This is a genomic window from Marinovum algicola (assembly GCF_900109145.1).
GTDB classification, from domain to species: domain Bacteria; phylum Pseudomonadota; class Alphaproteobacteria; order Rhodobacterales; family Rhodobacteraceae; genus Marinovum; species Marinovum algicola.
In genome coordinates this window covers 1-110,120 of sequence record NZ_FNYY01000002.1, presented here as the reverse complement: position 1 = coordinate 110,120, position 110,120 = coordinate 1, and the positions used below count along the sequence as shown (strand labels likewise).

110 protein-coding genes, 3 tRNA genes and 1 pseudogene (1 of these 114 running past the window's edge) are annotated in these 110,120 nt (G+C 66.4%); 61 read left to right on the top strand and 53 right to left on the bottom strand.

Annotated features, from left to right (window positions below; all coding sequences use genetic code 11):
• Together BMW90_RS03530 and BMW90_RS03525 are read left to right on the top strand one after the other, a co-directional pair.
• Nucleotides 1–270, top strand: the end of a protein-coding gene (locus BMW90_RS03530; RefSeq protein WP_074835009.1) for a leucyl aminopeptidase. The gene continues 1,206 nt to the left of window position 1, outside the view; only the last 270 of its 1,476 coding nucleotides appear in the window; the start codon falls outside the window, past its left edge; its stop codon occupies nt 268–270.
• A gap of 3 nt (nt 271–273) precedes the next feature.
• On the top strand, nt 274–732 hold the full coding sequence (locus tag BMW90_RS03525; RefSeq protein ID WP_074835007.1) for a DNA polymerase III subunit chi: 459 nt from the start codon (nt 274–276) through the stop codon (nt 730–732).
• A gap of 165 nt (nt 733–897) precedes the next feature.
• Here BMW90_RS03525 and BMW90_RS03520 read toward each other — a convergent pair whose 3' ends face one another.
• The gene (locus tag BMW90_RS03520; protein ID WP_074835005.1) at nt 898–1,269 is read right to left on the bottom strand and encodes a VOC family protein; all 372 of its coding nucleotides are present in this window, start codon (nt 1,267–1,269) and stop codon (nt 898–900) included.
• 82 nt (nt 1,270–1,351) lie between these two features.
• Between BMW90_RS03520 and BMW90_RS03515 the strand changes: the two genes are divergently transcribed.
• Complete coding sequence (locus tag BMW90_RS03515) at nt 1,352–4,378, top strand: caspase family protein (protein ID WP_170850507.1); 3,027 nt, start codon at nt 1,352–1,354, stop codon at nt 4,376–4,378.
• Here the strand turns inward: BMW90_RS03515 and BMW90_RS03510 are convergent.
• The 3 genes from BMW90_RS03510 to BMW90_RS03500 form a co-directional block, all read right to left on the bottom strand.
• The gene (locus BMW90_RS03510) at nt 4,362–4,943 is read right to left on the bottom strand and encodes a retropepsin-like aspartic protease family protein (RefSeq protein ID WP_048531152.1); all 582 of its coding nucleotides are present in this window, start codon (nt 4,941–4,943) and stop codon (nt 4,362–4,364) included. The two genes, BMW90_RS03515 and BMW90_RS03510, sit on opposite strands and share 17 nt — an antisense overlap.
• A 43-nt stretch (nt 4,944–4,986) precedes the next feature.
• Nucleotides 4,987–5,628: a MarC family protein gene (locus BMW90_RS03505; protein WP_074835002.1), complete on the bottom strand. Its 642-nt coding sequence runs from the start codon at nt 5,626–5,628 to the stop codon at nt 4,987–4,989.
• A 137-nt stretch (nt 5,629–5,765) separates the two neighbouring features.
• Nucleotides 5,766–7,628, bottom strand: a complete 1,863-nt coding sequence (locus BMW90_RS03500; protein WP_074835001.1) for an ABC-F family ATP-binding cassette domain-containing protein — start codon at nt 7,626–7,628, stop codon at nt 5,766–5,768.
• Between the two features lie 196 nt (nt 7,629–7,824).
• On the opposite strand from BMW90_RS03500, the gene ndk reads away from it, so the two are divergent.
• Nucleotides 7,825–8,247 carry a nucleoside-diphosphate kinase gene (ndk, locus tag BMW90_RS03495; protein ID WP_074834999.1) on the top strand — a complete coding sequence of 141 codons (423 nt, stop codon included), beginning with the start codon at nt 7,825–7,827 and terminating at the stop codon, nt 8,245–8,247.
• A gap of 95 nt (nt 8,248–8,342) precedes the next feature.
• Nucleotides 8,343–8,891, top strand: coding sequence for an NUDIX hydrolase (locus tag BMW90_RS03490; protein WP_074834998.1), 549 nt, complete (start codon nt 8,343–8,345; stop codon nt 8,889–8,891).
• A 67-nt stretch (nt 8,892–8,958) separates the two neighbouring features.
• Here the strand turns inward: BMW90_RS03490 and BMW90_RS03485 are convergent, their stop codons facing one another.
• From BMW90_RS03485 to BMW90_RS03475, 3 genes are read right to left on the bottom strand one after another with little or no spacing between them, the layout of a single operon-like run.
• A complete protein-coding gene (locus tag BMW90_RS03485; protein ID WP_074834996.1) occupies nt 8,959–9,300 on the bottom strand; it encodes a TfoX/Sxy family DNA transformation protein in 342 nt (113 codons plus the stop codon).
• Entirely contained in the window at nt 9,297–10,478 is a 1,182-nt protein-coding gene (locus tag BMW90_RS03480) for a pyridoxal phosphate-dependent aminotransferase (protein WP_074834995.1), read from the bottom strand. Before BMW90_RS03480 ends, BMW90_RS03485 begins: the two co-directional genes overlap by 4 nt.
• A 54-nt stretch (nt 10,479–10,532) precedes the next feature.
• The gene (locus tag BMW90_RS03475; RefSeq protein WP_074835424.1) at nt 10,533–10,895 is read right to left on the bottom strand and encodes an MmcQ/YjbR family DNA-binding protein; all 363 of its coding nucleotides are present in this window, start codon (nt 10,893–10,895) and stop codon (nt 10,533–10,535) included.
• A gap of 229 nt (nt 10,896–11,124) precedes the next feature.
• Between BMW90_RS03475 and cysS the strand changes: the two genes are divergently transcribed.
• The 3 genes from cysS (at nt 11,125) to BMW90_RS03460 (ending at nt 14,954) form a co-directional block, all read left to right on the top strand.
• Nucleotides 11,125–12,486: a cysteine--tRNA ligase gene (gene cysS / locus BMW90_RS03470; protein WP_074834993.1), complete on the top strand. Its 1,362-nt coding sequence runs from the start codon at nt 11,125–11,127 to the stop codon at nt 12,484–12,486.
• A gap of 99 nt (nt 12,487–12,585) precedes the next feature.
• A complete protein-coding gene (gene cimA / locus BMW90_RS03465) occupies nt 12,586–14,196 on the top strand; it encodes a citramalate synthase (protein ID WP_074834992.1) in 1,611 nt (536 codons plus the stop codon).
• Nucleotides 14,196–14,954 (top strand): squalene/phytoene synthase family protein, encoded by a 759-nt coding sequence (locus BMW90_RS03460; RefSeq protein ID WP_074834990.1) that lies wholly within the window; start codon nt 14,196–14,198, stop codon nt 14,952–14,954. The genes cimA and BMW90_RS03460 overlap by 1 nt, the downstream gene beginning before the upstream one ends.
• A 23-nt stretch (nt 14,955–14,977) precedes the next feature.
• Here BMW90_RS03460 and BMW90_RS03455 read toward each other — a convergent pair whose 3' ends face one another.
• Nucleotides 14,978–16,204, bottom strand: a complete 1,227-nt coding sequence (locus BMW90_RS03455) for an MFS transporter (protein WP_074835423.1) — start codon at nt 16,202–16,204, stop codon at nt 14,978–14,980.
• 512 nt (nt 16,205–16,716) lie between these two features.
• On the opposite strand from BMW90_RS03455, the gene BMW90_RS03450 reads away from it, so the two are divergent.
• From BMW90_RS03450 to BMW90_RS03435, 4 genes are all read left to right on the top strand, one after another.
• Nucleotides 16,717–17,799, top strand: a complete 1,083-nt coding sequence (locus tag BMW90_RS03450; protein WP_074834988.1) for an extracellular catalytic domain type 1 short-chain-length polyhydroxyalkanoate depolymerase — start codon at nt 16,717–16,719, stop codon at nt 17,797–17,799.
• Between the two features lie 85 nt (nt 17,800–17,884).
• Nucleotides 17,885–18,619, top strand: a complete 735-nt coding sequence (locus BMW90_RS03445) for a precorrin-6A/cobalt-precorrin-6A reductase (protein WP_074834987.1) — start codon at nt 17,885–17,887, stop codon at nt 18,617–18,619.
• Nucleotides 18,607–19,242: a DNA-3-methyladenine glycosylase family protein gene (locus BMW90_RS03440; protein ID WP_074834985.1), complete on the top strand. Its 636-nt coding sequence runs from the start codon at nt 18,607–18,609 to the stop codon at nt 19,240–19,242. Before BMW90_RS03445 ends, BMW90_RS03440 begins: the two co-directional genes overlap by 13 nt.
• Complete coding sequence (locus tag BMW90_RS03435) at nt 19,239–19,904, top strand: alpha/beta hydrolase (RefSeq protein WP_074834984.1); 666 nt, start codon at nt 19,239–19,241, stop codon at nt 19,902–19,904. Before BMW90_RS03440 ends, BMW90_RS03435 begins: the two co-directional genes overlap by 4 nt.
• Nucleotides 19,905–20,026: 122 nt before the next feature.
• Here the strand turns inward: BMW90_RS03435 and BMW90_RS03430 are convergent, their stop codons facing one another.
• Nucleotides 20,027–20,443 (bottom strand): VOC family protein, encoded by a 417-nt coding sequence (locus tag BMW90_RS03430; RefSeq protein WP_074834982.1) that lies wholly within the window; start codon nt 20,441–20,443, stop codon nt 20,027–20,029.
• Nucleotides 20,444–20,586: 143 nt separating this feature from the next.
• Between BMW90_RS03430 and BMW90_RS03425 the strand changes: the two genes are divergently transcribed.
• Together BMW90_RS03425 and BMW90_RS03420 are read left to right on the top strand one after the other, a co-directional pair.
• The gene (locus BMW90_RS03425; RefSeq protein WP_074834981.1) at nt 20,587–22,173 is read left to right on the top strand and encodes an ATP-binding cassette domain-containing protein; all 1,587 of its coding nucleotides are present in this window, start codon (nt 20,587–20,589) and stop codon (nt 22,171–22,173) included.
• Between the two features lie 185 nt (nt 22,174–22,358).
• On the top strand, nt 22,359–22,943 hold the full coding sequence (locus BMW90_RS03420; RefSeq protein WP_048531187.1) for an HNH endonuclease: 585 nt from the start codon (nt 22,359–22,361) through the stop codon (nt 22,941–22,943).
• 57 nt (nt 22,944–23,000) lie between these two features.
• On the opposite strand, the gene BMW90_RS03415 is transcribed toward BMW90_RS03420, so the two are convergent.
• From BMW90_RS03415 to BMW90_RS03385, 7 genes are all read right to left on the bottom strand, one after another.
• On the bottom strand, nt 23,001–23,879 hold the full coding sequence (locus tag BMW90_RS03415; protein WP_074834979.1) for a nickel/cobalt transporter: 879 nt from the start codon (nt 23,877–23,879) through the stop codon (nt 23,001–23,003).
• Nucleotides 23,861–24,529, bottom strand: a complete 669-nt coding sequence (locus tag BMW90_RS03410; protein WP_048531190.1) for a DUF1007 family protein — start codon at nt 24,527–24,529, stop codon at nt 23,861–23,863. The genes BMW90_RS03415 and BMW90_RS03410 overlap by 19 nt, the downstream gene beginning before the upstream one ends.
• Before the next feature lie 67 nt (nt 24,530–24,596).
• Nucleotides 24,597–24,932, bottom strand: a complete 336-nt coding sequence (locus BMW90_RS03405; protein WP_074835422.1) for a cupin domain-containing protein — start codon at nt 24,930–24,932, stop codon at nt 24,597–24,599.
• Nucleotides 24,933–25,044: 112 nt separating this feature from the next.
• Nucleotides 25,045–25,560, bottom strand: a complete 516-nt coding sequence (locus tag BMW90_RS03400; RefSeq protein WP_074834978.1) for a bactofilin family protein — start codon at nt 25,558–25,560, stop codon at nt 25,045–25,047.
• The gene (locus BMW90_RS03395; protein ID WP_048531194.1) at nt 25,550–26,863 is read right to left on the bottom strand and encodes a M23 family metallopeptidase; all 1,314 of its coding nucleotides are present in this window, start codon (nt 26,861–26,863) and stop codon (nt 25,550–25,552) included. Before BMW90_RS03395 ends, BMW90_RS03400 begins: the two co-directional genes overlap by 11 nt.
• Nucleotides 26,864–27,082: 219 nt before the next feature.
• Nucleotides 27,083–27,901 carry a ferritin-like domain-containing protein gene (locus BMW90_RS03390; RefSeq protein WP_074834976.1) on the bottom strand — a complete coding sequence of 273 codons (819 nt, stop codon included), beginning with the start codon at nt 27,899–27,901 and terminating at the stop codon, nt 27,083–27,085.
• Entirely contained in the window at nt 27,898–28,371 is a 474-nt protein-coding gene (locus BMW90_RS03385; protein ID WP_048531198.1) for a peroxiredoxin, read from the bottom strand. The genes BMW90_RS03390 and BMW90_RS03385 overlap by 4 nt, the downstream gene beginning before the upstream one ends.
• Nucleotides 28,372–28,568: 197 nt before the next feature.
• Between BMW90_RS03385 and BMW90_RS03380 the strand changes: the two genes are divergently transcribed.
• A complete protein-coding gene (locus tag BMW90_RS03380) occupies nt 28,569–31,829 on the top strand; it encodes a YhdP family protein (protein WP_083415934.1) in 3,261 nt (1,086 codons plus the stop codon).
• Between the two features lie 91 nt (nt 31,830–31,920).
• On the opposite strand, the gene guaA is transcribed toward BMW90_RS03380, so the two are convergent.
• Together guaA and BMW90_RS03370 are read right to left on the bottom strand one after the other, a co-directional pair.
• Nucleotides 31,921–33,492, bottom strand: coding sequence for a glutamine-hydrolyzing GMP synthase (gene guaA / locus BMW90_RS03375; protein WP_074834973.1), 1,572 nt, complete (start codon nt 33,490–33,492; stop codon nt 31,921–31,923).
• A gap of 181 nt (nt 33,493–33,673) precedes the next feature.
• On the bottom strand, nt 33,674–34,372 hold the full coding sequence (locus tag BMW90_RS03370; RefSeq protein ID WP_048531204.1) for a DUF2270 domain-containing protein: 699 nt from the start codon (nt 34,370–34,372) through the stop codon (nt 33,674–33,676).
• A 127-nt stretch (nt 34,373–34,499) separates the two neighbouring features.
• On the opposite strand from BMW90_RS03370, the gene BMW90_RS03365 reads away from it, so the two are divergent.
• From BMW90_RS03365 to BMW90_RS03355, 3 genes are all read left to right on the top strand, one after another.
• Complete coding sequence (locus BMW90_RS03365; RefSeq protein WP_074834972.1) at nt 34,500–34,847, top strand: Lin0512 family protein; 348 nt, start codon at nt 34,500–34,502, stop codon at nt 34,845–34,847.
• Nucleotides 34,844–35,206 carry a Lin0512 family protein gene (locus BMW90_RS03360; RefSeq protein WP_074834970.1) on the top strand — a complete coding sequence of 121 codons (363 nt, stop codon included), beginning with the start codon at nt 34,844–34,846 and terminating at the stop codon, nt 35,204–35,206. The genes BMW90_RS03365 and BMW90_RS03360 overlap by 4 nt, the downstream gene beginning before the upstream one ends.
• Before the next feature lie 121 nt (nt 35,207–35,327).
• Nucleotides 35,328–36,872: a trimethylamine methyltransferase family protein gene (locus BMW90_RS03355; RefSeq protein WP_074834969.1), complete on the top strand. Its 1,545-nt coding sequence runs from the start codon at nt 35,328–35,330 to the stop codon at nt 36,870–36,872.
• 6 nt (nt 36,873–36,878) lie between these two features.
• On the opposite strand, the gene BMW90_RS03350 is transcribed toward BMW90_RS03355, so the two are convergent.
• Entirely contained in the window at nt 36,879–37,163 is a 285-nt protein-coding gene (locus BMW90_RS03350; protein ID WP_048531212.1) for a DUF6477 family protein, read from the bottom strand.
• Nucleotides 37,164–37,368: 205 nt separating this feature from the next.
• On the opposite strand from BMW90_RS03350, the gene BMW90_RS03345 reads away from it, so the two are divergent.
• Nucleotides 37,369–38,493: a DUF6456 domain-containing protein gene (locus BMW90_RS03345; protein ID WP_244526418.1), complete on the top strand. Its 1,125-nt coding sequence runs from the start codon at nt 37,369–37,371 to the stop codon at nt 38,491–38,493.
• A gap of 3 nt (nt 38,494–38,496) precedes the next feature.
• Here BMW90_RS03345 and BMW90_RS03340 read toward each other — a convergent pair whose 3' ends face one another.
• Entirely contained in the window at nt 38,497–38,826 is a 330-nt protein-coding gene (locus tag BMW90_RS03340) for a 4a-hydroxytetrahydrobiopterin dehydratase (protein WP_074834966.1), read from the bottom strand.
• Nucleotides 38,827–38,838: 12 nt separating this feature from the next.
• Nucleotides 38,839–39,636 (bottom strand): phenylalanine 4-monooxygenase, encoded by a 798-nt coding sequence (phhA, locus tag BMW90_RS03335; protein WP_074834965.1) that lies wholly within the window; start codon nt 39,634–39,636, stop codon nt 38,839–38,841.
• A gap of 139 nt (nt 39,637–39,775) precedes the next feature.
• On the opposite strand from phhA, the gene BMW90_RS03330 reads away from it, so the two are divergent.
• Nucleotides 39,776–40,243: an Lrp/AsnC family transcriptional regulator gene (locus tag BMW90_RS03330; RefSeq protein WP_074834963.1), complete on the top strand. Its 468-nt coding sequence runs from the start codon at nt 39,776–39,778 to the stop codon at nt 40,241–40,243.
• A 117-nt stretch (nt 40,244–40,360) separates the two neighbouring features.
• Here BMW90_RS03330 and BMW90_RS03325 read toward each other — a convergent pair whose 3' ends face one another.
• Complete coding sequence (locus BMW90_RS03325) at nt 40,361–40,912, bottom strand: peroxiredoxin (RefSeq protein WP_048531217.1); 552 nt, start codon at nt 40,910–40,912, stop codon at nt 40,361–40,363.
• 255 nt (nt 40,913–41,167) lie between these two features.
• On the opposite strand from BMW90_RS03325, the gene lipA reads away from it, so the two are divergent.
• A complete protein-coding gene (lipA, locus tag BMW90_RS03320; RefSeq protein WP_048531219.1) occupies nt 41,168–42,118 on the top strand; it encodes a lipoyl synthase in 951 nt (316 codons plus the stop codon).
• Between the two features lie 135 nt (nt 42,119–42,253).
• Here the strand turns inward: lipA and BMW90_RS03315 are convergent, their stop codons facing one another.
• Genes BMW90_RS03315 through BMW90_RS03305 form a run of 3 tightly spaced genes read right to left on the bottom strand, consistent with a single transcriptional unit; the run spans nt 42,254 to nt 44,733 of the window.
• Complete coding sequence (locus BMW90_RS03315; protein ID WP_170850506.1) at nt 42,254–43,306, bottom strand: FAD-dependent oxidoreductase; 1,053 nt, start codon at nt 43,304–43,306, stop codon at nt 42,254–42,256.
• A gap of 47 nt (nt 43,307–43,353) precedes the next feature.
• Nucleotides 43,354–44,268, bottom strand: a complete 915-nt coding sequence (locus tag BMW90_RS03310; RefSeq protein ID WP_074834960.1) for a c-type cytochrome — start codon at nt 44,266–44,268, stop codon at nt 43,354–43,356.
• A 9-nt stretch (nt 44,269–44,277) separates the two neighbouring features.
• Nucleotides 44,278–44,733 carry a c-type cytochrome gene (locus tag BMW90_RS03305; RefSeq protein ID WP_048531225.1) on the bottom strand — a complete coding sequence of 152 codons (456 nt, stop codon included), beginning with the start codon at nt 44,731–44,733 and terminating at the stop codon, nt 44,278–44,280.
• A gap of 96 nt (nt 44,734–44,829) precedes the next feature.
• Between BMW90_RS03305 and BMW90_RS03300 the strand changes: the two genes are divergently transcribed.
• Nucleotides 44,830–45,687 carry a LysR family transcriptional regulator gene (locus BMW90_RS03300; RefSeq protein WP_074834959.1) on the top strand — a complete coding sequence of 286 codons (858 nt, stop codon included), beginning with the start codon at nt 44,830–44,832 and terminating at the stop codon, nt 45,685–45,687.
• A gap of 2 nt (nt 45,688–45,689) precedes the next feature.
• On the opposite strand, the gene BMW90_RS03295 is transcribed toward BMW90_RS03300, so the two are convergent.
• The gene (locus BMW90_RS03295; protein ID WP_074834957.1) at nt 45,690–45,869 is read right to left on the bottom strand and encodes a hypothetical protein; all 180 of its coding nucleotides are present in this window, start codon (nt 45,867–45,869) and stop codon (nt 45,690–45,692) included.
• A gap of 5 nt (nt 45,870–45,874) precedes the next feature.
• Entirely contained in the window at nt 45,875–46,414 is a 540-nt protein-coding gene (hpt, locus tag BMW90_RS03290) for a hypoxanthine phosphoribosyltransferase (protein ID WP_048531231.1), read from the bottom strand.
• A gap of 72 nt (nt 46,415–46,486) precedes the next feature.
• Here hpt and BMW90_RS03285 point away from each other — a divergent pair, with 72 nt between their 5' ends.
• On the top strand, nt 46,487–46,936 hold the full coding sequence (locus BMW90_RS03285; RefSeq protein ID WP_074834955.1) for a type II toxin-antitoxin system RatA family toxin: 450 nt from the start codon (nt 46,487–46,489) through the stop codon (nt 46,934–46,936).
• A gap of 118 nt (nt 46,937–47,054) precedes the next feature.
• Nucleotides 47,055–47,531, top strand: coding sequence for a hypothetical protein (locus tag BMW90_RS03280; RefSeq protein WP_139211197.1), 477 nt, complete (start codon nt 47,055–47,057; stop codon nt 47,529–47,531).
• A gap of 45 nt (nt 47,532–47,576) precedes the next feature.
• Here the strand turns inward: BMW90_RS03280 and BMW90_RS03275 are convergent, their stop codons facing one another.
• The 5 genes from BMW90_RS03275 to BMW90_RS03255 form a co-directional block, all read right to left on the bottom strand.
• Nucleotides 47,577–48,413: an alpha/beta fold hydrolase gene (locus BMW90_RS03275; protein ID WP_048531236.1), complete on the bottom strand. Its 837-nt coding sequence runs from the start codon at nt 48,411–48,413 to the stop codon at nt 47,577–47,579.
• A 147-nt stretch (nt 48,414–48,560) separates the two neighbouring features.
• Nucleotides 48,561–49,742: an ammonium transporter gene (locus BMW90_RS03270; protein ID WP_074834952.1), complete on the bottom strand. Its 1,182-nt coding sequence runs from the start codon at nt 49,740–49,742 to the stop codon at nt 48,561–48,563.
• Nucleotides 49,743–49,885: 143 nt separating this feature from the next.
• On the bottom strand, nt 49,886–50,377 hold the full coding sequence (locus tag BMW90_RS03265; RefSeq protein ID WP_074834951.1) for a CinA family protein: 492 nt from the start codon (nt 50,375–50,377) through the stop codon (nt 49,886–49,888).
• A complete protein-coding gene (locus BMW90_RS03260) occupies nt 50,374–50,865 on the bottom strand; it encodes a phosphatidylglycerophosphatase A family protein (RefSeq protein WP_074834950.1) in 492 nt (163 codons plus the stop codon). Before BMW90_RS03260 ends, BMW90_RS03265 begins: the two co-directional genes overlap by 4 nt.
• Nucleotides 50,862–51,986, bottom strand: a complete 1,125-nt coding sequence (locus BMW90_RS03255; RefSeq protein ID WP_074834948.1) for a bifunctional 2-C-methyl-D-erythritol 4-phosphate cytidylyltransferase/2-C-methyl-D-erythritol 2,4-cyclodiphosphate synthase — start codon at nt 51,984–51,986, stop codon at nt 50,862–50,864. The genes BMW90_RS03260 and BMW90_RS03255 overlap by 4 nt, the downstream gene beginning before the upstream one ends.
• Before the next feature lie 160 nt (nt 51,987–52,146).
• On the opposite strand from BMW90_RS03255, the gene dusB reads away from it, so the two are divergent.
• The 7 genes from dusB (at nt 52,147) to BMW90_RS03220 (ending at nt 60,681) form a co-directional block, all read left to right on the top strand.
• Nucleotides 52,147–53,142, top strand: a complete 996-nt coding sequence (gene dusB / locus BMW90_RS03250; protein ID WP_074834946.1) for a tRNA dihydrouridine synthase DusB — start codon at nt 52,147–52,149, stop codon at nt 53,140–53,142.
• Entirely contained in the window at nt 53,139–54,233 is a 1,095-nt protein-coding gene (locus tag BMW90_RS03245; protein ID WP_074834944.1) for a two-component system sensor histidine kinase NtrB, read from the top strand. Before dusB ends, BMW90_RS03245 begins: the two co-directional genes overlap by 4 nt.
• A gap of 11 nt (nt 54,234–54,244) precedes the next feature.
• Nucleotides 54,245–55,609 carry a sigma-54-dependent Fis family transcriptional regulator gene (locus tag BMW90_RS03240; RefSeq protein WP_048531250.1) on the top strand — a complete coding sequence of 455 codons (1,365 nt, stop codon included), beginning with the start codon at nt 54,245–54,247 and terminating at the stop codon, nt 55,607–55,609.
• 250 nt (nt 55,610–55,859) lie between these two features.
• A complete protein-coding gene (locus BMW90_RS03235; protein ID WP_407657373.1) occupies nt 55,860–58,037 on the top strand; it encodes a sensor histidine kinase NtrY-like in 2,178 nt (725 codons plus the stop codon).
• Complete coding sequence (ntrX, locus tag BMW90_RS03230) at nt 58,034–59,446, top strand: nitrogen assimilation response regulator NtrX (RefSeq protein WP_048531251.1); 1,413 nt, start codon at nt 58,034–58,036, stop codon at nt 59,444–59,446. Before BMW90_RS03235 ends, ntrX begins: the two co-directional genes overlap by 4 nt.
• 15 nt (nt 59,447–59,461) lie before the next feature.
• Nucleotides 59,462–60,043 (top strand): hypothetical protein, encoded by a 582-nt coding sequence (locus tag BMW90_RS03225; protein ID WP_074834942.1) that lies wholly within the window; start codon nt 59,462–59,464, stop codon nt 60,041–60,043.
• Nucleotides 60,044–60,126: 83 nt separating this feature from the next.
• Nucleotides 60,127–60,681: a hypothetical protein gene (locus BMW90_RS03220; protein WP_074834940.1), complete on the top strand. Its 555-nt coding sequence runs from the start codon at nt 60,127–60,129 to the stop codon at nt 60,679–60,681.
• Between the two features lie 206 nt (nt 60,682–60,887).
• Here the strand turns inward: BMW90_RS03220 and BMW90_RS03215 are convergent, their stop codons facing one another.
• Nucleotides 60,888–61,409, bottom strand: a complete 522-nt coding sequence (locus BMW90_RS03215) for a cell wall hydrolase (RefSeq protein ID WP_074834938.1) — start codon at nt 61,407–61,409, stop codon at nt 60,888–60,890.
• A 214-nt stretch (nt 61,410–61,623) separates the two neighbouring features.
• Between BMW90_RS03215 and trkA the strand changes: the two genes are divergently transcribed.
• From trkA to hflX, 4 genes are all read left to right on the top strand, one after another.
• Nucleotides 61,624–63,000 (top strand): Trk system potassium transporter TrkA, encoded by a 1,377-nt coding sequence (trkA, locus tag BMW90_RS03210; RefSeq protein ID WP_048531259.1) that lies wholly within the window; start codon nt 61,624–61,626, stop codon nt 62,998–63,000.
• The gene (locus BMW90_RS03205; protein WP_048531261.1) at nt 63,001–64,515 is read left to right on the top strand and encodes a TrkH family potassium uptake protein; all 1,515 of its coding nucleotides are present in this window, start codon (nt 63,001–63,003) and stop codon (nt 64,513–64,515) included. It begins immediately after the preceding gene.
• Nucleotides 64,516–64,644: 129 nt separating this feature from the next.
• Nucleotides 64,645–64,884: an RNA chaperone Hfq gene (hfq, locus tag BMW90_RS03200; RefSeq protein ID WP_048531263.1), complete on the top strand. Its 240-nt coding sequence runs from the start codon at nt 64,645–64,647 to the stop codon at nt 64,882–64,884.
• Nucleotides 64,881–66,155 (top strand): GTPase HflX, encoded by a 1,275-nt coding sequence (gene hflX / locus BMW90_RS03195; protein ID WP_074834936.1) that lies wholly within the window; start codon nt 64,881–64,883, stop codon nt 66,153–66,155. The genes hfq and hflX overlap by 4 nt, the downstream gene beginning before the upstream one ends.
• Before the next feature lie 304 nt (nt 66,156–66,459).
• Here the strand turns inward: hflX and BMW90_RS03190 are convergent, their stop codons facing one another.
• A complete protein-coding gene (locus BMW90_RS03190) occupies nt 66,460–68,925 on the bottom strand; it encodes a penicillin acylase family protein (RefSeq protein ID WP_074834934.1) in 2,466 nt (821 codons plus the stop codon).
• Nucleotides 68,926–69,017: 92 nt separating this feature from the next.
• On the opposite strand from BMW90_RS03190, the gene BMW90_RS03185 reads away from it, so the two are divergent.
• Together BMW90_RS03185 and BMW90_RS03180 are read left to right on the top strand one after the other, a co-directional pair.
• Nucleotides 69,018–69,890: an NAD(P)-dependent oxidoreductase gene (locus tag BMW90_RS03185; protein WP_074834932.1), complete on the top strand. Its 873-nt coding sequence runs from the start codon at nt 69,018–69,020 to the stop codon at nt 69,888–69,890.
• A 577-nt stretch (nt 69,891–70,467) separates the two neighbouring features.
• Nucleotides 70,468–73,482, top strand: coding sequence for an Rne/Rng family ribonuclease (locus BMW90_RS03180; protein ID WP_074834930.1), 3,015 nt, complete (start codon nt 70,468–70,470; stop codon nt 73,480–73,482).
• Between the two features lie 48 nt (nt 73,483–73,530).
• Here BMW90_RS03180 and BMW90_RS03175 read toward each other — a convergent pair whose 3' ends face one another.
• The gene (locus tag BMW90_RS03175; protein WP_048531274.1) at nt 73,531–73,755 is read right to left on the bottom strand and encodes a sulfurtransferase TusA family protein; all 225 of its coding nucleotides are present in this window, start codon (nt 73,753–73,755) and stop codon (nt 73,531–73,533) included.
• Between the two features lie 93 nt (nt 73,756–73,848).
• Between BMW90_RS03175 and BMW90_RS03170 the strand changes: the two genes are divergently transcribed.
• Nucleotides 73,849–75,081 carry a hypothetical protein gene (locus tag BMW90_RS03170; protein WP_074834928.1) on the top strand — a complete coding sequence of 411 codons (1,233 nt, stop codon included), beginning with the start codon at nt 73,849–73,851 and terminating at the stop codon, nt 75,079–75,081.
• Nucleotides 75,078–76,481 carry a cytochrome P450 gene (locus tag BMW90_RS03165; RefSeq protein ID WP_074834926.1) on the top strand — a complete coding sequence of 468 codons (1,404 nt, stop codon included), beginning with the start codon at nt 75,078–75,080 and terminating at the stop codon, nt 76,479–76,481. Before BMW90_RS03170 ends, BMW90_RS03165 begins: the two co-directional genes overlap by 4 nt.
• On the opposite strand, the gene BMW90_RS03160 is transcribed toward BMW90_RS03165, so the two are convergent.
• Nucleotides 76,465–76,701 (bottom strand): hypothetical protein, encoded by a 237-nt coding sequence (locus tag BMW90_RS03160; protein WP_048531279.1) that lies wholly within the window; start codon nt 76,699–76,701, stop codon nt 76,465–76,467. The genes BMW90_RS03165 and BMW90_RS03160 overlap by 17 nt on opposite strands.
• An 8-nt stretch (nt 76,702–76,709) precedes the next feature.
• Nucleotides 76,710–77,363, bottom strand: coding sequence for an alpha/beta hydrolase (locus tag BMW90_RS03155; RefSeq protein ID WP_048531281.1), 654 nt, complete (start codon nt 77,361–77,363; stop codon nt 76,710–76,712).
• Between the two features lie 164 nt (nt 77,364–77,527).
• On the opposite strand from BMW90_RS03155, the gene iscR reads away from it, so the two are divergent.
• The 13 genes from iscR (at nt 77,528) to BMW90_RS03090 (ending at nt 87,578) form a co-directional block, all read left to right on the top strand.
• Nucleotides 77,528–77,989 (top strand): Fe-S cluster assembly transcriptional regulator IscR, encoded by a 462-nt coding sequence (gene iscR, locus BMW90_RS03150; RefSeq protein WP_048531283.1) that lies wholly within the window; start codon nt 77,528–77,530, stop codon nt 77,987–77,989.
• Between the two features lie 89 nt (nt 77,990–78,078).
• The gene (locus BMW90_RS03145) at nt 78,079–79,122 is read left to right on the top strand and encodes a cysteine desulfurase family protein (RefSeq protein ID WP_074834924.1); all 1,044 of its coding nucleotides are present in this window, start codon (nt 78,079–78,081) and stop codon (nt 79,120–79,122) included.
• 17 nt (nt 79,123–79,139) lie between these two features.
• Nucleotides 79,140–80,660, top strand: coding sequence for a Fe-S cluster assembly protein SufB (gene sufB / locus BMW90_RS03140; protein WP_074834922.1), 1,521 nt, complete (start codon nt 79,140–79,142; stop codon nt 80,658–80,660).
• 86 nt (nt 80,661–80,746) lie between these two features.
• A complete protein-coding gene (locus BMW90_RS03135) occupies nt 80,747–81,580 on the top strand; it encodes an FkbM family methyltransferase (RefSeq protein ID WP_074834920.1) in 834 nt (277 codons plus the stop codon).
• Nucleotides 81,581–81,679: 99 nt separating this feature from the next.
• Nucleotides 81,680–82,222 (top strand): hypothetical protein, encoded by a 543-nt coding sequence (locus tag BMW90_RS03130; protein WP_074834918.1) that lies wholly within the window; start codon nt 81,680–81,682, stop codon nt 82,220–82,222.
• A 78-nt stretch (nt 82,223–82,300) separates the two neighbouring features.
• Nucleotides 82,301–83,056 carry a Fe-S cluster assembly ATPase SufC gene (gene sufC, locus BMW90_RS03125; RefSeq protein WP_048531290.1) on the top strand — a complete coding sequence of 252 codons (756 nt, stop codon included), beginning with the start codon at nt 82,301–82,303 and terminating at the stop codon, nt 83,054–83,056.
• Nucleotides 83,056–84,336 (top strand): Fe-S cluster assembly protein SufD, encoded by a 1,281-nt coding sequence (gene sufD / locus BMW90_RS03120; RefSeq protein ID WP_048531292.1) that lies wholly within the window; start codon nt 83,056–83,058, stop codon nt 84,334–84,336. Before sufC ends, sufD begins: the two co-directional genes overlap by 1 nt.
• Before the next feature lie 9 nt (nt 84,337–84,345).
• On the top strand, nt 84,346–84,831 hold the full coding sequence (locus tag BMW90_RS03115) for a YIP1 family protein (RefSeq protein ID WP_074834916.1): 486 nt from the start codon (nt 84,346–84,348) through the stop codon (nt 84,829–84,831).
• Nucleotides 84,828–85,418, top strand: a complete 591-nt coding sequence (locus BMW90_RS03110) for a Yip1 family protein (RefSeq protein WP_074834915.1) — start codon at nt 84,828–84,830, stop codon at nt 85,416–85,418. Before BMW90_RS03115 ends, BMW90_RS03110 begins: the two co-directional genes overlap by 4 nt.
• Nucleotides 85,411–86,631: a cysteine desulfurase gene (locus BMW90_RS03105; RefSeq protein ID WP_074834913.1), complete on the top strand. Its 1,221-nt coding sequence runs from the start codon at nt 85,411–85,413 to the stop codon at nt 86,629–86,631. The genes BMW90_RS03110 and BMW90_RS03105 overlap by 8 nt, the downstream gene beginning before the upstream one ends.
• Nucleotides 86,632–86,696: 65 nt before the next feature.
• A tRNA-Arg gene (locus BMW90_RS03100) sits at nt 86,697–86,773 on the top strand.
• Nucleotides 86,766–87,155, top strand: a complete 390-nt coding sequence (locus BMW90_RS03095) for a cadherin repeat domain-containing protein (RefSeq protein WP_074834912.1) — start codon at nt 86,766–86,768, stop codon at nt 87,153–87,155. Before BMW90_RS03100 ends, BMW90_RS03095 begins: the two co-directional genes overlap by 8 nt.
• A 48-nt stretch (nt 87,156–87,203) precedes the next feature.
• On the top strand, nt 87,204–87,578 hold the full coding sequence (locus BMW90_RS03090; RefSeq protein WP_074834910.1) for a calcium-binding protein: 375 nt from the start codon (nt 87,204–87,206) through the stop codon (nt 87,576–87,578).
• A gap of 12 nt (nt 87,579–87,590) precedes the next feature.
• Here the strand turns inward: BMW90_RS03090 and BMW90_RS03085 are convergent, their stop codons facing one another.
• Complete coding sequence (locus BMW90_RS03085) at nt 87,591–88,826, bottom strand: lytic murein transglycosylase (protein ID WP_074834909.1); 1,236 nt, start codon at nt 88,824–88,826, stop codon at nt 87,591–87,593.
• A gap of 295 nt (nt 88,827–89,121) precedes the next feature.
• On the bottom strand, nt 89,122–89,691 hold the full coding sequence (locus tag BMW90_RS03080) for a peptidoglycan L,D-endopeptidase MepK (RefSeq protein ID WP_048531336.1): 570 nt from the start codon (nt 89,689–89,691) through the stop codon (nt 89,122–89,124).
• 343 nt (nt 89,692–90,034) lie between these two features.
• On the opposite strand from BMW90_RS03080, the gene BMW90_RS03075 reads away from it, so the two are divergent.
• From BMW90_RS03075 to BMW90_RS03060, 4 genes are read left to right on the top strand one after another with little or no spacing between them, the layout of a single operon-like run.
• On the top strand, nt 90,035–91,651 hold the full coding sequence (locus BMW90_RS03075) for a L,D-transpeptidase family protein (protein WP_083415932.1): 1,617 nt from the start codon (nt 90,035–90,037) through the stop codon (nt 91,649–91,651).
• A 31-nt stretch (nt 91,652–91,682) separates the two neighbouring features.
• Nucleotides 91,683–92,774: a UDP-3-O-(3-hydroxymyristoyl)glucosamine N-acyltransferase gene (lpxD, locus tag BMW90_RS03070; protein WP_074834907.1), complete on the top strand. Its 1,092-nt coding sequence runs from the start codon at nt 91,683–91,685 to the stop codon at nt 92,772–92,774.
• Between the two features lie 35 nt (nt 92,775–92,809).
• Nucleotides 92,810–93,070 (top strand): acyl carrier protein, encoded by a 261-nt coding sequence (locus tag BMW90_RS03065; RefSeq protein ID WP_048531340.1) that lies wholly within the window; start codon nt 92,810–92,812, stop codon nt 93,068–93,070.
• 34 nt (nt 93,071–93,104) lie between these two features.
• Nucleotides 93,105–94,313, top strand: a complete 1,209-nt coding sequence (locus BMW90_RS03060; RefSeq protein WP_074834906.1) for a beta-ketoacyl-[acyl-carrier-protein] synthase family protein — start codon at nt 93,105–93,107, stop codon at nt 94,311–94,313.
• Between the two features lie 176 nt (nt 94,314–94,489).
• Here BMW90_RS03060 and BMW90_RS03055 read toward each other — a convergent pair whose 3' ends face one another.
• The 3 genes from BMW90_RS03055 to BMW90_RS03045 form a co-directional block, all read right to left on the bottom strand.
• Complete coding sequence (locus BMW90_RS03055) at nt 94,490–95,305, bottom strand: lytic murein transglycosylase (RefSeq protein ID WP_074834904.1); 816 nt, start codon at nt 95,303–95,305, stop codon at nt 94,490–94,492.
• Nucleotides 95,306–95,476: 171 nt separating this feature from the next.
• Entirely contained in the window at nt 95,477–96,883 is a 1,407-nt protein-coding gene (gene glnA / locus BMW90_RS03050) for a type I glutamate--ammonia ligase (protein WP_048531345.1), read from the bottom strand.
• Between the two features lie 117 nt (nt 96,884–97,000).
• The gene (locus BMW90_RS03045; RefSeq protein WP_048531347.1) at nt 97,001–97,339 is read right to left on the bottom strand and encodes a P-II family nitrogen regulator; all 339 of its coding nucleotides are present in this window, start codon (nt 97,337–97,339) and stop codon (nt 97,001–97,003) included.
• 167 nt (nt 97,340–97,506) lie between these two features.
• Here BMW90_RS03045 and BMW90_RS03040 point away from each other — a divergent pair, with 167 nt between their 5' ends.
• On the top strand, nt 97,507–99,102 hold the full coding sequence (locus BMW90_RS03040; RefSeq protein WP_074834902.1) for an NAD(P)H-hydrate dehydratase: 1,596 nt from the start codon (nt 97,507–97,509) through the stop codon (nt 99,100–99,102).
• Here BMW90_RS03040 and BMW90_RS03035 read toward each other — a convergent pair.
• A complete protein-coding gene (locus tag BMW90_RS03035) occupies nt 99,099–99,620 on the bottom strand; it encodes a Hint domain-containing protein (protein WP_083415931.1) in 522 nt (173 codons plus the stop codon). The two genes, BMW90_RS03040 and BMW90_RS03035, sit on opposite strands and share 4 nt — an antisense overlap.
• A gap of 162 nt (nt 99,621–99,782) precedes the next feature.
• Here BMW90_RS03035 and BMW90_RS03030 point away from each other — a divergent pair.
• From BMW90_RS03030 to BMW90_RS27255, 3 genes and pseudogenes are all read left to right on the top strand, one after another.
• Nucleotides 99,783–99,867 (top strand) — tRNA-Leu (locus BMW90_RS03030).
• 25 nt (nt 99,868–99,892) lie between these two features.
• Nucleotides 99,893–100,240 (top strand): annotated as a pseudogene (locus BMW90_RS27260) (hypothetical protein); the annotation flags it as partial.
• A gap of 15 nt (nt 100,241–100,255) precedes the next feature.
• Entirely contained in the window at nt 100,256–100,786 is a 531-nt protein-coding gene (locus BMW90_RS27255; protein WP_407657376.1) for a DUF2520 domain-containing protein, read from the top strand.
• On the opposite strand, the gene BMW90_RS03020 is transcribed toward BMW90_RS27255, so the two are convergent.
• From BMW90_RS03020 to BMW90_RS02990, 7 genes are all read right to left on the bottom strand, one after another.
• Nucleotides 100,718–101,647: an AEC family transporter gene (locus tag BMW90_RS03020; RefSeq protein WP_048531353.1), complete on the bottom strand. Its 930-nt coding sequence runs from the start codon at nt 101,645–101,647 to the stop codon at nt 100,718–100,720. The two genes, BMW90_RS27255 and BMW90_RS03020, sit on opposite strands and share 69 nt — an antisense overlap.
• 63 nt (nt 101,648–101,710) lie before the next feature.
• Nucleotides 101,711–102,511 carry an MBL fold metallo-hydrolase gene (locus BMW90_RS03015; protein ID WP_048533752.1) on the bottom strand — a complete coding sequence of 267 codons (801 nt, stop codon included), beginning with the start codon at nt 102,509–102,511 and terminating at the stop codon, nt 101,711–101,713.
• Nucleotides 102,508–103,308 carry a TatD family hydrolase gene (locus BMW90_RS03010; protein ID WP_074834898.1) on the bottom strand — a complete coding sequence of 267 codons (801 nt, stop codon included), beginning with the start codon at nt 103,306–103,308 and terminating at the stop codon, nt 102,508–102,510. The genes BMW90_RS03015 and BMW90_RS03010 overlap by 4 nt, the downstream gene beginning before the upstream one ends.
• An 8-nt stretch (nt 103,309–103,316) precedes the next feature.
• Nucleotides 103,317–104,447, bottom strand: a complete 1,131-nt coding sequence (locus tag BMW90_RS03005) for a DNA polymerase III subunit delta' (protein ID WP_074834896.1) — start codon at nt 104,445–104,447, stop codon at nt 103,317–103,319.
• A 580-nt stretch (nt 104,448–105,027) separates the two neighbouring features.
• Entirely contained in the window at nt 105,028–105,639 is a 612-nt protein-coding gene (gene tmk / locus BMW90_RS03000; protein WP_074834894.1) for a dTMP kinase, read from the bottom strand.
• Nucleotides 105,640–105,651: 12 nt separating this feature from the next.
• Entirely contained in the window at nt 105,652–106,824 is a 1,173-nt protein-coding gene (locus BMW90_RS02995) for a D-alanyl-D-alanine carboxypeptidase family protein (protein WP_048531361.1), read from the bottom strand.
• A gap of 36 nt (nt 106,825–106,860) precedes the next feature.
• Entirely contained in the window at nt 106,861–107,697 is an 837-nt protein-coding gene (locus BMW90_RS02990; protein ID WP_074834892.1) for an SPOR domain-containing protein, read from the bottom strand.
• Between the two features lie 241 nt (nt 107,698–107,938).
• Here BMW90_RS02990 and BMW90_RS02985 point away from each other — a divergent pair.
• Nucleotides 107,939–108,028, top strand: a tRNA-Ser gene (locus BMW90_RS02985).
• Nucleotides 108,029–108,539: 511 nt separating this feature from the next.
• On the opposite strand, the gene BMW90_RS02980 is transcribed toward BMW90_RS02985, so the two are convergent.
• From BMW90_RS02980 to tnpA, 3 genes are all read right to left on the bottom strand, one after another.
• Nucleotides 108,540–108,860: a four-helix bundle copper-binding protein gene (locus tag BMW90_RS02980; RefSeq protein WP_074834890.1), complete on the bottom strand. Its 321-nt coding sequence runs from the start codon at nt 108,858–108,860 to the stop codon at nt 108,540–108,542.
• A 120-nt stretch (nt 108,861–108,980) separates the two neighbouring features.
• Complete coding sequence (locus BMW90_RS02975; protein WP_139211195.1) at nt 108,981–109,574, bottom strand: DUF7482 domain-containing protein; 594 nt, start codon at nt 109,572–109,574, stop codon at nt 108,981–108,983.
• A 218-nt stretch (nt 109,575–109,792) separates the two neighbouring features.
• A partial coding sequence (tnpA, locus tag BMW90_RS02970; RefSeq protein ID WP_074834887.1) for an IS200/IS605 family transposase occupies nt 109,793–110,120 on the bottom strand: 328 nt, incomplete at its 5' end.

The window sequence follows — 110,120 nt, the reverse complement described above, 5'->3', positions numbered from 1 at the left end:
GCCTGGCGTTTGCCGCTGGGCCAGAGCTACGACGACCAGCTCAAGAGCCAGAAGGCCGACATGAAGAACGTCGGCGGCCGGCCGGCCGGGTCGATCACCGCGGCGCAGTTCCTCAAGCGCTTCGTCAAGGAAGAGACGCCCTGGATCCATCTCGACATCGCCGGTGTGGCCCAGGTCGCCAAGGACACCGACCTGGCGCCCAAGGGCGCGACGGGCTGGGGCGTCATGGCGCTGGACCGGCTGGTGCGCGACCGGTTCGAGAAAGGCTGAGCCTTGGGCGCCGCGTTCTTCTATCACCTGACGCAGCGGCCGCTCGAGGCGACCTTGCCGATGCTGCTGGAAAAGGCCCGCGGTGCCGGCTGGCGCGTCGCGGTGCGCGGCACCGACGAGGGACGGCTCGACTGGCTGGACGAGCGGCTCTGGCAGGGGGCCGACGACAGCTTTCTGCCGCATGGCCGCGCCGGCGGGCCGCATGATGCGCTGCAACCGGTGCTGCTGACCTCGGGGGCGGCGGGCAACGATCCGCAATGCCTGATGATGGTGGATGGCGCCGAGGTCTCGCCCGAGGAGGTGGGGGCGCTGGAACGGGTCTGCGTGCTGTTCGATGGCGGCGATCCGCAGGCGGTGGACCGGGCCCGTGACCAGTGGAAGGCGCTGACGGGAGCGGGCTGCGCGGCGCAATACTGGTCGGAGGCCTCGGGCCGCTGGGAGAAGAAAGCGGAAAGCGGCTGACCGAGCCTGTCGCGGGCGGCGATGCAAACCCGCGCGCGCCGGACTTCGATCCGGGGCCCCGCCGTGGTGACCGCGAGGCCCCGGGGCGGGCCCGGGACGGGGAGAGGCCCGCACCAAGCGGGCAGGCCGCTGGCACGACGGGCGGCCGCCGGTCCGGCGCCTCGCTCAGACGTGCTGGTCCACCAGCACCGGGTTGCCGTCGGGATCGATCACCATGAAACTTGCCGGCCCGGTGCCCTCGGGATCGGCCTGCTGCGCAAAGCTCAGCCCCGCCGCCTGCAACTCGGCCTGCAAGGACCGCACGTCGGCAAAGCCCGCCACCGGCTGCGCCGCCTGATCCCAGCCGGGGTTGAAGGTCAGGATATTGCGCTCGAACATCCCCTGGAACAGGCCGATCACGGCGTCCTCGTTCCGCATGATCAGGTAGCCGTGCTCGGCCTCCCCGCCGGCCGCCGAAAACCCCAACTTTTCGTAAAACACCCGCGACGCCGCCAGATCGCGGACCGCGAGGCTCACCGAAAATGCACCCAGTTTCATGACCCGTCCTTCCCCTGTCGCCGGGGCCCTCGATGACGGCAGAAATCATTTGAGCGCCACGCCCCTCGGGTTACCCTGCGGCATGCGTGTTCTTTTGTCGATTCTCTTGCTGGTCCTGCCGGGGTTTGCCTGGGCCGAAACCCGGGCCGCGCTGGTGCTTGCGGCGGAACGATACGAGGCGCTGCGGCCGCTGCAAAACCCCGTCAACGACGCCCGCGCCATCGAGGACCGGCTGATCGCCCTCGGCTTCGAGGTCTATACCGAGACCAACCGCGACCTGCGCCGGATGCGCCGCGCGTTCGAGGATTTCGCCGATGACGCGGCGGGCGCGGATGTGGCGCTGGTGTTCTTTGCCGGCCACGGCATGGAGGTGGCGGGGCAGAACCTGCTCTTGCCGGTCGATGCCCCCGCCGACAACCTCGATGCGCTGCGTGCCGGCGGCGTGCCGCTCGACGAGGTGGCGGCGGTGCTGCAAGGGGTGGCGCCGGTGGGGCTTCTGATCGTCGATGCCTGCCGCACTGATCCCTTCGGCAGCACCGGGCGCGGTGCGATGAGCCTGGCGCGGCGCCCCGAGGTCAGCCCCGGGATGGCGCGGCTCGGGCGGGCCGACAACCTGCTCTATGCCTTTTCCGCCGCGCCGGGGCAGGCGGCGGCGGATGGCACGGGCGACAACTCGCCCTTTACCGAGGCGCTGAGCCGGCACCTGGAGACGCCGGGGCTGGAAATTCGCCAGGTGCTGACGCTGGTGCAGCAGGACGTCTATGACCGCACCCGGGGCAAGCAGCTGCCCTATGTCGAAAGCGGCCTGCCGGCGATGGTCTTTGCCGGCGGCACCACCGAGCTGCCCGAACGCGAGTCGCTGCTGCTGGCCATGGCCGGGCTGCAACCGGCCCACCGCGGCCTGATCGAGCGCATCGCGGCGGAAAACGACATGCCGCTGGCGCCATTGTATGGCGCCTTTCTCTCGGCCGATCTGGCGCGGCGTCCTTCGAACGACCAGACCGCCGAACTGACCGCCGCCGCCCTGGCCTTTACCGAACTGCGCCGGGATATGGCGACCCTGGCGTCGGACGATCCGGCGGTTACCGCGCTGCGGCAGGAGGCCGAGCGCCAGCTCGAACTCGGCGCCTTCGAGACCGCCCGCGCGCGTCTCACCGAGGCGGCCGAGATCGACAGCCGGTCGCGTGATGCGCTGCGGGAAAACTACCTCGTCAGGACGCTGTCCGAGGCCGAAACCCACAGTCTCAACGCCCGCGCCGCCGAGGCCGATCTGCGCCGTGATCTGGCGATTGCCGATTACCGCCGCGCCGCCGCGCTGTTTGCCGAGGCGCAGGCGCTGAGCGGCGAGACGCCGGACCAGCTTCGGCTGGTCACCGATCAACTGGGCCGCCTGCTGATGACCACCGGCGATCTTGTCGGCGCCGGCCAGGCGTTTCGGCAGAGCCTGGCGGCGGCCGAGGCCCGCCGCGCCGCCGCGCCCGAGGATATTTCCCGGCAACGTGCGGTTTGGGTGGCGCAGAACGGTCTGGGCGACGTCGCGCGGTTTTCCGGCGACATGACCGGGGCCGGCGCGCTGTACGACGCGGCGCTGACAGTGATTGCCGCTGTCGCCGCCGCCGCGCCGGATAGGCTGTCGTATCAGAGCGATCTCGCGATCTCGCAGGAGCGGCTGGGGCAGATCCGCCTCGATCTCGGCGCGCTGGCCGAGGCGCGCGAGGCCTTCGCCGCCGCGCTGCGGATTTCCGAGGCACTGGTGACGCAAGACCCGGCCAATACCGCCTGGCAGCGCGGTCTCGGCCTGTCGCATCGGCGGCTGGCGGATGTGTCCGAAGCGCTGGGCGAAACGGCATCGGCGGCGGCGGGTTACCACCGCGCGCTTGCGTTCTTCGAAGGGTTGCGCGCCGCCCAGCCGGACGAGCCGCTCTGGCAACGCGACATCTCGATCCTGCGCACCCGGCTTGGCGACCTCGCGCTGGCGCAGGGCGATCTGGCCGGGGCGCAGACCCAGTATGCGGCCGCGCTCGAGCTTTCGCGCCTTCTGGCGCGGCAGGATACCGGCAATACCGAGCTGAAACGCGATCTGGCGATCGCTTTCGAGAAATACGGCAACGTGTTGCAACGCCTGGGCGATCTGGCCGGGGCGCAGGCCGCTTATTCGGCCGCGCTTGCCGGGCGCGAGAGCCTGGCGGCGCACGACCCCGGCAATGCGCAATGGCAACGCGACCTCGCGATCAGCCACAACCTCGCCGGCGATATTGCGCTGGCGCTGGGCGACGCGGCGGCGGCGCGCGGCGCCTATGACCGCGCGCTGGCGCGGCTCCTGCCGCTGACGGCCGCCAATGCCGGGCTGGGCCGCGATATTTCCATCACCTACAACAAGATCGGGCAGGCGGCGCTGGCGCAGGGCGATCCGCAGGCAGCCGGGGATGCCTTTCGCGCGGGGCTGGCGCCGATGCGCGCCCTGGTGGCGCAGAACCCGGCGCATACGGTCTGGCAGAGCGATCTGGCGGTCAGCCACGATTTCCTGGGCCTGGCGCTCTGGAATTCCGGCGATCTCTCCGGTGCGCGCCGGGCCTTCGAAGAGAGCCTGCGGCTGACGACGGCGCTTCTGGCGCAGGATCCGGACAATCGTGCCTGGCAGCGCAGCTTGGCCATCAGCCATGACCGGCTGGGCGGGCTGGCGCAGACCGGCGGCGATCTGGCCGCCGCCGCAGCCTCGTTCGGCGCCGCCCGCGACCTGCGCGCGGCACTGCTGGCGGCGAACCCTGACAATCTGCTCTGGCGGCAGGATCTGGCCTACAGCCACGGCAATCTCGGTTCGGTCGCGCTGGGGCAGGGCGATGCGGCGGCAGCCCGGCAGGCCTTTGCCGAAGCGTTGACCATTCAGCGCGATCTGGTGCAGCGCGACCCGGCCAATGCCAGATGGCGCCACGACATCGCGCTGACCCTGTCCAACCTGGCCCGGAGCGGCGCGACCCCGCGCGCGTATCTGACCGAGGCGCTGGCCATTGTCACCGCGCTGCGCGCCGAAAATCAGCTTCTGCCGCTGGCCGAAGGCTGGGCCGACGACCTCGAGACCGCGCTGTCGGGCCTCAACGTTCCAGAATGAGCCGCCCGCCCGAGATCTCGAGCCGGTCAAAGCGTTGCAGATATGACATGCCGAGCAGGCTCTCGGCCATTTCACCTTCGTTGACAAAGGCGGTCACCCGCCGGTCGGTCATCTCTTCAAACCCGATTTCGTCCAGCACCACACGCGCCGTGCGCACCGCGCCATTGGCGGTCATCGCGGTGCCGGAATAGTTCAGCCGCGCCGGATCGATCCCCGCCGCCCGGGCATCCGCCTCCAGCAGGACAATCGACGTGGCGCCGGTGTCGACGACAAAGCGGGTCGGATGGCCGTTGACATCGAGCGTCAGGTAGTAATGCCCGTCGGGGCTGCGCGGCACCTCGATCCGGCCCTGATCGGAAAACACCGCCTGCCGCGGCACCACCGTCTGACGGATATCGCCCCAGAGCCCGACGGCCGCGATCGCGCCAAGGAAAATCAGCCCCCAGAGCGCGGCATGCTGCATCACCTTGCCCATCGAATTCCGGTTTGCCACCACAAACCAGAACACCACCGCAGCCAGCAGCATCACGAGATAGATCAATTGTCCGGTGTCCATGGCCGACATGCGTGCTCTCCTTTGTCCCTGACATAGGGTGGGCGGGCCGGCTTTACGAGGCCAGCCCGGTGGCCAGCCCGTAATCGCGCAGCCCGTCGAGCACGAATTGCACCGCCAGCGCCGCCAGCAGCATGCCCAAGAGCCGCGTCACCACCACGATGCCGGTGCGCCCCAGTCCGCGCTCGAGCAGCCCCGACGCCAGAAACAGCAGGAAGGCGATGGCCACCACCGCTATCATCACGCCAGTCACCCAGAGATAGCCCTCGATCCCCGGCCGCGCACCGGTCAGCAGGATCATCGAGGCGATCGAGCCGGGCCCGGCGAGCAGCGGGATCGCCAGCGGAAAGACCGACGGATCATGATCGTCGTCCTCGTCCTCGGCCTCCTCGGCGCGGTCCTCGCGGCGCTTGGTGCGGCGCTCGAACAGCATGTCGAGCGCGGTGAGAAACAACAGCAGCCCGCCGGCAATGCGGAAGGCGGGCATCGAGATGCCGATGAAGCCCAGCACCGATTCCCCCAAAGCGCCGAACAGCGCCAGGATCGCCACCGCCACCACGCAGGCCCGCACCGCGATGGCGCGTCTGGCCCGGGGCGACATGCCCGAGGTCATGGCCACAAAGAGCGGCGACAGCCCGACGGGATCGATCACCACGAAAAGCGTGACAAAGGCGGAGATGAGAAAGGCGCTGTCCATGCCCCTAGGCAGCACGGCGCGCGCGGTTTGGCAAGGGGCGAAGACGACAGGCACGGCGGGTGCCGCGACACAATCGCCACGAGAGGGCAGCTTGAGGGCGGGGCCCCGGGTCAGGCCCGGGGCGCGCCGTGGGAGGCTCAGCCGCCAACTTTCTCCAGCTTCTCCAGCGCCGCCATCCACAGCGCCTCGGCGCGCTTCAGCCCTTCCTCGACCTCGGCGAACTTGCGGTTCCACTCGGCCAGCTCGGCGGTCTTGGCCGCGTCGTAGATCGCCGGATCGGCCAGCTTGCGCGACAGCTTGCCATGCATGTCGGTGATCTTCTCCACCCGGTCCTCGCATTTGCGCACCTCGGCGCGCAGCGCCATCAGCTTCTCGCGGGTGGCGCGGCGCGGCGCCTCGTCCTTCTTCGCCGGTTTGGGCTTGTCGGATTTCGCCGGCTTGTCCGAGGAGAGCAGCAGCTTGCGATAGGCCTCGAGATCGTCGTCGAAGGGTTTCACCCCGCCATCCGACACCAGCCAGAGCCGGTCGGCCACCATCGACAGCAGATGCATGTCGTGGCTGACCAGGATCACCGCGCCGCCATAGGCGGTCAGCGCCTCGACCAGCGCCTCGCGGCTCTCGATATCGAGGTGGTTGGTCGGTTCGTCGAGGATCAGGAGATGCGGCGCGTCGAGCGTCGCCAAGAGCAGCGAGAGCCGCGCCTTCTGCCCGCCCGACAGCCGGCCGACCTCGGTCTCGGCCTGATCGGCGCCCAGGCCGAACCCGGCAAGCTGCGCCCGGAGCTTCGATTGCTGGGTCTCGGGCCGCTCGCGTTGCAGGTGTTGCAACGGCGTCTCGTCGATATGCAGCTCGTCGACCTGGTGCTGGGCGAAATAGCCGATCCGCAGCTTGGCCGAGCGGGTCATCTTGCCCGCCATCAGCGGCAGCCGGTCCGACAGGAGCTTCGACAGGGTCGATTTGCCCTGGCCGTTCTTGCCCAGGAGCGCGATGCGGTCGTCATGGTCGATCCGCAGGTTCAGCCCACGCAGCACCGGCTTGTCGTCATAGCCGGTCTCGCCACCCTCGATCGAGATGATCGGCGGCGACAGCTCCTCGGGCTGCGGAAAGGTGAAGACCCGGCGCGCCACCTCTTCCGGCGCCGCCACCAGATCGATCTTCTCGATCATCTTCAGCCGCGCCTGCGCCTGTTTGGCCTTCGAGGCCTTGGCGCGGAACCGGTCGACAAAGCTTTGCAGATGCGCCACCCGGGCCTGCTGTTTCTTGGCCATCGAGGCCTGTACCGCACGCTGTTCGGCGCGCTGGCGGGCAAACTGGTCATAGGGGCCCTGGTAGAAGGTCAGCTGGCGATCTTCGAGATGCAGGATCGCGCCCACGGCACGGTTCAATAGCCCGCGGTCGTGGCTGATGATGATCACCGTATGCGGATATTTCGCCAGATAGCTCTCCAGCCAGAGCGCGCCCTCGAGGTCGAGATAGTTGGTCGGCTCGTCGAGCAAGAGCAGGTCGGGCTGGGCAAAGAGCACGCCGGCCAGTGCCACCCGCATCCGCCAACCGCCGGAAAAGGCCGAACAGGGCATCAGTTGCTCGGCATCGTCGAACCCCAGGCCCTTGAGGATCGACGAGGCCCGCGCCTCGGCGCTCCAGGCGTCGATATCGGCCAGCCGGGTCTGGACCTCGGCGATGCGGGTGGCGTCCACGGCCTCCTCCGCCTCGGCCATCAGCGCCGCCCGCTCGGTGTCGGCGGCCAGCACGGTGTCGAGCAGGGACACCTCGTTGGCCGGCACCTCCTGGGCCACGCCGCCGATGCGGGCGCGCTGGGGCAGGGTGATCGCCCCGCCTTCCAGCGCCAGCTCGCCGCGGATCAGCCGGAACAGCGTGGTCTTGCCGGTGCCGTTGCGGCCGATCAGCCCGACCTTGTGGCCGGCGGGGATCCGCGCGCTGGCGCCGTCAAGCAGCAGGCGCCCTTCCACCGAATAGGAGATGTCATCAATCGTCAGCATGGCCGCGCTCTAGCAGAGCCGGGCCCCACACACCAGCCACCTCCGGCCCTTCTTCTGGCCGAAAATATTCCTGGGGGTGAGGCCGCAGGCCGAGGGGGCAAAGCCCCCTTCCCATGCCGCAGCCCCCGTGCTATCGCACGCCCGATTTCAGACCGGCCGGGGCGCATATCCCCGGTCTCAAACAGGAGACCGCCCGATGGCAACCCAACGCACGCTCAGCATCATCAAACCCGATGCCACCCGCCGCAACCTCACCGGCAAGATCAATGCCAAATTCGAGGACGCCGGCCTGCGCATCGTCGCGCAGAAGCGCATTCAGCTGACCAAGGCCCAGGCCGGCAAGTTCTACGAAGTGCACGCCGAGCGTCCCTTCTACGACGAACTCTGCGCGTTCATGGCCTCCGAGCCGGTGGTGGTGCAGGTGCTCGAAGGCGACAACGCCATCCAGAAGAACCGCGAAGTGATGGGCGCCACCAACCCCGCCGATGCGGCGCCGGGCACCGTGCGCGCCGAGTTTGCCGAATCCGTGGGCGAGAACTCGGTGCACGGCTCCGACGCGCCGGAAACCGCCGCGGTCGAGATCGCCTATTTCTTCTCGGGCCTCGAACTGGTCGGCTGAGCCGTCCGCGCCGACCCGATGAATGCTGCCGCCCCGGTCCCGGGGCGGCGTTTTCCGTTTCAAGACGTTCAGACAATCACAGGGCGACGCCGGACATGGCTGACAGGCATTGGAAAACCCTCCGCAAGGACATCGTCTTCGAGGCCGCGCCGTATCTCAAGGTCGCGCGCGAGACGGTCGAACTGCCCGATGGCCGTCAGGTCGACGATTTCTATCAGGTCCACCTGCGTCCCTTCGTTTCGGTCGTGCCGGTCACACCCGAGGGCCGCATCCTGATCCTCGAGCAATACAAGCATGGCCCGCGCTGCGTCTCGATCACCTTTCCCGGCGGTTTCGTCGACGCGGGCGAAGACCCGGAAACGGCCGGCCGCCGTGAGCTGATGGAGGAAACCGGCTATCGGGCCGGGGCCTTCATCCCGATGGGCACTTATGTCGACAACGGCAACCAGCGTGGCTGTTCGGGCAGTTATTTCCTCGCCCTCGACTGCGAAAAGGTGGCCGAACCCGACCCCGGCGATCTCGAAGAGATGGAAGTGAGCTTCGCCACCCCGGAAGAGCTCGACGCCGCGCTCGGTACGCCGCGCTTTGCCATCACCCACATGGCCGCCGCCTGGGCCTTTGCCCGGATGAAACTCCCCGCCTGACCCGCCCCGGGCCCCCGCGCCGGGGCCTCTTCGGCCAAGGCCCCTCGGACCGCGGGTCCGCAGGACTTCACCGCCGCGCCGCCTCGACCACACCGATCTCGTCCAGGATGCGCTCGATGCCGCTGTCAGGGGCCCCGGCGGGCTTTTGTGCCGCCTTGAGCGCGTCGAAACGTTGGCGCAGCGCCTGTTTCTCCGCGCCCTGGCAATCGTTCCACGGCCGCCCCTGAAGCCCCATCACCAGCACGTAATAGCCGATGAAATGCGAGCGCATGCCGCTGGCGATCAGTTTGCCGTAGGCCACATCCGCCCCCAGCGCGCGCAGCGCGTCGGCGCTGGTGATGCCGGCGCGGGCGCAGGCCGCCTCCATCGCCGGGCCGAGATTGCGGATCGAACTGACCGGATTGCTCATTCCGCCGCCTCCCGGCAAAGGTCTTCGGCAAAGCGCAGCAGCACGTCGAGCGCCCGGGCCAGCGCCGCATCCTCGACCGTCAGGGCCACCCGCACATGGCCGGCCGCGGCGCGGCCAAAGCTTTCGCCGGGCATGACGGCAATGCGGTGCCGGTCGAGCAGCGCCTCGGCAAACCCCAGCCCGGAGAGCCCGGTGCGGCGGATGTCGAGCATCAGGTACATCGCGCCCTGCGCCGGGGCGCTCTGCACCACCGGACAACCGGCGACAATCCCCGCCGCCAGATCGCGGCGGCGGCGGAAGGGCGCGGCGATTTCCTCTTCCAGCCAGGCGCCTTCGTCGAGCGCGAAAAGCGCCGCATCCTGGATATATCCCGGCACGCCATAGGTGGTGTGGGTCGCCAGGTCGATCAGCGCCGAGATCGCCGGCTCCGGGCCGATCACCCAGCCGATGCGGCTGCCGGTCATGGCGTGGCTCTTCGACATCGAGCCCACCACCAGCGTGTGATCGCGCGCACCGGGCAGGGCGCGCGGGCTCAGGTGCCGGCCGTCCCAGACCATGGTGTCATAGACCTCGTCCGAGATCAGCCAGAGACCGCGCGTGCGCGTCAGATCGACCAGCCCTTGCAGCCGGTCGCGGTCATAGAGGATGCCGGTGGGATTGTTGGGGGTGTTGATCAGCAGCGAGGTCGCGCCCGCCGCCGACGCCGCGATCCGCGCCGGATCGGGCTGGAACCCATCCTCGGCACGCGCCGCGACCGGCACCGGCAGGGCGCCGGCGGCGCGGATGGTGCCGGGGTAGGTGGCGTAATAGGGATCGATGAACAGCCCCCGGTCGCCCGGCGCGCAGGCCAGCATATGCGCCGCGAACAGCCCGGATTGTCCGCCCGGGGTGATCAGCACATTGCCGCGCCCGGTGGGCACGCCGCTGCGCTCGGTGACATGCGCCGCCACCTTGTCGCGCAGCGCATCGGTGCCGGGCACGGCGGCATAGCCGGTATGGCCGCCCCGCGCCGCGCGGTGCATTTCCTCGAGGATGCGGGGATGGGTGGGGATGTCATGTTCGCCGATCGTCAGCTCGGTGACCGCCACGCCTTCGGCCACCAGGGCGCGCGCCTTGTAGAACACGCCCCAGCCGTCGCCATCGCTCACCAATGTGGCCAACCTGTCGGATATCCGCATATCGTGCCCCTTTCGACTTTTCGCCATGCAGACAGCGCCGTGCCGGGATGTCAATCACTCCGCCGGGTCGAGCCCGGCCTGCACCTTTTTCGGCAGCTTCGCGCGCACGATCCGGTAGGAGGCCACCAGCCGTTCGCGCAGCTCCTCGTTGGTGATGTCCTTGGGATCGAGGCGGTCGAAAGGCACCTGCACCCAGGAGCGGTGGAAGTACGGTGCCTTGACCGCCCGGCCGATCTCGATCAGCGCGCTGGCGCTCTCGACATCGGCGGTCTTGACCGAGACGCCGCCGCCCAGAGCGCCGACACAGGCGAACATCTTGCCGCCGACCTTCCAGGCGTCGTGGCCGCCGCCCCAAGGGTCGGAGACCTCGGCGCCGGGCATGGCGGCGCAGATCGCATTCACCATCTCGCGTGACATGGCACCCATGGTGCGGCGGCCGGGCGAGTCGCGCAAGAGGCCGGCCGGGGGCAAGTCCGCGCTTGGCGCGGCGCACGTCCTGTGCTAGGTCGGGCCGCATGAGCATCCAGGCAATCATCATTTGCTGCATTATCCGCTGACACTTGTCGGCGGGCCTGCTCTTTCTTTCCTTTGTGAACCGATCTTGCTAAGCCCGCCGCGAGCGCCTGCGCGCCCGTGAGGAGAGGTTATGACCGAGATCAGACTGCACAATACCAAGGCCCGCCGAAAAGAGGTCTTTGCCCCGATCGATCCGGAAAACGTGCGGATTTATCTCTGCGGGCCAACGGTTTATGATCGTGCCCACCTGGGGAACGCGCGCAATGTGATCATGTTCGACGTGCTCTTCCGGCTGCTGCGCCATGTCTATGGGCCGGACCATGTGACCTATGTGCGCAACTTCACCGACGTCGACGACAAGATCAACGCCCGCGCCGCCGAAAGCGGCCGCAGTATCGAGGAGATCACCGCCGAGACCACGCAATGGTATCTCGACGACATGGCGGCGCTGGGCACGCTGGAGCCCAGCAAGATGCCGCGGGCGACGCAATATATCGGCGAGATGATCGAGATGATCGAAGGGCTGATCGCCAAGGGCCATGCCTATGCCGCTGAGGGCCATGTGCTGTTCTCGGTCGAGAGCTACAAGGATTACGGCGCGCTCTCCGGCCGGTCGGTGGATGACATGATTGCCGGCGCCCGCGTCGAGGTGGCGCCGTACAAGCGCAATCCGATGGATTTCGTGTTGTGGAAACCCTCGTCCGGGGATCTGCCCGGCTGGGAGAGCCCCTGGGGCCGTGGCCGCCCCGGCTGGCATATCGAATGTTCGGCGATGTCGCATGCGCTGCTCGGGGTGTCGTTCGACATTCACGGCGGCGGCAACGACCTGATGTTTCCGCATCATGAAAACGAGATCGCCCAGAGCTGCTGCGCCCATCCCGAAGGCGATTTTGCCCGGGTCTGGCTGCACAACGAGATGTTGCAGGTCGAGGGGCGGAAGATGTCCAAGTCGCTGGGCAATTTCTTTACCGTGCGGGATCTCTTGAACGAGGGGGTGCCGGGCGAGGTGATCCGCTTTGTCTTTCTCTCGACCCATTACGGCAAGCCGATGGACTGGACCGTGAAGAAGCGGGATGAGGCGGAGGCCACGCTGCGCAAGTGGCGCGGGCTCTGCGAGGGCGTCGAGCCGGGCGCGCTGCCCGAGACGGTGGTTGCCGCCCTGGCCGATGATCTGAACACCGCCGGCGCGATTGCCGAGCTGCACCGGCTGGCGACCGAGGGGGAGGCCCCGGCGCTGAAGGCCGGGGCGGGCTTGCTCGGATTGTTGGGCGAGGCGCTGGGCGGCTGGGACCGCGTCGAGGTGGATCTTTCGGCGCTGGTCGCCCGCTTCAACGAGACCCGCGCGCAGGCGATGGAGAGCAAGGATTTCTCTGGTGTCGATGCGCTGAAACAGGGGCTGATTGCCGCCGGCGTCGAGGTGCGGATGAGCAAATCCGGCGTCGAGCTGGTGCCGGGACCGGGCTTTGACGCCGCCAAGCTGGAGGCCTTGTGATGCGGGATGCGCGTTGCCGGGGGGCTGTCTGCCCCCCCTCCGCCGGGGCGGACTCCCCCCGACGGGTATTTTTGAACAGAAGAAGCATGGGGCGCTGTCATGGCTGAACGGCTTTACCTTTACGACACCACCCTGCGCGACGGGCAACAGACCCAGGGGGTGCAGTTCTCGACCGCCGAGAAGCTGCGGATCGCCGAGGCGCTGGATGCGCTCGGCGTGGATTACATCGAGGGCGGCTGGCCCGGCGCCAACCCGACTGACAGCGCGTTTTTCGAAGCCGCGCCGCAGACGCGGGCGCGAATGACCGCCTTCGGCATGACCAAGCGCGCCGGCATCAGCGCCGAGAACGACGATGTTCTGGCGGCGGTGATGAATGCCGGCACCGGCAGCATTTGCCTGGTGGGCAAGAGCCACACCTATCACGTCGAGGCGGCGCTGGGCATCAGCAAGGCCGAGAACACCGAGAACATCGCCCGCTCGGTGGCGCATATCGTGGCCCAGGGGCGCGAGGCGCTGTTCGATGCCGAGCATTTCTTCGACGGCTACAAATCCGATCCCGATTATGCGCTCGAGGCCTGCCGCGCGGCGCTTGCGGCCGGGGCGCGCTGGGTGGTGCTCTGCGACACCAATGGCGGCACCCTGCCGGAAGAGATCGGACGGATCGTGGCGGAGGTGATCGCGGCGGGGATCCCGGGCGACAGGCTGGGCATCCACACCCACAACGACACCGAAACGGCGGTGGCCGGATCGCTGGCGGCGGTCATGGCCGGGGCGCGGCAGGTGCAGGGCACGCTCAACGGGCTGGGCGAGCGCTGCGGCAATGCCAATCTGACGACGCTGATCCCGACCCTGTTGCTCAAGGCGCCTTATGCCGATCTGTTCGAGATCGGCGTCGAGCGCGCGGCGCTTTCGGGTCTGGTGCGGGTCAGCCGGATGCTGGACGAGATTCTCAACCGGGTGCCGATGCGGCAGGCGGCTTATGTGGGCGCCTCGGCCTTTGCCCACAAGGCGGGCCTGCATGCCAGCGCCATCCTCAAGGATCCGGCGACCTATGAGCATATCGACCCGGAGGTGGTGGGCAATACGCGCATCATCCCGATGTCGAACCAGGCCGGGCAGTCGAACCTGCGCACGCGGCTGGCCGATGCCGGGCTGGCGGTGGAAAAGGGCGATCCGGCGCTGGGCCGCATCCTCGACCGGGTCAAAGCGCGCGAGACCGACGGCTATTCCTACGATGGCGCCCAGGCCTCCTTCGAGCTGCTGGCGCGCGAGGAGCTGGGCCAGGCGCGGCGGTTCTTCGAGCTCGACCGCTACCGGGTGACGGTGGAGCGGCGGCGCAATGCGCTGGGCAGCATCGTCAGCGCCTCGGAGGCGGTGGTGGCGGTGACCATCGACGGCGAGCAGATCCTCTCGGTCAGCGAAAGCCACGACGAGGAGGGCAACGATCGCGGGCCGGTCAATGCGCTGAGCCAGGCGCTGAAGCGGGATCTGGGCAAGTACCAGGCCTCGATCGACGACATGCATCTGGTGGATTTCAAGGTGCGGATCACCCAGGGCGGCACCGAGGCGGTGACCCGGGTGATCATCGACTGCGAGGATGGCAAGGGGCGGCGCTGGTCGACGGTCGGGGTCTCGCCCAACATCGTCGATGCCTCGATGGAGGCGCTGCTCGACGCGATCCGCTGGAAACTGATCCGCGACGCCGGCTGATGGCGGATTGGCATGCCTGCGCCGCCCTTGTCGAAAAGGGCGATCCCGACCGTTTCATGGCGGTGATGTCCTGTGACGTGGCGGCGCGGGCCCGGCTGTTTCCGCTGTTTGCCTTCAACCTCGAGGTGGCGCGGGCGCCCTGGATGACCCAGGAGCCGATGATTGCCGAGATGCGGCTGCAATGGTGGCGCGACGCCCTGGCCGAGATCGCCGCCGGCGGGCTGGTGCGGCGCCACGAGGTGGTGACGCCGCTGGCGCTGGTGCTGACGCCGGCGCAGGGCGCGTTGCTCGACGGGCTGATCGACGCGCGGCGGCAGGATATCGGGCGCGAGGGCTTTGCCAGCGAGTCGGAGTTCGAGGCCTATATCGAGGCCACCTCGGGCAACCTGCTGTATGCCGCCGCGCTTTGGTATGGTGCGCCGGATGAGGCGGCGGTGCGTGACGTCGCCTATGGCGCCGGGGTGGCGCATTACCTGGTTGCCGTGCCCGAGCTCGAGGCGCGGGGGCATCGGCCGCTGGTAGACGGGCGGCCAGAGGCGGTGCGGGCGCTGGCGGCGGCGGCGCTGGAACGGCTGCGGCGGGGGCGGGCGGCGGTGTCGCCGGCCCAGAGCGTAGCGCTGCGCAGCACCTGGCAGGCCGAGGCTCTGCTGAAACAGGTGACGGCCGATCCCGGGCGGGTGGCGCGGGGCAGCCTCGGCCTGTCGGACGCAGGCAAGCGGGCGCGGCTGATCTGGCGGGCCCTGCGCAGCGGGGTCTGAGCCTCGGGCCGCCTCAGGCCGCCTCAGGCCGCTTCGGGCCGGGGCCGCAGCATCAGCCAGAGCAGCGCGCCGCCGGCCAGCACCAGGAAGGGCACCATCGCCATGTTGACGGCCGTCCACCCGGCCTGCGGCGTGCCGCCGGAACAATTCATCAGCCCGCCCGAGGCCAGCGAGGCCACCGAGACGCCGCCAAAGACGATCAGGTCATTGAGGCCCTGCATCTTGCCGCGTTCCTCCGGCGCATGGGCGGCGGCGAGCATGGTGGTGGCGCCGATAAAGCCGAAGTTCCAGCCGAGGCCGAGCAGCACCAGCGCGACAAAGAAATTCTCGAGCGCGACGCCGGCCAGCCCGACACCACCGGCGACGGCGAGGATCACCAGCCCCAGGCCCATGATCCGTTCGACCCCGAAGCGCGCGATCAGATGGCCGGTAAAGAACGAGGGCACGAACATTGCCAGCACATGGGCGGTGACCACGTCGGCAGCGTTGTTCTTGTCAAAGCCGCAGCCGACAACCGCCAGCGGCGTCGAGGTCATCACCAGGTTCATCAGCGCATAAGACACCATGGCGCAGATCACCGCCACCGCGATGCGCGGCGTGGCGATCAGTTCGCGGCGGGACCGGCCCTTGGGGGCATCGGCTGCGGGCACCGGCGGCCGGGGGATGTCGAGGAAGAGAAACAGCAGCGCGCCCAGCAGGTTGACGGCGATCACCGTGGCATAGGTGCCGAGGAAGGGGATCACATAGGCATCGGCGGTGAGCTTGACCAGCTGCGGGCCGATCACCGCCGAGGCCAGGCCGCCGGCCATGACATAGGAGATCGCCTTGGGGCGGAAATCGTCCGAGGCGGTGTCGGCGGCGGCGAAGCGGTAGAAGCCCTGCGCCGACATGTAGATCCCGGTCAGGAAAGAGCCGAGGAGGAAGAGCGGGAAGCTCTGAAGATAAAGCGCGTAGGCACCGATCAACCCGCCGAGCGCGCCGCCAAGCGCCCCGACGAAAAACCCCGCCCGCCGGCCATAGCGCTGCATGAAGGCGGAAATCGGCGTCGCGGTGACCATCGAGCCGATCACGATCAGCGAAATCGGCAGCGTTGCAAAACAGACGTTGGAAGCCAGCGACTGCCCGGCCAGGCCGCCGATGGTAAAGATCATCGGCATCTGCGCCCCGAGGATCGCCTGGGCGAGCACAAGAACGACCACATTGCGCCGGGCACGGCTGTCGGCGGGGGTGGGAGCGGCAAGATCTGTCATGAGGCAATCGGTAAGCCGCCGCGCCGGGCGCGGCAAGCGCCGATTTCCCGGCCTTGGGTGACCCGCGTCACACATGGAAAGGAGACGCGGGATCGTCTGTGGCGGCGGCGGTCGAGATCGGGGCCGCCGGGCTGAGCATTGCCGACGAAGGCATCGGGCAAGGGAAACGGCCGTGCGACACGCCGAGCGGTAGGGGCGGCGACGCCGGCAAAAGTGCGGCGCAAGGCAAAACCCGGACGATCGCGCGGAGCGGGCTGGCCGACCTGCACAAAACTGCATCTCGGCCATCCCGGTCCTCGGCCACCTTTGACGGGCGGGTGTCCAGCGACCGGGCGGCGCGCAAATATCGGGCAGGCGGTGCGCCGCAGCTTGTGGTCGGGCCGTCCCGGGATATACCTGTGCCCGAAACGGCAGTTAATGATGAACATCGCAGGCCGCCGCGCAGGATGACCGACAGGCCAGCACGGCGCGGAACATTGCGACGGGCGGCATCCCCTGACAAGGAGAGGGCAATGAACTCTCGATTTTCCTCGGCCATGCAACGGGCGACAGAGGCCCTGCGGAGCAGCACCTTGGCCGAGGCGGCCGACAGGCTCCGCACCTCGTTTGGCGGGGTTGCGGCAGATACCGCTGGCGGCAATCCGCAGAGCGCCGAAAGCCCGCGCAAGGCGCTGGGCGAGACCCTGGCCGATATCGCCGCCCGGATGCCGGGGATCGGCATGCCGGGGCCGGAGCCCGAGGAGGCGCCGCTGTCCGAGGGCGCGCGCTTCGATGCCGGCACCTTTGCCTGTGCCGCCGGCCGTCGCGAGTACCGGGTCTATCTGCCGCGGCTGACGGGCCGGCCGCGGGGGCTGATCCTGATGCTGCATGGGTGCACCCAGACGCCGGTTGATTTCGCCATTGGCACCGGCATGAACCGGTTGGCGGATCACCACGGGCTGATCGTCGTCTATCCGGCCCAGCCGCGTTCGGCCAATGTGAATGCCTGCTGGAACTGGTTCTCCACCGACGACCAGGAGCGGGGCGCGGGCGAGCCCGCGATCCTCGCCGGGCTGACCCGCGAATTGTACGAGCGCCATGATGTACCGGCGGGCAAGGTCTTTGTCGCCGGGCTCTCGGCCGGGGCGGCGATGGCGGTGATCCTCGGGCGCAGCTATCCCGATCTCTTTGCCGCCGTGGGGGCGCATTCCGGGCTGCCGTACAAGGCCGCGAACACGGCGCATGGTGCCTTTGCCGCCATGGCCGGAAGCCCGGCGGCAATGCAGGATGCCTCCGGCCCGCCGCTGCCCACCATCGTCTTTCACGGCAGCGCCGACAGCACCGTCGCCCCGGCCAATGGCGGCCGCATCGCCAGCCAGGCCCATCCCGGCGGGGCCGAGGTGATCGATGGCGGAAATGCCGGCGGGCGCAGTTTCACCCGCACCAGCGTGCTGGCAGCCGACGGCACGCCGGCCATGGAACACTGGCAGATCGACGGTCTTGGCCATGCCTGGTCGGGCGGCGTACCGGCGGGCAGCTACACCGATGCCGAGGGGCCCGACGCGAGCGCGGAAATGCTGCGGTTCTTTCTCGGATTGCCGCGCCGGGGGGAATGATTGCCCGAACGGGGCGCCACGGGCAGAGTGCTTGACCCCGGCCGGCGAACCGGCCAATCCTCGGCCCCGGAAGGGCTGACGCGACATGCATCGATCGGGCACTGACATTCTGCTGATCGGCGGCTCTGCCGAGGCGCGGGCGCTGGCCCCCGGCTTGCGGGGAAGGGCCTCTGTGATGCTGCCCGGCCCGGAGCGGCGGGCGCATGGCTGGCCGATCCCGCTGCTGCCCGAACCGCTGGGGCAGGCGGCGCTGACCGCGCGGGTCGCGGCCGGGGTCGGGCTGATCGTCGACGCCAGCCATCCCAACGATTGGCAGAGCTCGTTCTGCGCCCACCGGGTGGCCGGGGCGCTGGGCGTCGATCTGCTGCGGCTGGAGCGGCCGGCCTGGCGGCCGGGCCGGCGCGACCGCTGGGTCCGGCTGCGCGACGAGACCGCGGCGGCGCGTCACCTGCCGCGCGGTGCGCGGGTGTTTCTGGCCACCGGCCGCGAAGGGCTGACGCGCTTTGCCGCGCTGCGCGAGGCCTATGTGTTCACCCGGCAATTGTCGGAGCATCACGATCCCTTTCCACTGCCCCGTGGCCGGTTCCTGCGCGGCGCCTCGCCGTTTTCGGTGGCCGGCGAGGTGGCGCTGTTCCGGCGGCTTCGGATCGACTGGCTGATCCTGCGCAATGCCGGCGGGCCCGGCGGCTGGCCCAAGCTCGCCGCCGCGCGGCGGCTCGGGCTGCGGGTCGGCATGATCGACCGGAAACCCCTGCCGCCGGCGCCGGTGGTGCGCGACGTGGCGGCGGCCCGGAGGAGGATTGCAGAATGGGCGAGCTAGGCCGGATCATCGAGACCGACGCCTGTGTGGCTGAGGGCGCGGATTGGCTGCGCCGCGCCGATCCGCGGTTTGCGCCGGCGCTTGACGCCTGCGGCCCGCTGCCGCTGCGCCGCCGGCCGGACGGCTTTGCGCAATTGCTGAGCGCGATCGTCAGCCAGCAGGTCTCGGTCGCCTCGGCCGCGGCAATCTGGGCGCGGTTGCAGGCGGCGGGCATGGTGACGCCGGAGGCAATCCGCGCGGTCGACGAAAGCGCCCTGCGCGATCTCGGGCTGAGCCGGCAGAAGGCGGCCTATGCCGGGGCACTGGCGGCGGCGGAGATCGACTTTGCCGCGCTGCGCCGGATGCCGGATGCGGAGGTGATCGCGACGCTGGTGGCGGTCAGGGGGATCGGCGTCTGGACGGCGGAGATCTATGCCATGTTCTCGCTCGGCCGGGCCGATGTCTTTGCCCCCGGCGACCTCGCGCTGCAAGAATCGGCGCGGCTGCTATTCGGTCTGGAGGACCGGCCGAAGGAGCGCGCGCTGCGGCAGATGGCCGAAGCCTGGTCGCCCTGGCGGTCGGTTGCGGCCCGTGCGCTCTGGGCCTACTACAGGCATGCCAAGGCAAGGGAAGGTATTCTATGACTCGTGTTCTGACGTCCGGTCGCAAGGAGCCCGCCTCGGGCGAGCTGCGGTCGGTGGTGATTTTTCTGCATGGTTACGGCGCCAACGGGGCCGACCTTCTCGGTCTGGCCGATCCGCTGAGCGAACATCTGCCCGACACGCTGTTTCTGGCGCCGGATGCGCCCGAGGCCTGCGCCGGGGCGCCGATGGGGTTTCAGTGGTTTCCGATCCCCTGGATCGACGGTTCGTCGCAGGAAGAAGCCGAGGCCGGCATGGTGCGCGCGGCGGAAGACCTCAATGCCTATCTCGACTCGGTGATGGTGGACGAGGATGTGCTGCCCGAGCAGGTGGCGCTCTTCGGGTTTTCGCAAGGCACGATGATGAGCCTGCACGTCGCGCCCCGACGCGAGGATGCGGTGGCCGGTGTGGTGGGCTTTTCCGGCCGCCTGCTGGCGCCCGAGTTGCTCGAGGACGAGGCGGTGAGCTTTCCGCCGGTGCTGCTGGTGCATGGCGACCATGACGACGTGGTGCCGCCGCAATCGCTGCCCGACGCGGCCGAGGCCTTGCAAAAGGCCGGCTTCAAGGAGGTCTTTGCCCATATCATGAAGGGCACGGCGCATGGCATCGCGCCCGACGGTTTGGGAGTGGCGCTGGCCTTTCTGCGCGACAAGTGCGGCTTTTGACGCGACGCCGCGCCTGCTGCGCGACTTAGAGGGCTTGGCCCACATTTTTTGAGGGACATTGCCCCCGGGCCTGCGGCCTCCACCCCAGAGGTGTTTCCAATCGAACGAGGTCCCGGATCGGGTCAGAACCAGAGGTGGGGTTCGGCGAATTCCACCGAGTTTCCCGCCGGGTCGCGGATGTAGAGCGAGCGGGCGCCGTTGGGCCAGTCGAACTCGGCGTCGACGGCAATGCCCTGGTCCAGGACATGCGCCCGCCAGCGGCTGATCTCATCGCGGGAAGCGCGAAAGCAGACATGGCCGGGGCCGTGGGCGCCATGGGCCGGCACCGGCATCCGGGTGTTCTGCGAGGGTTTGGCGGTTTCTTCCGGGTTGAAGACCAGCAGGATGGTCTGGCCGGCGCGAAAGAACACGTGGCGCTGCTCCAGCCGCAGCACGACCTCCATGTTCAGCACGCCGTGATAGAAGGCCTCGGCGCGGTCGAGATCCGCCGCGTAAAGCGCGGCTTCGAGAACGCCGGTGATCTTGGGGGGGATGGACATGGCGGCAGGCTACAGGATCGGCGCTGTTGCGCCAAGGGGGCGGGCCGGGCTAGACTGGCCGCATTGTCCAAGCATGGAGACCGAAACGATGGATCAGGGTTTGTATCACCGCCGCTTGATCCTCGCCGTTTCCCGGAGTCCCCATGCCTGTTCTGACATTTACCGAAACCGCCCTTGCCCGACCTGACGCCACGCCGCTGATCGCAGCCTTTTCCCTGAGCCTCGAGGCCGGGGTGACCGGGCTGGTGGGCGGCAATGGCACCGGAAAATCCAGCCTGCTGGCGGCGATTGCCGGGGCGCATCCCCACGCCGGTCATATCCATGCCAGCACGCCGCCGCGGCGTCTGGCACAGCTCGCGCCGCGCCAGGGCACGCGGGTGGCGGACCTGTTCGATGCCGCTGGCTTCGATCGGTTGCAGGCGGCGCTGGCCGGGGCGCCGGTGGATTACGATCTTGTCGACTGGACGTTGGAAGAGCGGATGGCGGCGGCGCTGGCGCAGGCCGGGGTGCCGGTCGCGCCGGCGCGGGGGCTATCCGAGCTTTCCGGCGGGCAACAACGCCGGGCGGCGCTGGCGGCGGCGTTTTTTGACGGGCCGGGGATTGTCCTGCTGGACGAGCCGACCAATGATCTCGATGCTGCGGGCCGCGCGCTGGTGGCCGAGCTTCTGGCGACGCACCGGGGGATTGCGCTGGTGGCCAGCCATGACCGGGCGCTGCTCGAGCGGGTCGACCGGATCATCGAGCTGGCGCCGGGTGGCGTACATCTCTTTGGCGGCGGCTGGAGCGCGTTTGCCGCGGCGCGCGCGGCGGCCGAGGCCCGAGCCGCGGCCGAGCTGGAGCAGGCCGGCGCCGAGGTGGCGCGGGCCCGGCGCGCAGCGCGGACGGCCGAGATGCGCGCCGCCCGGCGGGCGCGGCAGGGCCGGGCGCTGCGCGATGGCTCGCAGTCGAAGATGCTGCTCGACAAGGCCCGGGAGGGGGCCGAAGCCGCCGGCGCCGGCCAGAGCCGGCTGGCGACCCGACAGCAGGCGACGGCGGCGGCCCGGCTGGCGGCGGCACAGGCCGGCGTGGCGCGCGACCGGGCGATCAGTTTCGACCTGCCCTCGACCGGGCTGGCGGCGCAGAAGCTGGTGCTGCGCGCCCGCGACCTGGGGGTGGGGCAGGCTGGCCGGGCGCTTCTGCCGCCACTGTCCTTCGAGCTGCGCGGGCCTGAGCGGGTCCGGCTTTCCGGCGCCAACGGCAGCGGCAAGTCGACGCTGCTGCGGCAGATCGCCGGGCGATTGCCGCCGCTGTCGGGTCGGATCGAGCGCCCGGTGGATAGTGTCTACCTCGACCAGCGGCTGAGCCATCTGGGCCAAGCCGGCGACGTGCTTTCGCTGGCGCGCCGCACATTGCCGGAAATGGGCGAACAGGACTGCCGGGCGCTGCTGGCGCGGTTTCTGTTTCGCAACCGCGAGGCGCTCAAACCGCTGGCCGGGCTTTCGGGCGGCGAGCGGCTGCGGCTGGGGCTGGCGCTGACGCTGGGGCGGGCGCGGCCGCCGCAGCTGGTGCTGCTGGATGAGCCCACAAACCATCTTGACCTGGCGGCCATCGCGGCGGTGGAACGCGCGCTTGGCGAGTATGACGGCGCGCTGATCTTTGTCACCCACGACAGCGCCTTTGCCGCCGCCCTGGCCCCCGCGCGCGAGATCGCCATCGCCTCGGGCCGGGTCAGCGACAGGGGCCTGGCATGAGCGGTTGGCCGCCGGGTGAGCCGCCGTCATGCCAACGTTACCAAACTGGCCTAACCCCTAGGGCAAATCTCCATGTTTAGGCGCTTGCCTGATTGGAAACGCGAGATATAGTCGTAGTAACGAAAGCGATCCCAAGAAGCGCGGACATGAGGCATACTGGAGCGGACAAGAGGATGTGACGACCCATGGACGGTGATTTCAGGACGGATTTTGTACGCGAGCCATCGGCGCTGAAGCAATACCCGGCACTGGTGCTCAACGCGGATTACCGGCCTTTGTCGTATTATCCCCTGTCGCTCTGGCCCTGGCAGGACGCGATCAAGGCGGCCTGGCTCGACCGGGTGGATATCGTGGCCGAATATGACCACGAGGTCCGCAGTCCCTCGACCACCATCAGGATACCCAGCGTCGTTGTCCTGAAAGACTATGTAAAACCTCAAAAGCGCGTGGCCTTCACGCGCTTTAATCTTTTTCTGAGGGATGAATTCCGCTGCCAGTACTGCGGCACCAAGCGCGAGCTGACCTTTGACCATGTGGTGCCGCGCGCCGCAGGCGGGGTGACCTCGTGGCAGAACGTGGTCGCCGCCTGCGCGCCCTGCAATCTCAAGAAGGGTTCGAAGTCGCTGGCCCGCGCCGGCATGTCGCTGCGCAAGCCGCCGCGCCAGCCCGGCGCCGAAGAGTTGCGCAACATGGGCCGCAAGTTCCCGCCCAACCATCTGCATGAAAGCTGGGTCGATTTTCTCTACTGGGATGCCGAGCTCGAAGCCTGAGCGTCTGTACCTGTCGCTTGCCGGGCAACGGTGGGGGCGTGCGGCGGCCGTCCCTGTTCAGGCCAGAAGGCCCATCACCCGGAGCGAGATCGCCAGGATCGCGCCGCCGGCGAGCAGTTCGATCATCGGCAGCACCAGGGCCGCGCGGCGGGTGTCGGCCAGCGACAGCAGGGTGCTGTCGCGGGCGACGACGCTGATCGTGGCCACCAGGATCGACAGCGCGGCGGTGCCCAGCGACATCGCCAGGGCGCCGAGAATGCCGGTGGTGAGGATGTCCATGTGCCAGCTCAGCACCAGCAGCAGGATCGCGCCCGAACAGGGGCGCGCGGCGATGCCGGCGATCAGCACCAGGGCGTCGCGCAGCCCGCCGGCACGGCGCAGCTCTTCCGGCGTCGGCCCATGGCGATGGGTGCAGCCGTGGTGGGCATGAGCCTGATCGCGACGCAGCCGCCAGAGCTTGCGCGCGCCGCGCAGCGCCAGCCAGCCGCCGATCAGGCCGATCGCCAGGGTGCTCAGCGGCAGCATGACCTTTTCGGCGGTGTCGGTGAGCTGGCTGCGGGTCCAGTCGAGCAGGAACAGACCGGAGAGCACCAGCACGATGGCGCTCAGCGCCTGGCCCAGCGACGACAGCAGCGAAATCACCGTGAGCCGGCCCAGCGGCACGCGGTGCGACAGCCCGTAGCCGCCGATCAGCAGCTTGCCATGGCCGGGGCCGACGGCGTGAAAGAAGCCATAGGCAAAGCAGACCCCGACCAGCGCCAGCACCGCGCCGGGCTCTTCGGCGCGCAGCGCGCGCAGGGCGCCGGCCAGGGCGTTCTGGAACTCGCGCTGGCCCTCGGCGGCCCAGCGCACGAGGGCATCGTCATGGCCCTGCATCACGGCCCAGGTGGCGCCTGCCACCAGCAGCAGGGGAAAGATCAGGAGGGTGCGTTGCATGTAATCTCGAAACTGTCTGCAAAGAGGATGCCGATGTCGGGCAGGTCGACCACCTGGAAGGGATCGTCGCTGGCGTCCACCGCCGCGAGCTGATCGCCGTATTCCTTCATCGCCGCATCGCGCGAGGCGACGTTGCGGGTCAGGCTGCAATCGTCACGACCCTGGCTGCCCGGGGTCTCGGGCACGTCATAGGCGACAAAATAGGTTGGGTCATAGGACCGGGCCACCAGCGGCGCGGCGTCGATCTCGAAACGCGCCACCAGCGGCCGCAGGTGCGACGTGATGATCCGCCCGTCCTCATAACGCACGCGGTGCTCCTCGGGCGGGCCAAGTGCCAGCGGCGTGCCGGCGGCGTCGAGGGTGAAATGGCCCGGAAAGCCCGCTTCCCAATCGACGTCCTGGCCGGCAAAGGCGTCGAGCCTGGCCTGTTCCGGGGTGCCGTCGCCATCGGCGTCGAGACCGTTTTCCTCGATCATCAGCAGCGAATAGAAATCGTCGTAGGCCCAGTCGATACGCACCGCCGCAAGCTTGCCGTCGGTGTCGAAGACCAGGTCGAAATCGGTGTCGATATAGATATGCGGATGCGCGCCAAGCGGGCTGGCGAGCGCCAGTCCCAGGGCAGCGGCGGTGAGCAACGCGGTGGGTTTCATGCAGCGGTCCTAGCTCTGCCCGGCCTGTCGGGCAACGACTGTCAACGCGGTGGGCGGTCCACCGCCGTCACGGCTTGAGCGGATAGCGGTCGGGCTCTTCGAAGACGTCGATCACCCGGGTGCCGGCCTTGATCCGGGCGCCATGTTCGACGCCTGCGGCGATGGAATAACTGTCGCCGGGGCGATAGATGCGGGTTTCGCCGCCGATGGTCAGTTCGATCTCGCCTTCGACGACGCTGCCCCATTGTGCCTTGTGGGCATGGAGAGGCAGGTCCATGTCCTTCAGGAAGGTGAAAAACACCACCAGCCTGTCATTCGACCGGACGGTGGCGCTTTGCACCACATCCTCTGGATAGGGCAGGTCAAGTCCGGGCTGGCTGGTAATGAAATCGGGAAAGGTCATCCGGTCATCCTTTGCGGCCTCGGGCGCGGTTTCGCCGGAAGCGGCCGGCGGAACGGAAAAGCCCCGCACGCGGCGGGACTTTCATTCGGTACGGGTCGACGCGAGGCCGGGCTTATTGGCCGGCGGGGCGCTGCTGCTGCTCTTGCGGCTGTTGCGCCGGTGCCTTGCCCTTGGCGTTCAGCGGGTCGTCCTGGCGCTGCACCGAGCCTTCGAAATGCGCGCCGCTCTCGATCGCGATGGTCTTGTGGATGATGTCGCCTTCGACCCGCGCGGTGGCGGTCAGGCGCACCTTGAGGCCGCGCACCCGGCCGACGATGCGGCCATTGACGACGACGTCATCCGCGACGCATTCGCCCTTGATGGTGGCGGTTTCGCCGATGGTCAGCAGGTGGGCACGAATATCGCCCTCGACGGTGCCCTCGACCTGAATGTCGCCGGTGGTCTTCATGTTGCCGACCACGTGCAGATCGGCCGACAGGACCGACGCCGGCGGCTTGGTCTTGGGCGCGGAGGAGGGCTTGTATTCGGACTGTGGAGGCATTGTGGGCTTCTTCTGTTCTGCGGCCGCAGGCTTTGCAGCGTCGTCGGCCTTGGGGCCGGGCTCATTGATTTTGCTTTTAGAAAACATCTTTCGCAGCCTTCAGATAAATCATTGGATTGACGGCTTTGCCGCCAACACGGACCTCATAGTGCAGATGCGTGCCGGTGGAGCGTCCTGTGTTTCCCATATCACCGATGCGATCACCGCGCGAGACCCTTTGGCCCTTCTTCACGCGGATTTTCGACATATGCGCATAGCGTGTCTCGATGCCGAATTCATGCTGGATCTTGACCAGCTTGCCATAGCCCGACTGCCAGCCGGCATGGACCACGATGCCATCGGCGGTGGAATAGATCGGGGTGCCGTGGGCGCTGGCGAAATCGGCACCGGCGTGCAGCCGGCCCCAACGATAGCCGAAGCCGCTGGTGAAGCGATAGGAATCCTTCAGCGGGTTGGCAAAAGGCGCCTTGGCAGCGGCGATGCGATAGAGGTTGAGCCGATCCATCTGGTTGAGGATGCGGTTGGCGCGCTTGCTGTCTTCGGTGAGCTCGCCGCCCTTGGTGGAAAAGCTCAGCGGCATCAGCGGACCGCCCTGGCCGGAATAGCCGGCCCGCACCTTGTCGAGGATGTTGTCGGGGTTCATGCCGGCGGCCTTGAACATCTTGTCGAGCGGGGTGACCGAGATCGTCATCGCCTCTTCGAGCTGGCGGAAGATGGCGTCGTTCTTCTCTTCCATGCTGCGCAGTTCGGTGGCCATGGCGTCGGCGGCAATCAACGCCTGCTGGGCGTCGGCCACCACGCGGTCGCGTTCCTGCGCGGTGCGTTCCAGCGCATTGGCGAGCAGGTCGACGGTTTCGCTGTCGGCCATGTCGGAATGGCCGGGCATCGGGCCGCCGTTTTCCATCGCGTCCTGAAGCGCGGCGAATTTGGTTTCCACCGCCCGTTTGTCGGACATCACGTTGCGCAGGGTGGTCTGGACGACTTCGATGCCGGTTTCCAGCTCACGCCGGCGGATTTCCGAGCCGAGCAGTTCGCTCTGCATCAGCGAGATCCGTTCGAGCGCCGAGTTGAAGCGCTCCTGCGCGGCCAGCGCGTCCGAGGCGCGGGCGTCGCGTTCCTGGCTGAGCGAATTGAGACGGGACATATAGGTCTGCTGGTCGCGGCGGGCCTGTTCGCGGAAGTTTCCGGCGCCGATCGAATCCATCAGCAGGATGGCGGTGGCGATGATCGACCAGGCGATGACCAGCGCCGAGCCGGTGAAGGCGATGAACTGGGTTTCGGATTTCAGACGGATGAAGCGGGTGTCGGTGTCCGATCGCAGGAACAGACGGCGTTCCGGGAAGTATCTCTCTAGGATCGCATGAATTCTGATTGCTAGCCGTGTCCGCACCGCAGCCGTCCCTTATCTTGTTCGTCCAGTCCAAGGGTGCCTGTCCCCGGCACTTTGCCCCTCAGGCTTCCTTAACCAGAGCTTTACACACGCGCAAGTTTGCAAGCCGCGCGATTCGGCAAAGCGGCGCTCAAACCCGGCAATGGGCGAATATTCGCCGATATCGGAAGGGGTTGCGTAAGGTAAGCGCTTTCGGTCTTGCCGACCGGGCGCCGCGGGCTAGGCAGCGCCCTCGGCGGTCAGTGGCCAGTAGAAATCCGGCGGAAGACCGGCTTCGGCGCGTTTTTCCTCGTTGAAAGGCGGTTTGAGCGGGCCTTTGAAATATTTTGTGACCAGCTCGTGGAACACGTCTTTCGGGTCGAGATTGTGCCGCCCGCAGAGAAAGTGGAACCACTTCGAGCCATAGGCCACATGCGCCACTTCTTCGCTGTAGATCACCTCCAGCGCCTCGACCGCCCGGGTCGCGCCGGCCTTGCGGAAGATCTCGATCATGCCCGGCGTCACGTCGAGCCCGCGCGCCTCGAGCACCATCGGCACCACGGCCAGCCGCCCGAGAATGTCACCCGCGGTATCCTCGGCGGCGCGCCACATGCCGGCATGGGCCGGCAGCGCACCATAGAAACTGCCTTCGGCCTCGAGGCAGTCGCACATCAGGTTGAAATGCTTGGATTCGTCGTCCGCCGCCCGCACCCAGTCATCGTAGAAGCCGGGCGGAAAGTCGGTATCTATAAAGCGGGCAATGATATCCCAGTGCAGATCGACGGCATTGAGTTCGATATGTGCAACCGCATGCAGCAGGGCGATACGCCCCGCCGGGCTGCCGGGCTTGCGTTTCGGCACGTCGCGCGGCGACAGGAGTTCGGGCTGTTCGGGCCGTGCCGGGCGCTGCGGCGGCGCGGCGCGGCCGACCGGCAGCGGCCGGCCTTCAGCGCGCGCCGCCAGCCAGGTTACGGCATGGGCGCGCGACAGCCGGGTCTTTTCGCGGCCATCGGCGGTGATCAGCACCTCGGTGGCCATCTCCGCGAGGCTGCGGCTCATAGGGCGCGCACCGCGTCCAGCACCTCTTCGGCATGGCCATCGACCTTGACCTTGCGCCATTCGCGGGCCAGCCGGCCCTCGCCATCGATCAGGAAGGTCGAACGCACGATGCCCATGAAGGTCTTGCCGTACATCTTCTTTTCCTGCCAGACGCCGAAAATCTCGGCGATATCCGTAGCTTCGTCCGACAGAAGCGGTACAGTCAGATCATGTTTCGCAACGAACTTGTCGTGACTTTGGACCGAATCCTTGGAAATCCCGAAGACCTGCGCCCCGGCCGCCTCGAAGTCGGCGCGCAGGGCGGAAAAGGCGATCGCCTCCTTGGTGCAGCCCGAAGTCAGATCGCGGGGGTAGAAAAACAGCACCACCGGCGCGGGCCGCAGCGCGCCGAGGTTCACAGTTTCGCCGCCATCGCGTGGCAGGGTGATCTCCGGCACGATTTCGCCGGTTTGAAGGACGCCTGTGGTCATATGCTCCGCTTTCCCTTGGTTGCCGGGCCTTCACCCAATATTAGGGCCGGGCAGGCCAGAAAAACACAGGCTTGTCAATTCTCGGGAGGCGGCCCCAGCCGGTGAGCAGCGAACAGGACGATACGACCCCGCAACAGACCGGCCCCGATCAGGGGGCGAGAGCGGTTCGGCGGTGCGGTCCCCGCAAGCGGGCGATTGTGGCGCGTGCCGCGCTCTGGATGGTGTTCTGGGTCGCATTGCTGACCGGGTCGCTGGTCTGGGGCGGCGTGGCGCTGCTGGGCAAGCCGCTGAACGCGCCCGACTGGCTGCGCGCCGAGATCGAGGCGCGTCTCGCACGGCAGATGCCGGGGTACGAGCTGAGCTTCAGCGAGATGACGCTATACGTGCAATCCGACCTGCGCCCCGAAATCGCGCTCGAGGATGTGGAGCTGCGCCAGGCCGAAACCGGGCGGCTGCTGCTCGAACTGTCGCATGCCGACATCAAGATCGCCCGGCGGGCGATATTCGAAGGCCGGTTGCAGCCGCGCAGCGTGTCGGTCGCCGGGGTGTTCCTGCGGTTGCGGCGCGGCGCCGACGGGGCGCTCGACCTGGCCTTTGGCGACGGTCTGGGCGAGGCCGGGATCGGGCTCAACGGGTTGATCGAGAAGATCGACGACTTTGTCTATCAGCCGCAGTTCGCCGCCCTGCGGGAGATCGAGATCAACGCCGTCACCCTGCAATTTCAGGACGCCCGCGCGCGCCGCAGCTGGACGGTGGACGGCGGCCGGCTGGCGCTGTCGCGCGAAAGCGAGATCTTGCAGATGCGGGGCGATTTCGCGCTGCTCAGCGGCCGCTCCTACGCCGCCACGCTCGAGGTATTCGGCGAAAGCGCGATCGGTTCCAACGCGGTCAGCCTCGGGGTCAGCGTCACCGATGTGGCCTCGGGCGACATTGCCAGCCAGAGCGCGGCGCTGGCCTGGCTCGGCGTGCTTCGGGCGCCGATCTCGGGGTCGCTGCGGACCTCGTTTCACGAAGACGGCCGGCTTGGCCCGCTCAGCGCGACGCTCAGCATCGGCGAAGGCGTGGTCCAGCCCAGCGATGCCACCCGGCCGATCCCCTTTACCTCGGCCCGGTCCTATTTCACCTATGATCCCGCCGAAGAGACCCTGCGCTTTAACGAGATCGCGGTGGTCAGCGACTGGATCAACGCCACCGGCGACGGCAGCGCGGTGCTCGAGGGGACCGCCAGCGGCCTGCCGTCTTCCTTGCAGGGGCAGGTCAGCCTCGCCGGGATCAGCGCCAATCCGGTGGGCCTGTACGATGCGCCGCAGACGCTGACCTCGGCGGCACTCGATTTCCATCTGGCGCTCGATCCCTTCGTGTTGCGCATCGGCCGGCTGGCTCTGTCCGACACCGGCCAGACCCTGCGCGCGCGGGGCCGGGTCGAGGCGGCGCCGGAGGGCTGGGACATCTCGGTCATGGGCCAGCTCGACGAAATCGCGCCGGACCGGCTGTTGGGGCTCTGGCCCGCCGGTTTCAAGCCCAAGACCCGCGACTGGGTTGCCACCAATGTGCTGGACGGCCGGTTGCGCAACATGGCGGTGCGGCTGCGCGCCTATCCCGACGGCGCGGCGCCCGATCTCTTTGTCAGCGCCGAGGTCGCCGAGGCGCGGGTGCGCTTCATGAAGACCCTGCCGCCGGTCACCGATGCATCGGGTCTGTTGCAGTTCGAAAACAACCGGCTGGCGGTCAGCGTCGACAGCGGCAGCCTGACCGCGAAGGAGGGCGGGGCGCTGGATGTGGCCGGGACGGTCTTTACCATTCCCGATGTCCGGGTGCGGCGCGGCCCGGCGCAGGTGCAGCTCAAGGCCGCCGGGCCGGTGCATGCGGCGCTCTGGGTGCTGAACCAGGAACCGATGCGCGCGCTGGACAAGGCCGGCCGGCCGGTCGATCTCGCCCACGGCCGGGTGCAGGCGTCGGGGCAGATCGAATTCCCGCTGAAGAAAAAGCCCGCGCCGGGCGAGGTGAGCTTTGCGGTCGCGGGACGGGGGTTCGGCGTTTCGAGCCGGCAGATCGTGCCCGGAAAGCCGCTTGCCGCCAAGGCGCTGAGCTTTACCGCCAGCAACCGGCACCTGCGGATCGAAGGCGCCGGCACCCTGGCCGGCGTGCCGTTTGACGGCAGCTGGGAAACCGGGTTGGGGCCGGGGGCGGCGGAAGCGGGATCGCAGGTGGTGGCGGATGTGACCCTGTCGCAAGAGACGCTCGACACGTTCAATATCACCCTGCCACCCGGCTCGGTCTCGGGACAGGGCCAGGGGCGGCTGGAACTGGCGCTGGCCAAGGGCAGGCCGCCGGAATTTTCCCTGACCTCCGATCTTGCCGGGCTGGGGCTGCGGCTCGATGCCATCGGCTGGTCGATGGGACAGGCGCGCACCGGCACGCTGGCCATCGACGGTGTGCTTGGAAAACCGGTGCGGGTCGATTCGCTGGCACTGAGCGGCCCCGGGCTCGACCTCGAGGGCCGGCTGACCCTACGCGAGAGCGGCGGGTTGCAGTCGCTGGCGATCACCCGGCTGCGCGCCGGCAGCTGGCTTGACGCGCCGGTGACGCTGACCGGGCGGGGGCGCGGCAGCGCCCCGGCGGTGCAGGTTTCGGGCGGCCGGATCGACATGCGCAACGCGCCCTTCACCTCGACCAGCGGCAGCGGTGGCGGCACATCCGCGCGCGGCGGCGCGGCACCGGGGCCGCTCACCCTGGCGCCCGACCGGCTGCAATTGACCGATGGCATCGTGCTCACCGATTTTCGCGGCGATTTCGCGTTGAGCGGCGGGATGAAGGGCAATTTCACCGCGCGGCTCAATGGCGGTGTGCCGGTACGCGGCAGCGTCAGCCCGACCGGCAAGGGCAGCCGTTTCGTGATCAAATCGGAGGATGCCGGTGCGGTGCTGCGCGATGCCGGACTGCTCAAGAACATGCATGGCGGCACCTTCCACCTCAAGCTGTTGCCCACCGGCGCCGCCGGCACTTTCGACGGCGAGCTCGACATTCGCGACACCCGCATCCGCAATGCCCCGGTGATGGCCGATCTGCTGAACGCGATCTCGGTGATCGGCCTGCTCGAGCAATTGGGCGGCCAGGGGATTTCCTTTCCCGAGGTCGAGGCGCGATTCCGGCTGACGCCGAAACAGGTGATCCTAACCCGGTCGAGCGCGGTCGGCCCGTCGATGGGGATCAGCCTGGACGGCTATTACGATCTGGCGAGCCAGACGATGGACATGCAGGGGGTGTTGTCGCCGATCTATGTGGTCAATTTCGTCGGTCAGCTGTTTTCGCGCAAGGGCGAGGGGCTGTTCGGCTTCAACTTCAACCTGCGCGGCAAGGCCAGCGCGCCGAAGATCTCGGTCAACCCGCTGTCGGCGCTGACACCCGGCATGTTCCGCGAGATCTTCCGCCGGCCACCGCCGAAGGTGCCGGGGTAGCGCGCGGGCCTTCCCGCCAGATCGGCGGCGCGGAAACAAAAACGCCCCCGCAGAACTCTGCGAGGGCGCCGGACGGGCCTTTACCGCCCGCTCATTCCCATTCGATCGTTCCCGGCGGTTTCGACGTCACATCATAGGTCACCCGGTTGATTCCCTTGACCTCGTTGATGATCCGGGTCGCGGTTTCGCCCAGGAAATCATGGCTGAACGGATAGTAATCCGCCGTCATCCCGTCGACCGAGGTCACGGCGCGCAGCGCACAGGCGAAATCATAGGTGCGGCCGTCGCCCATCACGCCCACGGTGCGCACCGGCAGGATCGCGACAAAGGCCTGCCAGATCTCGTCATAAAGCCCGTGCTTGCGGATCTGGTCGATATAGACGGCATCGGCCTTGCGCAGGATCTCGAGCTTTTCGCGGGTGATCTCGCCGGGGCAACGGATGGCGAGGCCCGGGCCGGGGAAGGGATGGCGGCCGATAAAGGAGGCCGGCAGACCCAGCTCGTGGCCCAGCGCGCGCACCTCGTCCTTGAAGAGTTCGCGCAGCGGCTCGACCAGCTTCAGCCCCATTTTCTCGGGCAACCCGCCGACGTTGTGGTGCGACTTGATCGTCACCGAGGGGCCGCCGGAAAACGACACCGATTCGATCACGTCGGGATAGAGCGTGCCCTGCGCCAGGAACTCGGCGCCCTCGATCTCGCCGGCGTATTTCTGGAACACGTCGATGAACAGCTTGCCGATGATCTTGCGCTTGGTCTCGGGGTCGCTCTGGCCCTCCAGCTCGCCCAGGAACAGCTCGGATTCATCGGCGTGGATCAGCGGAATGTTGTAGTTGTCGCGGAACATCGTCACGACTTCCTCGGCCTCGTTCTGCCGCAGCAGGCCGTGATCGACAAAGACGCAGGTGAGCTGATCGCCGATCGCCTCGTGGATCAGCACCGCCGCGACCGAGCTGTCGACGCCGCCGGACAACCCGCAGATCACCTGTTTGTCGCCGACCTGTTCGCGAATCTTGCGGATCGCCTCCTCGCGATAGGCGTCCATGGTCCAGTCGCCCTCGAAGCCGGCATCGCGCACGAAATTCTCGTAGAGCGTCTTGCCGTTGGGGGTATGGTGCACCTCGGGGTGGAACTGCACGGCATAGAACCGCCGCTCGAGATCGGCGGTGATGGCAAAGGGCGCGCCGGGCGAAGTGCCGTAGACGGCGAAACCGGGTGCGATTTTAGAGACATGGTCGCCGTGGCTCATCCAGACCTGCTCGCGGCCCGAGCCATCCATGAACCAGCCGGTGAGCAGATCGGGGCGGGTCTCTGCCGGGGTCACCCAGGCGCGGCCGAACTCGGCCGTGGCATGTTCGCCGGCTTCGACCTTGCCGCCCAGATCCTGCATCATGACCTGCTGGCCGTAACAGATGCCCAGGATCGGCACGCCCAGCCCATAGACCGATTTTGGCGGCCGGGGCGAGCCGTCGCGCATCACCGAATCCGGCCCGCCGGAAAAGATCACGGCCTTGGGCGCGAATTCGGCCAGAAAGGCGTCGGTCACGTTCTGGTAGGGGTGGATTTCGCAATAGACGTTGAGCTCGCGCAGGCGGCGCGCAATGAGCTGCGTTACCTGGCTGCCGAAGTCGATGATCAGAAGGCGGTCATGGGTGTCCTGGGTCATGACAGGGCTTTAGGCGCGCGCGGGGGAGAGGGCAAGAGTGTCAATGCGTTTTGCCGGGGGATCCTCCGCCGGGTATCCGCCCCGCGCGCCCCGGACTAGATCCGGGGGCTCCCGGTGAGCGGCCGCGCTGGACCCAAAGGTTATCCCGGGACGCGAGGTCCCGGAGCGGGGTCCGGGACGGTCATCCCATGCTGTCGGATCGGGGCCGGCCGCTCCGGCGGTGTTTCGCGGCGTCTTTCTGATAGGACCAATAGGCGATGCCGGTCCAGACCGTGACATAGAGGAACCCGCCGAGAAACAGCAGCTCGCCCGGGATCGGCCCGACATTGGCACGGTCGACCGCCTGGGCCCAGCTTTGCACCGGGGTCGGATGCACCGCGATCTTGCCGGCAAAGGCCAGGGTCTGGATCAGCAGGATCCACAGGTAATTGCTGCGGATGCGTCGCCCGACCGAGATGAAGAAGCCGACATGATAGCGCGGACGCAGGTAGTCCTCGGCCAGGGTCTGTTGCCATTGATCCTCGAGATGCAGATCGCCGTCATGCAGCATCGGCGCATAGAAATGGGTCTCGAGCCAGCGGCAGCGCGCCCGCCAGACGTTGAAATAGCGATAGCGCCGCGCCTCGAGCATCAGGAACAGCAGGATCAGCACGCCGACCAGCACCAGCGGCAAGGGCGAGGCCTCGGGCGAGGAGAAGGAAATCGACAATGCCACCCCCAGCGTTACCACCGACCAGTTGGTCGTGGTGTCGAGCCGCGTGCGCCAGATCGTGCTGCGATAGACCTCGCCACGGTAGAGGTGCGCCACCGCCGTGATTTCCGGCGATGTCAGTGTCTTGCGTTCGTCGCGCTCCGTGCGGGCTTCGGTCTGGGTCGTCATTGCGCCACCGTTTCTGCCCGCTCCCCGCCTCCATCATGCACATCCCCGCGCCCCGGGTCAAAGGATCCGATTGGCCGTTGACCTTTGGGCGCGCTTCGTGCCTGCCTGCGGCAAACGGAGGATCACGATGGAACGGATATTGACGGAATTCGGCATGGGCACCTCGCTGCGGCGTGGCGATTACACCCAGGCGGCGAAACGCGCCGTGGAGAACGCGTTGTGGCACAATTCGATCAATGCCGCCGAGCTTTTCGGTTTTGACAAGAGCGACATGGCGATATCGGTGCGGATCGCCGTGCAGCAGCCCGACAAGGTCGATCGCGCGGCGGTGGCGGCGGTCTTTCCCTATGGCGCGCCGGAACTCGATGTGGTGGCCGGCGGTCTCGACATTCCGCGCCCCGAAGGGACGGGCAATCCGACGGTGATCGCCCATGCCGCGCTGACGGTCTCCTTCGACATGGAGCGGGCGGCATGAGGCGGCTGATCATCGAGATGGGGCAGGGCGTCGACCTGCACGGCGCGGATTACACCAAGGCCGCCGGCCGGGCGATCGACGATGCGCTGCGCCATTCCAGCCTGCATGTGGTCAAGACGCTGAACCTGCCGCCCGAGGCGGTGCAGATCAAGGTGACGCTGGGCGTGCAACACCCCGAAGCGGTGGAGACGCAGGCCTTGGCCGGCAAGTTCCCTTTCGGCACGGTGGCGATCACGGCGGAAAAGGGCGGCATGGACGTGCCCCATCTAGCGGGCGACACTCAGGTGGTGGCCAGCGCGGCGATCGAGGTCTTTCTGCCGGAACAGACCGGCTGGCGGCTGCGCTCGACAGCCGATTGATCGCCCCGGCATGTCGTTTTCCCGCCTCAAAGGGCGGATTTCCCACACGCGTCGTTCTGACCCTGCTGTAAATCCGGGGTAATTACCGGCAGCGCCCGGGCAAGATCGAAAGGGTGAGCACATGTCAGACGCAGCAACTCGCAGGCGGGCACGGGGCGGCGGCGGCGCCGCGCGGCGCGCGGCACGCTCCGCCGTGAGCTTTGACACGGCAAAATATATCGAGCGCAACATCCCGAATTTCGAGGTGCTGACCGAAGAGGTGCTCGAGATCATCGAGACCAATGCCGAGACCTTGCTGGAAGAGATCGGCGTCAATTTCGTCAACAACCCCGCCGCCTGCGCGCGCTGGAAAGAGGCCGGCGCCGATGTCCAGGGGGAACGGGTGCATATTCCGCGTGGCCTGGCCCGCAAGCTCTGCGCCACGGCGCCATCCTCCTTTACGCAACACGCCCGCAACCCCGAGCGCAATGTGGTGATCGGCGGCAAGGGCCTTGTCTGCGCGCCGGTCTATGGCCCGCCCTTCGTGCGCGACATGGCCGGTGGCCGCCGCTATGCGACGATGGAGGATTTCCGCAAGTTCGTGAAGTTGGGCTACATGTCGAAGTGGCTGCACCATTCCGGCGGCACCGTCTGCGAGCCCACCGACGTGGCGGTGAACAAGCGCCATCTCGACATGCTGCACGCCCATATGACGCTTTCGGACAAGCCGTTCATGGGCTCGGTGACCGAACCCAGCCGGGCGCAGGATTCGGTCGAGATGTGCGAGATCCTCTTTGGCCGCGACTTCGTACAGCAGAACACGGTGATGACCTCGCTGATCAACGTCAACTCGCCGATGACCTTCGACGACGTGATGATGGGCGCGCTCGAGGTCTACGCAAGGAACAACCAGGCCTGCATCGTCTCGCCCTTCATCGTCGGCGGGGCGATGGCGCCGGTGTCCGTCGTGGGCACGCTGACCCAGGTGCTGGCCGAGGTGCTGGCCGGCATCGCCTATTCCCAGCTGATCCGCCCCGGCGCGCCGGTGATCTTCGGCACCTTCGTGACCTCGATCGACATGGGCTCCGGTGCGCCCACCTTCGGCACCCCCGAAGCCAGCCAGATCCTCTATGGCGCCGGTCAGCTGGCGCGGCGCATGGGGCTGCCCTATCGCTCCGGCGGTGGGCTCTGCGGGTCGAAACTGCCCGATGCCCAGGCCGCCTACGAAACGACCCATACGCTCAACGCGGCGCTGCTGGGCGGGGTCAATTTCATGCTGCATGCCTGCGGCTGGCTCGAAGGCGGGCTGGTGTCGAGCTTCGAGAAATTCGTGATGGACGCCGACCAGCTCGGCACCTTGCACAAGATGGCCGCCGGCGTGGTGGCGGATGAAAACGCCCAGGCGATGGACGCGATCCGCGAGGTCGGCCCCGGCGGCCACTACCTCGGCTGCGCCCATACCCAGGCCAATTTCCAGGATGCCTTCTGGAAAACCCAGCTGTTCGACTACAAGCCGTTCGAGACCTGGGACGAAGAGGGCGCCCGCGACACCATGACCCTGGCCGCCGAGCGGGTGGAGCGGATGCTGCGCGACTACCAGCAGCCGGCAATCGATCCGGGCGCCAACGAGGCGCTGGCCGGCTATGTCGCCAACAAGAAGGCCTCGATGCCCGACAGCTTTACCTGAACGGTCTCATTGCGCGGGGCGCAGCAGCTGCGCCTCGCCCATCATCGCCACCAGCACCTCGACATGGCGGGCGACGCTGTAGCTTGCGCATTTCCGAAGTCGGGCATCATTGAGATCGGTCTCGATCTCGATCAGCCGGATCAGCGCCGGCCCGCAGCGCTGCGGCGCCTCGCCTCCGAGCGTGCGGCGCAGGTGCACGTCACGACGATACTCGGCCAGCCCGGCACGCGCCGCCCGGATCAGAAGCCGGGGACGGCGCAGCCGGCGCAGGATGGTCAGGGCGTCTTGCATGGCGGTTCCTCTCGTTAAGCAGGATTTCGCCAAAGGTCTCACACTTTTCACGGGTGTTGCGTGCGGCCGCCCGGCAGAGTGCGCCGCTGTCAGAATTGTTTATCCTTTGGAAACAATGATGTTCACCATGCGGCAACAATTAACCAACGAGTAACCTTGTCGCCTTTAGGTTGTGGATATCTTGATAAATCGTGGGATATGAGCCGTGTGCAAGACTGAGTTCGGACCGTCGAAGGTGATCGACTGGCCTGCCGCGGGGAATTGGCCCGGCTGGGTGCCAGAGGCGGCGGCTCATTACATCCGTCACGTCGAGCATGGCCTCTCGCTGCGGCAGCTGGCGCGGCTTTCGGGATGCCATCCCTCTACTGTTTTGCGGCAGGTGCGGCGGCTTGAAAACCGGCGCGACGATCCGCTGGTCGATGCCGCATTGCGACAGCTCGGGAAATCCACCACCGACAAGGCGCCCTTTGCGAAAGGCGAACCCATGGCGGCCCACTCCCGGCGCGACTGCACCCAGACCGACGACGAAACCCTTGACCGAGAGGCCCGGCGCATCCTGCGGCGGCTGACCGAAAGCGGCGCCGTACTGGCGGTGGTGCCCGACATGGAAAAGGCGGTTGTGGTGCGCGACACCGCCTCCGGCACCACCCAGCGCACCGCGGTGGTCGACACCCAGATTGCCGAGGCGCTGGCGCTGAAGGAATGGATCGCCTGCAAGGTGCCGGGGCGGATCGCGCGCTATCACATCACCCCGTCCGGTCGCGCCGCGCTGAGCCGGCTTCTGGCGCAGGACGAAAGCGGAGCGCAGGCCGGCGCCTGCGGCATGGCCGAGGCCCAGGCGCCGTTTTCCGCCGCGCCGTCGGCGGTGGCGCCGCCGTTGCCGCGCAAGCGCATCCGCTACAGCGCCAATGAGACGCCGCTCACCTTGCTGGCGCGGCGCAGGGACAAGGACGGCGCGCGATTTCTGACCGATGATCTGGTCTCGGCCGGCGAACGGCTGCGCGAGGATTTCGAGATTGCCCAGATGGCCGCCCGCACCACCCAGAACTGGGACAGCTTTCTGACCGGCGGCACCCAGGGCAGCGGCCCGGGCGAGGGCCCCCTGGCCAGCACCGAGGCCCGCCGCCGGGTTGCCCGGGCGCTCGGCGACCTCGGCCCCGGCCTTGGCGATGTGGCGCTGCGCTGCTGCTGCTATCTCGAAGGCCTCGAAGTGACCGAAAAGCGCATGGGCTGGTCGGCGCGCTCGGGCAAGATCGTGCTGCGCATCGCCCTGCAACGGCTGCGCCGGTTCTACGACGAGGTGCAGGGCGGTGACACGCTGATCGGCTGACGCTCAGGCCAGCAGCCCGTCGAATTCCTTGGCGCAGGCGATGTCGATCTCGGTCAGCCCGCCGGCCTCGTGGGTGGTGTAACTCAGCGCGCAATAACCCCAGCCGAAGGCCACGTCGGGGTGATGGCCGTGTCGGTCGGCCATCCAGGCGGCGAGATTGGCGTGATAGACCGCCTTGGCAAATCCCTTCACCGCAATCCGCCGGGTGATCGTGCTGCCATCCTCGGACAGCTGCCAATCGGCATGCAGCGTCTTGAGCTGCGCCTGGGCGTCGTGTCGTGACATGGTCGGCGTGTCCGGTGAACAGCCGCCACCGATGTTACAGGTTGTCATGGTCTGCGCTCCTCAGGCTGCGTCATCTTTGGGCGGATAGGCCGGCGCATGCAGGCCCAGCGCCTGCGCCGCATGCACATCCGCCAGCAGGTCGCGCTCGGCGGCGGCAAACAGATCGTCGAGATCCTCGATCACGAAATAGATCGGCTGATGAATGTCGATCCGGTAGGGCGTGCGCAGGATGTCGATAATGTTGAACGGCCGCCGCTCCGGGCCCTTGTCCTGCACGCTCCAGGGAAGTTCGGTCACCGACGAGGCCAGCCCCGATCCCAGCGCCTTGTAACCGCCATCCTCGACCACCAGGCCGAATTCGATCGAGAACCAGTACAGCCGGATCAGCCAGGCATACTCCTTGGGACCGGCCCGCAGCCCGGCCTGGCCGATCGCCTGGCTGAACCCGGCAAAGCGCGGATCGGTCAGCAGCGGGGTATGGCCGAAGAGCTCATGAAAGATGTCGGGCTCCTCGATATAGTCGAAATGCTCGCGTCGGCGGATAAAGGACGCCGCCGGAAACGCCCGCTCGGCCAGCATCGAGAAGAATTTGCCAAACGGAATGAGCGCCGGCACCGGCTGCACCTGCCAGCCGGTCAGCGCCCGCAGCGTCTCCGAGACATCGGGGCATTGCGGCACCCGGGTCTCCGGCAGGCCGACCCGCGCCAGACCGTCGAGGTAGGCCCGCGCCGAATGCGCCTGCACATTGGGCAATTGCCGGGCATAGAGGTCGCGCCAGACGGCGTCTTCCTCGGCGTCATAGGCGATATGGCCCTGGGCGTCGGGGATCTTGGCGGCATAACTGGTGGATTTCGGCATGATGGCTCCTCCTTGCCGGGTATTTTCCATCCGATTGCCGGGAAAAACTTGCCCATCTTGTCGTCTCTGCGCAGAATGACGGAAATATTTGCCTGAAACTCGCGGAAATTTGCCTGAAACTCGCGGAAAGAGAGGCAAGATGACCCTCGCGCTCGACGGCACCGACCGTCGAATCCTCCACCTGCTGCAAACCGACGGCAAGGCCAGCATCCAGGAGATCGCGGGGCAGGTGGCGCTTTCCACCTCGCCCTGCTGGCGGCGCATCAAGCGGATGGAAGAGGCCGGGCTGATCACCGGCTATACCGCGCGGCTCAATCCCAAGCTTCTGGGGCTTCATGCCCTGGCCTATGTCTTTGTCACCCTGATGGATCACCGCGAAGACACCATCGCCGCCTTCAACCGTCTGGTGCAGACCGAAGACCGGATCACCGAATGCGCCAGCGTCACCGGCGAGAGCGATTATATCCTGAAGATCGCCGCCAAGGATCCCGAGGATCTCGAGCATTTCCTGATGCGCGGCATCCTGGCCTCCGGCCTCGTCCGCGCCAGCCACACCAATTTCGTCCTGCGCCGCACCAAACCCACCAGCCCCTGGCCGATCCTGTAGGCCCATCTTCCAAATACAAAAAAGGACCGAGGCACCCCCCAGTCCTTCTTCTCTTCTCAAATACCGCCGGGGGAGTCCTCGCTTGCGAGGACGGGGGCAGAGCCCCCGAAACCCGGATTATTCCGCCGCGACGCCCTTGGCGTCTTCGGCCAGGTACTCCAGAACGGTCTCGGGCGACGAGACGCCATAGGGGTCTTCGCCGTGGTTGTCGGCCAGGCCGGGTTCTTCGAACCAGGCTTCGATTACGCCATCCTTGACGATGGCCGCATAGCGCCAGGAGCGCATGCCGAAGCCGAGGTTGTCCTTGGCCACCAGCATACCGATCTTGCGGCTGAATTCACCCGAGCCGTCGGGGATCACGGTGACGGTCTCGAGCTTCTGGTCCTGCGCCCATTTGTTCATCACGAAGCTGTCGTTGACCGACATGCAGTAGATCGCGTCGATGCCATGGTTGGCAAAGGTCTCGGCGTTCTTCTCGAACCCGGGCAGCTGGTAGGTCGAGCAGGTGGGGGTGAAGGCACCGGGCAGGGAGAACAGGATCACCCGCTTGCCGGCAAAATAATCCGCCGTGGTCTTGTCTTCCCAGCGGAAGGGGTTGGGCCCTTCGAGGCTGTCGTCGCGCACGCGGGTGTGAAAGGTCACATCGGGAAGTCTGTATCCGGTTTTCATCTTGCTCTCCGTCAATCGCTGGCAATCGTCTGGGGCCGGTCGCTCCGGCCCGGCGGATATGTAATGCCGCACGCGCGAAGTAAACCCTTCGCAGGTGCAGAATCCAAGTGATGTCTAGGAGATCTGACTTGCAGTGAGCAATACTTGAGAACTGGGGATGAGCGACAGCATGGCAGCAATGTCGTACTGGCATGGCTCACTGCAAGCACTTATGCTATAGGCCACGCTATCAGCCAACGTCGCGGGGAATAAATCGTGCGAGACCTCAAGATCCCTGAGCAACGCCATCCGGAAAAAGCCCATCGCCCGGACAATGCGCAGCCAAAGAAGCCGAGCTGGATTCGCGTCAAGGCGCCCGGCGGCGAAGGGTACAACGAAACCCGCAAGATCATGCGCGAGAACAACCTCGTGACGGTCTGCGAAGAGGCCGGCTGCCCCAATGCCGGCGAATGCTGGTCGCAGGGCCATGCCACCATGATGATCATGGGCGACATCTGCACCCGCGGCTGCACCTTCTGCAACATCGCCACCGGCCGCCCGGAAAACCTCGATGTTTTCGAGCCGGGCCGGGTGGCGCATGCGGTCGACAAGCTGGGGCTCAACCATGTGGTGATCACCTCGGTCGACCGCGACGACCTGGCCGATGGCGGCGCCGATCACTTTGCCCAGACCATCCGCGCGGTGCGCCATCGCTCGCCCGGCACGACGATCGAGATCCTGACGCCGGACTTCCTGAAATGCGCCCCCGAGGTGCTCGAAGTGGTGGTCGCCGCCAAGCCGGATGTCTTCAACCACAACCTCGAGACGGTGCCCGGTCTCTATCCCGAGGTGCGGCCCGGCGCGCGCTATTTCCACAGCCTGCGCCTGTTGCAGCGGGTCAAGGAACTCGACCCCTCGATCTTTACCAAATCCGGCATCATGGTGGGCCTCGGCGAGGACCGCCAGGCGGTGACCCAGGTGATGGACGACATGCGCGCCGCGGATGTGGATTTCCTGACCATCGGGCAATATTTGCAGCCGACGCCGAAACACCACGGGGTCGAGCGGTTCGTGCATCCCGATGAATTCGCGGCCTACGAGAAATCGGCCTATGGCAAGGGCTTCCTGATGGTCTCGGCCACGCCGCTGACCCGGTCGTCTTATCACGCCGGCGACGATTTCGCCCGGCTCAAGGCCAATCGCGACGCGCGGCTCGCCAAGGTGTGACCGTCGGTCGCGCGGCGCGGCCCGAAGGCGGTCCGCGTCGTGGCCGGGTGTTATGACCTGCGGCGCGGATGAAATCCCGTTGGACGGGGTTGCCATCCAGCCCGCCTCACGCCACCCACACTCAATCCCCCGCGCTCATCCCGACACCAACCGGCGCACCATCGCCCGGCCGACCGGCGGCACCGCGGCGCCGAGTTTCATCGCCCGGATCGCCAGTCCGCGGCGCGTGGCGCTTGTGGTGTTCAGCATCTTGCGCCCGCGTTCCGACAGGCGCAGCACCCGCGCGCCCTCGGGGTGGCGGGTCTCGGTATAGCCGTCGGTGGAGCCGTCGATGATCCGCTGCGCCAGGTCGGCGGCATCGGCAATGCCGAGATTCATGCCGCGCCCGCCCACCGGCGAATGGCAATGTGCCGCATCCCCGGCAAGGAACACCCGGCCTTCCTGATAGCGCTTCACCTGCCGCACCGAGACGGTGAAATTGCCGCGCCGCCGTACCCGGCGGATGTCCATCGGCACCGGCAAGGCCGCCAGCGCATCTTCGCGCGACGAGATCACCCGAAAGCGGGATTCTTCCAGCGGCACCACCACCAGCACGTCGCCCTGATCGAGCAGGAAGCCCTGGAACCGCGTCGGATCGGGCCAGCCTTCGGCATCCACATCGGCGATCGACCACGTGCCGGGCAGATCGCGGCCGCGGAATTCCAGCCCCATGGCCGCTCTGACGGCGCTGTGCACGCCATCGGCGCCGATCAGGTAGTCAGCCTCGAGATGGCCATCGCCGGTTTCGACGTTGACGCCCTTGGCGTCCTGGGAAAACCCTCGGAATTCAACGCCGTAGCGCACGATCTCTCCGTAATGGGTGAGCGCGGTCTCGAGATGCGCCTCGGTCCGGTCCTGCGCCAGCCCCCAGAGCCGGCTGGCAGCGTCGAAGCCCAGCGGCAGCCGCGCCACCTCTTCGGCACGCAAATGAAAGGTGATGCCGGAAAAACCCACAGCTTCGCGCAGGAGGGCATCGGCCACACCCGAGGGTCGGAGGATCTCGAGCGAGCGGGGCTGAAGCCCCACCGCGCGCGACAGATAGGACGGGCCGGAGCGCTTTTCCAGCGTCGTGACGCGCGCGCCAAGACGGGCCAGCTCGACAGCGGCCGTCAGCCCGGTTGGCCCGGCGCCGGCAATCACCACATGCATCATATCCCCCCAGATATGGTCCGGAGACAGCCTACACCGATTCTGATCTAATAGCCTGTGCTTGCCGCCACGGGCACGGGCAATGCCTTGACATATGCGGCAATTGCGGCACGGTCCTCCGCCGGCAGTCTTGAGGTATTCTCGACCACCGCCGCCATATGACCCCCGGCGCTGTCGAACTCGGGCGTAAAGCCGCTCTCGAGGTAATAGGCGATGTCGGTGGCCGACCAGGAGAGCTTGTCCGGTGTCAGCGCCGGGATCGTCCCCTTGCCCGAAGGGTCGGGCGCCCCGGCCATCCAGCGGCTGCGGTCGAGCCCGCCAAGCGCGTTGCGCGGCGTGTGGCATTCGGCGCAATGACCCAGCGCTTCCACCAGGTAGCGGCCGCGGGTCAGCTCGGCCCCCAGATCGTTGCCGTCCATCACCCAGTCATCCTTGAGAAACAGGAATTTCCAGCCGCCGAGGCTGCGGCGGATGTTGAAGGGAAAGCCCACCTCATGCGGCTGCGACGGCGCGGAACTGGCCGGCAGGGTCTGAAGATAGGCGTAGAGATCGACAATGTCGCGGTCGCCCATATGGGTGTACGAGGTATAGGGAAAGGCCGGAAAATAATGCACGCCCTCGGGCGATACCCCGTGCAGCAGCGCATTGGCGAGGTCCTGAAGCGACCACTCGCCGATGCCATGGTCGGGATCGGGCGAAATATTGGGCGCGGTGAAGGCGCCGAAGGGCGAAGGAAAGCTCTGCCCGCCGGCCAGAACCAGCTTGTCGTCGCCTTCGGCCCCGGGCGCGGCATGACAGGTGCCGCAGCCGGCGGCGCGAAACACCGTCTCGCCGCGCGCCACTTCGCCGCCCTCGGGGCTGGCAAAGGCGTCCTCGGCCACGGTTTTCGGTGCGGTCATCACCCAAGCAATCCCGGCCGCGACAATCGCGGCCGGAACAATCAGCCTCAGAACCTTAACCATTCAGCACCGTCACTGCGGGATGCGATAGGTTTCATGGCAGGATTTGCAGGCGCCGCCCAACGCCCCCATCACCGGGCCAAGCGCGTCCTTGCCGGTGCCGGCCTCGGCCACGGCCTTGTCGGCGGCGGTGCCCAGCGCGGCCCATTTCTCGCTGAAACCGGCGATGTCCTGGCTGATCGATGCCTTGGCTGTCGAACCTTCGTTCATCTCGCCGTCGGAGCCTTCGGGAAAGAGCGCTGGAACGTGGATATTCGACGCGGCCTGGATCGACTCGGCGGCGGTGGTGGCGGCCTCGGCGTCATATTCGGCCTCGCCCTTGGCCATCGCGCCCAGCGTGCCAAGGTTGAGCGCGATCACCCACATCGTGCCCTGACGGGCCTTGATCTGGTTCTTGTATTCCTGCGCGACAACAGTGCCGCCGGACAGAATTGCCGTGGCGGCCAGAACAGTTACAATCTTTTTCATCAGTACCTTCCCGAAGTTGGTGCCTAAAACAGAGCTTAGTATGCACTGCAAGGATCACAAACATATTCCGAAACCCTGCGAAACAGGTGCGCATTCATGCACAACGACAATTGGGATGACCTGAAATTCGTGTTGTCGGTGGCCGAAACCGGCTCGGTCAGCGGCGCGGCACGGCGGCTCGGGGTCAACCATGCAACGGTTTTGCGCCGAATCTCGGCTTTCGAAGACGCGCATGGCGCCGAGGTTTTCGAACGCTCGCAGCAAGGCTATCGGCTCCGGACGGATCGCGCAGACGTGATCGAAGCGGCGCGAGAAGCGGCGCTTGCGCTGGGCCGGGTCAGCGATCTGCTGCGTGCCGGCGGCGCGGCGGCGGGCGACCTGCTGCGGCTGACCTCGACGGATACCTTCTGCACCGGCGTGCTGGCGGCCGGGCTGGGCCGGATCTCCGACGTCATGGCGCCGCACCGGGTCTGCCTGATGTCAAACAATGCGCATCTCGACATGGGCCGGCTTCAGGCGGATCTGGCGGTGCGGCCCTCGCTGACGCGGCCGTCCGACATGTCTGGTGCGGCGGCGGCGGAACTGGGGTTCGGCGCCTATGCCCGCGACCCGGACGACCGCCGCTGGCTGGGCCTCGCGGGGCCGCTGGCGCGGGCCGCCCCGGCGCAGTGGATGGCCGAACATGTGGCGCCCGACCGGATCGCTGCCTGCGCCGACAGTTTTCTGGCCTTGCGCGCAATGGCGGTCCGGGGGCAGGGGATCGCCATCCTGCCGCATGTTCTGGCGGTGGAATGCCCCGAGTTGCGGCCGGTGCACTGCGGCCTGCCGCGCATGCGGATCCCGATCTGGGTGCTCTGCCACCGCGATCTGGCGGGCTCACCGCGCATGGCGCGGTTCATGGCGGTGGTGCGCGAGGTGCTGGCGGATCAGGCCGAGGCGCTGGCCGGCCCCTGACCTCACGGCAGCGCGCCGCCGCCCCAGCGCAGCCGCTCGGCGGTCAGCGCCTCCGGCCAGCCAACCCAGCGTTCGACGGCGTAGATCGCAAGGCAGACCGCAATCACCGCCAGCACCAGCATCACCCGTCTGGCCGATGGCGGGCGCCGGGCCCAGAGCGACATGCGATACAGCCAGTGCATCGGCGCTACTCGGTAAAGCGGACCTTGCCGATATACGGCAGGTTGCGGTCGCGTTGCGCAAAGTCGATGCCGTAGCCGACAACAAATTCATCGGGGATTTCGAAGCCGATCCAGTCGGCGCGGAAATCCACCTCGCGCCGGGTCGGCTTGTCGAGCAGGGCGATCGACCGCAGCCGCGCCGGGTGGCGCGAGGTCAGTAGGGAGATCACATGGCTGAGCGTGTGGCCGGTGTCGACGATATCCTCGACCACCAGCACATCCCGCCCCTCGATGGCGCCACGCAGGTCTTTGAGAATCCGCACTTCGCGGCTCGATTCCATCGCGTCGCCATAAGACGAGGCCTCGATGAAATCGACCTCGACTGGCATGTGCAGCTCGCGCACCAGATCGGCGATGAACACAAAGGAGCCGCGCAGCAGGCCCACAACCACAAGCTTTTCCGTGTCCGAGAACTCGCCCCGGATGTCGCGGCAGAGCTCTTCGATGCGGGCCGCGATCGTCTTGGCCGAGATCATCTGATCGATGACATAAGGACGCTCTGACATGGGCCACCCCTTGAAATCCGTTGGTCTTCGGGCGACATGGGCCCCGAACCGTCATGACAAATCCGGGGCCCGATGCCAACCCATTCCGAAACCCGTCACCTTCCGTATACCGCGCAGCAGATGTACGATCTGGTTGCCGATGTCGGCCGCTACCCGGAGTTCCTGCCCTGGTGCGCCGCCGCGCGGATCCGCCGCGAAACACCGCAGGCCGACGGCTCGGTTCTGATGGAGGCCGACCTGGTGATCTCCTTCAAGGTTTTCCGCGAACAATTCGGCAGCCGCGTCGTGCTCTGGCCCGAGGCCCGGAAGATCGACACCGAATACCTCGACGGGCCGTTCAAATACATGAAGTCCAACTGGAGCTTCGCCGACCGTGCCGATGGCGGATGCGACGTGTCCTTTTTCGTCGATTTCGAGTTCCGCAATGCCATCCTGCGAAGCATCATCGGCGTGGTCTTCAATGAGGCGATGCACCGCATCGTCCGCGCCTTCGAATCCCGCGCCGAAGAGCTTTACGGTTGAGCCCACGGCTGTCACCGGCGGCGTTTAACATGTTTTGAAAACTCCACAGACTGGCCCCGTTTCCGACGCAATCATCGGCGATTCAACGGTTTGGTAACCACTATGGAGACAAATCGCCATGCTGACATCATCCCTCGGGCTCGGGGGCGCATCTTCGATGCCCGCCGCGGAGCAGAAGACCAAGGAAAAACAAAAGGCCGAGAAGGACAAGGGCCCTTCCGAGAACAGCCAGGCCAAGAACAAACCCGCCAAGGCCGAGCCGGCCCCGGCGCAAAGCACCGACAGCGCCAATGCGGCGGCGCCGGTCGCGGAGAAACCCGCCGTTGTCGTGACCCAGAAGGTCGCGCCGGTGGCCGCCATCGAGCGCCCGACCGATATCTCGCAGGCCCGCGCCCAGGCGTTGCGGGTGCAGGCCGAAACCCAGATGAACAGCCTGGTCGACGGGCTGGGCCAGACCCCCAAGTCGGACCTTCTCGCCGCGCGGGAAACCGTCGCCGAGGACCGGCCCGGGGCGCTGAGCACAGCCCTCAAGGGCTATGCCAAGACGGCGTCGGAACCGGCCAGGGCCAGCGTGGGCTTTGACGCGGTGATCTGATCCGCGCAACCGGGCCGCCACGGCCCGCTCTCCGATCTGCCGGTGTTATCGGGCCGGCGGGTCGGCCGCCTCGACCTCGCGGATCAGCGCGTTGATCTCTTCGGCGATGATCTGCGGGTGGTCTTCCGGGGTAAAATGCTTGCCCCCTTCGATCCGGCGCAGGGGCGCCTTCAGATCGCGGGCCAGCCGTTCGCCATAATCCAGCGTCTGGAATTCGTCCTCGGCCCCCCAGGCGATCCGCGCCGGTATCCCGAGGCGCGGCAGGTCTTCGGCCACCGCCATGGTATCGGCATTGTCGAGCGACTGGGTCTGCCGTACGAAGGCTTCGGCCCCGTCATGCGCCTCGTAATAGGGCGCATGGGTTTCCAGCGCCTCTGCGCGGGCCTCCGCGGCGTCATGGCCTTTCGAGAACATCAACTTCATGAACTGACGCACCGAGCCGTCGGGCGCATGTTTGAGGATCGAGCCGGTGGCCGCCACCGCCTTGACCACAGGCACCGGCCAGGATTCGTAACAGATCGCATTGGTCAGAAAGAGCCCGCTGACCTTGTCGGGGTGCCGCGCCGCAAGGATCTGCGCCACGCCGCCGCCCAGGTCATGGCCTGCCACCACCGCGCGGGCGATGCCCTGATCCTCCATCCAGGCGGCCAGGTAGCCGGCCTGCGCCGCCACCGAGATATCGCGGTCGCGGCCCTCCGGGATCGAGCTGCCGTAGCCGACCATCTCCCAGGCCAACACCCGCCGTTTCTGGATCAGCGGCGCGACATGGCGCCAGAGGGCGGGGCAGGTGGGGATGCCGTGAACCAGGATGACGGGATCGCCGGATCCGCTCTCTTCCCAGCGCATGGGGATGTCCTGAACGCGGGCGGTGTGACTTTGCATGACGTGACCTTCCTCTGTGCATTTTGCTCAGGGGATCAACAAGATCGCCGGCGCCGGTGTTCCAAATGCGGGCCCGGCACGCAAAAAGGGCCCACGCAGGGCCCTTTTCTCGGTCTGTATGTTTCGGTCAGGCGACAGGGCGGCGCCTCAGCTCGCGTGGTCGTAGGCCCGTTCGCCATGCACCATGATGTCGAGCCCGCTGTGCTCGGTCTCTTCATCGACCCGCAGCGGCGTGATCGCCTTGACCACGAAGATCAGCACTACCGTCACCACCACGGTGAACACACCCACGATCGCCAGCGATCCGAGTTGCGCGGCAAAGCTGCCGGCGCCGAAGACCGCGATCATGATGGTGCCGAAGATGCCGCCGACCCCGTGCACCGCAAAGACGTCGAGCGTGTCGTCGATCTTGAGCGTGTTGCGGATCAGGTTCACCGCCTCCTGGCAGAGCACACCCGCCACAGCACCGATGATCAGCGCCTCGACCGGGCCGACAAAGCCCGAGGCCGGGGTGATCGAGGCGAGGCCGGCGATGGTGCCGGTGACCATGCCCACCAGCGAGGCCTTGCCGAACTTGATCTTTTCCCAGAGCGCCCAGGTCAGCGAAGCCGTCGCCGCCGAAAGGTGCGTCACCGTCAGCGCCATGGCAGCACCGCCGTCGGCCGCCAGCTGCGAGCCGCCGTTGAAGCCGAACCAGCCGACCCATAGCATAGCCGCGCCGATCATCACGAAACCGGGGTTGTGCGGCGGCGTGGTCTTGTTGCGCCGCGGCCCGAGAAACACCGCCAGCAAGAGCGCCGCGAGGCCGGCCGTTTCGTGCACCACGATGCCGCCGGCAAAATCCCGCACCCCGGTTTCGCCAAAGATGCCGCCATCCGACAGCATGCCGCCGCCCCAGATCCAATGCACCACCGGCGCATAGACCAACAGCATCCAGAGCGCCGAGAACAGCAGCACAAAGCCAAAGCCCACCCGTTCGACATAGGCACCGACGATCAGCGCCGGGGTGATGATGGCAAAGGTCATCTGGAAGGCAAAGAACAGCACCTCGGGCAGGGTGCCGGCCAGGTCATCGGCGCTCAGCCCCAGAAGCAGCACCTTGTCGAGCCCGCCCCAGAGCCCGCTGTCGCCGCCGCCGAAGGCGATGGAATAGCCCAGCGCGAACCACAGCACGCTCATCAGGCAGGCGATGGCATAGCAATGCATGAAGACGCTGAGCACATTGCGGGCGCGCACAAGCCCGCCATAAAACAGGGCAAGCCCCGGCAATGTCATGAAGAGGACCAGCGCAGTTGCAACGATGATCCAGGCGGTATCGGCTCCGTTCATGCCTGAAATTCCTTCCTGAGTGCGGTTTCCGGGGAAAAACCGCAAAGCCGCTGCAAAAAAAAGCGGCAACTGCGCTCAGGCCCGCACAAAAGCACGGCATTTACGATGTGACGAATTTTTAGGCGATGAATCCGGCGAAATGATTAATTGCTGTGCAGGGCGCGCAAAAGCAGGCCCAGCGCATGGTCACGCGCCGCCGCGCGCACCCGGTCGCGGCCCAGTGCGCCGAAATCCACCGTCTCGCAGGTGGTGCTGGCACCGGTGGCAATGGCAAAGCAGACCCGGCCTTCGGGTTTCTCGGCGTTGCCGCCGCCCGGCCCGGCAATGCCGCTGATCGACACCGCCGCATCGGCCCCTGCGCGCCGCAACGCGCCCTGAGCCATTTCGCGCGCCACCGGTTCCGAGACCGCGCCATGGGCCTCGAGGGTGGCGGCCCGCACCCCCAACAGATCCTGCTTGGTCTGGTTGGAATAGGTGACAAAGCCGCAATCGAAGATGTCCGAGGCACCGGGCGGATCGGTGATTGCCGCCGCCACCATGCCACCGGTGCAGCTCTCGGCGCAGGTCACCCGTTTGCCGGCCCGCCGCGCCGCCGCCAGAAGATCCGCCGCCAGAAGACCCGCCGCAAGACTCATGTCAGCAGCACCAGATGCGCCAGTGCCGCCAGCACGATGACCACGCCGCCGGCCGCGATGCCGGCAAAGACATCGTCCAGCATCACGCCCATTGGCCCGCCCTTGCGGTCGGCCCAGCCCACCGGGCCCGGCTTCCAGATGTCGAACAGCCGAAAGAACAGAAAGGCGGCAAGGATGCCCGGCCAGAGCCGCAGCACATCCGCCCCGGCAAAGACCGCGCCATAGGACACCGGCCAGAGCGCCAGCCATTGGCCGACGACCTCATCGACGACAATCTCCGATGGGTCATGATCGGCCTTGCCGGCGGTTTCGCGGCCGGTCGCCCAATAGCCCAGGGCAAAAATCGCCAAAGTCGCCAGCAGCAGAAGCCAGGGCCCGCCCAGCAGATGCAGCACATAGGCAAAGGGCAGGGCAGCCAGCGAGCCCCAGGTGCCCGGCGCGGGCTTAAGATAGCCGGAATAGAACCAGGTGGCGATCAACCGGCTCATGCGGGCACCAGAAGCACGCTGGCCTGTGCCGCAATGCCCTCTTCGCGGCCGGTAAAGCCGAGTTTCTCCGACGTGGTCGCCTTGACCGAAACCTGATCCATCCCGACCCCCATGATCTCTGCCAGTGCCTGGCGCATCCGCTCCGAATGCGGGCCCACCTTGGGCCGTTCACAGATAAGCGTGATATCGGCGTTGCCCAGGGTGAATCCCATGTCCTTTGCCAGATCAACCGCATGGCGCAGGAAGATATGGCTTTCGGCGCCTTTCCACTGCGGATCCGAGGGCGGAAAATGCTGGCCGATGTCGCCCCGTGCGAGGGCGCCATAAATCGCGTCGGTCAGCGCATGCATGCCGACATCGGCGTCGGAATGGCCCTTGAGCCCGCGCTCGTGCGGCAGCTTCACGCCGCAGAGCATCACGTGATCGCCCTCGCAGAACTGGTGCACGTCATAGCCTGTGCCGATACGCATCGCGGCGGCTCCTTTCAGCAGGGATTCGGCCCGCGCGAAATCGGCGGGCAGGGTGATTTTCAGGTTCTCTTCTGCGCCAGCGGTGATGGCGACGTCCAGCCCGAATGCGCGCGCCACGGCGACGTCATCGGCGGCCTCGGTGGTATGGGCGCGGTGCGCGGCAAGGATGGCGTCGAAGTGAAAGCCCTGCGGCGTCTGCGCGCGAAAAAGCCCCTCACGGTCGCGCGTGCCGGTGACGCGGGCCGTCGCGCCAGTCCAGAGGGCATCGGTCACCGGGAGCGCCGGGGCGGCGCCGGGCGCATGGGCCAGCGCGTCGATCACCGCGTCGATCACCGCGTCGGGCACGCAGGGCCGCGCCACGTCGTGGATCAACACCAGATCGGGGCGGTCCCCGGCCAGCGCCTCGAGGCCGCGGCGCACGCTTTCGGACCGCGTTTTGCCGCCGTCGATCAGCCGCACGTCGAGCGCCGCAGCCTCGGCGCGGTCTTCCGGGTGAATCACCAGCGCCCGCGTGGTAATATCGGGCCGGTCAAAGGCCGCCAGCGTCCAGTCGACAACGCGCCGGCCGGCCAGCGGGCGCCATTGTTTCGGCGCGCCGGGCCCTGCGCGGGTGCCGCGCCCGGCGGCAACAATCAAAGCTGCGATTTTCATGGCCGCCTGATACGACCTGCCGAAGCAAACGGCAATTGCCCCCGGGAAGCTGCCCGTTTTTTGGGCAGCCGTCCTTTTCGCAGTCGCAGAAAGTGCGGCAAAGATTGAAGTTGCCCCGGGCAGGGGTTAGGCCGGAGGGGAATGCACAAGGATTAAGCACGTGACCATTCAGGTGGCAGACCTATCGCTCAACCCCCCGGTTTTCCTCGCGCCTTTGGCGGGGATCACCGATTTGCCGTTTCGCAACCTCGTCCAGAGCTTTGGTGCCGGGCTGGTTGTCTCGGAAATGGTGGCCAGCCAGGAGATGGTGCAGGCCAAGCCCGGGGTGCGCGAAAAGGCCGAGCTGGGCTATGGCATCGAGGCGACCTCGGTGCAGATCGCCGGCCGCGAGGCGCATTGGATGGCCGAGGCCGCCCGACAGATCGAGGCCAATGGCGCCCGGCTGATCGACATCAACATGGGCTGTCCGGCCAAGAAGGTGACTTCGGCCAGCGGGGCCGGTGCGGCCGGTTCGGCGCTGATGAAGGATCTCGACCATGCGCTGACGCTGATCGAGGCGGTGGTGGGCGCGGTCGATCTGCCGGTGACGCTCAAGACGCGGCTGGGCTGGGACGACAATCTGCTCAACGCGCCGGAGTTGGCGCGGCGCGCCCAGGAGGCGGGGGTCAGGATGATCACCATCCACGGCCGGACCCGCTGCCAGTTCTACAAGGGCCGCGCCGACTGGGATGCAATCGCCAATGTCAGCGCCGCCGTCGATATCCCGGTGATAGCCAATGGTGACATTACTTCCAGCACGCAAGCCGCTGACGCAATGGCGAAATCCTGCGCTCAGGGGGTGATGGTCGGGCGCGGGGCTCAGGGCCGACCATGGATACTGGCGCAAATGGCGCATGATCTCTTTGGCACACCGGCCCCGGAAGTTCCGCGAGGCAAGGCGTTTTCTGACATGGTTGCAGGGCATTACGAGGCGATGCTGATGTTCTACGGCAAGGAGCTCGGGCTGCGCGTGGCGCGCAAGCACCTGGGCTGGTACATGGATGTCGCAGGGACCGAGCCGGGGCTGCGCCGCGTCCTTCTCACCAGCAAGGCGCCGGCCGAAGTGCTGACGCGCCTGCCGGAGGCGCTGGCCGGAGAGACCGAGGTGGCCGCATGACCGCGCCGGCCGCCACCACCGACAATGCCGTCTGGTCTTCGCTGCCGGTGCCGGCGATCCTGATCGACGACGGCGACCGCATCGTCGATGTGAACCCGGCCGCCGAGGGCTTTCTCAACTCCTCGGCCAAGGCGCTTCGGGGCGAGCCGGTCTGGGACCGGCTGGCCGTCGACGCGCCGTTGGAAGAAAGCCTCGGGCGCGCCAGGGCGCAGGGAACCGCGCTGTTCGTCAATGATGTGGACGTCGGCACCGGCGACCGCGCGCCGCTTCAGTGCAACCTACAGGTCGCGCCGCTGCAAGACGCGGCCGGCGGCATGATGCTGCTGATTTCGCCACGCGAGCTGGCGGGGCGGATGACCCAGAGCCATTCGGTGAAATCCGCCGCCAAATCCGCCATCGGCATGGCCGAGATGCTGGCCCATGAAATCAAGAATCCGCTGGCCGGGATCGCCGGCGCGGCGCAGCTTCTGAGCATGAATCTCAGCGCTGAAGATCTTGAAATGACAGACCTTATCGTCGGTGAGACCCGGCGGATCGTGAAGCTTCTGGAGCAGGTCGAACAATTCGGCAATCTCTCGGCGCCCGAGCGCGGATCGGTCAATATCCACGATGTTCTCGACCGGGCGCGGCGCTCTGCGCTGGTGGGTGCCGCGGCGCATATGAAGATCATCGAGGATTACGACCCCTCGCTGCCGCATGTCTGGGGCGATGCCGACCAGCTCTTGCAGGTGATCTCGAACCTGATCCGCAATGCCGCCGAGGCCGCCGGCCCCGAGGGCGGCACCATTCGCCTGCACACCTATTACGAACGCGCCTTCCGCCTGCGGCGTTCGGATGGCACCGGCCAGACCCTGCCGCTTCAGGTCGAGGTGATCGACGATGGCCCGGGCCTGCCGGAAGCGCTCAAGGGCGACATCTTCGAGCCGTTTGTCTCGGGCCGCGAGAATGGCACCGGGCTGGGCCTGGCGCTGGTGAGCAAGATCATTTCCGACCATGACGGTTGGATTTCAGTCACTTCCGTGCCCGGGCGCACGGTCTTTCGAATTTCCCTGCCGATGGTGCCCAAGGGCGCCACAGCGGGCAGAGCCTAGGAGGATTTCTCATGGACGGCACGATCCTGGTTGCTGACGACGACCGCACCATCCGCACGGTGCTGACCCAGGCGCTGACCCGCGCGGGCTGCAAGGTGCATGCCACCTCGTCGCTGACCACGCTGATGCGCTGGGTCGGCGAGGGCAAGGGCGACGTGGTCATCTCCGACGTTGCAATGCCGGATGGCAATGGGTTGGAAATGCTTCCGAAAATCCGCCAGGACCGACCCGACCTGCCGGTCATCGTGATCTCGGCGCAGAACACCATCATGACGGCGATCCAGGCGGCCGAGGCCGAGGCCTATGATTACCTGCCCAAGCCCTTCGATCTGCCGGATCTGATGAAGCGCACCGCCCGGGCGCTCGAGGCGCGCAGCGCCCCGGCCCGGCCGGCGCCGGATGTGCCCGATCAGCCGGACGAATTGCCGCTGGTCGGCAGGACGCCGGTGATGCAGGCGCTTTACCGGTTGGTGGCGCGGGTGATGAACACCGATCTTCCGGTGCTGATTTCCGGTGAAAGTGGCACCGGCAAGTCCCTGATCGCGCGGGCCATTCACGACTTCTCCGACCGGCGCACGCTGCCGTTTGTCACCGTCACCGGCAATGAGTTGCAGGACATCGAAGGCCCGGCGCGGGTGCTGGCGCGGGTCAAGGGCGGCACGCTGCTGCTGGACGAGATCACCGACATTCCCGATGACATCCAGGCGCGGATCGTGCGGATGATCGACACGCCCGGCGACCACGTGCCGCGCTTCATGGCGACCAGCCAGGGCGACCTGGCCGAGGCGCTGGACAAGGGGCGGCTGCGGCAGGATCTCTACTATCGGCTCTCGGGCGCCTCGATCCAGGTGCCGAGCCTGCGCGAACGGGTCGAGGACATCGCCCTGCTGACCGATCATTTCCTGCTGCGGGCCGAGCGCGACGGCGCGCCCAAGCGCTGGCTTTCGGGCGATGCCGCCGAGCTGTTTCGCGCCTACAGCTGGCCGGGCAATGTCCGCCAGCTGGAGAACGCGGTGCGCCGGCTGAGTCTGACCAGCCGGGCCGAGGAAATCACCCGCACCGAGGTTGAGCTGGTGCTTGGCAATCAACCCGAGATGGAGCCGGTGCTTTCGGGCGGCAGCAGCGAAAAGCTGGGGGCGGCAGTTTCCCGCCACCTGCGCCGGTATTTCGACCTGCATGGCGCGCTCCTGCCGCCGCCGGGGCTTTATCAGCGTATTCTCAAGGAGGTGGAATACCCGTTGATCGAAATCGCGCTCGAGGCCACAGGCGGAAATCAGGCGAAATGCGCCGAACTGCTCGGCATCAACCGCAATACGCTGCGCAAGAAAATCACCGATCTCGATATTCCCGTGACACGGCGCCGCAAGTTGATGTAAAACAGCCACATGAGTGGCCCCGATGTCGCAACCCATGTGGTTGGACGGGAGAGAGCCACAGGATATGGCGGTTCGCCGCGCAAGCGGCACATCTGAGTGAGGGCGGTCTGTGGCCACTGGGGCACATGCATCGGCGCGAGGTTTGAACGGGGGCGGCAGGACTCCGCCGGTTCGGCGGGTCTCTCTGGAGGGGCTGCGGCGGTGGGCGCGTCAGCGTCGGGTCCAGAACATCACGACCCTGGCGCTGGTGGTGCTGGGCCCTTGCCTGGCGTTTGCCACCTTTCTTGTCATGGGGCCGCTCAATATGGGCGCCAGCGCGCCGGGGCTGCGGCTGATCCTGCTGGCGGATTTTGTCTATGTCCTGCTGATCGCGGCGCTGGTGCTGCAACGGGTGGCGCGGATGGTGGCGGCGCGGCGGGCGCGTTCGGCCGGGTCGCGGCTGCACCTGCGGCTGACCGGGGTGTTTGCACTGATGGCGCTGATTCCGGCGGTGACGGTGGCGGTCTTTGCCGTGCTGACAATCAACATCGGGCTCGAGACCTGGTTCTCGGACAGGGTGCGCCAGGTGGTGGGGGCGTCGCTTTCGGCCGCCAAGGCCTATCAGGCCGAACAGCGCGAGGATCTGGCCGAGGACGCTCGCGCGCTGGCCGGCTATATCAATGCCCAGCGTCCGACTGTGCTGCGCGATCCGACGACCAATCTGCGCAAGGTGCTGACCGACGGGCAGGGGCTGATCCAGCGCGGGCTGCGCGAGGCCTATCTGATCGACGGCACCGGCGAACTGCGCACCCGTGGCGAACGGTCCTACCTGTTCGATTTCGAGAAACCCACGGCGGCGCAGATCGCCGCCAGCCAGGGCGATAACAGCCTGAGCCTGATCGAGGATTGGGAAAACAGCGAGTTTCGCGCCATCGTGCCGCTCAGCGAATTTCCCGATCGCTATCTCTATATCTCCCGCAACGTCAACGGCGAGCTGCTCGACCTGCTCGACGATACCCAGCAGACCGCGCAGTTCTATCAGCAGCAGGAAAGCGAGCGCGGCCGGCGCCTGTTCGACTTCGCGCTGATCTACCTGGGCTTTGCGCTGTTGCTGGTGCTGGCCGCCACCTGGCTGGGCCTGTGGTTCGCCGAACGGCTGTCGCGGCCAGTGGGCCGGCTGACCGGCGCGGCGCAGCGGGTCGGTGCCGGCGATCTGGATGTGCAGGTGCGCGAAGAGGAAGGCGACGACGAGATCGCCATGCTCGGCCGCTATTTCAACCAGATGACCCGTCAGCTCAAGGGCCAGCGCGAGACCCTGCTCGACAACACCCGCCAGATCGAACGCCGCCGCAGGATGTTCGATTCGGTGCTGTCCTCGGTGACGTCAGGCGTGGTCGGGCTCGACGATGCCGGGCGGGTGTCCTTCGTCAACCGCTCGGCCGAGCGGCTTCTGGGCTGGAGCGAAAACCGCCAGACCGTGCCGCTGAATGTGGCGGTGCCGGAATTCGGCCCGCTGTTCGAGGCACTGGCCGCCGGCGAACGCAACGTGGTGCAGCAAGAGGTCAAGGTGGTGCGCGAGGGCAGACAGGAGAACCTGCTGGTGCGCATGGCCACCCGAAGCCGCGAGGACGGCGGGCTCGAAGGCTATGTGGTGGCCTTCGACGATGTGTCCGACCTGGTGGCGGCGCAGCGCATGGCCGCCTGGGGCGACGTGGCGCGGCGCATCGCGCATGAAATCAAGAACCCGCTGACGCCGATCCAGCTTTCGGCCGAGCGCATCCATCGCAAGTTCCGCCGCGAGCTCGACGCGGCCAGCGCCGCCAAGCTCGAGGAGCTGACCGGGGTGATCGTGCGCCAGACCAACGACCTGCGGCGCATCGTCGACGAATTTTCGAAATTCGCCCGCATGCCGGAACCCGACCGCGCGCCGGAGGATGTGGTCGACCTGCTGCGCGGCGCGCTGCTGTTGCAGGAAAGCGGCCAGCCGGATGTGCGCTTCGACGTGGCGCTGCCCGAAGGGCCGATGATGGCCGATCTCGACGCCACGATGATCAGCCAGGCGCTGACCAACCTGATCAAGAACGCCGGCGAGGCCATCGAGACCCTGCAAGAGCGTGGCGCGCCCGAGGGCCACAGGCCGATGATCCGCGTCACCTGCGAGGACGAGGGCCGCCAGGCGCTGATCCACATCATGGACAACGGCATCGGCCTGCCCGAAGACCGCGCGCGGCTGTTCGAGCCCTATGTGACGACCCGCGACAAGGGCACCGGGCTGGGCCTGCCCATCGTCAAGAAGATCATTGAGGAACATGGCGGCAGTCTTGCACTGGAAGACGCGCCGCGATTTGACGGCCAGCCCGCTGCCGGGGCGATGGCCGTGATCCGGCTGCCTTTGGCGGCGGATTTGGACAGTGTGCGTGAAGAGGACCGAGGGGAAACGAGCAAATGAGCGATATTCTAATTGTCGACGACGAACGCGATATCCGCGAGCTGATCGGGGATATTCTGGAAGATGAGGGCTTTACCACCCGTCTTGCCGGCGGGTCGGATGAATGCATGGCCGCGCTCAACGACGAGCCGCCGGCGCTGATGATCCTCGATATCTGGCTCAAGGACAGCCGGATGGACGGCATCGACATCCTCAAGACGGTCAAGCGCGACAACCCGGGCATTCCGGTGGTGATCATCTCGGGCCATGGCAATATCGAGATCGCCGTCGCCGCGATCAAGCAGGGCGCCTATGACTTCATCGAGAAGCCGTTCAACATCGATCAGCTATTGGTGGTGATCCGCCGCGCGATGGAGACATCGCGACTGCGCCGTGAGAACCAGCAGCTCAAGCGCAAGGAAAGCACCGCCGCCGAGATGGTCGGCGAAAGCGCCGCGTTCCGGGCGTTGCTGGGCCAGCTCGACAAGGTGACCAAATCCAACGGTCGGGTGATGCTGACCGGGCCGGCCGGCAGCGGCAAGGAGGTGGCGGCGCGCTACATCCATGCCCATTCCGCCCGCGCCGAGGCGCCTTTCATCACCGTCAACTGCGCCTCGATCGAGCCCGAGACCATGGAGGAGGTGCTGTTCGGCCGCGAGAGCGCCGAACGCGGCGTCGAGGCCGGCCTGCTGGAACAGGCGCATGGCGGGGTGATCTACTTCGACGAGGTGGCCGACATGCCGCTCGGCACCCAGTCCAAGATCCTGCGGGTGCTGGTCGATCAGCAGTTCACCCGCGTCGGCGGCACAGACAAGGTGCGGGTGGACCTGCGGGTGATCTCTTCGACCAACCGTAACCTGGAAGAAGAGATCGAGGCCGAGCGCTTCCGCCAGGAGCTCTATCACCGGCTCAACGTGGTGCCGATCGCCGTGCCCTCGCTTGAGGAACGGCGCGAGGATATCCCGGTGCTGGCACAATATTTCATCAAGGTCTGCCACGACACCCAGGGCCTGCCGATGCGCAGCCTGTCGGATGAGGCCGTGGCCCTGATGCAGACGATGACCTGGCCGGGCAACGTCCGCCAGCTCAAGAACCTGATCGAACGGGTGCTGATCCTTGGCGACGGCACGGGCGAGATCGACGCCCATGAGCTGCCGCAGGATGCGCCGGCGGGGCAGGAAGAGGGCCGGGTGGTGCTGGCCGGCACGCTGGCGACCCTGCCGCTGCGCGAGGCGCGCGAGGCCTTCGAGCGGGAATACCTGCTGACCCAGATCAACCGCTTCGGCGGCAACATCAGCCGCACCGCCTCGTTTGTCGGCATGGAGCGCTCGGCCCTGCACCGCAAGCTGAAGTCGCTGGGCGTGGTCACCTCGTCGAAATCCGGTGCCAGGGTGGCGCGGGTCGGCGAGACGGCGGCACAGGCGGGCTGACCGGTGCCAGCAGTGATGACGCGGCGCCGCGTGGCCCTGGGCCTCGCGGCGCTGGGGCTGTCGGCCGGCTGCGGCGCGCCGGCGCCGCAGATGAGTTTCGCCGAAACCGGCAACGGCGAGGCCCGGATCGCCGCGCTGACCCGGGCGCTTCTGGCGCTGGGGCCGGAGGTGGATGCGCAAGAGGCGGGGCGCACCGCGCGGATCGCGGTATTGCGGCCGCTCGACTGGGCCGAGGAATGGCAGGTGGTCGACCCGCCGCTGAAGCACAATTTCAAGGTGATCCACGGCCTGCGCGAAAAGGGGCTCTGCCGCGACTGGACCAATGCGCTTTATGCGGCGCTGCATGCCGAGAGGCTGCGGACCATCGATCTGCACGTCGGCTTTTCCAATGCCCGCAACGTCCGGCTCGAACATGTCTCGGTGGTGGTCTCTGCCCGGGGCCGGCCGATGGAGGCGGGGCTGCTGCTCGATCCCTGGCGCATCGGCCAGGGGCGGCTGTGGTTCGGCCGGGTGACGGAAGACCCGCGGTATGAATGGGAAACGCTGGAAGCGGTGCGCGCCTGGCAAGCGCAACAGAAGGCGCGGCTCGGTCTCTGAACAGCCGACACCCGGCGGCGGGCTTGTCTTGCGCGTCGCTTCGCGGCAGGTTTCGCGAATAACCGCACCACACGAGATTTTTCATGCGTATTTTCCCCGGCCTTCTGACCGCCGCCTGTCTTGTTGCCACGCCGCTGGCGGCCGACGAGATCACCGACACCCTGAACAGCGCCCTCGCGGCCTATGAAGCGGGCGATATCCAATACGCCCTCGATGAGATCGACATCGCGAGGCAGCAGCTGCTTGGCCGCAAGACCGGCGCGCTCAGCGCCTTTCTGCCGCCGGCGCCCGAAGGTTGGACCCGCGAGATCGACGAAGAGGCGGCCCCGGGGCTGGCAATGATCGGCGGTGGCGTCGGCGCCGAGGCAAGCTATGCCGGCGAGGGCAAGCGCTTTGCCATCAAGCTCATGGCCGACAATCCGATGGTGGCGAGCCTGGCTGGGGTGATCAACAATGCCGCGATGATGGGGCTGACGGTCGAACGGGTGAACCGCCAGAAATTCGCCATTCAGGACGGCGAGATCATGGGGCTGGTGGCCAACCGCATTCTGGTTCAGGTCTCCGGCGCGGATACCGAAACCATGCTCGCCACGCTGGAAAAGATGGATTTCAAGGCCATGCAGGGCTTCGGGCAGTAGGCCCGGCGTCTTGGCCTCAAGGCCAGAGGTCCCGGGGCGGGCCCGGGACGGGGGGGGGGCGCTGCCGCCGGTCAGGGCGTTGGGAAATTGGCCCGAGATCCGCGCCCCGGCCCCGCGCCGGGGCCTCTGGGTCGGCGAAGTGCCCCGGTCCTCGCGAAGAGCCATAATCCCGCTGAAAACACCCGGCCCGCACCCGGGACGGGGGATCAGCCGCCGGTCAGGCCTTCGATCTGGGTCGGCGGGGTGCGGCGGGTCACCAGTTCCGGGCGGCGCTTTTCGTAGAACGCATTGCCGCCGGCGGTCGCCACATAATGGATGTTGTTGTAGTTCGCGACGTAATAGGCGGCGTGGAAGAACCGGCCTTTGGTGATCAGCGGATGGCGTTCGCCTTGCAGCACCGCCCGCGCCGATTCCAGCGCCAGCGGCAGGCCCCGGTCGGTCATCGGGCGGGTCATCACGCCCGGCGCGAACTGGTTCTTCTGCGAGACCACGCCGCAGACCGTATCCGGGAAATCGTCCGAGGCGACGCGGTTCATCACCACGGTGCCCACCCCGATCATGCCGTCGCGGCTCGAGCGGTTCGATTCGAAGTACATCGCCCGGGTCATGCATTCCAGCGCCTGCGGGTCGGGGCGCGGCGCCGACCGGTCGCGTTGTCCGCAGCTCGCCAGAATCGCGAGCGCCGAGACCAGGGTCACGGTTCTCAGGCTAGTCTTCGTCAGGGTCATCCGGCGGTCTCTCTCGCTGTGTGGCTGCGCAGGTTTTCAGCGTCACAGCAATCTCGGGCGGCTTTTGCAAGTCTTTTTGCCCGGGAGGCGGCCGGAACGCGGCCGCTTGCCGTATTTGCCACAGCTGGCCCGTCGCCATCCGCGTAGCGCGTTGACGCTCTTGCACGCATCTGCCAAGGATGATTTTCGCGATCGGGGCAGGGGAGCCTGAGCCATGAAAGTTATCATCTGTGGCGCCGGACAGGTCGGCTGGCAGATCGCGCGTCATCTGTCGGGTGAGCGCAACGATGTCACGGTGGTCGACAGCAACCCCGACCTGGTGCGCCGGGCCACCGATACCTTGGACGTGCAGGGCATTGCCGGTTTTGCCAGCTATCCCGACATTCTCGACCGGGCCGGCGCGCGCGATGCCGACATGATCATCGCCGCCACCCATTCCGACGAGGTCAACATGGTCACCTGTCAGGTGGCCCATTCGGTCTTTGCCATCCCGCGCAAGGTGGCGCGACTGCGCTCTCAGAGCTATCTCGACGCGATCTATTCCGATCTCTACCGCCGCGATCACATGCCGATCGACGTGGTGATCTCGCCCGAGAAGGAGGTCGCCGACGCCGCGCTGCAACGGCTTTCGGCGCCGGCCGCCTTCGACACCGAGCATTTCCTCGACGGCAAGGCGCAGTTTCTCGGTCTTCGGCTCACCGCCGAATGCCCGGTGCTCAACACGCCGCTGCGCCAGCTCACCGATCTGTTCTCGACCCTGCGGTCGGTGGTGGTGGCGATCCGTCGCGAGGGCACGCTCTTTGCGCCCGATCCCGGCGATCAGCTCTTTGCCGGCGACGATTGTTATCTGATGAGCCACATCGACGACGTGACCCGCACGATGGAGATCTTCGGCAAGACCCAGACCAAGCAGGAGCGCGTGGTGCTGGTCGGCGGCGGCAATGTCGGCCTCGCCGTGGCGCAGGCGCTCGAATCCCGGGCCGAGCGGATCCGCGCCAAGGTGATCGAGAAGAACCGCAAATGCGCCGAACGGGCGGCGGATATCCTCGAGCGGACCATCGTGCTCAATGGCGACGGTCTGGATGCGGCGCTGCTGAAAGAGGCCAATATCCACCGCGCCGACGCGGTGCTGACGGTCACCGACGACGACAAGGTCAACATGCTGGCGGCGGTGCGCGCCAAGGCCGAGGGCTGTCCCTTTGCCATCGCGCTGATCAACGATCCGACGCTGGTGCCGCTGATGGGGCCGCTGGGCATCGACGCCTATATCAACCCGCGCGCCACCACCGTCAGCTCGATCCTGCGCCACATCCGCCATGGCCGGGTGCGCGGTGTCTATTCGGTGGGCGATGCCGAGGCCGAGGTGATCGAGGCCGAGGTGCTTTCGACCTCGCCGATCGCCGGCCAGCGCATCCGCGACATCGATTTCCCCGAGGGTGTGCTGGTGGGGGCGGTCTTGCAGGAGGGCAAGGTGATGCGGCCCACAGGCGCGCTCAGGATCGAAGAGGGCAATGTCATCGCGCTGTTCTCGATGACCAAGGATGTCCCCGAGGTGGAGCGCCTGCTCCAGGTCTCGATCGACTTTTTCTAGATGCTCAACACCCTGAAAAACCTTCCCTTCTTTCTTCAGCTTGTGGGGCTTTGCGGGCTGTGGATGATGGTTCCGGCGGTGCATGCGCTGGCCTCGGAAGCGTTTCACCAGGCGCGTACCTTCTTTTATGCCGGCCTGCTGACGCTGATCCTGGTCAGCCTTGTCGGCATCGCCATTTCGAACCAGGTGCAGAACCGTTCCGGCCTGCGCCAGCTGCTGGGGCTGCTGGGCGCCTTCACCGTGCTGCCGCTGATCATGGCGGTGCCGTTTCACGAGGCGCTGCGCACCACCTCGTTTCTCAACGCCTATCTCGAGATGGTCTCGAGCTTTACCACCACCGGCGCGACGCTGTTTGCGCCGGAACGGCTGTCCGACACCCTGCATCTCTGGCGCGCGCTGGTCGGCTGGATGGGCGGGTTGCTGATGTGGATCGCCGCGGCGGCGATCCTCGCGCCGCTCAATCTCGGCGGCTTCGAGGTGACCGCCAGCGCCGAGCCGGGCGGTGGCGAAGCCCGCGTCGCCACCATGGAAGGCGCCGATCCGGTGACCCGGCTGATGCGGACCTCGTGGCGGCTGATCCCGGTCTATTTCGGGCTGACGCTGGCGCTCTGGATCACGCTGCTGGTGGCGGGCGAGGCGCCGCTGGTGGCCTTCAGCCATGCCGCCTCGACGCTGGCGACCTCCGGCATTTCGCCAATCGGCGGGGTGCAGAGCGGTGCGGCCGGCTTTGTCGGCGAGGGGCTGATCTTTCTCTTTCTGCTGTTCTCGCTGTCGCGGCTGACCTTCACCAATGACACCGTCACCGGCGCTGCCGCCGATCTGCGCCATGACCCCGAGTTCCGGCTGGGCCTGCTGCTGGTGGTGCTGGTGCCCGGCTTTCTGATCCTGCGCCATTGGGCCGGGGCCTTCGAGGTCGACGAGGTTGACGACCTGTTCTCTGCCGTCCGTGCGGCCTGGGGCAGCATGTTCACCGTGCTGTCGTTTCTCTCGACCACCGGCTTCGAAAGCGCCGACTGGGCCGCCGCGCGCAGTTGGTCCGGCCTCGACAACCCGGGCATCATCCTTCTGGGGCTTGCCATGATCGGTGGCGGCGTGGCCACCACCGCCGGCGGGGTCAAGCTGCTCAGGGTCTTCGCGCTCTATCTCAACGGCCGGCGCGAGATCGAACGGCTGGTACATCCCTCCTCGGTCGGCAATGCCCGCGCCGTCAGCCGGCGCATCCGCCGGCACGGCGCCTTTGTGGCCTGGGTCTTCTTCATGCTCTTCGCCATCTCGCTGGCGGCGATCACGGTGATTCTCGGCGGCTTTGGCGTGCGTTTCGACGCCGCCATCGTGCTGGCCACCTCGGCGCTGTCGACAACCGGGCCGCTGACCGACGTGGCGCTGGAGGCGCCGATCGTGCTGGTCGAGCTCAACGCCGGGGCCAAGCTGGTCTATGGCGCGGCCATGGTGCTGGGGCGGCTGGAAACGCTGGCGATCATCGCGCTTTTGTCGCCCAACCTGTGGCGCAATTGACTTTTGCTGCACCGCAGCATAATTTGTCGTCATTCGGGGCTGGAAAACCCTTGGCTGGCACGACATACTCGCGCCTCAGTGAGGGGGCCGATCCGCGGCAACTACGGCAAGAACAAAGGCAATTTAGGTATGGCTTCGGACAGACAGAACCTTCAGGACGCGTTCCTGAATCACGTGCGCAAGACCAAGGTTCCGGTGACGGTTTTCCTGATCAACGGCGTCAAGCTTCAGGGCGTGATCACCTGGTTCGACAATTTCTGCGTGCTGCTGCGCCGCGACGGGCAGTCGCAGCTGGTGTACAAACATGCGATCTCGACGATCATGCCGGCCCAGCCGATCAACCTTTATGACGGTGACGAGGGCGCTTGAAAGAGCATGACACGCATGTGACCCGTGCCTGGGTCCTGCATCCCGACATCAAGTCCGATCAGGACCGGCGCACGCCCGAACCGGCGCTGGCAGAGGCGGTGGCCCTGGCCGCGGCGCTGCCTGATCTCGAGGTGGTGGGCGCCGAGGTCGTCGGCCTGAGAAACGTTCAGCCCGGCAAGCTCTTCGGCTCCGGCAAGATCGAGGAACTGGGCGCCCGGTTCAAGGCCGAGGACGTCGAATTGGTGCTGGTCGACGGGCCGGTGACACCGGTGCAGCAGCGCAATCTCGAAAAGGACTGGGGGGTCAAGTTGCTCGATCGCACCGGGCTGATCCTCGAGATCTTTTCCGACCGCGCCGCCACCCGCGAGGGGGTGTTGCAGGTCGAGATGGCGGCGCTGTCTTATCAGCGCACCCGCCTTGTCCGCGCCTGGACCCACCTCGAGCGGCAGCGCGGCGGGCTCGGCTTTGTCGGCGGCCCCGGCGAAACCCAGATCGAGGCCGACCGGCGGGCGATCGACGATCAATTGGTGCGCCTGCGCCGGCAGCTCGACAAGGTGGTCAAGACCCGCGACCTGCACCGCAAGGCCCGCGCCAAGGTGCCGTTTCCGATTGTCGCGCTGGTGGGCTATACCAACGCCGGCAAATCGACGCTGTTCAACCGGCTGACCGGGGCTGAGGTCATGGCCAAGGACATGCTCTTTGCTACGCTCGACCCGACGATGCGCGCGGTCGAACTCGACAACGGGCTCGAGGTGATCCTGTCGGACACCGTGGGCTTTATCTCGGACCTGCCGACCGAACTGGTCGCCGCCTTCCGCGCCACGCTGGAAGAGGTGCTGGCGGCGGATGTGATCTGCCATGTGCGCGACATCAGCCATGAGGGCAGCGAAGAGCAGGCCGAGGACGTGCGCGCCATCCTGGGCAGCCTCGGGGTGCCTGACAGCACCCCGCAGCTCGAGATCTGGAACAAGATCGACCGGATTGCCGCCGAGGACCGGGCCGCGCTTCAGGCCCGCGCGGCCCGCGACGATGCCATCGTGACGCTTTCGGCGGTGACCGGCGACGGCATGGGGGATTTCCTCGATGCGGTGACCCGCGCGCTCGAGGCCGAAAAACACGAGACCGAAGTGGCGCTTGGTTTCGGCGAGGGCCGCAAGCGCGCCTGGCTGTTCGAGCGCGGTCTGGTGACCGACGAGGCGCAGGACGAGACCGGCTATCGGCTCAAGGTGGCCTGGAGCCGCAAACAGGAAGCGCAATTCGCAAGGCTGTAGGGCGCGGAACTGGGGCGCAGCCCGAGCAAGCAACCGAACGCGCCGGTGTGAGGCTGGCCGGGAGGTCCCGGCGCAGGGCCGGGACGGTGAAGGTCTGTACGGTAGCGGGTTGGCTGGGCCGGGGCGCAGGCTGCTGCGCCATCGCAGACCCGCTTCCCGAGGCTGCAATTTGGCTGCTGTCGGCGTTCTTTCGCGAACTGTTACGGGCCTGGCCGGGATGAAGTGGCATTCACGGCCGTTGTATCGCCACCCGGGTCGACGATGGCGCGGCTCTCGCAAACGGGGGCGATCAGGTGCCGCAAAGCTACTGCGGCATCAGCCGTGTCACCCCCGTTGCTGCCGCCCGTGCGAGATCTTCATCCAGTGACATCGGGATATATTCGCCGCGCCGCCACAGGCTGCCGAGATCGTCGTAGTGGCGGGACAGAAAGTGGCCAGACTGGCCGGTCGAGGTGATAAAGACCGAACTGTCGGGATCGGCGAAGTCGTAGACCCCGCGATAGCCAGCGCCATGCACGTTCAGATAGGGGTTGGCTCCGGTGCCGCGGGTGCGGCCGCGCAAGAGCGTATGGTCGCCGCCCGAGGTCGACTGGCGAATATTGACGAAATGGCGCAGCACCGGCACCTCGCCCAGCACCGGGTGATCATGGGTCGCCTCATGCGCGTCGCCCCAGCGCAGGGCCGAGAGGTCGCGGCCGTGGGTCTCTTCCAGCCAGACCACCGCATCGTCCAGCGCCAGGCGGGCGATATCGGTGCAGCTCTCCTCGGGCGAGGATTGCAGGATGTCGCACCAGGCGCTGGCGCCGTCGATGTCGCGGTAGACCCGTTCGATGAACAGCGGCTCCACATGGGTGTATTCATCCGCCAGCGGCCCGAGATCGTCGCGGATCAGCCTTTCCTGCAACGCGCGCAGCCAGGCGGCATAGATCAGCGGTTCCGGCAGATGTTCGTTCATCTCGCCGTTCCAATCCGCCAGCAGGGTCAGCGCCACCTGCCGCTGGCGGGCCAGGGTGCCGGCCGGGGCGGCCTCGCCGGTAAACCAGAGATCGGCACCGATCAGCGGCAGCAGCGAGCGGGCGGCAAAGCTGACGGTGTCGAGCTGGGCCTCGGTGAAACTGTCGCGGGTGTGCACTTCGCGGCCCTGCATCAGCCGGGTCCAGCGTTCGATCCGCTGGCTGTCGCCCCAATTGAAGGAGACATGCTCTGGGAAGGGCCGGTCGATCACCTTGTTGTTGGTATTGCCGACAATGCCGCCCTCGGGGCGCAGGAAAGAGGGGTTGTCCTCATACGGCAGACTGCCCTGCCAGCGGTTTTCGGCGGCCCAGCCCTTGGTGGGCAGGCGGCCCTGGCTCTCGTGGCGCTCGGAGCGGCGCGGCATGCGGCCGACCAGTTGCAGCGCGATGCCCTCCTTGTCGGCCAGGGTCAGCATCTGGCTCGGGGCAACGAAATCCTTGCCGGTGGCCACCGCCGCGTCGATATCCTGGGCGTACATCAGCCCCATGGCGGCGCTGAGCGAGGTGTCGGCATCGCTCAGCGCCGTCCAGGCCAGCGTGGCGACATGGCCGGCGGGGGTGATCGCGCCCAGATCGAAATGCGAGCCCGGCAGCACCGGGCCATTGTCGGTCCAGCGCAGGGTGACGGTGACCGGCGCCTCATCCTTGATGCGGACGATCGAACGGCGGGTCTCGAAATCCTTGAAGCCGCCGGGGGTGCGGTATTGCTGCGGATTGTCGGGGTTGAGCTGCTCGATATAGAGATCCTGATCGTCGAGGTAAGACGAGGTGACACCCCAGCCGAGATTGGGGCTCTTGCCGGCCATCACCACCGGCACGCCGGGCACCGTGGCGCCGATCACGCCGCCGGTTTCAAGCTCGAGCCTCGCCAGATACCAGATCGCCGGCGCGGTAAAGCCCAGGTGCGGGTCATTGGCCAGCAGGGTGCCGCCCGAGGCCGAGCGCGAGGGCGCCGCCGCCCAGGCGTTCGACGCCCCGGCCAGCCCGCGCGGCGCGAAGGGTGAGAGCGGGTCGCGCGGCAGGCGGGCATAATCCTGGTGCCCCTTGCGGATCTCCGGCACCAGGGCGGCATATTCCGGCAGCGCTGCGGTGCCGGAGCCGGGCACATCGGGCAGGATATCGCGCAGCCGGTCCTCGTCGGGGATGAGCAGCGACGTGCGGGCGCGCAGCACCTCTTCCTGCATCTGGCCGGAGAGCTGCACTGCCAGCAGCTTGATCAGCGCGATGGAATCGGCCGGTTGCCAGGGCGCGATGGGCGCCTCGAAGAGAAAGAACTCGGGCGCGCCGCGGCCCAGCGCCGAACGGTTGATCTCGTCCAGTCGGGCGTTCACGCCGGCCGCATAGGCCGTCAGCGCCGCCAGGGTGCGGTCATCCTGCGCCGCCACCGACCGGGTGGCGCGGGGATAGAGATCGAGCCGGCGCATCAGCGTGTCGGTGCTCAGGGTGCGACGGCCAAACACTTCGGACAGCCGGCCCTGCACGGTGCGGCGCAGGGTCACCATCTGCCACAGCCGGTCCTGCGCATGGGCATAGCCCAGGCCAAAGAACACATCCGCATCCCCGGCGCCGAAGATATGCGGCACATTGGCATTGTTGCGCACGATCTCGACCGGTCCGTCGATGCCGCGCACCGCCAGCTCCTTGTCGTAATCGGGCAGCGAACGCGAGGCGAGGTAATAAACCGCGGCCACCGCCAGCAGGCAGAGCACCACGAGGGCCGTTGCCAGCCTGAACAGCCATTTGAATAAGCTTGCCATCTGCGCCTTGCCTTGCCTCTTGTCTTCCCGTCCGGCTCGGGTGAGAACCCCTTAAAGGAAACGGATGCAAGACAAAAGCGGGAGCACACGACATGGCGAAACTGGCATTTCTGGGATTGGGCGTGATGGGCTATCCGATGGCCGGGTATCTGGCCAAGGCGGGCCACGAGGTGACCGTCTACAACCGCACCGCCGCCAAGGCCGAGGCCTGGGCCGGCGAGCATGGCGGTGCCAGTGCCCCGACGCCGGCCGAGGCGGCCCGGGGCGCCGAGTTCGTGATGGCCTGCGTCGGCAATGACGACGACCTGCGGGCGGTGTGCCTGGGCGAAGAGGGCGCCTTTGCCGGAATGGACGAGGGCACGGTCTTTGTCGATCACACCACGGTCTCGGCGGCGGTGACGCGCGAGCTCTATGACGCGGCCGAGGCTGGCGGCATCGCCTTTGTCGACGCGCCGGTGTCCGGCGGGCAGGCAGGCGCCGAGAACGGCCAGCTGGCGGTGATGTGCGGCGGCGATCAGGCGGCCTACGACCGGGCCGAGCCTGTGATCGCGGCCTATGCCAAGGCCTGCCGCCGGCTGGGCGAGAGCGGAGCCGGGCAGATGACCAAGATGGTCAACCAGATCTGCATTGCCGGGCTGGTGCAGGGGCTGTCCGAGGGGCTGCATTTTGCCCAGAAGGCCGGGCTCGACGGTGCGGCGGTGGTCGATGTGATCAGCGGCGGGGCCGCCGGTTCCTGGCAGATGGCGAACCGCTACGAGACCATGCTGGCGGATCAGTTCGAACACGGGTTCGCGGTGGACTGGATGCGCAAGGACCTGGCGATCTGTCTGAAGACCGCCGACGAGGTGGGGGCGAGCCTGCCGGTGACGGCGCTGGTCGATCAGTTCTACAAGGATGTGCAGAAGCTCGGCGGCGGGCGCTGGGACACCTCGAGCCTGATCAAGCGGCTGAACGCAGCGGGCTGAGGGACTTGGCGGGGCGTGGAGGTTTCAGGCCCCGCGCCCCGGACTTGATCCGGGCCTCTCGGTCGGCGGCGCGCCACCGGCGCGGGGGCGGTGACGGCTGTCCCGGGCGCCGGCAAAAGCGGCGTTTCTTGTCGCAGGGCCGGTGCGGCTGACGATTGCCCATTGTATTTGCCCGCCTTCCCACCTTATGTTGACAGAAGGCAAAAGGGCGCAGTCCCTCTGCCCGAGAGTTTCGCTGTTTTCGAAGTCACGCGGGCCAGATGCCCCGAACCTTCCAAGACAGACCGATCTGATCGCCGGACCGCCAGATTGACGTGGCGGCGATCGTAAGACCAGCCCGACTGTGAAAGCGGCGGGCCGCAAACGGGCGGATGGTGCGTGCGCCAGACCGTCGGAGAAGAAACGCGATGCAACGCGCGAGAATTCAGAGGGCAAGAGCAGGGGCCATCACGGGCCCCGCACCCATGCCTGTGCTGACCGCGTCCACCATCGCCCCAATCGGACATTTCCTGCAATCCGCCGCGCCGCCCGGGATATCCCGCGCGGCCTTGGGCTTGTGGGAAAGCATGAAAGTACAATGGCCAAGAAAATGCTTATCGATGCCACCCACGCGGAAGAAACCCGCGTCGTGGTGGTGGACGGAAACAAAGTCGAGGAATTCGACTTTGAATCGGAAAACAAGCGCCAGCTCGCTGGCAATATCTATCTAGCAAAAGTCACACGGGTCGAGCCGTCGCTGCAAGCGGCCTTCGTCGACTATGGCGGCAACCGCCATGGCTTCCTTGCCTTTTCCGAGATCCATCCCGACTATTACCAGATCCCCGTCGCCGACCGCGAGGCGCTGATGGAGGAAGAACGCGCCTATGCCGAGGCCATGAAGGCGCGGGACGAGGAAGAAGCGGCGCGCCCCAAGAAGCGCCGCCGCCGGTCAGCCTCGAAGGCAGAGAAGACCGCCAATACCGATGCGATCGAAAGCCGCGAAGTCGAGGGGATGGAAACCATCGACCTCGGTGATGGCGAGGACACGCTCGAAGGGCTGTCGCCGATGGCGACCGTCGCCGAGACCCCGGTCGAGGAACCCGAGGGCGGCGATGCGCCCGAAGCCGAGGCGGCGGAAACGGCACCGGCGGCGGACGCTGCTCAGGCGGAAGAGACCGTCGAAGCGGCCGCCCCCCAATCGGACACGCCGGCAGACGAGGCGGAAGAGGCGCCGGAGGCGGCTGACGTGTCCGCGACCGAGACGCCGGCTGACGACACCGCCAAGACCGGCGATGCCCCCGAGGTCGAGACCGAGGACGACGAAGACGAGACCCCGGCCAAGCCCGATGCCGCCGACAAGGACAGCGATATCGAATCGGTGGCCGATGACGACGATCAGGAAGACATCCGCCCGCCGCGCAAACCGCGCCCGCGCCGCTACAAGATCCAGGAAGTCATCAAGGTGCGCCAGATCCTGCTGGTGCAGGTCGTCAAGGAAGAGCGCGGCAACAAGGGCGCAGCGCTGACCACCTATCTCTCGCTCGCGGGCCGCTATTGCGTGCTCATGCCCAACACTGCGCGTGGCGGTGGCATCAGCCGCAAGATCACCAATGCCCCCGACCGCAAGAAGCTCAAAGAGATTGCCAACGAGATCGACGTGCCGCAGGGCGCGGGGCTGATCATCCGCACCGCCGGCGCCAAACGCACCAAATCCGAGATCAAGCGCGACTACGAATACCTGCAACGCCTGTGGGAGCAGATCCGCGAGCTGACGCTGAAATCAATCGCGCCGGCCAAGATCTATGAAGAAGGCGACCTGATCAAACGTTCGATCCGCGATCTCTACAGTCGCGACATCGACGAGGTTCTGGTCGAGGGCGAGCGCGGCTACCGCATCGCCAAGGACTTCATGAAGATGATCATGCCGTCCCACGCCAAGAACGTGAAGCAATACGGCGACCAGCTGCCGCTTTTTGCCCGCTATCAGGTAGAAAGCTACCTCGGCGCGATGTTCAACCCGACGGTGCAGCTCAAGTCCGGCGGCTACATCGTGATCGGCGTCACCGAGGCGCTTGTCGCCATCGACGTCAACTCCGGCCGTGCGACCAAGGAAGGCTCGATCGAGGAGACCGCGCTCAAGACCAACCTGGAAGCCGCCGAAGAGGTGGCGCGCCAGCTCCGGCTGCGCGACCTTGCCGGGCTGATCGTGATCGACTTCATCGACATGGACGAGCGCAAGAACAACGCCGCCGTCGAGAAGAAGCTGAAGGACAAGCTCAAGACCGACCGGGCCCGCATCCAGGTGGGCCGCATTTCCGGCTTTGGCCTGATGGAAATGTCGCGCCAGCGTCTGCGCCCCGGCATGATCGAGGCCACCACCGCGCCGTGCCCGCATTGCCACGGAACCGGCCTCATCCGTTCGGATGACAGCCTTGCCCTGCAAGTGCTGCGCCAGATCGAAGAGGAAGGCACCCGCCGCCGCTGCAAAGAACTGCTGGTGCGCTGCCCGGTGACGATTGCTAACTACCTGATGAACGCCAAGCGCGAACATATCGCGATGATCGAGGCGCGCTATGGCATTGCCGTGCGGGTCGAGGGCGATCCGGCGCTGGTCAGCCCTGATTTCACCATCGAAAAGCTGAAAACCGCCACCCGCAAGGTGGCCGAAGCGCCCGTCGTCTCGGCCGACACCAAGATCATGGATCTGGTCGACGAAGACACCGAGGAACCGGAAGAAGAGGCCCAGGCCGCCGAAGAGGCACCGGCCGAAACCCCCGAGACCGGCGAAGAAGAGACCCCCAAGCCCAAGAAGCGCCGGCGGCGCCGGCGTCGGCGGAAGTCCAAGTCGGACGAGAACAATGGCGATGGGCAGGACGGGTCTGACGACGACAATGGCGACAAGGACGCCAATGGCGACAAACAGGCCGATGGCGACAAGAAAGCCAAAGCTCCGAAAGAAGAGGCCGAGGCCAGCCCGGCGGACGAGGAAAGCAGCGGCGACAAGCCCAAGCGCACCCGCCGCACGTCGAGCAGCCGCCGCAAATCCTCGCGCGCCAAGACCGAAGAGACCGGTTCGGACGAGACAGCCGCGCCAGAGGCGCAGGTTGCCGAAGGTGCCGCCACCGAGGCGGCCGAGGCCCCGGCAGAGGTGAGCGAAGCGCCTGCGGCGGCGCCGGAACCTGCGGCCGCAGCGGAGACGCCCGAGGCGACTGAGGCCCCGGCAGCCGAGGCTGAGCCCGCCGCAGAGGCGCCGGCGGACACGCCGGCGGCCGAAGCGGCACCGGCAGCGGTGGATGCCCCTGCCGAGGCTTCGCAAGTGGACGAGGTGGCCGAGGCCCCGGCGACAGAGCCCGAGGCACCGATCGCAGAGGACGCGCCTGTGGCAGAGGATGCGCCTGCGGCAGAGCCGGTGCAGTCCGACGTCGCGGCAGAGCCCGAGGCCCAGCCCGAGCCCGAGGCCCCGGCGGAGCCGGAACAGGCCGAGGCCGAGACGCCGGAGCCCGCCACGGCCAAGGCCGAGCCGGTGCTCGAGACCGCCGATGTGGCGCAGGAGACCGAAGTGGAAGACCCCGACAAGCCGAAGAAACGCGGCTGGTGGTCGATCGGCCGCTGATCAGGCAAAGCCCCGGCCATGCGCCGGGGCTTTTTGCATTTGGGGAGGTCAGCCGCCCTTGCGGATCACGTAGATCTCGGCCGCGCCATCGGCGCGCGTCTCGATCAGCGCATGGCCGGCTTCGGCGCAGAAATGCGGCACGTCCACCACCGCTGCCGGATCGTCGGCGCGGAGCTCCAGGATTGCCCCATCTTCCATGGATTTCAGGCGTTTGCGCGCCTTGAGTACGGGCAGGGGGCAGAGCAGGTGGGTGGCGTCGAGTGTCTCGGGCATGGCTCAGGTCTAGGAGCCGCCGCGAGGCTTGTCCAGCGCCTTACTCTCGCCACGAAACCGGGCTAGGATCGGGGGCAAAAGAGTGAGTGGCAGATGGGCAGTGGCGACAAGCGAAGGGTCGGCAAGCGCCGGGTGTTCTATATCCCCGGCTACGACCCGATTCACCCGCGCCGCTACCGCGAGCTCTATCGGCGCGAGGCCGCCAGACAGGCCGCGATCTCGGGCTATGACATCGCGTTGCGCCCGCGCGCCAAATCGCGCAACTACGGCTGGCATGTCACCGGCGAATTTGACGGCGCCGTGGTCGAGACCGAGGTCGAGGTGCTGGTCTGGTCCGACATCGTCAAGCATTCGATGGGCCACGGCATTTTCATCAGCTACTTGCGGATGATCTATACCGCGATCGCCTATATCGGCTCGGGCGCCTTCTGGCGGTTGGCCAGGCTGCAAAAGGGGCCGGTGATCGCGGCGCTCTATCCTGTGGTGATGCTGCTGCTCGAGGCGGCGCTGGCGGCGCTGGTGGTCTGGGGCGCGGTCAAGCTCGGGCTGCTGCTTTCGCCCTGGGTCGGCTGGCTCGGGCCGCTGGTAGGAGGAGCGGCGGGGCTGGCGCTGGCCTGGGCGCTGCTGGAACAGTTCAGAAGGTGGGACGGCAAGCTTTTTGTCTATTACCTGATGCACGATTATTCCTACAACGCCCGCGCGTTTGGCGCGATGCCCCCCGAGCTCGAGGCGCGGATCGCGGAATTTGTCGAGAGCATTGCCGCGGCCTGCGATGACCCGGTCGACGAGATTCTGGTGATCGGCCATTCCTCGGGCGCGCATCTGGGCGTGTCGGTGCTGTCCGATCTGATCCGCGCCGGCCATGTGCGCCCAGACGGACCAGCACTGGGCTTTCTCAGCCTCGGCCATGTGGTGCCGATGGTCAGCTTTCTGCCGCGCGCCTGGCGGCTGCGCGCCGATCTTGCCTATCTGTCCGAACGCGACGAAATCTTCTGGGTCGATGTCACCGCGCCCGGAGACGGCTGCGCCTTTGCGCTCTGCGATCCGGTGGCGGTCACCGGAGTGGCGGGGCCGGCGAAGAAATGGCCGCTGGTGTTCTCGGCCGCCTTTACCAAAACGCTCTCGCCAGAGCGCTGGAGGGCGCTGCGCTGGCGGTTTTTCCGGCTGCATTTCCAGTATCTCTGCGCCTTCGACCGCCCCGGCGACTACGATTATTTCCAGATCACGGCCGGCCCGGACACCCTGGCCACGCGCTATCGTAACCGCCGCTCGTCGCGGTCGGTGATCGACCGACCGGTCAACAAATTTACCTCGACCGCGCCATGAAACGCCCGCCAAAACCGCCCGCGCGCGCCGACAAGGTGTCGCTTCTGCGTTACATGTCGCTGTTTCGCAAGGATATCCTTTCGGCTCAGCCGGCGCGGCTTTATCGCGCCTGGATGGCCGAGTTCCGTACGCCATTCTTTCGCTCCTTCCTCGTCAACCAGCCCGACCTGGTCCGGGCGGTCCTGAAAGAGCGGGCCGATGATTTCCCGAAATCCGACCGCATCGGCGAGGGGCTGCGGCCGCTTCTGGGCAACTCGGTCTTTGTCACCAATGGCGAGACCTGGAAACGCCAGCGCCGCATCATCGACCCGGCTTTCGAAGGCGGGCGCCTGCGGCACGGCTTTCCGGCGATGCGCGCCGCGGCGGAGGCGGCGGTGCAGCGGATGGCGGCGCATAGCGGCGAGACGCTGGAGGTCGAGGCCGAGACCAGCCATGCCGCCGCAGACGTGATCTTTCGCACGCTGTTCTCGATTCCGATCGAACATGAGATCGCGTCGCAGGTCTTTGCCGAGTTCCGCCACTACCAGCGCAGCCAGCCGATCCTGAACCTCGCGGCCTTTGTGCCGCTGCCGAAATGGATGCCGCGGTTCTTTCGCCGCGACACCCGGGCGTCGGCCAGGACCATCCGCCGCCTGATCACCCGGCTGACCACCGCGCGCATGGCCGAGATCGCGGCCGGCACCGCCCCCGATGATCTTGCCACCAAGATCATGAGCACGCCCGACCCCGAGACCGGCGAGACCTTTACCACCGAGGAAATGGTCGACCAGGTGGCGATCTTCTTTCTTGCCGGCCATGAAACCAGCGCCTCGGCCCTGGCCTGGACGCTCTATCTCTTGGCGCTGTACCCGGAGTGGCAGGAGCGTTTGGCGGAAGAAGCGCAATGTCTGCCGGAGCTTTTGCCCGAGGCGAACGGTTCAGCGCAAGCGGCGCCGGATTTCGGTGTCATGGCCAAGCTGCGGCTGTCGCGCGATGTCTTTCGCGAGGCGCTCAGGCTTTATCCGCCGGTGCCGATGATGGTGCGCGAGGCACATTGCCCCGAAAGCTTCCGCGACCGCGAGGTGCCCAAGGGCAGCCAGATCGTGCTGAGCCCCTGGCATCTGCATCGCCACGAACGGCTCTGGGAGCGGCCGGATGAATTCGATCCCGGACGCTACGCCACCGATAACGGCAAGACCTGCCTGCGCGAGGCCTATCTGCCGTTCTCCGCTGGCGCGCGGGTCTGTCCCGGGGCGGGGTTTGCCATGGTCGAAGGGCCGCTGCTGCTGTCCTACCTGCTGCGGCATTTCCGCTTCGCGCTTGGCGCGGGGCCGGCGCCGGTGCCGGTGGCGCATCTGACGGTGCGGTCCGACAATGGCATCTGGCTGCGTGTCGCGCCGCGCCTCAGCCCTGATCCTTGATCTTCGCCTCGAAGGCGCGCAGCCGGTCTTCGAGGAAACGTCGGCCGCGTTTGGCGGCCATGCGCACGCGCACGGCCGTCAGAAAGGCCTCTTCGGCCGTGGTCGAGGAGGCACCGATGATCTTGGCGGTCTCGGCGACAAGCGTTTCGTCGCCCATCAGCTCGGCCGCCTCGATCACGTCGCGGGCCAGGGCGTCGGCCAGATCCTCGGTCACTCCCATGGCAGGCCCTAGCGCGAGGTCTCGGTCAGGCGTCGTTTGACGTAATCCGAGACCGTGCCGATCATTGTGTCCATGTGATCGTTCTCGAAGAAATGCCCCGAGCCCTCGATCTCTTCATGGGTGATGGTGATGCCCTTCTGCTCGTGCAGCTTGCCGACCAGCGCCGTGGTGTCGGACGGCGGCGCGACGCGGTCGGCGGTGCCGTTGATGATCAGCCCCGACGAGGGGCAGGGCGCGAGGAAGGAGAAATCGTACATGTTGGCCGGCGGGCTGGCCGAGACGAAGCCGGTAATCTCGGGCCGGCGCATCAGCAGTTGCATGCCGATCCAGGCGCCGAAGGAGAAGCCGGCGACCCAGCAATGCTTGGAATTGTTGTTCATCGATTGCAGGTAGTCGAGCGCCGAGGCCGCATCGGACAATTCGCCGACGCCCTGATCGTATTCGCCCTGGCTTCGGCCGACGCCGCGGAAATTGAACCGCAGCACGGTGAAGCCCATGTTGTAGAAGGCGTAATGCAGGTTGTAGACAACCTTGTTGTTCATCGTCCCGCCAAACTGCGGATGCGGATGCAGCACGATGGCGATCGGCGCGTCCCGCTCTTTCTGGGGGTGATAGCGGCCTTCGAGCCGTCCTTCGGGACCGGGAAAGATGACCTCGGGCATAACGGGCTGTACTCCTCGCAAAGGTGTGGCAATTGTTGACGCAATTGTCCGTTAACCTTAGAATGGTTCTAAACCCGATGCCGGAAACGGAACGGGGCTTGTGGCAGATAAGCCTAATGGTTACTGAGGTCAACTGGCCTGGCGGGCGTCCTGGGGAGAACCGAATGAAGCTGAGTACCAAGGGGCGCTATGCAATGGTGGCGCTGGTCGATATCGCACTCCAGCCCGAGGGGCGCCTGGTGACGTTGGGGGAGATCTCGCAGCGGCAGGATATTTCTCTGCCCTATCTCGAGCAGCTCTTTGTCAAATTGCGCCGGGCCGAGCTTGTCGCCTCGGTGCGCGGCCCCGGCGGCGGCTACCGTCTGGCCCGGCCGACCACCGAGATCAGGGTTGTCGATATCCTCGGGGCGGTGGACGAGACGGTGGATGCGATGCACAAGGGGGCCGGCGCCAGCGGCGGGCTCTCGGGCAGCCGGGCGCAATCGCTGTCCAACCGGCTCTGGGAGGGGCTTTCGGCGCATGTCTATGTGTTTCTGCACCAGACCCGGCTGTCGGATATCGTCGGCAACGAACTGGCGCCCTGTCCGGCGGTGCCGGGATTGTTTGCGGTGGTCGATGATGGCTGAGCGTTGTTCGGGGCGGCATGCGGCGCGTGTTTCGGGGGCTCTGCCCCCGGACCCCCGGCGTATTTGCAAAGAGAAGAAGGGGCCGGCGCGTGCCTAGGGTCTATCTCGATCACAATGCCACGGCGCCGCTCGGTGCGGCCGCGCGCGGGGCGATGCTGGCCGCCATGGAGGTGGTGGGCAACCCGTCGTCGGTGCATTCCGAGGGCCGCCGCGCCAAGGGGCTGATCGAGACCGCCCGGCGGCAGGTCGCCGAGGCGCTTGGTGCCGGCGAGGCGGATATCGTCTTTACCTCCGGCGCCACCGAGGCGGCCGGGTTGGCGCTGGCGGGCCGCGGGCTGGCCTCGGCGGCGATCGAGCATGATTGTGTCGGCGCCTGGAGCGAGGGTGCGCTGCCGGTGGATGCGGCGGGCCGGGTGACGGTGGCGGACCCCGCCGCAACCGCGCTTCAGGCGGCCAACAGCGAGACCGGCATCCTGCAAGACCTGCCGGCGGGGCTGGCGCTGACCGATGCGGTGCAGGCCTTTGGCAAGGTGCCGTTTTCCTTTGCCTGGTCGGGGGCGCAGATGGCGCTGGTCTCGGGGCACAAGCTGGGCGGGCCGAAAGGCGTGGGGGCGCTGGTGTTGCAGCGCGGGCTGGATGTTGCGGCGCAGATCCGGGGCGGCGGCCAGGAAATGGGCCGCCGGTCGGGCACCGAGAACCTGATCGGCATCGCCGGTTTCGGCGCCGCCGCGGAACAGGCGGCGCGCGATCTGGCCGATGGCACCTGGGAGCGGGTGGCGGAACTTAGAAATATTCTAGAAAAAGCCATTGAGGCTCGGGAAAAAGAGATTATTTTAGTCGGGAAATCGACGTCGCGCCTGCCCAACACCCTTTGCATGATCGCACCGGGCTGGAAGGGCGAGACGCAGGTCATGGCGATGGATTTGGCCGGCTTCGCGATCAGCGCCGGTTCGGCCTGTTCCAGCGGCAAGGTCAAATCCAGCCGCGTGCTGCGCGCGATGGGATATGGAGAGCAAGAGGCCGCCTGTGCGATCCGGGTGAGCCTTGGCCCTTCGAACACGGAAGACGACGTGCTGCGCTTTGCCGAAGCGTGGTGCAGAGCATATGAAAAGCATCGCGCCCGCGCGGCGTGACACCGGAGGTAGATATCATGGCAGCTCTTGACCAGACCCAGGTCAAAGAAGGCGTCGACCAGGAGACCGTGGATGCGGTTCGCGAGGTCAGCACCTACAAATATGGCTGGGAAACCGAGATCGAGACGGAATATGCGCCCAAGGGGCTGACCCCCGATATCGTGCGGCTGATCTCGGAAAAGAACGAAGAGCCGGAATGGATGACTGAATGGCGGCTGGCGGCCTATGAACGCTGGCTGACCAAGAAGGAGCCGAACTGGGCGATGGTCGATTACCCCGAGATCGACTTCCAAAACCAGTATTACTATGCCCGTCCCAAGAGCATGACGGAAAAGCCCAAATCGCTCGACGAGGTCGATCCGGCGCTGCTGGCGACCTATGAGAAGCTGGGCATTCCGCTGAAGGAACAGATGATCCTGGCCGGTGTCGAAGGCGCCGAGGAGGCCCCGGCCGAGGGCCGCAAGGTGGCCGTGGATGCGGTGTTCGATTCGGTTTCGGTCGGCACGACCTTCCAGAAAGAGCTCAAGAAGGCCGGCGTGATCTTCTGTTCGATCTCCGAGGCGATCCGCGAACATCCCGAGCTGGTCAAGAAATACCTGGGATCCGTGGTGCCGGTCAGCGACAATTTCTACGCCACGCTGAACAGCGCGGTCTTCTCCGACGGCTCCTTTGTCTATGTGCCGCCGGGCGTGCGCTGCCCGATGGAGCTCAGCACCTATTTCCGCATCAACGCAGAGAACACCGGCCAGTTCGAGCGGACGCTGATCATTGCCGACAAGGGCTCTTACGTCTCCTACCTCGAAGGCTGCACCGCGCCGCAGCGCGACACCTCGCAGCTGCATGCCGCGGTGGTGGAAATCATCGTCGAGGAAGATGCCGAGGTGAAATATTCCACCGTTCAGAACTGGTTCCCCGGGGATGAGAACGGCAAGGGCGGGATCTACAACTTTGTCACCAAGCGCGCCGATTGCCGGGGCGACCGGGCGAAATGCATGTGGACCCAGGTCGAGACCGGCTCTGCCGTGACCTGGAAATATCCCTCCTGCATCCTGCGCGGCGATGACAGCCAGGGCGAGTTCTATTCGATCGCCATCACCAACAACTACCAACAGGCCGATACCGGCACCAAGATGGTGCACCTGGGCAAGAACACCCGCTCGCGCATCGTGTCGAAAGGGATCAGCGCCGGTTTCGCGCAGAACACCTATCGCGGGCTGGTCAGCATGCATCCGAAGGCCAAGAACAGCCGCAATTACACCCAGTGCGACAGCCTGCTGATCGGCGACAAATGCGGCGCACATACGGTGCCCTACATCGAGGTGAAGAACAATTCCTCGCGGGTCGAGCACGAGGCCACAACCTCCAAGGTCGATGACGACCAGATGTTCTATTGCCGTCAGCGCGGAATGGACGAAGAGGAAGCGGTGGCGCTGATCGTGAACGGCTTTGCCAAGGAAGTGCTTCAGGCGCTGCCGATGGAATTCGCGCTCGAGGCGCAGCAGCTGGTGGCGATCTCGCTCGAAGGCTCTGTCGGCTGAGACGAGGCAGGGGTGGGCCCTCTGGCCCACCGATGCCACGGCAGAAGGCAGAGGGCGCGCGCGCCCGCAAACACAGGCGACCAGAGATGATCCCACGTATCAAACGTATCCAGAAGCGTCTGCGCCTCGGCCGTCCGGTCGAGAGCGTGAAGCTTCAGATCGTGCAGGCACGGGTGCTGGAGCGGGCGGTGACCTTTTGCGTCAACATGAAGAACGACCCGGTGCAGCGCAATCATCGGCGCGGGCAGTTCTATGAGATGAGTGAGCTGTCGCGGCTGGCGTCGGTTTTCCCCAAGGGCGGCGTCTTTGTCGATATCGGTGCCAATGTCGGCAATCACACGCTGTTTGCCGCGCTGTTTCTGGGGGCGTCGCGGGTGATCCCCTTCGAGCCCAATCCCAAGGCCTTCGAGCTTCTGGTGAGCAACGTGCTGGTCAATGGCTTGCGCGACACGGTCGATCTCTCGAAACTGGGGGTTGGCGTGTCGGATGCGCAGGGCGGCGGCTTTGCCATGCAGGACCGAGACCGCAACCTTGGCGGCGCCAAGATGCTTGAGGGGCAGGGTGAACTCGAGGTGCATCGCGGCGACGCGCTGCTCGAGGGTGTGACGCCGGATTTCATCAAGATCGACGTCGAAGGTATGGAAATGCAGGTTCTGGCCGGGCTGAGCGGCGTGCTGGAGCGGGCGCGGCCGGTGATGATGGTCGAGGTCGACAACGCCGTCGAAGCGGACTTTCTGGCCTGGGTCACGGCACAGGGCTATGCGCTGTTCGCGACCCATCAGCGCTATCGGCTGAACAAGAACCACCTGATCTGCGATGCCGGCGATCTGGATCGGCTCACCGAAGCCTATGCCGCAAGCGCCCCCAAGGCCGAGGCACCGGCCGAATCGGCCGATGTGCTGACGCAAGGTGAGGTGTGATGTCTGTGATTTATCTCACATTGAAGCCAATGCCGACGCATTTCTGCCGCCTTCCTGCGCGAACTGTTGCAGAAACAAAAGACGCAAGAGGCAGCAGACATGATCGGCACGCAGGGGCAGGCGAGCTTTCAGGCCCGGATTTCCCGGATCAATTCCGGACAGGTGAGCCAGGTGCCGCAACCGGGGGTCTCGGACGGCAGTGGGACCTGCTGGATCACCCACAAGAGCGCCCGGCGGATGCAAAAGCGCGCCGCGCCGGAGACCGGTCGGACGGCGTCGCCCTCGGGCCTTTTCGGCTTTGTGCTGGGCCTGCTGGCGTTCGTGCTGTCGCAATTGGGCGGGTATCACCTGTTCGGCCTGCCCGATTCCAAGATGACCGGCGACATCCGCATGCTGCTGGATGGCGTCGGCGCGATGGCGGTGCTGGCGACCGTCTCGCTGGTCATTGCCGCCCCGTCGAAACGGCACATGGCGGTCAGGATTGCCGGCGTCGCGGTGGCGATGGCCACGATGCACAATCTGGTGCACATGGCGCCGGATGTCTTTGCGATGGCCTTTTCGGCCGAGTGGGTCGAGGCCACCCGCGCCGCGAGCGAACCCGGATCGATCCTGTTTCGCGGCGTGAGCATTCCGCTTTCCTGACAATCGAAAAATCCGAAATCAGCGCGGCGCAGCCCCAAGGGGCGGCGCTGCCTTCACGCGTTTACACGAGGTAGAAAAATGCTGGAAATCAAGAACCTGCACGTCAAACTTGAAGAAGAGGACAAGCAGATCCTCAAAGGTGTCGACCTGACGGTCGAAGCCGGCAAGGTGCATGCCATCATGGGCCCCAACGGCTCTGGCAAATCGACGCTCTCTTACGTTCTCTCGGGCCGCGACGGCTATGAGGTGACCGACGGCGAAGCGACGCTGGAGGGCAATGACCTGCTCGACATGGAGCCGGAAGAGCGCGCCGCGGCGGGCCTGTTTCTGGCGTTCCAGTACCCGGTGGAAATCCCCGGCGTCGGCAACATGACCTTTCTGCGCACCGCGCTCAACGCGCAGCGCAAGGCGCGCGGCGAGGAAGAGCTCAACGCCACCGAATTCCTCAAGCTGATCCGGGCCAAGGCCAAGGATCTCAAGATCGACGCCGAGATGCTGAAGCGTCCGGTCAACGTCGGCTTTTCGGGCGGCGAGAAAAAGCGTAACGAAATCCTGCAAATGGCGATGCTCGCGCCCAAGATGTGCATCCTCGACGAGACCGACTCGGGGCTTGACGTCGATGCGATGAAACTGGTGGCCGATGGCGTCAACGCGCTGCGCGACGAGGGCCGGGGCTTCCTGGTCATCACCCACTACCAGCGTCTGCTGGACCACATCAAACCCGACGTGGTGCACATCATGTCGAACGGCCGCATCATCAAGACCGGCGGGCCCGACCTGGCGCTCGAGGTCGAAGAGCGCGGCTATGCCCATCTGGTGGAGGAGGTGGCGTAATGGCACTTCCGCAAATCAAACAGGATGCCACCGAGGCGCGGATTGCGGCGCTCGACCTGCCCGTAGGCGGCTGGTCGGATGCGGCGCGGCAGTCTGCGCTGGGCCGGTTGCGCGAAATGGGCCTGCCCGGACGGCGCGACGAATACTGGAAATTCACCCGCCCCGACACGCTGACCCAGCCCGAGGCGCCGCGCGCCGCGCTCTTTGATCCCAAGGAAGCGCCGGTCTTTGACGAGGTCGAGCGGCTCAATCTGGTCTTTGTCGACGGGGTCTTCGATGCCGAGGCTTCGGACGATCTGGCGCTCGAAGGCGTGACGATCGAGCGCCTGGCCGAAACCAGAAGCGATCTGCACTGGGCCAAGGGGCTTTACGGCACGCTCGAGGCCAATGGCCAGGTGCCGGTGCAGCGCCCGCTGGCGGCGCTCAACACCGCCTTTGCCACCGACGGCCTGCTGATCCACGTGACCGGCACCCCGTCCAAGCCGATCTCGATCTGCTACGAGCACAAATCCGAAACCTCGGATGCGATGCTGCACCATGTGGTCAAGGTCGATGCCGGCGCCGAAGTGACCATTCTCGAGAACGGCCCGGCGGCGGCGCGGTTCAACAAGGTGATGGAGATCGACGTCGCCGATGGCGCCAGGCTGCACCACATCCGCACCCAGGGCCGCGACCACGAGCGCCAGGCCGTGACGCATGTCTTTGCCCGTCTTGGCGCGGAATCGGTGTTCAAGAGCTTTACCCTGACCGCCAACGGCGTGCTGACCCGCAATGAATGCGTGATCGAGCTCACCGGGGACGACGCGGTGGCGCATGTCGCCGGGGCCTGTGTCGGCGACGGTGACTTTCACCACGATGACACCGTCTTCGTGACCCATGACGCGGTGAACTGCGAAAGCCGCCAGGTCTTCAAGAAGGTGCTCCGCAACGGCGCCACCGGCGTCTTTCAGGGCAAGATCCTGGTCAAGGCCGGCGCGCAAAAGACCGATGGCTACCAGATCAGCCAGTCGCTGCTGCTCGACGAGGACAGCCAGTTTCTCGCCAAGCCCGAGCTCGAGATCTATGCCGATGACGTGGCCTGTTCGCATGGCTCCACCTCCGGCGCGATCGACGAGGAGGCGCTGTTCTATCTGCGCTCGCGCGGCGTGCCGGAGCCGCAGGCGGTCAACCTGCTGACGCTGGCCTTTCTGGCCGAAGCGGTGCAGGAGATCGAGAACGAGGCGCTGGCCGAAGAGATCACCGCCCGGATCGAGGGATGGCTCATCCGCCATCGGGACTGACACGACGCCATGGCTATCACACAGGACATCGTCGCCACCTATCGCGGCCCCGGCGCAGTGATGTGCCGGCTGCTGGCGCGCGGCCAGCGCGAGGACCGGGCGCTGGCCATTCTCATGGCGGGCTGCCTTCTGGTCTTTGTGTCGCAATGGCCGCCGCTGGCGCGTCAGGCGCATTTCGACGGGCAGGAGCTCAACCCGCTTCTGGGCGGCGCGCTGCTGGCCTGGGTGATGATCGCGCCGCTGATCTTCTACGGTCTGGCGGCGCTCAGCCATCTTCTGGCTCGCGCCCTGGGCGGGCAGGGCAGCTTTTTCGGCGCGCGTCTGGCGCTCTTCTGGGCGCTTTTGGCGGCCTCACCGCTGATCCTGCTCAACGGTCTTCTGGCCGGGTTCATCGGCGCCGGGCCGGGGCCCAAGGCGGTGGAGTTCATCAGCTTACTCGTCTTTCTGTGGTTCTGGATCGGCGGGCTGCGCGCAGCGGAAAGGCCAGAGACATGACCCGGACCGGCTGGCGCGATCTGGTGACCGAAACGCTGGTGGCGCCGCGTGTGGCGGCGGCGCGGCTGATCGTGCTCGATCTGCCGCGCCCGGTGCTCTGGCAGGCGCTGGTGCTGGTGATCGTGCTCAATGCGCTGGCCTTTCACCTCGGCATCCTGGCGGCACCGCCCAGCGCGCCGCTGCCGCCAATGATGGCGACGCCTTTCATGTTCGCCTTGACGCTGGGCTGCGGCGCGGTGGTGACGGTTTTTGCCATCACTTTTACCGGCAACTGGCTGGGCGGCGAAGGCGGGCTTGGCGATGTGCTGGTGCTAATCGTCTGGCTTCAGGCGCTGCGGCTGGTGGTGCAACTGGTCGCCACCGTGCTGACCCTTGTGGCGCCGGGACTGGCGCTCATCCTCCTGATGGCCGTGAACCTCTATGGCCTCTGGATCTTCGTGAATTTCATCGATGTGGCGCACCGCTTCGGGTCGCCGCTCAAGGCCTTGGGCGTGATCGCGCTGGCGGGGATCGGCATCGTTCTGGGCCTGGTCCTGATGCTCTCGCTGATCGGGGCCAGCACCGTGGGAGTATCCGCATATGTATGACGTGGCCGCAATCCGGGCCGACTTTCCGATCCTCGGACGCGAGATCAATGGCAAGCCGCTGGTCTATCTCGACAATGGCGCCTCGGCGCAGAAACCGAAGGTCGTGATCGACGCGGTGACCCAGGCCTATTCGATGGAATACGCCAATGTGCACCGGGGCCTGTTTTACCTGTCGAACCTCGCCACCGAGAAATACGAGGCCGTGCGCGGCACCATCGCGCGCTTTCTGAACGTGGCCGACGAAGACGAGATCGTGCTCAACACCGGCACCACCGAGGGCATCAACACCGTGGCCTACGGCTGGGCGATGCCCCGGCTGGAGGCCGGCGACGAGATCATCCTTTCGGTGATGGAACACCATGCCAATATCGTGCCCTGGCATTTCCTGCGCGAGCGCCAGGGAGTGGTGATCAAATGGGTCGAGATCGAGGCCGACGGATCGCTCGACCCGCAAAAGGTGATCGACGCCATGGGGCCGAAAACCAGGCTGGTGGCGGTGACCCATATGTCCAATGTGCTTGGCACGCGGGTCGATGTGGCGCCGATCTGCGCCGCCGCCCGCGAGCGCGGCATCGCCACGCTGATCGACGGCAGCCAGGCGGCGGTGCACGGGCCTGTCGATGTCGATGCGCTGGGCTGCGATTTCTATGCCATCACCGGCCACAAGCTCTATGGCCCCTCCGGTTCCGGCGCGATCTTCATGAAAAAGGCGCGCATGGCCGAGATGCGCCCCTTCATGGGCGGCGGCGACATGATCAAGGAGGTGCATCGCGACGGCATCCTCTACAACGACCCGCCGATGAAGTTCGAGGCCGGCACCCCGTCGATCGTGGCGACCATCGGTCTTGGCGCGGCGCTGGAGTACATGATGGGCCACGGCATGGACAATATCGCCGCCCATGAAGCGGCGCTGACCCAATATGCGCGCGGCCGGCTGGACGGGCTGAACTGGCTTCAGATCCAGGGCAAGGCGGCGGGCAAGGGGGCGATCTTTTCCTTCACCCTCGACGGCGCGGCGCATGCGCATGACATCTCGACCATTCTCGACAAGAAAGGCGTCGCGGTGCGCGCCGGCCACCATTGCGCCGGCCCGTTGATGGATCATCTGGGCGTGACGGCGACCTGCCGGGCCTCGTTCGGCATGTACAACACCGAGGCCGAGGTCGACGCGCTGATCGACGCGCTGGAGCTGGCGCACGATCTCTTTGCCTGAGGCGCGATTTTACGCCGATTTGCAATTGCAGCGCCCGCGTACTCTGAGTATAGAGGGCCCTGCACGCACCTGTAGCTCAGCTGGATAGAGCGCTGCCCTCCGAAGGCAGAGGCCAAAGGTTCGAATCCTTTCAGGTGCGCCAAACTTCCCTTAAAAATCCGTTTTTCTCCGAGTGTTGGCCGTCGCGTGCGGGCCAGACTGACACGCTGGTCGAAGGCTGGTTCGCGAACCAAATCGTTCTTGGTACCTTTACGCTGTCAGACCCCGAAGGTGACGCCTTCAGCCTGGCCGTCGATGATCCCCGGTTCGGCGTGCGGGCGACCGCCACCCCCGGGGCAATTCGAACTGTGCCTCCTGGCGGGCACAAATTCGACTTCGACCAGGAAAGCAGCATCGATGTTGCGATCACGGCCATGGAAACCGCAACCGGCGATGCGGCGCAGAGCAGCCAGACATTCACCGTCAACGTAACCGACGTGAACCGGGAGAATATCGATGCCGGGCGGCGACGGAGGATCTTGTGATGATCGCGGGCGGTGCCGCAAACATGACCCATGAGGGCGGGGCGGGCGATGACTGCCTGTCAGGGGCCGCGCGACGACACGCTCCGGGGCGGAGATGGCAACGACAGGATCCACGGCAATCAGGGGCGCGACGTGATCGCCGGCGGTTCCGGCGACGACGACCTGCGCGGAGGCACCGGGGCCCACGAGTTCCTCTTTGTACCGGGGCGCGGCAACGACACGATTTCCGATTTCGAACATTTCCAGGACGCCATTGTCGTCAGCGTGGCGCTGCTTGGCCCGGCCACGACCGGGGCAGAGGTGATCGCCATGTTCGCCGACACAAGCAGCGGCGTGGCTGTTCCGGATTTCGGAAGCGAAACCATAACTTTCTCGAACCTGACGCATTTCGACGACTTGGCGGATAACATCTTTAACGCCTGACGGCAGGGGCCATCAGCCCCCCAACGCCGCGATATTGCCCTTGTCGGGAAAGCAGGTGGCTTGCCGCTCACGGGCCTCCTGCCAGCGGCCGATCGAGCGGCGCGTCTTGTAGCCGGGCAGACCGTCGGCGCCGCCGACGTCATGGCCCATCGCCTCGAGCGAGCGCTGCGCGGCGGCGATGTCGGAGCGGAACAGCCTGTCGACCCGGCCCCAAGCCTGGCGGAAATCGCCGACGTTGAAACGAATGCGGTCGCCGACATGGCCGACAAAGAGCGCATAGAGGTCGGAAGTGTTGTAATCCTTGAGCACGTAGAAGTTCGGCGTCACCACGAACGCCGGCCCATGCCGCCCGGCGGGCATCATCAGATAACCTTCGCCGGGCAGCTCATGCGCCGGGAAGGGCCGGCCCGAGACCCGGGTGATGCCCATGGCGGCCCAATCGGCGATCGGGCGGCCCTGATCGGGGCCTTCCAGCGTACAGGAGACCGCATCCGGCACCATGACCTCGAACCCCCAGTCGCGGCCGGCAACCCAGCCGTGTTCGGCCAGATAATTGCCGATCGAGGCGATGGTATCGGCCTCGGAGCGCCAGATGTCGGCCTTGCGGTCGCCATTGCCGTCGGCGGCGTAGTTCAGAAAGCTCGAAGGCATGAACTGCGGCTGGCCGAGCGCGCCGGCCCAGCTGCTCTTCATCGCGCTCTCCGGCGCGTGACCGGCTTCGGCGATCTGCAACGCGGCGATCAACTCGGCGCTGAAATATTCCGCGCGGGTCGACATGAAACCCTTGGTGCCCAGCACGCGAAAGACATTATGCGGGATCGCCACCCGACCATAGCCGCTTTCCCGGCCCCAGATGGCAAGGATGATGCGGCCCGGCACGCCGGTGCGCCGCTCGGTCTGCGCCAGCGCGGTGGCGTGGCGTTGCGCCATCTGCTTGCCGATGCGGGTGGCGCCGTCGATGGAGTTGCGATTGAAGTACTTCGACGGCGCGCCGAATTCGGCCTGCCGCTGACGTTTCGGGGTCTCGGGCGCGGTGCCGGGGGGCACCAGATCCGGCAGATCCCAGTTGAGCGTGACCCCTGAAAAGGCCGCGTCAAAGGTGGCGCGCGAGACGCCCTTGGCCCGGGCGCGCGGCCAGATCTCTGACTGGATCCAGGATTGAAACTGTCGCTCGATGGCCGGCTTGTCCTGGGCCTGCGCGGTCACGGCCAGGAAAACGAGGGTCACGGACAAAAAAAACGCACGCACTGGGAACCTCCGGATATCTGGTGGGTTGTGGACATGGAACGTAACGAGGAAGGGCGGATATATCACCCGGTTTGCCAGTCACAGCACGGTGATGCCGCAGCGCAGGATCACAATTTGACAGACGGCCCTGTCGATTTCTATTGTGTTCGTCCGCCTGTGGACTGCCAAGGTCTGTTGCGCCATCTCCCCGGATGCGCAGCTTTGATGGCAGGGCCCCGGTGTGACGAAACCGGAGGAGAAAAACAAAACGCCGCCCAGATGGACGGCGTCAATCAGACTGGCAGTGGAAGCCAGGTTAGCGGCCCCAGGAGCGGACCGCGCCGCAATCCATGTGCACGAAGTTCGAGCTGGAGTACCGGCCGACGCCGCCTGCGCGACAGGCGGTGGCTGCCTTGGCGATCTGGTTGACCGAACGGCCCTTGAGGCTCACGTCGGCCGCCTGGCCCTTGAGGTGCAGCGAGTTCTTGGCAACGCCGCTGGAGCGGGCGCGCAGCATCGCATTGGTTTTCGGGCTGCGGTATCCCGACAGCAGCATGTAAGGCTCGGGCACATCAAGCAGATTGTGCGAGGCCGCCAGAATGTCGATGGCACGAAGGTCGATGTATTTCACATCGTTGGTGCGCCAGTCGCGCATGAATTTGTGGACCTCTTCGACCGCATCCTTGATATAGTCGCCCTCGACCCAATAAATCATGTCGAGCCGTTCGCCCGTCCGGGCCGAATACATCTTTATGCGTCGGATGTCGCCGCCGCCGCGAAGGAAGCCTGCTGCGTTGGAGTAGGTCGGTGCCGCTGTGACCAAAGTTGCCGCGAACGCGCCCAATAGGCCACGCCGCGAGATACCGCTGCCGCGAAGTTCTGTCATGTTGTATTGCGCCTGTCTGTCGCTCTCTAAAAGTTCAGCCCGCGATGTTACGCGGAACCTGCCATCTCATCCCCAGATGCGTGGTCTGTATGCCACATTGGGGATTTTTCGCCAACCGGAGATTCCCGCATGGCTGGCGTCTCGCAAAAGTTGGGCGAAAACTTGCTCAATATTCAAACTTCACGGCAAGAATGCGCACAAAACCCCCGATTCTTGTCCCCTGTCAATTCATGGGAAAGTCTCGGAAGTGTGCGTTACAGTACTTAAGAATATGTGAGTAGACAGAGGGATAAGACAGACTAATTATTGTCTTGTTTAATTAATTGAGCTTCGGAGGGACGGGATGACGCAGTCGCAAAAGGCCAGTGGATTCAGATCGCTGATGGGAGGCGTGGCCCTGGCGATTGCCACACTGGGCCTCCCGTCTCAGCCCGCGTTTGCGCAGGTCACCGCCTTCAAGCAGGCGGTGGCGGAATCCGCCTCGGCGGACCGTGACATCGCCGCGTTCTATCGCGAGACCGGGTTCGCGCCGATCTGGACCGGCGACAGCGACATCCACCGCGCCCGTCGCGCCGCACTCTTGCAGGCGGTTTCCCGCGCCAGCCTTTACGGGCTGCCGGCCGACAAGTACCACCCCGACGTCCTGCGCGGCAAACTGGCCTCGGTGCAGGGCGAGCGGGCGCTCGGTGCGCTCGAGGTCGAACTCAGCGAAACGCTGGTGCTGTTCTCGCGCCATATGCAGACCGGGGTGCTGAACCCGCAAAAGGTCACCAATGGAATCAAGCGCGAGGCGCCGCTGCGCGATCCGATCACCTATCTGCGCGATTTCACCTCCGGCGATCCAGACGCCTTCTTTCGCACCATCGTGCCGACCTCGGCCGAATATACCCGCCTGATCCGCGCCAAGTTCGAACTTGAGCGGGTGGTGGCCTCGGGCGGCTGGGGCGCGCTGGTGCAGACCGACAAGGTCAGCCCCGGCGACAGCGGTGCAGCCGTTGTCGCGCTGCGCAACCGGCTGATCGCCATGGGCTACCTCGACCGGTCCAATTCGGCGACCTACGACAATGCGCTGCAAAAGGCGGTTCAGGACTATCAGGTCGATCAGGGACTGGAGCCCGACGGCGTCGCCGGCGCCGCCACCCTGCGGGCGATCAACGTGCCAGCCTCGGAACGGCTGAAATCGGTGCTGGTGGCGATGGAGCGCGAACGCTGGTTCAACCGGCCGCGCGGCGCGCGGCACGTGCTGGTCAACATCCCCGATTTCAAGGCGCGGATCATCGACAACGACAAGGTCACCTTCGAGACCCGCTCGGTGGTGGGCAAGGACACGCCCGACCGCGAAACGCCCGAGTTCTCGGACGTCATGGAATACATGGAGATCAACCCGTACTGGAATGTGCCCCGGTCGATCGCCTCCGAGGAATATCTGCCGGCGATGCGGCGCAATCCCTATGCCGCGGGGCATTTGCAGGTGATCGACGGCCGTGGCCGCGTGGTCCCGCGTTCGTCGATCAACTTTGCCCGCTATTCCGGCCGGACCTTCCCGTTCAACCTGCGCCAGCCGCCGTCGGACAAGAACGCGCTGGGACTGGTCAAGTTCATGTTCCCCAACAAATACAACATCTATCTGCACGACACCCCGGCCAAGAGCCTGTTCTCGAACGAAGTGCGGGCCTTCTCGCATGGTTGTGTGCGGCTGAACGATCCGTTCGACTTTGCCTATGAGTTGCTGTCGCGGCAGACCGACGACCCTGTCGACTTCTTTCAGACCCGCCTGCAATCGGGCCAGAACATCCGCGTTCCTCTGGATGAGCCGGTGCCGGTGCATCTGATCTATCGCACCGCCTATACCGATGCCAAAGGCCGGCTCAAGTTCCGCGCCGACATCTACGGCCGCGATGCGATGGTCTATCGCGCGCTTCAGAATGCAGGGGTGGCGTTGACCTCGGTTCAGGGTTAGACCGGGCTGCGCAACGATTGCGAGGCGCAGGATGACCTATACGGTACAGGACATTGCGGCGGCGCTCGGCTGTGAGGCAGCAGGCGCCACCGACATTTCGATCGAGGCCGTGCGGGAACCGGCAGAGGCCGGTCCAGAGCACCTTGCCTTGGCGATGAAACCCGAATTTGCCGAAACCCTGTCGCAGGGCAGGGCGCGTGCCGCGCTGCTCTGGACCGGCGCCGATTGGCAGGCGTTGGGGCTTGAGGCGGCGATCTTTGCCCAACGACCGCGTTTTGCGCTGGCGGGCCTGTCGCAGATGATGGACCCCGGAGCGCGTTATCCTCAGGGCATCCATCCCACCGCGGTGATCGACCCTTCGGCCGAGATCGGCGAAGGGGTGACCATCGGGCCGCTGGCCATGGTCGGACCAAATGCGGTGATCGGCGCCCGGTCGGTGATCGGACCGCAATGTTACATCGGGGCCGAGGTGCGCCTGGGCGGAGACGCGCTGCTGCATGCCCAGGTAACCGTGGCGCATGGGGTCACCATCGGCGCGCATTTCATGGCGCAGTCCGGCGCCCGGATCGGGTCTGACGGCTTCAGCTTTGTCACCCCGGAAAAGAGCGGCGCCGAACGCGCCCGCGAGACATTGGGCGACCAGGGCGAAGCCAAGGCGCAATCCTGGGCCCGGATCCATTCTCTGGGCGGGGTGACCATCGGCAATGATGTCGAGGTGGGCTCGAACACCTGCATCGACAGGGGCACCGTCCGCGACACCGTGATCGGCGACGGCACCAAGATCGACAACCTCGTGCAGATTGGCCACAATTGCATCATCGGCAAGGATTGCCTGATCTGCGGTCACGTTGGCTTTGCCGGTTCGGTCAAGACCGGCAACAACTGCGTCTTTGGTGGCCAGACCGGGATCGCCGACAATCTTTTCATCGGCGACAACGTGATCAGCGGCGGCGGCACGACGATCCTGTCGAACGTGCCAAGCGGCCGCGTCATGCTCGGGTATCCGGCGACAAAGATGGATGTCCAGACCGAAAGCTACAAGGCAATCCGCCGCTTGCCCCGGTTGATGCGGGATGTCGCAGCGCTTAAAAAAGCGGTTTCCAAGCAGGGCGAGAGCGACTAAATCACCGGAGGATCACAAGGCGGGGAGACCATCCGATGGACGTCAAGGACAAGGTTGTCGAGATCATTGCGGAACAGGCCGTTCTGGAAAAATCCGATGTCTCCATGGACAATACGCTCGAGGATCTGGGAATCGACAGTCTCGGGCTGGTCGAGAGCATCTTTGCGATAGAAGAGGCCTTCGATATCTCGATCCCGTTCAATGCGAACGAGCCCACCGAAAGCGATTTCGATATCTCGTCGGTCGGCAGCATCGTTGCCGGCATCAAGAAGCTGATCGCCGAGCAAAAGGGCTAGGCCCTGAGCAGATAACAGAGCGGGGCAGGAAGTCATGAAACGGGTTGTCATCACCGGCGCCGGAACCGTCAATGCGCTGGGGCAGAATGTGCCCGACACGATGGCGGCCATGCGCGAGGGACGCTGCGGCATCGGCACGCTCGACATCGCCGATCTCGACCGCCTGGCGATCAAGATCGGCGGACAGGTCCGCGATTTCGACCCGGAGGCCTGGTTCAATCGCCAGCAACTCTCGCTCTATGACCGCTTTACCCAATTCACGCTTGTCGCCGGCCGCGAGGCCATGGCGCAGTCGGGGCTGGAGTTCACCGACGAACTGGCGGCGCGGGCCGGGGTGATCCTGGGCAATTCCGGCGGCGGCATGAACACGCTGGATGAAAACTACCGCTCGGTCTACGAGGACGGCAAGAACCGGGTGCATCCCTTCGTGGTGCCCAAGTTGATGAACAATGCCGCGGCCAGCCATGTGTCGATGGAGTTCAACCTCAAGGGCCCGTCCTTCACCGTGTCCACCGCCTGCGCATCCAGCAACCACGCGATGAGCCTTGCCTTCCAGATGGTTCAAGGCGGCATGACGCCGGCAATGGTCACCGGCGGCTCCGAGGCCATGCTCTGCTTTGGCGGCGTCAAGGCCTGGGAAGGCCTGCGGGTGATGTCCAAGGACGGCTGCCGGCCGTTCTCGGCCAACCGCAACGGCATGGTCCAGGGCGAGGGCGCGGCGGTCTTTGTTTTCGAAGAGCTGGAGCACGCCCGCAAGCGCGGCGCCGACATCCTCGCCGAAGTCGTGGGCTTTGCCATGTCCTCGGATGCCTCGGACATCGTCATGCCGTCCAAGAGCGGCGCCGCACGGGCCATTCGCGGCGCGCTGGTCGATGCACGGGTCGATGCGACCGAAGTGGGCTATATCAACGCCCATGGCACCGGCACCGCCGCCAACGACAAGACCGAAAGCGCGGCGGTGGCCGATGTCTTTGGCGCCCATGCCGACAAGCTGATGATCTCTTCGACCAAGTCGATGCACGGTCACCTGATCGGCGGCACCGGCGCGGTCGAGCTTCTGGCCTGCATCATGGCGGTGCGCGACGGGGTGATTGCGCCCACCATCGGCTATGAGGAACCCGACCCGGAATGTGCGCTCGACGTGGTGCCCAACGAGGCGCGTGAGGCCGATGTCGACGTGGCGCTGTCGAATGCCTTTGCCTTTGGCGGATTGAACGCCGTTCTGGCGCTGCGCCGGTTCTGAGCATTTTTACCTGACATGTGAGGACGGCTGGCGGTGGGCTGGCTTTTGCTGCCGTGTCGCCGGGCGGGGCCGGGAGCCTTGTCGAGCGCGGGGTGGCGTATTTTGAAAGAGAAGAAGCCCGGGGGTGGTGAGACCTCCGGGCTTCCGGCGTTCTGGCAGGGGTGGGCCCTGTCAGATCATTGCGCGCGCTCGGCCGCATAGGCGATGGCGCGCTGGTAGTTGCCGCTGTCGTTCCAGGCCGAGAGAACCCGGAAATTCGCGGTGCCCTGGCCAAAGGGCGCGCCGGCGCGCCAGCCGTTGCGGGCCAGCATATTGGCGGCCGAGGCCAGCGCATCGACCGCGTTGTAGGGATCGGCCCGGCCATCGCCATTTCCGTCGACGCCATAGCGCAGCCAGTTGCCGGCGAGGAATTGCATATGCCCCAATTCGCCCGAGGGGCCACCGCGGGTGTTGGCAGTGATGATGCTGCGATCGACCAGTTGCAGCGCCGCGATGGCGTGGCTTTCGAACCGGGGATGCCGGCGGCAGTAAGAGGCCAGCGTCACCGCACCGCCGACGATCGGGGTTTCGCCGAGATAGCCGCCCCAGCTTGTCTCCAGCCCCCAGATCGTGGCCAGCACGCTGCCCGGCACGCCAAAACGCTGCTCGATCGAGGCGAAGGTGTTGGGGTTTTTGGCCATGCGCGAACGGGTGCGCTGGATGAAGGCATCGGCAGAGCTGCCGGAACGCTTGGCGAGGAAGGTTGCGGGGTCTCTTTGCAGGGTGCCGCTCTGGCTGGAGGGATTGGATTCGAACCGCCAGGTGATGCCGGAGAGCTGCGCCGATTGCAGCGCCTGCATGCCGCGCGGGCCGACGCCGCTGGCCTGGGCATCTTGCGCCAGCCCGGCCTTGTAGCCCGAGAAGGCGCCTTTCGAGGTGATGCATTGTGCGGCCTCTACGGCCGGAGCGGCGAGGCCCGCGACAATTGAAAAAACAATGGTGAAACGGCGCATGAAAATGTCCTTGTGGCAAGTGATCTCTCGCCATGAAGTGTAGCGGGCGCGGGGATTGCGTCCAGAAATTTTCGGGCAGACAGATCGCGCCGTTCCGGAAAAACGAAAAGGGCGCCCCGAGGGACGCCCTTCCGCATTGCGTGCCAGGCCCGGCTTCGGCCCGGCGCAGCCTCAGCAGCTGTAGTACATGCCGAACTCGACCGGGTGCGGCGTGTGCTCATAGAGCTCGATCTCTTCCATCTTGAGCTCGATATAGCCTTCGATCTGGTCCTTGGTGAAAACGTCACCGGCCAGCAGGAAGTCCATATCGGCTTGCAGCTCTTGCATCGCCTCGCGGAGCGAGCCGCAGACGGTGGGGATGCCTTCGAGCTCTTCGGCCGGCAGGTCGTAGAGGTTCTTGTCCATCGCCTCGCCGGGATCGATCTTGTTGGTGATGCCGTCGAGACCGGCCATCAGCAGCGCGGCAAAGCACAGGTAGGGGTTGGCCGAGGGATCGGGGAAGCGCGCTTCGACACGTTTCGCCTTGGGGTTCTCGGTCCACGGAATACGCACGCAACCCGAGCGGTTGCGGGCCGAATAGGCGCGCAGCACGGGGGCCTCGAAGCCCGGGATCAGGCGCTTGTAGCTGTTGGTCGACGGATTGGTGAAGGCATTGAGCGCCTTGGCGTGCTTCAGGATGCCGCCGATGAAATACAGCGCTTCCTGGCTCAGATCGGCGTATTTGTCGCCGGCAAACAGCGGTTTGCCGTCTTTCCAGATCGACATGTTGCAGTGCATGCCGGTGCCGTTGTCGCCATAGATCGGCTTCGGCATGAAGGTCGCCGATTTGCCGTAGGCCTGGGCCACGTTGTGGATCACGTATTTGTACTTCTGAAGCTCGTCCGCCTGCTTGGTGAGCGAACCGAAGATCAGGCCCAGCTCGTGCTGACACGAGGCCACTTCGTGGTGGTGCTTGTCGACCTTCATGCCCAGACGCTTCATGGTCGAGAGCATTTCGGAGCGGATGTCCTGACCGTCGTCGATCGGGTTGACCGGGAAGTAGCCGCCCTTGATGCCGGGGCGGTGGCCGGTGTTGCCCATCTCGTATTCGGTGTCGGTGTTCCAGGAGGCGTCGAGCGCGTCGACCTCGTAGGACACCTTGTTGATCGAGTTCGAGAAGCGGACGTCGTCGAACAGGAAGAACTCGGCTTCCGGGCCCCAGTAGGAAATGTCACCGATGCCGGAGGACTTCAGATAGGCCTCGGCCTTCTCGGCGGTGCCGCGCGGGTCGCGGTTGTAAGGCTCGTTGGTGTCGGGCTCGACCACCGAGCAATGCACGCAGACGGTCTTTTCGGCATAGAACGGGTCGATATAGGCGCTGTCGCAATCGGGCATCAGCTTCATGTCGGAGGCTTCGATCGATTTCCAGCCGGCGATGGAGGAGCCGTCGAACATGAAGCCCTCTTCGAGGAAATCCTCGTCGACTTCGCTTTCGATCACGGTCACGTGCTGGAGCTTGCCGCGCGGGTCGGTAAAGCGGATGTCGACATAGGCGACGTCCTCGTCCTTGATCAGCTTGAGCAGGTCTTTTGCGCTCATTTGGTCATTCCCTTGATTGGTTTTTCAGTGTCGTGATCCCGGAGACGCTCCGGGGTCTGATGAGTGGTCACGCCTTGCAGGAGGCCCCGGATCAAGCCCGGGGCAGGCGGCTCTGCGTCAGAGCGCGTCGGAGCCTGTCTCGCCGGTCCGGATGCGGATCGCCTGTTCGACCGGGGTGACAAAGATCTTGCCGTCGCCGATCTTGTCGGTCTTGGCCGCCTCGACGATGGCTTCGATCGCGCCGTCGACCTGATCGTCGTCCAGCACCACCTCGATCTTCACCTTGGGCAGGAAATCCACCACATATTCCGCGCCGCGATACAGCTCGGTATGGCCTTTCTGCCGTCCGAAGCCCTTGACCTCGACCACGCTGAGGCCCTGGACGCCAACGTCTTGCAGCGCCTCCTTGACCTCATCAAGCTTGAACGGCTTGATGATTGCCTCGATTTTCTTCATGTGGTGCCTCCTCGCAAAGGGTGTTGAGCCGCTCAGACCACTTCTCACCGGGGGCTACAATTGTGTAGGGTTCGGGAGGGGCGGATTTGGCAGGTCGCGAAAACCATGCGCCCAAAGAACGGGCGGTTTGCACATAAATCAAGCAGAATTGAATCTTGGGGTGATCGATGAGTGAATTGCTGACCGGCGCAGAGATGCGCGCGCTCGAACAGGCGGCGATTGCGCGGGGCGATGTGACCGGGCTGGAGTTGATGGAGCGCGCCGGCGCCGGCGTGGTTAGGGCGGTGCTCGAGACCTGGCCCGGGATCTGGCCCGAGCTCGGGCAAGGCGCGCCGCGGGCGGTGGTGCTCTGCGGGCCGGGCAACAATGGCGGTGACGGGTTTGTCATTGCGCGGCTGCTGCTGGCGCGGGGCTGGGCGGTCGAGGTTTTTCTCTTTGGCGATCCGGAAAAGCTGCCGCCGGATGCCCGCGCCAACCATGACCGCTGGCACGCGCTTGGCGCGGTGCGACCGCTGGAGGAGACATCGCTCGACGGGTATCTCGAGGCGCATCCCGAAACCGCGCTGGCGGTGGATGCGCTCTTCGGCACCGGGCTGACCCGGCCGCTCGGCGACCTGCGGGGCGTTCAGGCGGTGCTGAGCCGCTGGCAGGCCGCCGCTGCGCCACAGGTGGTGGCGGTCGATCTGCCCAGCGGGCTCTGTTCGGACAGCGGGCGCTACATAGGCCGGGATCGGGACGATCCGCCGGGCCGCGTGGTGCGAGCCAATCTCACGGTCAGTTTTCACCGGCCGAGGCTGGGGCATCTGCTGGCCGAGGGGCCTGAGGCATGCGGCGCGCTGGTGGTGCAGGATATCGGACTTGCGCCGTCGCAGGACGCGGTCCCCGGCCCAGCGCGACGGGTGGACGCGCCGCCGGCCGAAACGCTTGCCAAGGGTGGCGGGCACAAGTTCTCGCACGGCCATGCGGTGGTGATCTCGGGCGGCTTCGGCAAGACCGGCGCGGCGCGGCTGGCCGCGCGCGGCGCGCTGCGGATCGGCGCCGGCCTGGTTACGCTGGGCGTGCCGGGGGCGGCGCAGATGGAAGTGGCCGGCCAGATCACCGGGTTGATGATGACGCGGGTGGAGGATGGTGCGGCGCTGGCCGCGCTGCTGGAGGACGGGCGGATCACCGCGCTCTGCCTCGGGCCGGGGCTGGGGCTCGACAGGGCGCGGGCGCTGGTGCCGGTGGCGCTGGATCAGGCCGCAGAGCGCGCCCGGCCGGCGCGCGGCGTGGTGCTGGATGCCGATGCGCTGACCGCCTATCGCGACGATCCCGAGGCGCTGTTTGCCCGGCTGCACGCGCGCAGCGTGCTGACGCCGCATGACGGCGAATTCGCCCGGCTTTTTCCCGATCTCGCGGCGCGGCTTGGCGATACACCGCACGCGGGCCCGGCCTATTCCAAGGCAGACGCCGCACGCGATGCGGCCCGGCGCGCCGGCTGTGTGGTGGTGTTCAAGGGCCCCGATACGGTGATCGCAGATCCGCAGGGGCGGGTCGCGGTCAATGCCGGGGTCTATGATCGCGCCGCGCCCTGGCTGGCCACGGCAGGCACCGGCGACGTGCTGGCGGGCTTTGTCACCGGATTGCTGGCGCGCGGAATGGCCCCGATGCCGGCGGCGCAAACCGCCGCCTGGCTGCATGTTGCCTGCGCCCGGCATTTCGGCCCCGGTCTGATTTCCGAGGATCTGCCCGAGGCGCTGCCCGCGGTGTTGCGCGCGCTCTAGGCCACACCCAAGGCTGTGGGCTGCCGGGTGCCGCAGGCGATTTCGATGCCATCGGCATAAAGGATATGCGGCGCGTCGAAATGCAGCTCGATCAGGCGCAGTTTTTCATGTCCGCCCCGGGTGATGAACTGGCCGTCCACCAGCCGCGCGGCGGGCACCAGCACCTCCTTGGCGCCGAACAGCGCCTCGGCGCGCCAGTCGCGCACCAGCACCGGTTGGCTGGCCGGCAGCACCAGGTCGGTGTCGGGGCGGGTGTGGCCCAGAGATCCGGCCCGGATCCGCACCGTGGCGCAGCGAACCTCGCGCAGCACGACCTGGCGCAACAGCGCCATGCCGGTGTCGCGGGTGATGATGCGGTCGCCGGGGCTGAGATATTGCACCGGCATTTCGCCATCCAGCGTCCACAGCCGGGTGCCGGCGATGAGGCCATTGATTTCGGAATTCGCGCGCTCTTGGTGCCGGACAAGGTCCGGCTGGGCAACCTGCTCACCTGCGCGCCCGACCACGTTGGGATTCATGGGCTTACCTGCTCTACTACTTGTTTTGTTTTTTTCACAGGTTATCTCAAGAACCGGTAAATGTCCTGATATTTTCGCGCCGCTATCCGAAATCCCCTCGCATCCTCTTTCGAGCTTTGCTAGAGACCGGCGGGCGCGCGCGGTTCCGCGGGGCGCAAGGATGCGGGTGTGGCGGAATTGGTAGACGCACCAGATTTAGGTTCTGGCGCCGCAAGGCGTGGGGGTTCAAGTCCCTTCACCCGCACCACTCCTCGCCCCGAGCAGAGGATTTTCGCATGACCCGCCCCCTCTCGATCACCGTCATCGGCCCTGGCAGGGTGGGGCAGACGCTGTTGCGCCTCGGTCACAGCTCCGGCGTTTTCGAGCTTGCCGATATCCTCGCCCGGCGGCCGGATGCGGCAGCGGCGGCGCGGGATTTCGCCGGCGGCGGCCGCGCCATCACCGGGTTCGAAGACCTGCGCCCGGCCGATCTGTTTCTGCTCACCGTACCCGACGATCAGCTTGCCGGCGTTGCCGGTGACCTCGCCCGTCAGGGCCTTCCCCCGGCCGTCGCGGCGCATTGCAGCGGCTTTCACCCGGCGGCGCTGCTGGCGCCGTTGGCAGAGGCCGGCTGGCAGACCGGCAGCGCGCATCCGGTGCTGTCCTTCGCCGATCCGGCGAGCGCCGCGCGCCAGTTCCCCGGCTGTTTCTGCGGCATCGAGGGCGCGGCGGCAGACCGGCTCTCGGAGGTCTTTTCGACGCTCGGCGCGCGCTGCTTTCCGATCCGCGGCGAGGCCAAGGCGCTCTATCACGCGGCGGCGGTGATTTCGAACAACTTCACCACCGTGCTTCAGGGCCTCGCACAAGAGGCCTGGGCCGAGGCCGGCGTGCCCGCGGCGGTGGTGACCGACCTGCATGCGACGCTGCTGCGGGGCACGGTCGCGAATGTCCTGGCCAAGGGGCCGCAGGCGGCGCTGACCGGGCCGGCGGCGCGCGGCGATGCGGCGGTGATCGCGGCCCAGGGCCGCGCGGTGACCGAATGGCAGGCGGAGGCGGGGGCGGTCTATGACCTGCTCAGCGCCATGGCCGCTCGGCTCAAGTCAACCGGGCGCACCGGCTCAGGGCAGGAGCGACAGCCAGACCCAGATCGTCAGGATCGACAGCCCGGTGGCGATCAGCACCGATGAGGCCGCCACCCGCTTGGCCACGCCGTACATATTGGCAAAGACATAGGTGTTGATCCCCGGCGCCATGGTCGCCGTCAGCACCGCCGAGCGGAGCGCCCCGGTGGACAGGCCGGTGATCGTCGCCATTGTGTAGGTGATCGTCGGGTGCAGGATGAGGGAAACGGCACAGACCATTGCGATAATGCGGAAATCTCCGTCAGGACGATAGCGGTACATGACCCCGCCCATGCCAAAGAGCGCGCAGGGAATGGCCGCACGTACCACCAGATCGATCCCGTCGGTGGCCACCTGCGGCAGCGCGAAGCCCGAGAAATTCACCACAAAGCCCAGCATGATGCCAATCACCAGCGCGTTGCGGAACATTGCCTTGAGCACCTTGGCCGGCATCTGCCGCGCCGGGGTGCCGCGCGAACGGGCGATCTCCATCGCGGTGATGCCGAGGCCGTAGCAGAAGGGCGAATGCAGCGCCACGATGGCATAGTTCGGCCCCAGCGCCCCGGCGCCATAGGCGCTTTCGGTGATGGCGATGCCGAGCATCACCGAATTGGCAAAGAGGCAGCAGAAGCCGATGGCAACCGAATCCTCCCAGGCGCGCTTGAAGACATAGCGCCCCGCCAGCAGTCCGACGACGAAGCCGGTGAATGACCCGGTGTAGAAACTGAGCAGCAACGCGAGGTCGAAATGCGCCCCGAGATCGAGCCGCGAGATCGCCTGGAACAACAGCACCGGGATGGCGATCTTCTGGGTGAAATCCATCAGGCCATCGATGGCGCCGTCGCTGATCCAGCGGCGCCAGACGGCGAGATAGCCGGCGCCGATCACCAGGAAGACCGGCAGGATGACCTCGAGCAGCGCCTGCATGTCAGCCTTGCGCCCCGCGGCTGCCGTGGCGTGGGCGTATTTGGAAAGAGAAGAAACACCAGGTCATGCAGGAAGTGTCAGCTGCATGAGATCGTAGGCCGGGGTGATGTGGTCGGGGGTTTCGGCCTCCAGCGTGGCGTAGTCGAGATCGATATGCATGTTGGTCAGCACCGCCCGCCGCGGCGCGGCGCGGGTGATCCATTCGAGCGTCCGCGCGAGATGGGCATGGGTCGGATGCGGTTTGCGGCGCAGCGCGTCGACGATCCAGATGTCGAGCCCTTCGAGCAGCGGCCAGGCCGCCTCGGGGATCTCGGCGACATCCGGCACATAGGCCAACCCGGCAATGCGAAAGCCCAGCGCGTCGATCGATCCGTGGTTGACCTCGAACGGGGTGAAGGTGATCGGCCCGCCGGCGCCATCGACGGTGACATCGCCGGCGATGGTGTGCAGGTCGAGGATCGGCGGATAGGGCGAGCCCTCGGGCTGGGCGAAGGCATAGCCGAACCGCGCCAGAAGCGCGTCCTGCGTCGGCCCGTCGGCCCAGACCGGCAGCCGGGTCTTCATGTTGAAGACGATCATCCGCAGATCGTCGATGCCATGGGTGTGATCGGCGTGAGCATGGGTAAAGATCACCCCGTCGAGCCGGCCGGTGCCGGTGTCGAGCAACTGGCTGCGCAGGTCGGGCGAGGTGTCGATCAGCACTGAGGTGATGCCGCCCGGGCCCACCCGCTCGACCAGCATCGAGCAGCGGCGGCGGATGTTTCTGGGGTTCTCCGGGTCGCAATCGCCCCAATGGCCGCCAAGCCGGGGCACGCCACCGGACGAGCCGCAGCCGAGAATGGTGAACCGATAGTGATCGCTCATGACGGCGACCACGCGGCGGCCTTGGTGAAAAGCCGTTCGAAATTGGCTTCGGTCCGGGCGGCGAATTCGCCGTAGTCGAGGCCGAAGGTTTCCGCCGCCTTGCGGGCGGTGTGGGCGGTATAGGCCGGCTCGTTGCGCTTGCCCCGATGGGGCGGCGGCGCAAGATACGGCGCGTCGGTCTCGACCAGGATGCGGTCGAGCGGGGCGCCGGCAAAGATATCGCGCAGCTCGGCGCTTTTCGGAAAGGCGGTGATGCCCGACATCGACAGGTAGAAGCCGAGGTCGAGGGCGCGTTTGGCCAGCGCGGCGCCCGAGGAGAAGCAATGCATCACGCAGGAGAACGGCGCATTGCGGTGCTCGGCGGCAAGGATTTCGGCCATGTCGTCATCGGCGGCGCGGGCATGGATGATCAGCGGCAATCCGGTCGTCTGCGCCGCCTCGATATGGATGCGCAGGGATTTCTTTTGGATATCAGCGCTCTCGGAGGTGTAATGATAGTCGAGCCCGGTCTCGCCGATGCCGACGAACTTGGGATGATCGGCCAGCGCCACCAGCGCATCGGCGGTGGCCAGCGGTTCGTCGGCGGCGCTCATCGGGTGGGTGCCGGCGGCATAGAAGACCGGATCGTAGGTCTCGGCCAGGGCCCGCACCCCGGGTTCGTTCTTCAGTTTCGTGCAGATGGTCACCATGCGATGCACCCCGGCCTCGACGGCGCGGGCGACAATGGCGTCGCGCGCGTCGTCGAAATCGGGGAAATCGAGATGGGTGTGACTGTCGGTGATCTTCGGGTTGCTCATGATCCGCCTCAGGCGGCCAGGTCGGACGCCGTTTTCTGGAGTTTGATCATCGTATCTAGGATGAGCGCGGCAGGGTCAAGATTGACCGCCCGGCCGTGGCGGCTGCGCTCGGAAATCTGCTGACCGATTTCGGCCCAGGCGCGGGCGCGGCGCAGATCGGGGGCGAGGCGGGCAAAGATCTCGGCCTCGTTTCTCGCCGCGGCGGGCTGTGGCATCTGGCCGGAGGCGCCGGCGCGGGCCAGCCGGATCAGCGCCAGGTCAAGCAGCGAAAAGATTGTGGTGACCCGGTCCTCGGCGCCACGCGCGGTGGCGGCCTCGGCCAGTGCCAGCGCACGGGCCCGGTCAAGCTGGGGCAGGGAGCCGAGCAGCGTCAGGATCGCGGTGTAGAGCTTCGGCCCCTCGTTGAGCGACAGCCGGATCGCATCGCCGACCGAACCGGCCGAAAGCGCAGCCAGTGCCTCGGCCTCCTCGGGGGGCACGGCGACGCCGGCCTGGTCGAGCGCGGCGGCCATGTCGGGCGGCGAGAGCGGGCGCAGGTGCAACATGCGGCAGCGTGAGCGGATGGTGGGCAGGAGCGCCGAGGGCTGGTGGGTGACAAGCAGCAGCGTGGCGCGCGCCGGCGGCTCTTCCAGCAGCTTCAGCAGGGCGTTGGCGGCACTGGTGTTCATCTCGTCGGCGGCATCGACGATCACCACCCGCCAGCCGCCATCCGCGGCCGAGAGCGCAAAGCGCGATTTCAGTTTGCGCACCTCGTCGACGGTGATTTCGGCCTTGAGCCGCTTGGCGCGGTCGTCCCAGGGCCGGGTGAGCTTGAACAGCCCGGGCTCGGATCCGGCGGCGATGCGGCGGGCGACCGGGTGATCCTCGGGGATATCCAGCGAGCGGGGCGGCGGCGCGCCGAACAGGCCGCCATCGGCCGTGCTGGGCGGATGGGCGATCAGGTGTCGGGCGATGCGCCAGGCCAGCGTCGCCTTGCCGGTGCCGCGCGGCCCGGCGATCATCCAGCCATGGTGCAGCCGGCCCGAGGTGACGGCCTCGAGAAAGGCCTGCTCGGCCGCGGCCTGGCCGATCAGCCGGGCGGTGTCGCGCGGGTGGGGGGCGCCTTCGGTCTGGTCGGGCTGGGGACGGTCGTCGCTCATGTGCTCAGGTGTAGTGCGACGGCGTGCCGGACGGAAGGGGGGATCTGGCCTTTGGCGGCGGCACCGGCGCGGGGGCGCACGTGCATTACCGGGAATGTCCCGCCCCGGACCTGATCCGGGGCCCCGTGGTTCATCATGGGAGAGGTCCCGGCGCGGGGGCCGGGACGGGGAGGTCCTGTAGCGGCCGCCTCGCGCCTGGACCGGCGGCCACCGCCGTTTGCTCTGGGCCCTGCGCAAACGCTCGCGTGCGTTGCCAGGCGTGTCCCGCCGCGGACCTGATCCGGGGCCCCGAGATTCGTCACGGGAAAGGTCCCGTTCGTCATGAGAGAGGTCCCGGCGCGGGGGCCGGGACGGGGAGGTGTTGTGGCGGCTGCCTGGCGTCTGGACCGGCGGCCACCGCCGTTTGCTCTGATCTCTGCGCCGGCGCGTGGGTGCATTGCCATGCGTGTCCTGCCCCGGACCTGATCCGGGGCCCCGTGGTTCGTCACGGGAGAGGTCCCGTTCGTCATGGGAGAGGTCCCGGCGCGGGGCCGGGACGGGGAGGCACCGTGGATGCCGCCCTCAGTTGGACTGCCGGAGCTCAGAGCCGTTCGCGCGCCGCCAGCTCCGCGACGTCTTGCGCCACCTCATCCACCGCGCGGCCGCCGTCAATCACCCGAAAGCGATCCGGAAATTCGCCGGCCAGCGCCAGGAAGCCGGCCCGCATCTGCTCCTGCAACCCGGCACCGAAATCCTCGAACCGTTCTTCCACGCCGCCGCGGCCCTTGGCGCGGGCCAGACCGAGGGCCGGGTCCATGTCGATCAGGATCGTCAGGTCCGGCTCGCGGCCGATCATCAGCGCATGCAGCTGGTCGACGATGCCGCGCAGATCGCCGCGCGAGAGACCCTGATACATGCGCGTCGAATCCGCGAAACGGTCGCAGATCACCACCTTGCCGGCCGCCAGCGCCGGCAGGATCGTCCGCTCCAGGTGATCACGGCGCGCGGCGGTGAACAGCAGGATCTCGGTCTCCGCCGACCAGCGGTCGGGATCGCCCCGCAAGACCAGCGCGCGGATCTCCTCGGCGCCGGGCGAGCCACCGGGCTCGCGGGTCAGCACCACCTCGCGGCCCAGCGCCCGCAGGTGCTCGGCCAGCCGTCGGGCCTGGGTGGATTTGCCCGATCCGTCAATGCCTTCGAAAGAGATGAACACCGGGCGCGCGGGTCAGGAGGCCAGGCCGGGCACCGGGGCGCCCCATTGCTTGAGCAGCACTTTGGCCGCTGTCGTCACCCGGCTCATGAAACCGCCCGCCGCGACGTCGCGATCCGCGACCAGCGGCACGGTCTTCTCGGGCAGCCCCTCGAGCGAGATGATCATCTCGCCCAGCTGGTCGCCCTTGGCCACCGGCGCCTCGATCGGGGTGTTGTAGACGACCTCGGCATTGACCTTGCCGCTGGCCAGTACCGGCACCAGCATTTCGATATCCTCGGCCGGCACCAGGCCGACTTTCATCTCCGAGCCCATCCAGACATCGGCCTCGGCCACCACCTGGCCCTGGGCGGCGACCTTGGACTGGGTGAAATGCCGGAAGGCCCAGTTGACGATCTGCTCGCTTTCCTCGGCCCGGGCCCGTTCGCTGTCGAGGCCCGAGACGACAAAGACGATGCGGCGCTCATCCTGCTTGGCCGAGCCCACGAGGCCATAACCCGCCTCCTGGGTGTGGCCGGTCTTGAGCCCGTCGGCGCCGATGCCGAGCCGCAGCAACGGGTTGCGGTTGCTGACGTTCTGCGGCGCGCGGCCGTCGAAGGCAAAGGTGCGTTCGGCGAACATCGGGTAGAATTCGGGGAAATCCTCGATGAGCCGCCGGGCGATCAGCGCCAGATCCCGGGTCGACATGCGGTGGCCTGCGGCGGGCCAGCCGTTGGAATTGGTGAAGGTGGAATTGGTCATGCCCAGCTGTTGCGCCCGCCGCGTCATGTAGCGGGCAAAGCCGGCCTCGGTGCCATCGGGGCTCAGCGCCTCGGCGATCACCGCGCAGGCATCATTGCCCGACAGCACGATGATCCCGCGCAGCAGATCCTCGACGCTGACCCGGTCGGTGGTGTCGAGGAACATGGTCGAGCCGCCGTAGGACATCGCGTGTTCCGACACCGGCAGCTTTTCCTGAAGATCGAGCCGGCCGTCGCGGATCGCCTCGAAGGCCATGTAGAGCGTCATCAGCTTGGACATCGACGCCGGCGGCAGCGGAGTGTCGGCATCCTTGGCCAGCAGCACCGTGCCGGTGGTCATGTCGACCACGAAAGCCGATTGCGCGCGGGTTTCGAAGGCATGCAGCGGCAGCGCCGTCGAGGCGGCCAGCGCGAAGGCGAGGAGGGGGGCGGCGAAATGTCTCGTCATGGCAGGTCCGATTGGCAAGGGCCCTCGGCGGGGCGGTTAATTGGTCACGGCATAGGCATCGGTAAAGCCCGCCGACTTGATCGTCCCGAGCGCGGCGGCGCGCTCCGCGGCGCTGGCGGCGGGGCCGACAAGCACCCGCCAGAAGGTCTTGCCCTGGCTCGACTGCTTCTTGATGATCGCGTTCAACCCGCGGGATTTCATGGCGGCGGCGGTATTTTCGGCGTTCTTCTCGATCGAGAAGATGCCGAGCTGGATATAGGGTTTGTCCAGGCTCGCGGCCTGCGGCGCCGGTTTCGGCCTGGGCGGCGTGGCGGGGGCGGCTGCGATCGCCGCGGCGGCGCTGGCGGCGGGGGCGTCAAGCTCGGACGCGGTGATCGCCTCGGGCGCGTCAAGGCCGGCAGGGTCCAGTGTTTCGGGCACCTGCGGGGTTTCCGGCGTCTTCTCGCGGCGCAGCGCGGTGACATTGAGGTTGGTCGGCTGGCCGGCCACCAGGCCCAGCGCATCGGCAGCATCGGAGGACACCTGAAGCTCCGGCCCCGGGGTGGCACGTTCCTTGCGGAACAGCGCGCCGATCACGAACTTGCCGTTCGAGGGGTTGCGAATGATCACCCGCTCGGGCTCGCGCACATCCGGGTGCGCCACCCAGACCCCGCCGAGCGAGGGCCGGCCGTCCCAGAGCCCGCCTTCGGTGACCTGGAACACATCCGGCGCCTCGACATCGCGCTCCACCAGGCGGGTCGCGCGGCTGGCCGGGGCGGCGGCGGCCGCGCTGTCTTTGGATTGCAGAAAGCCGGGAAGCTGTGCGCCGTTCTCGCAGGCCGCCAGCAGCCAGATCGCGGTGCCGGCCAGCAGCACCCGTGCGCCACGCGGCATGGGGGATCGGCCGACCGCGGAAACTCGCTGAGAAATCATTATCTTGCCCTTTTCGCCTTGAGTGCCTCTGCCGAGGCCTTGCCGGTTTTCCGGTCTTGTCCAGACTGCCTGCGCCATGTCGCGCGCCGACAGCTTATCCTCTGCCCGCATGCAAGAAAAGGCCCGCAAGGCCGGATCGGCGGAAATCCTGCATCAGAGCGCTTTGCAGAATCACTTGCCGCCGTTTAACGAAGCGAAGCGCGGAGGAGTGGCAGAGTGGTCGAATGCACCGGTCTTGAAAACCGGCGTGCGTGAAAGCGTACCGTGGGTTCGAATCCCACCTCCTCCGCCACGGTCACCTTTTCCCCGATTTTCCTGAGAGCGATACTTGAACCGCGACTCCTGTTGGCGTCGAGGGGAGGGGCGTCTGCCCGTTTCCTCCGTCATCCCTCCCGGGAGACCTCGGCGGGTGTCTTTCCTCCGGGGCATTTTCTGGGGGGCGCGTGGAGCTGGTCGCAGACCCTTTTCAGTTCATGATCCGGTCTCTCGTCTGCCCGCACCCAAGGGGCCCCGGGTCAACCCCGGGGCGCGCTGTGTCCGTACCCCCCGAACTCAACGGCCCTCACCCTCGCCGCCCTGCTGCAAATCGGCCGGATCGCCCTGAAGGCGGCCCCGGCCGGATGTCGCGCTTGTGGGGAAGCCATCTCCGGCCCCGCCGGTTGGGGTTTTCAACAGTGGCTTGAAATGCGCGAACCGAACCGGCCTGCCCGGCGAGCAATCCTTTGAGAGTTTGGCCCACCGACGCTGTGCTCTTGCGCTGCGGGCCGGGGATGGCACGCCCCCCCCGGCCACGGCGCGTCGGCTTATGCAGCCATCTTGTGGCAGGCTTCGGCGCACCGACGGCAGGCCTCGGTGCAGCGCTGGCAAGCCTCTTTGTCGTGCTTCTCGCACTCGGCGGCACAGGCCTCGCAAATTTCGGCACAAAGGGCGCACCACTTCTTCGACATCGGCGACTTGCGCGCCATGACCCGCGCACAGGCCTGGCAGACCTCCGCGCAATCGAGACAATGGCGAAGGCAGTCCGACATTGCCGCATCGCCAAGGCAGCAATCCACGCAGGTTTCACACGCGGTGGTGCAGTCGAGGCAAGCCTGGATGCAATCGTTCAGGGCTTGGTCATTCATCGATATTCTCCTTGTCGAGTTTCTTGGGGTGACCGCCCGGCGTTTTTGCCGGGCAGGCGGGTTCGGCCCGCTCGTTCAGCGAGAAACGAGAAAGAGGCGAGCGGGCCGAAAACGCGGGGTCTAACGGGAACCGTCAGGCCAAGTGAGAAACGGCATGTTCACGACGATTCCGCTGTCGGAGATGCGAATCTCGTTGTTCGCTTCGGCCTTGGTAACGGCTTCGGCAGAGCGCAGGACGCGCGGCTCGGTGCTGTCCGACCAGTTCACCAGCATGATCTTGCGCAGGGGCGTATAGGCTTCGGTGCCTGCCGGTCGGTCGAACACGTCTGGCTGAAAACCCAGCGGCCCACGGGGGCCGTCCGGCTGAAGCCCGTTCTCGAAGACATAGACAGGCGCCAGGAGGTCAGCCGGAATGTCCGCCAATGACGGGACAACCGGAACAGGCGATCCCATCATGTCGGTCAGAATGCCGGCGATCCCGGGGTCCGAGACTTCCGTATGGATGAAGTGGATGTCTTCTCCCGTGGCATATCCGAAGACAGGTGGCACACGGGGAATGTCAGCCATATCCATGCCGCCCGACATGTCCATCATCGGCGTCATTTCCGATCCCTCGGACATCGAGCCGGTTTGGGCACTCGCTGGCGCTGCTGTGAGGCCCAGGGCCAGAAATACGGCGGCATACTTGTGGATTTTTCGGATTTGTCTGCGCATCGGGATCACCTCGGACTGCTGATTCCCAATGCACTCTAACCGCCGTACCGAGGTACGGTGTCAACGGGGTATATTCCATGCCGGCGTCGGCGGCTGACCTAAGGTGTAACGGTTTTGGGTGTCATGCCGCCAATTCCTGATCTTGATCGCGCCAACATGCCTCGTTCGGCATTCGGTGTTCAGAGCGAATTTTATGACGACGTGCCTGAAGTGAACCACTACCGGCTGACGCCGGTAGCATCATGTTTTCCATGTAGTTCGAGGTACTGAAGTATGATGTCGTCGGTCACGTTTCCCGAAGTGGTCGAGAAATACCCACGAGCCCAGAACCGGCGGCCCCAGTAGCGCTTTCGCAATTCGGGGAACTCCATCTGGACCCGGCGCGAAGAGCGACCCTTGATACGTTGCATGACCGTGGCGAGGGCCAGTTTCGGCGGCACACTGATGAACATGTGGACATGGTCACGCGCCACGACGCCCTTGACGATGTGCACGTCGAGTTCTGCGCAGGTTTGGCGGATGATCTCGCGAAGACGTTCCCGCATC

What these genes read in the sequence shown, in the direction of transcription:
- BMW90_RS03520 (WP_074835005.1), bottom strand. Translation starts at nt 1,269, where the DNA reads ATGAAACTGGGTGCATTTTCGGTGAGCCTCGCGGTCCGCGATCTGGCG.
- BMW90_RS03515 (WP_170850507.1), top strand. Translation starts at nt 1,352, where the DNA reads ATGCGTGTTCTTTTGTCGATTCTCTTGCTGGTCCTGCCGGGGTTTGCC.
- BMW90_RS03510 (WP_048531152.1), bottom strand. Translation starts at nt 4,943, where the DNA reads ATGTCGGCCATGGACACCGGACAATTGATCTATCTCGTGATGCTGCTG.
- BMW90_RS03505 (WP_074835002.1), bottom strand. Translation starts at nt 5,628, where the DNA reads ATGGACAGCGCCTTTCTCATCTCCGCCTTTGTCACGCTTTTCGTGGTG.
- BMW90_RS03500 (WP_074835001.1), bottom strand. Translation starts at nt 7,628, where the DNA reads ATGCTGACGATTGATGACATCTCCTATTCGGTGGAAGGGCGCCTGCTG.
- ndk (WP_074834999.1), top strand. Translation starts at nt 7,825, where the DNA reads ATGGCAACCCAACGCACGCTCAGCATCATCAAACCCGATGCCACCCGC.
- BMW90_RS03490 (WP_074834998.1), top strand. Translation starts at nt 8,343, where the DNA reads ATGGCTGACAGGCATTGGAAAACCCTCCGCAAGGACATCGTCTTCGAG.
- BMW90_RS03485 (WP_074834996.1), bottom strand. Translation starts at nt 9,300, where the DNA reads ATGAGCAATCCGGTCAGTTCGATCCGCAATCTCGGCCCGGCGATGGAG.
- BMW90_RS03480 (WP_074834995.1), bottom strand. Translation starts at nt 10,478, where the DNA reads ATGCGGATATCCGACAGGTTGGCCACATTGGTGAGCGATGGCGACGGC.
- BMW90_RS03475 (WP_074835424.1), bottom strand. Translation starts at nt 10,895, where the DNA reads ATGTCACGCGAGATGGTGAATGCGATCTGCGCCGCCATGCCCGGCGCC.
- cysS (WP_074834993.1), top strand. Translation starts at nt 11,125, where the DNA reads ATGACCGAGATCAGACTGCACAATACCAAGGCCCGCCGAAAAGAGGTC.
- cimA (WP_074834992.1), top strand. Translation starts at nt 12,586, where the DNA reads ATGGCTGAACGGCTTTACCTTTACGACACCACCCTGCGCGACGGGCAA.
- BMW90_RS03460 (WP_074834990.1), top strand. Translation starts at nt 14,196, where the DNA reads ATGGCGGATTGGCATGCCTGCGCCGCCCTTGTCGAAAAGGGCGATCCC.
- BMW90_RS03455 (WP_074835423.1), bottom strand. Translation starts at nt 16,204, where the DNA reads ATGACAGATCTTGCCGCTCCCACCCCCGCCGACAGCCGTGCCCGGCGC.
- BMW90_RS03450 (WP_074834988.1), top strand. Translation starts at nt 16,717, where the DNA reads ATGAACTCTCGATTTTCCTCGGCCATGCAACGGGCGACAGAGGCCCTG.
- BMW90_RS03445 (WP_074834987.1), top strand. Translation starts at nt 17,885, where the DNA reads ATGCATCGATCGGGCACTGACATTCTGCTGATCGGCGGCTCTGCCGAG.
- BMW90_RS03440 (WP_074834985.1), top strand. Translation starts at nt 18,607, where the DNA reads ATGGGCGAGCTAGGCCGGATCATCGAGACCGACGCCTGTGTGGCTGAG.
- BMW90_RS03435 (WP_074834984.1), top strand. Translation starts at nt 19,239, where the DNA reads ATGACTCGTGTTCTGACGTCCGGTCGCAAGGAGCCCGCCTCGGGCGAG.
- BMW90_RS03430 (WP_074834982.1), bottom strand. Translation starts at nt 20,443, where the DNA reads ATGTCCATCCCCCCCAAGATCACCGGCGTTCTCGAAGCCGCGCTTTAC.
- BMW90_RS03425 (WP_074834981.1), top strand. Translation starts at nt 20,587, where the DNA reads ATGCCTGTTCTGACATTTACCGAAACCGCCCTTGCCCGACCTGACGCC.
- BMW90_RS03420 (WP_048531187.1), top strand. Translation starts at nt 22,359, where the DNA reads ATGGACGGTGATTTCAGGACGGATTTTGTACGCGAGCCATCGGCGCTG.
- BMW90_RS03415 (WP_074834979.1), bottom strand. Translation starts at nt 23,879, where the DNA reads ATGCAACGCACCCTCCTGATCTTTCCCCTGCTGCTGGTGGCAGGCGCC.
- BMW90_RS03410 (WP_048531190.1), bottom strand. Translation starts at nt 24,529, where the DNA reads ATGAAACCCACCGCGTTGCTCACCGCCGCTGCCCTGGGACTGGCGCTC.
- BMW90_RS03405 (WP_074835422.1), bottom strand. Translation starts at nt 24,932, where the DNA reads ATGACCTTTCCCGATTTCATTACCAGCCAGCCCGGACTTGACCTGCCC.
- BMW90_RS03400 (WP_074834978.1), bottom strand. Translation starts at nt 25,560, where the DNA reads ATGTTTTCTAAAAGCAAAATCAATGAGCCCGGCCCCAAGGCCGACGAC.
- BMW90_RS03390 (WP_074834976.1), bottom strand. Translation starts at nt 27,901, where the DNA reads ATGAGCCGCAGCCTCGCGGAGATGGCCACCGAGGTGCTGATCACCGCC.
- BMW90_RS03385 (WP_048531198.1), bottom strand. Translation starts at nt 28,371, where the DNA reads ATGACCACAGGCGTCCTTCAAACCGGCGAAATCGTGCCGGAGATCACC.
- guaA (WP_074834973.1), bottom strand. Translation starts at nt 33,492, where the DNA reads ATGACCCAGGACACCCATGACCGCCTTCTGATCATCGACTTCGGCAGC.
- BMW90_RS03370 (WP_048531204.1), bottom strand. Translation starts at nt 34,372, where the DNA reads ATGACGACCCAGACCGAAGCCCGCACGGAGCGCGACGAACGCAAGACA.
- BMW90_RS03365 (WP_074834972.1), top strand. Translation starts at nt 34,500, where the DNA reads ATGGAACGGATATTGACGGAATTCGGCATGGGCACCTCGCTGCGGCGT.
- BMW90_RS03360 (WP_074834970.1), top strand. Translation starts at nt 34,844, where the DNA reads ATGAGGCGGCTGATCATCGAGATGGGGCAGGGCGTCGACCTGCACGGC.
- BMW90_RS03355 (WP_074834969.1), top strand. Translation starts at nt 35,328, where the DNA reads ATGTCAGACGCAGCAACTCGCAGGCGGGCACGGGGCGGCGGCGGCGCC.
- BMW90_RS03350 (WP_048531212.1), bottom strand. Translation starts at nt 37,163, where the DNA reads ATGCAAGACGCCCTGACCATCCTGCGCCGGCTGCGCCGTCCCCGGCTT.
- BMW90_RS03340 (WP_074834966.1), bottom strand. Translation starts at nt 38,826, where the DNA reads ATGACAACCTGTAACATCGGTGGCGGCTGTTCACCGGACACGCCGACC.
- phhA (WP_074834965.1), bottom strand. Translation starts at nt 39,636, where the DNA reads ATGCCGAAATCCACCAGTTATGCCGCCAAGATCCCCGACGCCCAGGGC.
- BMW90_RS03330 (WP_074834963.1), top strand. Translation starts at nt 39,776, where the DNA reads ATGACCCTCGCGCTCGACGGCACCGACCGTCGAATCCTCCACCTGCTG.
- BMW90_RS03325 (WP_048531217.1), bottom strand. Translation starts at nt 40,912, where the DNA reads ATGAAAACCGGATACAGACTTCCCGATGTGACCTTTCACACCCGCGTG.
- BMW90_RS03315 (WP_170850506.1), bottom strand. Translation starts at nt 43,306, where the DNA reads ATGCATGTGGTGATTGCCGGCGCCGGGCCAACCGGGCTGACGGCCGCT.
- BMW90_RS03310 (WP_074834960.1), bottom strand. Translation starts at nt 44,268, where the DNA reads ATGGTTAAGGTTCTGAGGCTGATTGTTCCGGCCGCGATTGTCGCGGCC.
- BMW90_RS03305 (WP_048531225.1), bottom strand. Translation starts at nt 44,733, where the DNA reads ATGAAAAAGATTGTAACTGTTCTGGCCGCCACGGCAATTCTGTCCGGC.
- BMW90_RS03300 (WP_074834959.1), top strand. Translation starts at nt 44,830, where the DNA reads ATGCACAACGACAATTGGGATGACCTGAAATTCGTGTTGTCGGTGGCC.
- BMW90_RS03295 (WP_074834957.1), bottom strand. Translation starts at nt 45,869, where the DNA reads ATGCACTGGCTGTATCGCATGTCGCTCTGGGCCCGGCGCCCGCCATCG.
- hpt (WP_048531231.1), bottom strand. Translation starts at nt 46,414, where the DNA reads ATGTCAGAGCGTCCTTATGTCATCGATCAGATGATCTCGGCCAAGACG.
- BMW90_RS03285 (WP_074834955.1), top strand. Translation starts at nt 46,487, where the DNA reads ATGCCAACCCATTCCGAAACCCGTCACCTTCCGTATACCGCGCAGCAG.
- BMW90_RS03280 (WP_139211197.1), top strand. Translation starts at nt 47,055, where the DNA reads ATGCTGACATCATCCCTCGGGCTCGGGGGCGCATCTTCGATGCCCGCC.
- BMW90_RS03275 (WP_048531236.1), bottom strand. Translation starts at nt 48,413, where the DNA reads ATGCAAAGTCACACCGCCCGCGTTCAGGACATCCCCATGCGCTGGGAA.
- BMW90_RS03270 (WP_074834952.1), bottom strand. Translation starts at nt 49,742, where the DNA reads ATGAACGGAGCCGATACCGCCTGGATCATCGTTGCAACTGCGCTGGTC.
- BMW90_RS03265 (WP_074834951.1), bottom strand. Translation starts at nt 50,377, where the DNA reads ATGAGTCTTGCGGCGGGTCTTCTGGCGGCGGATCTTCTGGCGGCGGCG.
- BMW90_RS03260 (WP_074834950.1), bottom strand. Translation starts at nt 50,865, where the DNA reads ATGAGCCGGTTGATCGCCACCTGGTTCTATTCCGGCTATCTTAAGCCC.
- BMW90_RS03255 (WP_074834948.1), bottom strand. Translation starts at nt 51,986, where the DNA reads ATGAAAATCGCAGCTTTGATTGTTGCCGCCGGGCGCGGCACCCGCGCA.
- BMW90_RS03245 (WP_074834944.1), top strand. Translation starts at nt 53,139, where the DNA reads ATGACCGCGCCGGCCGCCACCACCGACAATGCCGTCTGGTCTTCGCTG.
- BMW90_RS03240 (WP_048531250.1), top strand. Translation starts at nt 54,245, where the DNA reads ATGGACGGCACGATCCTGGTTGCTGACGACGACCGCACCATCCGCACG.
- ntrX (WP_048531251.1), top strand. Translation starts at nt 58,034, where the DNA reads ATGAGCGATATTCTAATTGTCGACGACGAACGCGATATCCGCGAGCTG.
- BMW90_RS03225 (WP_074834942.1), top strand. Translation starts at nt 59,462, where the DNA reads ATGACGCGGCGCCGCGTGGCCCTGGGCCTCGCGGCGCTGGGGCTGTCG.
- BMW90_RS03220 (WP_074834940.1), top strand. Translation starts at nt 60,127, where the DNA reads ATGCGTATTTTCCCCGGCCTTCTGACCGCCGCCTGTCTTGTTGCCACG.
- BMW90_RS03215 (WP_074834938.1), bottom strand. Translation starts at nt 61,409, where the DNA reads ATGACCCTGACGAAGACTAGCCTGAGAACCGTGACCCTGGTCTCGGCG.
- trkA (WP_048531259.1), top strand. Translation starts at nt 61,624, where the DNA reads ATGAAAGTTATCATCTGTGGCGCCGGACAGGTCGGCTGGCAGATCGCG.
- BMW90_RS03205 (WP_048531261.1), top strand. Translation starts at nt 63,001, where the DNA reads ATGCTCAACACCCTGAAAAACCTTCCCTTCTTTCTTCAGCTTGTGGGG.
- hfq (WP_048531263.1), top strand. Translation starts at nt 64,645, where the DNA reads ATGGCTTCGGACAGACAGAACCTTCAGGACGCGTTCCTGAATCACGTG.
- BMW90_RS03190 (WP_074834934.1), bottom strand. Translation starts at nt 68,925, where the DNA reads ATGGCAAGCTTATTCAAATGGCTGTTCAGGCTGGCAACGGCCCTCGTG.
- BMW90_RS03185 (WP_074834932.1), top strand. Translation starts at nt 69,018, where the DNA reads ATGGCGAAACTGGCATTTCTGGGATTGGGCGTGATGGGCTATCCGATG.
- BMW90_RS03180 (WP_074834930.1), top strand. Translation starts at nt 70,468, where the DNA reads ATGGCCAAGAAAATGCTTATCGATGCCACCCACGCGGAAGAAACCCGC.
- BMW90_RS03175 (WP_048531274.1), bottom strand. Translation starts at nt 73,755, where the DNA reads ATGCCCGAGACACTCGACGCCACCCACCTGCTCTGCCCCCTGCCCGTA.
- BMW90_RS03170 (WP_074834928.1), top strand. Translation starts at nt 73,849, where the DNA reads ATGGGCAGTGGCGACAAGCGAAGGGTCGGCAAGCGCCGGGTGTTCTAT.
- BMW90_RS03165 (WP_074834926.1), top strand. Translation starts at nt 75,078, where the DNA reads ATGAAACGCCCGCCAAAACCGCCCGCGCGCGCCGACAAGGTGTCGCTT.
- BMW90_RS03160 (WP_048531279.1), bottom strand. Translation starts at nt 76,701, where the DNA reads ATGGGAGTGACCGAGGATCTGGCCGACGCCCTGGCCCGCGACGTGATC.
- BMW90_RS03155 (WP_048531281.1), bottom strand. Translation starts at nt 77,363, where the DNA reads ATGCCCGAGGTCATCTTTCCCGGTCCCGAAGGACGGCTCGAAGGCCGC.
- iscR (WP_048531283.1), top strand. Translation starts at nt 77,528, where the DNA reads ATGAAGCTGAGTACCAAGGGGCGCTATGCAATGGTGGCGCTGGTCGAT.
- sufB (WP_074834922.1), top strand. Translation starts at nt 79,140, where the DNA reads ATGGCAGCTCTTGACCAGACCCAGGTCAAAGAAGGCGTCGACCAGGAG.
- BMW90_RS03135 (WP_074834920.1), top strand. Translation starts at nt 80,747, where the DNA reads ATGATCCCACGTATCAAACGTATCCAGAAGCGTCTGCGCCTCGGCCGT.
- BMW90_RS03130 (WP_074834918.1), top strand. Translation starts at nt 81,680, where the DNA reads ATGATCGGCACGCAGGGGCAGGCGAGCTTTCAGGCCCGGATTTCCCGG.
- sufC (WP_048531290.1), top strand. Translation starts at nt 82,301, where the DNA reads ATGCTGGAAATCAAGAACCTGCACGTCAAACTTGAAGAAGAGGACAAG.
- sufD (WP_048531292.1), top strand. Translation starts at nt 83,056, where the DNA reads ATGGCACTTCCGCAAATCAAACAGGATGCCACCGAGGCGCGGATTGCG.
- BMW90_RS03115 (WP_074834916.1), top strand. Translation starts at nt 84,346, where the DNA reads ATGGCTATCACACAGGACATCGTCGCCACCTATCGCGGCCCCGGCGCA.
- BMW90_RS03110 (WP_074834915.1), top strand. Translation starts at nt 84,828, where the DNA reads ATGACCCGGACCGGCTGGCGCGATCTGGTGACCGAAACGCTGGTGGCG.
- BMW90_RS03105 (WP_074834913.1), top strand. Translation starts at nt 85,411, where the DNA reads ATGTATGACGTGGCCGCAATCCGGGCCGACTTTCCGATCCTCGGACGC.
- BMW90_RS03090 (WP_074834910.1), top strand. Translation starts at nt 87,204, where the DNA reads ATGACTGCCTGTCAGGGGCCGCGCGACGACACGCTCCGGGGCGGAGAT.
- BMW90_RS03080 (WP_048531336.1), bottom strand. Translation starts at nt 89,691, where the DNA reads ATGACAGAACTTCGCGGCAGCGGTATCTCGCGGCGTGGCCTATTGGGC.
- BMW90_RS03075 (WP_083415932.1), top strand. Translation starts at nt 90,035, where the DNA reads ATGACGCAGTCGCAAAAGGCCAGTGGATTCAGATCGCTGATGGGAGGC.
- lpxD (WP_074834907.1), top strand. Translation starts at nt 91,683, where the DNA reads ATGACCTATACGGTACAGGACATTGCGGCGGCGCTCGGCTGTGAGGCA.
- BMW90_RS03065 (WP_048531340.1), top strand. Translation starts at nt 92,810, where the DNA reads ATGGACGTCAAGGACAAGGTTGTCGAGATCATTGCGGAACAGGCCGTT.
- BMW90_RS03060 (WP_074834906.1), top strand. Translation starts at nt 93,105, where the DNA reads ATGAAACGGGTTGTCATCACCGGCGCCGGAACCGTCAATGCGCTGGGG.
- BMW90_RS03055 (WP_074834904.1), bottom strand. Translation starts at nt 95,305, where the DNA reads ATGCGCCGTTTCACCATTGTTTTTTCAATTGTCGCGGGCCTCGCCGCT.
- glnA (WP_048531345.1), bottom strand. Translation starts at nt 96,883, where the DNA reads ATGAGCGCAAAAGACCTGCTCAAGCTGATCAAGGACGAGGACGTCGCC.
- BMW90_RS03045 (WP_048531347.1), bottom strand. Translation starts at nt 97,339, where the DNA reads ATGAAGAAAATCGAGGCAATCATCAAGCCGTTCAAGCTTGATGAGGTC.
- BMW90_RS03040 (WP_074834902.1), top strand. Translation starts at nt 97,507, where the DNA reads ATGAGTGAATTGCTGACCGGCGCAGAGATGCGCGCGCTCGAACAGGCG.
- BMW90_RS03035 (WP_083415931.1), bottom strand. Translation starts at nt 99,620, where the DNA reads ATGAATCCCAACGTGGTCGGGCGCGCAGGTGAGCAGGTTGCCCAGCCG.
- BMW90_RS03020 (WP_048531353.1), bottom strand. Translation starts at nt 101,647, where the DNA reads ATGCAGGCGCTGCTCGAGGTCATCCTGCCGGTCTTCCTGGTGATCGGC.
- BMW90_RS03015 (WP_048533752.1), bottom strand. Translation starts at nt 102,511, where the DNA reads ATGAGCGATCACTATCGGTTCACCATTCTCGGCTGCGGCTCGTCCGGT.
- BMW90_RS03010 (WP_074834898.1), bottom strand. Translation starts at nt 103,308, where the DNA reads ATGAGCAACCCGAAGATCACCGACAGTCACACCCATCTCGATTTCCCC.
- BMW90_RS03005 (WP_074834896.1), bottom strand. Translation starts at nt 104,447, where the DNA reads ATGAGCGACGACCGTCCCCAGCCCGACCAGACCGAAGGCGCCCCCCAC.
- BMW90_RS02995 (WP_048531361.1), bottom strand. Translation starts at nt 106,824, where the DNA reads ATGACGAGACATTTCGCCGCCCCCCTCCTCGCCTTCGCGCTGGCCGCC.
- BMW90_RS02990 (WP_074834892.1), bottom strand. Translation starts at nt 107,697, where the DNA reads ATGCCGCGTGGCGCACGGGTGCTGCTGGCCGGCACCGCGATCTGGCTG.
- BMW90_RS02980 (WP_074834890.1), bottom strand. Translation starts at nt 108,860, where the DNA reads ATGAATGACCAAGCCCTGAACGATTGCATCCAGGCTTGCCTCGACTGC.
- BMW90_RS02975 (WP_139211195.1), bottom strand. Translation starts at nt 109,574, where the DNA reads ATGCGCAGACAAATCCGAAAAATCCACAAGTATGCCGCCGTATTTCTG.